The 115,343-nt window shown below is 39.2% G+C and carries 85 protein-coding genes, 1 tRNA gene and 1 riboswitch (2 of these 87 running past the window's edge); of the genes, 40 read left to right on the top strand and 46 right to left on the bottom strand.

Translation table 11 applies throughout. The annotated features are described in order from the left end of the window. The 14 genes from ACYIB7_RS14215 to rocF all read left to right on the top strand — a co-directional run. Window positions 1-1,856 carry the 3' portion of a TonB-dependent receptor gene (locus tag ACYIB7_RS14215; RefSeq protein WP_480337530.1) on the top strand. Its footprint begins 1,480 nt before the window's first position, so 1,856 of the gene's 3,336 nt are visible here — the last part of the coding sequence; its start codon lies off the left edge, out of view; its stop codon occupies window positions 1,854-1,856. A gap of 12 nt (window positions 1,857-1,868) precedes the next feature. After that, complete coding sequence (locus ACYIB7_RS14210; RefSeq protein ID WP_099464559.1) at window positions 1,869-3,629, top strand: RagB/SusD family nutrient uptake outer membrane protein; 1,761 nt, start codon at window positions 1,869-1,871, stop codon at window positions 3,627-3,629. A gap of 521 nt (window positions 3,630-4,150) precedes the next feature. Continuing rightward, window positions 4,151-4,966 (top strand): N-acetylmuramic acid 6-phosphate etherase, encoded by an 816-nt coding sequence (locus ACYIB7_RS14205; protein WP_099464558.1) that lies wholly within the window; start codon window positions 4,151-4,153, stop codon window positions 4,964-4,966. Between the two features lie 20 nt (window positions 4,967-4,986). Beyond that, window positions 4,987-6,336 carry a DegT/DnrJ/EryC1/StrS family aminotransferase gene (locus tag ACYIB7_RS14200; RefSeq protein ID WP_103983920.1) on the top strand — a complete coding sequence of 450 codons (1,350 nt, stop codon included), beginning with the start codon at window positions 4,987-4,989 and terminating at the stop codon, window positions 6,334-6,336. Window positions 6,337-6,348: 12 nt separating this feature from the next. Beyond that, window positions 6,349-8,277 (top strand): hypothetical protein, encoded by a 1,929-nt coding sequence (locus ACYIB7_RS14195; RefSeq protein ID WP_480337527.1) that lies wholly within the window; start codon window positions 6,349-6,351, stop codon window positions 8,275-8,277. A 1-nt stretch (window position 8,278) separates the two neighbouring features. Beyond that, entirely contained in the window at window positions 8,279-9,133 is an 855-nt protein-coding gene (locus ACYIB7_RS14190) for an N-acetylglucosamine kinase (RefSeq protein WP_099464555.1), read from the top strand. A 1-nt stretch (window position 9,134) separates the two neighbouring features. Beyond that, window positions 9,135-10,382 (top strand): MFS transporter, encoded by a 1,248-nt coding sequence (locus ACYIB7_RS14185; RefSeq protein WP_480337524.1) that lies wholly within the window; start codon window positions 9,135-9,137, stop codon window positions 10,380-10,382. A gap of 103 nt (window positions 10,383-10,485) precedes the next feature. Then, entirely contained in the window at window positions 10,486-10,638 is a 153-nt protein-coding gene (gene rpmH / locus ACYIB7_RS14180; protein WP_099464553.1) for a 50S ribosomal protein L34, read from the top strand. Window positions 10,639-10,787: 149 nt separating this feature from the next. Beyond that, a complete protein-coding gene (locus tag ACYIB7_RS14175; RefSeq protein ID WP_099464552.1) occupies window positions 10,788-11,417 on the top strand; it encodes a PASTA domain-containing protein in 630 nt (209 codons plus the stop codon). Window positions 11,418-11,425: 8 nt separating this feature from the next. Further along, window positions 11,426-12,517, top strand: coding sequence for an RluA family pseudouridine synthase (locus ACYIB7_RS14170; protein WP_103983917.1), 1,092 nt, complete (start codon window positions 11,426-11,428; stop codon window positions 12,515-12,517). 2 nt (window positions 12,518-12,519) lie between these two features. Next, window positions 12,520-13,512 (top strand): D-alanine--D-alanine ligase, encoded by a 993-nt coding sequence (locus ACYIB7_RS14165; protein ID WP_103983916.1) that lies wholly within the window; start codon window positions 12,520-12,522, stop codon window positions 13,510-13,512. Window positions 13,513-13,595: 83 nt separating this feature from the next. After that, window positions 13,596-14,759, top strand: a complete 1,164-nt coding sequence (locus tag ACYIB7_RS14160; protein ID WP_103983915.1) for a 1-acyl-sn-glycerol-3-phosphate acyltransferase — start codon at window positions 13,596-13,598, stop codon at window positions 14,757-14,759. Window positions 14,760-14,953: 194 nt separating this feature from the next. Beyond that, complete coding sequence (rocD, locus tag ACYIB7_RS14155) at window positions 14,954-16,165, top strand: ornithine--oxo-acid transaminase (RefSeq protein WP_480337521.1); 1,212 nt, start codon at window positions 14,954-14,956, stop codon at window positions 16,163-16,165. A 15-nt stretch (window positions 16,166-16,180) separates the two neighbouring features. Next, window positions 16,181-17,077 carry an arginase gene (rocF, locus tag ACYIB7_RS14150; RefSeq protein WP_480337519.1) on the top strand — a complete coding sequence of 299 codons (897 nt, stop codon included), beginning with the start codon at window positions 16,181-16,183 and terminating at the stop codon, window positions 17,075-17,077. Between the two features lie 23 nt (window positions 17,078-17,100). On the opposite strand, the gene tamL is transcribed toward rocF, so the two are convergent. Beyond that, the gene (gene tamL / locus ACYIB7_RS14145; protein ID WP_480337517.1) at window positions 17,101-19,380 is read right to left on the bottom strand and encodes a translocation and assembly module lipoprotein TamL; all 2,280 of its coding nucleotides are present in this window, start codon (window positions 19,378-19,380) and stop codon (window positions 17,101-17,103) included. Window positions 19,381-19,420: 40 nt separating this feature from the next. Further along, window positions 19,421-24,040, bottom strand: coding sequence for a translocation/assembly module TamB domain-containing protein (locus ACYIB7_RS14140; protein WP_480337515.1), 4,620 nt, complete (start codon window positions 24,038-24,040; stop codon window positions 19,421-19,423). 118 nt (window positions 24,041-24,158) lie between these two features. On the opposite strand from ACYIB7_RS14140, the gene ACYIB7_RS14135 reads away from it, so the two are divergent. The 4 genes from ACYIB7_RS14135 to ACYIB7_RS14120 all read left to right on the top strand — a co-directional run bounded on the left by ACYIB7_RS14135 (window position 24,159) and on the right by ACYIB7_RS14120 (window position 28,352). Then, window positions 24,159-24,938, top strand: coding sequence for an inositol monophosphatase family protein (locus ACYIB7_RS14135; protein ID WP_103983911.1), 780 nt, complete (start codon window positions 24,159-24,161; stop codon window positions 24,936-24,938). A 193-nt stretch (window positions 24,939-25,131) separates the two neighbouring features. Beyond that, complete coding sequence (locus ACYIB7_RS14130; RefSeq protein ID WP_103983910.1) at window positions 25,132-27,339, top strand: anaerobic ribonucleoside triphosphate reductase; 2,208 nt, start codon at window positions 25,132-25,134, stop codon at window positions 27,337-27,339. Window position 27,340: 1 nt separating this feature from the next. After that, entirely contained in the window at window positions 27,341-27,841 is a 501-nt protein-coding gene (gene nrdG, locus ACYIB7_RS14125; protein WP_099464542.1) for an anaerobic ribonucleoside-triphosphate reductase activating protein, read from the top strand. Window positions 27,842-27,860: 19 nt separating this feature from the next. After that, complete coding sequence (locus ACYIB7_RS14120) at window positions 27,861-28,352, top strand: GNAT family N-acetyltransferase (protein ID WP_103983909.1); 492 nt, start codon at window positions 27,861-27,863, stop codon at window positions 28,350-28,352. A 585-nt stretch (window positions 28,353-28,937) separates the two neighbouring features. On the opposite strand, the gene ACYIB7_RS14115 is transcribed toward ACYIB7_RS14120, so the two are convergent. From ACYIB7_RS14115 to ACYIB7_RS14080, 8 genes are all read right to left on the bottom strand, one after another. Beyond that, a complete protein-coding gene (locus ACYIB7_RS14115; protein WP_480337512.1) occupies window positions 28,938-30,587 on the bottom strand; it encodes an Lcl domain-containing protein in 1,650 nt (549 codons plus the stop codon). Between the two features lie 720 nt (window positions 30,588-31,307). Further along, entirely contained in the window at window positions 31,308-32,858 is a 1,551-nt protein-coding gene (ahpF, locus tag ACYIB7_RS14110; RefSeq protein WP_480337511.1) for an alkyl hydroperoxide reductase subunit F, read from the bottom strand. Window positions 32,859-32,926: 68 nt separating this feature from the next. Next, on the bottom strand, window positions 32,927-33,493 hold the full coding sequence (ahpC, locus tag ACYIB7_RS14105; protein WP_099464536.1) for an alkyl hydroperoxide reductase subunit C: 567 nt from the start codon (window positions 33,491-33,493) through the stop codon (window positions 32,927-32,929). A gap of 98 nt (window positions 33,494-33,591) precedes the next feature. Next, complete coding sequence (locus tag ACYIB7_RS14100) at window positions 33,592-35,424, bottom strand: O-antigen ligase family protein (protein ID WP_480337509.1); 1,833 nt, start codon at window positions 35,422-35,424, stop codon at window positions 33,592-33,594. 29 nt (window positions 35,425-35,453) lie between these two features. Next, window positions 35,454-36,338: a signal peptidase I gene (lepB, locus tag ACYIB7_RS14095; RefSeq protein WP_480337507.1), complete on the bottom strand. Its 885-nt coding sequence runs from the start codon at window positions 36,336-36,338 to the stop codon at window positions 35,454-35,456. A 48-nt stretch (window positions 36,339-36,386) separates the two neighbouring features. Next, on the bottom strand, window positions 36,387-37,268 hold the full coding sequence (locus ACYIB7_RS14090) for a DUF1573 domain-containing protein (protein WP_480337505.1): 882 nt from the start codon (window positions 37,266-37,268) through the stop codon (window positions 36,387-36,389). Continuing rightward, on the bottom strand, window positions 37,265-38,314 hold the full coding sequence (locus ACYIB7_RS14085; protein ID WP_480337503.1) for a BF3164 family lipoprotein: 1,050 nt from the start codon (window positions 38,312-38,314) through the stop codon (window positions 37,265-37,267). Before ACYIB7_RS14085 ends, ACYIB7_RS14090 begins: the two co-directional genes overlap by 4 nt. After that, on the bottom strand, window positions 38,311-38,547 hold the full coding sequence (locus ACYIB7_RS14080; protein ID WP_480337501.1) for an NVEALA domain-containing protein: 237 nt from the start codon (window positions 38,545-38,547) through the stop codon (window positions 38,311-38,313). Before ACYIB7_RS14080 ends, ACYIB7_RS14085 begins: the two co-directional genes overlap by 4 nt. A 646-nt stretch (window positions 38,548-39,193) precedes the next feature. Between ACYIB7_RS14080 and ACYIB7_RS14075 the strand changes: the two genes are divergently transcribed. Next, the gene (locus tag ACYIB7_RS14075) at window positions 39,194-40,420 is read left to right on the top strand and encodes an MFS transporter (protein WP_016564142.1); all 1,227 of its coding nucleotides are present in this window, start codon (window positions 39,194-39,196) and stop codon (window positions 40,418-40,420) included. Between the two features lie 89 nt (window positions 40,421-40,509). Here ACYIB7_RS14075 and mobV read toward each other — a convergent pair whose 3' ends face one another. From mobV to ACYIB7_RS14050, 5 genes are all read right to left on the bottom strand, one after another. Further along, a complete protein-coding gene (gene mobV / locus ACYIB7_RS14070) occupies window positions 40,510-41,877 on the bottom strand; it encodes a MobV family relaxase (protein ID WP_022508104.1) in 1,368 nt (455 codons plus the stop codon). 193 nt (window positions 41,878-42,070) lie between these two features. After that, on the bottom strand, window positions 42,071-43,039 hold the full coding sequence (locus ACYIB7_RS14065; RefSeq protein ID WP_016564201.1) for a toprim domain-containing protein: 969 nt from the start codon (window positions 43,037-43,039) through the stop codon (window positions 42,071-42,073). A gap of 254 nt (window positions 43,040-43,293) precedes the next feature. Beyond that, window positions 43,294-44,535: a primase-helicase family protein gene (locus ACYIB7_RS14060; RefSeq protein ID WP_016564203.1), complete on the bottom strand. Its 1,242-nt coding sequence runs from the start codon at window positions 44,533-44,535 to the stop codon at window positions 43,294-43,296. Window positions 44,536-44,845: 310 nt separating this feature from the next. Continuing rightward, window positions 44,846-45,235, bottom strand: coding sequence for a hypothetical protein (locus ACYIB7_RS14055; protein ID WP_016564204.1), 390 nt, complete (start codon window positions 45,233-45,235; stop codon window positions 44,846-44,848). Between the two features lie 18 nt (window positions 45,236-45,253). Then, window positions 45,254-46,489 (bottom strand): site-specific integrase, encoded by a 1,236-nt coding sequence (locus ACYIB7_RS14050; RefSeq protein ID WP_016564205.1) that lies wholly within the window; start codon window positions 46,487-46,489, stop codon window positions 45,254-45,256. Between the two features lie 395 nt (window positions 46,490-46,884). Here ACYIB7_RS14050 and ACYIB7_RS14045 point away from each other — a divergent pair, with 395 nt between their 5' ends. The 7 genes from ACYIB7_RS14045 (at window position 46,885) to ACYIB7_RS14015 (ending at window position 55,450) form a co-directional block, all read left to right on the top strand. Next, a complete protein-coding gene (locus tag ACYIB7_RS14045) occupies window positions 46,885-47,973 on the top strand; it encodes a winged helix-turn-helix domain-containing protein (RefSeq protein WP_480337499.1) in 1,089 nt (362 codons plus the stop codon). Window positions 47,974-48,448: 475 nt separating this feature from the next. Next, window positions 48,449-49,504 (top strand): tryptophan--tRNA ligase, encoded by a 1,056-nt coding sequence (trpS, locus tag ACYIB7_RS14040; protein ID WP_103984403.1) that lies wholly within the window; start codon window positions 48,449-48,451, stop codon window positions 49,502-49,504. An 11-nt stretch (window positions 49,505-49,515) separates the two neighbouring features. Next, window positions 49,516-50,034, top strand: coding sequence for an RNA polymerase sigma-70 factor (locus ACYIB7_RS14035; RefSeq protein WP_099464529.1), 519 nt, complete (start codon window positions 49,516-49,518; stop codon window positions 50,032-50,034). Between the two features lie 71 nt (window positions 50,035-50,105). After that, entirely contained in the window at window positions 50,106-50,801 is a 696-nt protein-coding gene (locus tag ACYIB7_RS14030; RefSeq protein WP_103984402.1) for a porin family protein, read from the top strand. 30 nt (window positions 50,802-50,831) lie between these two features. Beyond that, complete coding sequence (locus ACYIB7_RS14025) at window positions 50,832-51,677, top strand: FecR family protein (RefSeq protein WP_103984401.1); 846 nt, start codon at window positions 50,832-50,834, stop codon at window positions 51,675-51,677. A 12-nt stretch (window positions 51,678-51,689) separates the two neighbouring features. Continuing rightward, window positions 51,690-54,386, top strand: coding sequence for a TonB-dependent receptor (locus ACYIB7_RS14020; protein WP_103984400.1), 2,697 nt, complete (start codon window positions 51,690-51,692; stop codon window positions 54,384-54,386). A 2-nt stretch (window positions 54,387-54,388) separates the two neighbouring features. Beyond that, a complete protein-coding gene (locus tag ACYIB7_RS14015; RefSeq protein ID WP_103984399.1) occupies window positions 54,389-55,450 on the top strand; it encodes a DUF4249 domain-containing protein in 1,062 nt (353 codons plus the stop codon). A gap of 5 nt (window positions 55,451-55,455) precedes the next feature. Here the strand turns inward: ACYIB7_RS14015 and ACYIB7_RS14010 are convergent, their stop codons facing one another. Further along, a complete protein-coding gene (locus ACYIB7_RS14010) occupies window positions 55,456-56,259 on the bottom strand; it encodes a hypothetical protein (RefSeq protein WP_103984416.1) in 804 nt (267 codons plus the stop codon). 107 nt (window positions 56,260-56,366) lie between these two features. Further along, window positions 56,367-56,565, top strand: a riboswitch (cobalamin riboswitch). A gap of 36 nt (window positions 56,566-56,601) precedes the next feature. Between ACYIB7_RS14010 and ACYIB7_RS14005 the strand changes: the two genes are divergently transcribed. Genes ACYIB7_RS14005 through ACYIB7_RS13990 form a run of 4 tightly spaced genes read left to right on the top strand, consistent with a single transcriptional unit; the run spans window position 56,602 to window position 62,012 of the window. Then, window positions 56,602-58,605 carry a TonB-dependent receptor gene (locus ACYIB7_RS14005; RefSeq protein WP_480337497.1) on the top strand — a complete coding sequence of 668 codons (2,004 nt, stop codon included), beginning with the start codon at window positions 56,602-56,604 and terminating at the stop codon, window positions 58,603-58,605. Window positions 58,606-58,632: 27 nt separating this feature from the next. Beyond that, complete coding sequence (locus ACYIB7_RS14000; protein WP_480337495.1) at window positions 58,633-59,760, top strand: YncE family protein; 1,128 nt, start codon at window positions 58,633-58,635, stop codon at window positions 59,758-59,760. A gap of 25 nt (window positions 59,761-59,785) precedes the next feature. Then, window positions 59,786-60,868 (top strand): YncE family protein, encoded by a 1,083-nt coding sequence (locus ACYIB7_RS13995; protein WP_480337493.1) that lies wholly within the window; start codon window positions 59,786-59,788, stop codon window positions 60,866-60,868. 19 nt (window positions 60,869-60,887) lie between these two features. Next, window positions 60,888-62,012 carry an ABC transporter substrate-binding protein gene (locus ACYIB7_RS13990; RefSeq protein ID WP_480337491.1) on the top strand — a complete coding sequence of 375 codons (1,125 nt, stop codon included), beginning with the start codon at window positions 60,888-60,890 and terminating at the stop codon, window positions 62,010-62,012. A gap of 187 nt (window positions 62,013-62,199) precedes the next feature. Here the strand turns inward: ACYIB7_RS13990 and ACYIB7_RS13985 are convergent, their stop codons facing one another. From ACYIB7_RS13985 to ACYIB7_RS13900, 18 genes are all read right to left on the bottom strand, one after another. Next, the gene (locus ACYIB7_RS13985; protein ID WP_103984395.1) at window positions 62,200-63,576 is read right to left on the bottom strand and encodes an NAD(P)/FAD-dependent oxidoreductase; all 1,377 of its coding nucleotides are present in this window, start codon (window positions 63,574-63,576) and stop codon (window positions 62,200-62,202) included. A gap of 212 nt (window positions 63,577-63,788) precedes the next feature. After that, window positions 63,789-65,849: a helix-turn-helix and ligand-binding sensor domain-containing protein gene (locus tag ACYIB7_RS13980; RefSeq protein WP_103984394.1), complete on the bottom strand. Its 2,061-nt coding sequence runs from the start codon at window positions 65,847-65,849 to the stop codon at window positions 63,789-63,791. A gap of 89 nt (window positions 65,850-65,938) precedes the next feature. Continuing rightward, complete coding sequence (gene carB, locus ACYIB7_RS13975; protein ID WP_103984393.1) at window positions 65,939-69,157, bottom strand: carbamoyl-phosphate synthase (glutamine-hydrolyzing) large subunit; 3,219 nt, start codon at window positions 69,155-69,157, stop codon at window positions 65,939-65,941. Between the two features lie 475 nt (window positions 69,158-69,632). Then, window positions 69,633-72,887: an efflux RND transporter permease subunit gene (locus tag ACYIB7_RS13970; RefSeq protein WP_480337489.1), complete on the bottom strand. Its 3,255-nt coding sequence runs from the start codon at window positions 72,885-72,887 to the stop codon at window positions 69,633-69,635. After that, window positions 72,884-74,365: a TolC family protein gene (locus tag ACYIB7_RS13965; RefSeq protein WP_103984390.1), complete on the bottom strand. Its 1,482-nt coding sequence runs from the start codon at window positions 74,363-74,365 to the stop codon at window positions 72,884-72,886. Before ACYIB7_RS13965 ends, ACYIB7_RS13970 begins: the two co-directional genes overlap by 4 nt. A 37-nt stretch (window positions 74,366-74,402) precedes the next feature. Further along, window positions 74,403-77,465 (bottom strand): efflux RND transporter permease subunit, encoded by a 3,063-nt coding sequence (locus tag ACYIB7_RS13960; protein WP_480337488.1) that lies wholly within the window; start codon window positions 77,463-77,465, stop codon window positions 74,403-74,405. Then, on the bottom strand, window positions 77,458-78,534 hold the full coding sequence (locus tag ACYIB7_RS13955; protein ID WP_103984414.1) for an efflux RND transporter periplasmic adaptor subunit: 1,077 nt from the start codon (window positions 78,532-78,534) through the stop codon (window positions 77,458-77,460). Before ACYIB7_RS13955 ends, ACYIB7_RS13960 begins: the two co-directional genes overlap by 8 nt. A gap of 209 nt (window positions 78,535-78,743) precedes the next feature. After that, complete coding sequence (locus ACYIB7_RS13950; protein WP_480337486.1) at window positions 78,744-80,768, bottom strand: hypothetical protein; 2,025 nt, start codon at window positions 80,766-80,768, stop codon at window positions 78,744-78,746. A 236-nt stretch (window positions 80,769-81,004) separates the two neighbouring features. Then, window positions 81,005-81,160 carry a hypothetical protein gene (locus ACYIB7_RS13945; RefSeq protein ID WP_160034768.1) on the bottom strand — a complete coding sequence of 52 codons (156 nt, stop codon included), beginning with the start codon at window positions 81,158-81,160 and terminating at the stop codon, window positions 81,005-81,007. Between the two features lie 9 nt (window positions 81,161-81,169). Next, a complete protein-coding gene (locus ACYIB7_RS13940) occupies window positions 81,170-82,189 on the bottom strand; it encodes a TolB-like 6-bladed beta-propeller domain-containing protein (protein WP_103984479.1) in 1,020 nt (339 codons plus the stop codon). Between the two features lie 112 nt (window positions 82,190-82,301). Beyond that, window positions 82,302-82,535 (bottom strand): NVEALA domain-containing protein, encoded by a 234-nt coding sequence (locus ACYIB7_RS13935; protein ID WP_103984478.1) that lies wholly within the window; start codon window positions 82,533-82,535, stop codon window positions 82,302-82,304. A 192-nt stretch (window positions 82,536-82,727) separates the two neighbouring features. Then, the gene (locus tag ACYIB7_RS13930; RefSeq protein ID WP_480337483.1) at window positions 82,728-83,597 is read right to left on the bottom strand and encodes a DUF1573 domain-containing protein; all 870 of its coding nucleotides are present in this window, start codon (window positions 83,595-83,597) and stop codon (window positions 82,728-82,730) included. A 27-nt stretch (window positions 83,598-83,624) separates the two neighbouring features. Further along, window positions 83,625-83,885, bottom strand: coding sequence for an NVEALA domain-containing protein (locus ACYIB7_RS13925; protein ID WP_099464498.1), 261 nt, complete (start codon window positions 83,883-83,885; stop codon window positions 83,625-83,627). A gap of 381 nt (window positions 83,886-84,266) precedes the next feature. Further along, window positions 84,267-85,292 carry a 6-bladed beta-propeller gene (locus tag ACYIB7_RS13920; RefSeq protein ID WP_480337481.1) on the bottom strand — a complete coding sequence of 342 codons (1,026 nt, stop codon included), beginning with the start codon at window positions 85,290-85,292 and terminating at the stop codon, window positions 84,267-84,269. A gap of 131 nt (window positions 85,293-85,423) precedes the next feature. Then, the gene (locus ACYIB7_RS13915) at window positions 85,424-86,572 is read right to left on the bottom strand and encodes a DUF4221 family protein (RefSeq protein ID WP_480337479.1); all 1,149 of its coding nucleotides are present in this window, start codon (window positions 86,570-86,572) and stop codon (window positions 85,424-85,426) included. A 148-nt stretch (window positions 86,573-86,720) separates the two neighbouring features. Continuing rightward, entirely contained in the window at window positions 86,721-86,972 is a 252-nt protein-coding gene (locus ACYIB7_RS13910; RefSeq protein WP_480337477.1) for an NVEALA domain-containing protein, read from the bottom strand. A 193-nt stretch (window positions 86,973-87,165) separates the two neighbouring features. Continuing rightward, complete coding sequence (locus tag ACYIB7_RS13905) at window positions 87,166-88,035, bottom strand: DUF1573 domain-containing protein (protein ID WP_480337476.1); 870 nt, start codon at window positions 88,033-88,035, stop codon at window positions 87,166-87,168. Window positions 88,036-88,062: 27 nt separating this feature from the next. After that, a complete protein-coding gene (locus ACYIB7_RS13900) occupies window positions 88,063-88,323 on the bottom strand; it encodes an NVEALA domain-containing protein (RefSeq protein WP_099464498.1) in 261 nt (86 codons plus the stop codon). A gap of 228 nt (window positions 88,324-88,551) precedes the next feature. On the opposite strand from ACYIB7_RS13900, the gene ACYIB7_RS13895 reads away from it, so the two are divergent. Both ACYIB7_RS13895 and ACYIB7_RS13890 read left to right on the top strand, forming a co-directional pair. Continuing rightward, window positions 88,552-89,547: a winged helix-turn-helix domain-containing protein gene (locus ACYIB7_RS13895; RefSeq protein ID WP_480337474.1), complete on the top strand. Its 996-nt coding sequence runs from the start codon at window positions 88,552-88,554 to the stop codon at window positions 89,545-89,547. Window positions 89,548-90,421: 874 nt separating this feature from the next. Next, window positions 90,422-91,129 (top strand): winged helix-turn-helix domain-containing protein, encoded by a 708-nt coding sequence (locus tag ACYIB7_RS13890; RefSeq protein WP_160034638.1) that lies wholly within the window; start codon window positions 90,422-90,424, stop codon window positions 91,127-91,129. A gap of 31 nt (window positions 91,130-91,160) precedes the next feature. Here ACYIB7_RS13890 and ACYIB7_RS13885 read toward each other — a convergent pair whose 3' ends face one another. Both ACYIB7_RS13885 and ACYIB7_RS13880 read right to left on the bottom strand, forming a co-directional pair. Further along, complete coding sequence (locus tag ACYIB7_RS13885) at window positions 91,161-91,868, bottom strand: DUF4858 domain-containing protein (RefSeq protein WP_103982778.1); 708 nt, start codon at window positions 91,866-91,868, stop codon at window positions 91,161-91,163. A gap of 143 nt (window positions 91,869-92,011) precedes the next feature. Then, window positions 92,012-94,669 (bottom strand): ATP-binding protein, encoded by a 2,658-nt coding sequence (locus ACYIB7_RS13880; RefSeq protein ID WP_480338483.1) that lies wholly within the window; start codon window positions 94,667-94,669, stop codon window positions 92,012-92,014. Between the two features lie 164 nt (window positions 94,670-94,833). On the opposite strand from ACYIB7_RS13880, the gene mnmC2 reads away from it, so the two are divergent. Beyond that, complete coding sequence (gene mnmC2, locus ACYIB7_RS13875) at window positions 94,834-95,496, top strand: tRNA (5-methylaminomethyl-2-thiouridine)(34)-methyltransferase MnmC2 (RefSeq protein WP_103982787.1); 663 nt, start codon at window positions 94,834-94,836, stop codon at window positions 95,494-95,496. A gap of 65 nt (window positions 95,497-95,561) precedes the next feature. Here the strand turns inward: mnmC2 and trxA are convergent, their stop codons facing one another. Next, a complete protein-coding gene (gene trxA / locus ACYIB7_RS13870; protein ID WP_099464490.1) occupies window positions 95,562-95,876 on the bottom strand; it encodes a thioredoxin in 315 nt (104 codons plus the stop codon). Window positions 95,877-95,967: 91 nt separating this feature from the next. Beyond that, complete coding sequence (gene dnaE, locus ACYIB7_RS13865; protein WP_103982776.1) at window positions 95,968-99,768, bottom strand: DNA polymerase III subunit alpha; 3,801 nt, start codon at window positions 99,766-99,768, stop codon at window positions 95,968-95,970. A gap of 153 nt (window positions 99,769-99,921) precedes the next feature. On the opposite strand from dnaE, the gene ACYIB7_RS13860 reads away from it, so the two are divergent. Beyond that, entirely contained in the window at window positions 99,922-100,545 is a 624-nt protein-coding gene (locus ACYIB7_RS13860) for a porin family protein (protein WP_394340715.1), read from the top strand. A 3-nt stretch (window positions 100,546-100,548) separates the two neighbouring features. Here ACYIB7_RS13860 and ACYIB7_RS13855 read toward each other — a convergent pair whose 3' ends face one another. The 3 genes from ACYIB7_RS13855 to ACYIB7_RS13845 form a co-directional block, all read right to left on the bottom strand. Next, on the bottom strand, window positions 100,549-101,409 hold the full coding sequence (locus ACYIB7_RS13855; RefSeq protein ID WP_103982774.1) for an alpha/beta hydrolase: 861 nt from the start codon (window positions 101,407-101,409) through the stop codon (window positions 100,549-100,551). Window positions 101,410-101,806: 397 nt separating this feature from the next. After that, the gene (locus tag ACYIB7_RS13850) at window positions 101,807-102,247 is read right to left on the bottom strand and encodes a radical SAM protein (RefSeq protein ID WP_480337472.1); all 441 of its coding nucleotides are present in this window, start codon (window positions 102,245-102,247) and stop codon (window positions 101,807-101,809) included. A gap of 9 nt (window positions 102,248-102,256) precedes the next feature. Beyond that, on the bottom strand, window positions 102,257-103,435 hold the full coding sequence (locus tag ACYIB7_RS13845; RefSeq protein WP_480337471.1) for a 6-bladed beta-propeller: 1,179 nt from the start codon (window positions 103,433-103,435) through the stop codon (window positions 102,257-102,259). A 448-nt stretch (window positions 103,436-103,883) separates the two neighbouring features. Here ACYIB7_RS13845 and rplM point away from each other — a divergent pair, with 448 nt between their 5' ends. From rplM to tsf, 4 genes are all read left to right on the top strand, one after another. Beyond that, window positions 103,884-104,339 carry a 50S ribosomal protein L13 gene (gene rplM, locus ACYIB7_RS13840; protein ID WP_099464485.1) on the top strand — a complete coding sequence of 152 codons (456 nt, stop codon included), beginning with the start codon at window positions 103,884-103,886 and terminating at the stop codon, window positions 104,337-104,339. A 5-nt stretch (window positions 104,340-104,344) separates the two neighbouring features. Then, window positions 104,345-104,731 carry a 30S ribosomal protein S9 gene (gene rpsI / locus ACYIB7_RS13835; RefSeq protein WP_103982771.1) on the top strand — a complete coding sequence of 129 codons (387 nt, stop codon included), beginning with the start codon at window positions 104,345-104,347 and terminating at the stop codon, window positions 104,729-104,731. Between the two features lie 137 nt (window positions 104,732-104,868). Next, window positions 104,869-105,708: a 30S ribosomal protein S2 gene (gene rpsB, locus ACYIB7_RS13830; RefSeq protein WP_099464483.1), complete on the top strand. Its 840-nt coding sequence runs from the start codon at window positions 104,869-104,871 to the stop codon at window positions 105,706-105,708. Between the two features lie 111 nt (window positions 105,709-105,819). After that, on the top strand, window positions 105,820-106,809 hold the full coding sequence (tsf, locus tag ACYIB7_RS13825; protein ID WP_099464482.1) for a translation elongation factor Ts: 990 nt from the start codon (window positions 105,820-105,822) through the stop codon (window positions 106,807-106,809). Window positions 106,810-106,893: 84 nt separating this feature from the next. Here the strand turns inward: tsf and ACYIB7_RS13820 are convergent, their stop codons facing one another. From ACYIB7_RS13820 to ACYIB7_RS13805, 4 genes are all read right to left on the bottom strand, one after another. After that, window positions 106,894-108,087, bottom strand: coding sequence for a pyridoxal phosphate-dependent aminotransferase (locus tag ACYIB7_RS13820; protein ID WP_480337469.1), 1,194 nt, complete (start codon window positions 108,085-108,087; stop codon window positions 106,894-106,896). An 80-nt stretch (window positions 108,088-108,167) separates the two neighbouring features. Then, window positions 108,168-109,385 carry a bifunctional 3,4-dihydroxy-2-butanone-4-phosphate synthase/GTP cyclohydrolase II gene (locus ACYIB7_RS13815; protein WP_099464480.1) on the bottom strand — a complete coding sequence of 406 codons (1,218 nt, stop codon included), beginning with the start codon at window positions 109,383-109,385 and terminating at the stop codon, window positions 108,168-108,170. An 11-nt stretch (window positions 109,386-109,396) separates the two neighbouring features. Beyond that, window positions 109,397-111,289: an LptF/LptG family permease gene (locus tag ACYIB7_RS13810; protein ID WP_480338482.1), complete on the bottom strand. Its 1,893-nt coding sequence runs from the start codon at window positions 111,287-111,289 to the stop codon at window positions 109,397-109,399. A gap of 103 nt (window positions 111,290-111,392) precedes the next feature. After that, window positions 111,393-111,776, bottom strand: coding sequence for an START-like domain-containing protein (locus ACYIB7_RS13805; RefSeq protein ID WP_099464479.1), 384 nt, complete (start codon window positions 111,774-111,776; stop codon window positions 111,393-111,395). A gap of 189 nt (window positions 111,777-111,965) precedes the next feature. On the opposite strand from ACYIB7_RS13805, the gene ACYIB7_RS13800 reads away from it, so the two are divergent. After that, window positions 111,966-112,039, top strand: a tRNA-Met gene (locus tag ACYIB7_RS13800). A gap of 1,073 nt (window positions 112,040-113,112) precedes the next feature. Here the strand turns inward: ACYIB7_RS13800 and ACYIB7_RS13795 are convergent. Then, on the bottom strand, window positions 113,113-114,045 hold the full coding sequence (locus ACYIB7_RS13795; protein ID WP_480337468.1) for a FimB/Mfa2 family fimbrial subunit: 933 nt from the start codon (window positions 114,043-114,045) through the stop codon (window positions 113,113-113,115). Window positions 114,046-114,673: 628 nt separating this feature from the next. Between ACYIB7_RS13795 and ACYIB7_RS13790 the strand changes: the two genes are divergently transcribed. After that, window positions 114,674-115,343, top strand: partial view of a hybrid sensor histidine kinase/response regulator transcription factor gene (locus ACYIB7_RS13790; RefSeq protein ID WP_480338481.1) — the 5' portion only. The gene runs 1,073 nt beyond the window's last position; the window shows 670 of its 1,743 coding nt (coding positions 1-670); the start codon lies at window positions 114,674-114,676; the stop codon falls past the right edge of the window.

The raw sequence follows: 115,343 nt of genomic DNA, 5'->3' as shown, positions 1-115,343 counted from the left end.
AGAGTCCTCTTTCAGTATCATATACAGCCAGAGTTAGCCCATTCTGCTCTATTTATAAAGAAGATGAATCGCTGGTGTGGTATCCGTCTGGCTATCAGGGCGTACAAAATCCATTCTTAAGTAAAGAGCAAGAACGGAATAAAAAGGCAAACGCATTGTTCTCGTCTTTGTTTGCGAAAATAAACCTTCCTTTTGGCTTCAAATATGAAATGAATTTTCAGCCTCGTTATGAATTTTCGAAAGATTATAATTTCTGGGGTCCCGAAACTTATGTCGGATCAATAGCTTATTCTAAAGGATACGGTACTCGTTCAGAGTATTCCCAATTTGAATGGATGTTAGATAATATCATTCGTTGGAATAAACAGTTTGGTGATCACAATTTTGATTTGACATTATTATATAGTGCTGAGCGATTCAGGGATTGGGGGTCGGATATGACCGGAGAAACTTTTGCCCCGAATGCTAATCTTGGATGGAGCGCTTTGCAACAGGCACAAAAAGTTTCAGTGAAAAATAATGATACAGAATTGACGGGAAATGCTGCAATGGCCAGACTAAACTATACTTTGATGGGGAAATACTTGTTGACAGCTTCTGTTAGAAAGGACGGATATTCTGCATTCGGACAAAAAAATCCGTACGCTGTTTTCCCTGCAGTTGCTTTGGCATGGAGAGTATCTGACGAAAAGTTTTTTAAAGTCCCATATGTAAATGCAATGAAGCTAAGGGCTTCGTGGGGAGTAAACGGAAATAGATCCATCGGACAATATTCTGCATTGGCTACAGTAACTTCCAGTTTGTATTATGATGGGAAAAATGCTGTTTCAAATGTATACAATACCTCCCTGGCAAACTCGAATTTGAAATGGGAACGTACGGAATCTTTCAATTTTGGAATAGATATGTCTTTGTTGAATGATAAAATTTCTGTTGTTGCGGATTTTTACTCAATGACAACAACCGATTTGTTAATGGACCGTAAGCTTCCGGAATTGACAGGTTTCTCCAATATTACTACAAATTTAGGTGAATTGGGTAACAAAGGTTTTGAATTAACTGTAAATACACAGAATATAGACAATCCGGACTTTAGTTGGAATAGTAACTTGGTTTTTTCCTTAAATCGAAATAAAATTAAAAAGTTATTTGGCGATTATGGCGAGTATATATTGATGGGGAAAAAACACAATGGCGAATTACCTGATTATACAAATGGATTGTTTCCAGGACAGTCTATCGACCGGGTATGGGGATATAATATCGTAGGTGTATGGCAGATGGAAGAGGCTGAGGCTGCTAAAGAGTATAATTTGGCACCGGGCGATTTTAAGAGTGAAGATCTGGATGATAACGGAAAATACGAAGATAAGATGGATAAACAGTTTATCGGGTATACCAGTCCACGTTTTCGCTTGGGATTTGGTAACGATTTCACGTTTCTGAAACATTTTACGGCTTCAATTTTTCTTCGTGCGGATTTAGGCCATATAGCCCGTGCATCTTTGGCCGAACGTAGAGATGGTTATGAGTATAATCGTATTAATGAATTTGATTTTCCATATTGGACACCGGAAAATCGTAATCAGGAATGGGGTGGACTCAGGATGAGTACAAGTTCATACGGGGGAGATTTCCAGGTTTATAAACCTGCATCGTTTTTGAGGATACAAGATGTTTCGGTCGGCTATAATTTACCGGAAGCGATTGCGAAAAAGCTGTTTGTAAATAGTGCACGTTTCTCATTTTCTATCCGTAATCTTTATTGCTTTACAGACTGGATGGGATGGGATCCTGAATCATTGAATACTCCTCTTCCCCGGACTTATACTTTTGGCGTGAATGTTTCACTTTAAAAACAGAGTAATATGAAACGTATAATTATATTTTTATCATTTTTTGCTGCTTTTTTCCACACATCTTGTTCGGACGAATGGTTGGACCCTAAGCCGCATTCTTTCTACACACCTGAAAATGTATATACAGACAAGGGCGGTTTTGAATCTTTGATCCTGACCATGCGTAAGGATTTGAGGGCTGATAACACAGGAGAGAGACATTTTATTTGTTCTGAGATGGCTGCGTCCGATTTAGGTGTTCCATTGGTTCAATTGGATTTTAGGAAATTGACACCTAGCAGTTCTACTTATTATCCTTTCCTGACAATGTTTACCCGTGCATATGAATTTATTAAAAATTCAAATGTCTTAATATCCCGTATTGATAATATTGAGTGGAAAGACGAAAACGAAAAAAATGCATTAGTTGCTGAAGCTTTGTGGCATAGGGCTTATTGGTATTATCGGTTGGTGAACAACTATGGAGATGTACCTTTGATTCTGGAAGAATTGTTCGGGCCGAAACTGGATTTTGCAACATATAGCAGATGGACAATCCTGGAAAAGTTGGAACAAGATCTGGAATTTGCAGTTAAATATCTTCCAACACCGGAATCTACGCCGGCAGGTGGTGTTTCTGCAGGAGCCGGGTACCACCTTCTGACAAAGGTTTATCTGGCAAATATGAAGTATGATAAAGCCATAGAAGCTGCCGATCATGTCATTAATGACTATTCGTATGCATTAATGGAGCATCGGTTTGGAAAAGACCTGGATATGCCGGAATATAACTTAATGTGGGATTTGCATCGTCCTGAAAATTTTAATTTGAGTGAAAATACTGAAACAATCCTGGCTTGTATCGACCGTTTTGAGGCCCCGGCTGAGGCTAAAACTGCCGGACTTCGTACCATGCGAAACTACAATTGTGGCTGGTGGTATCCGGCTGTATTAGATAGTGAAGGAAAGCAGGGTATGGTTTATGGAGGCGAATATAAGGCTTTATATGGAGAAGCAAATCCGAATCTGGTAAATACACCCTATTATAGGTTTGATATCTGGTCTTATAAGGGAGATACCTGGGAAAACACATCCGATATGCGTCGGGCTGATGAAAATTGGGTGGATATGCATGAGTTGAAATATAATAACCCAAAATCGGTAGATTATGGGAAACCGGTAAACCCCGAATATTTTGCGGCATTAGCAGATACATTTTATTATACATTTGCTTTTCCACATTATATAACGTATGTTCCGGCTCCCGACCCGGCAATAAATCCTATGGGAAGTAACGGTGATTGGTATATTTTCCGACTGGCTGAAACATTCTTGCTGAGGGCGGAGGCATACTATTGGCAAGGAAATATGGGAGCTGCCGCAGATGATATAAATAAAGTTAGACTTAGGGCAAAGGCTAAACCTGTCACTGCAGGTGAAGTAACGATTGATTTTATATTTGATGAACGTGCTCGTGAGTTATTCGCAGAAGAACCTAGGCATTCCGAATTGGTACGCGTATCTTATATGATGGCAAAAGCAGGTATGAACGGGTATACATTGCAGGATTTTAGTAAAAAGAGCTGGTTTTATGATAGGGTAATGAAGTATAATACGTATTATCAAACGGAACTTAATGTGTTGGCAAATTATGTGGTAATGGATCCTCATCACGTGCTTTGGCCTATACCTCAAAGTGTAATTACGGCCAATACACAAGGAGTTATTAACCAGAATATAGGATATGACGGAGCTGACAATAATGTACCGCCATTAACTCAGATTGAATAACAGGATAATGAAAATTATTGATTAATATTAAATGTAAATCGGGTGAAAAAAAACAAGTTTTTTCACCTGATTTCTTTTCTGAGTTGTCATATTTATAGAAAGAGAAAGAATACAATTGTTAAACTAAAATCTCATTTGCTTATGGATAAAAAACAGAAATAATTAGATTGCATATGACTGGGGTATGGGCCAACATTCCTGGTTTTCAGATAAATCAATACCTGATATTAATAGCTTAATAAGGGACTGCAAATATATACATATTGAGCGGCAAGCCATTACTATATCTGGATTTGGACAATTGAAAAACTGAACATTAAAAATTTACGGCCTTTCTGTTTTAAGCTCCAGTCGGACATACATTTTCTATCTCCATTCTATTATTGATAATTTTTGTCATTCATGATGAAGAATGAGATTGTGCCTGGTTATTATGGCTGTCGAAAATTATGCCCTGCAAGTTTCGGGAAAATTACTGGATAAATAATTATATGTTACGAATAAATTAATACTGAAATAAAATGGAAAAGATTACAGAGTTGCCGTCTTTATATAATCATCTGGAAAAAATGTCGGTGATGGAGTTGGTTAGTAATATAAATAAAGAAGATCAGAAAGTGGCGGTTGCTATTCAAAGGGTATTGCCTCAGATTGCAAAAGTTGTGGAGATGATTGAGCTTAAATTAAGAGAGGGAGGAAGGATGTTCTATCTGGGAGCCGGAAGCGGAGGCCGGTTGTCTGTTTTGGATAAAGTAGAATTGCCTAATACTTATGGAATTGAACATGGAATATTTAACTGTTTGCTGGCCGGAGGTGAAGAACGCTTGCTGGAAGTGCTGGAAGCAATGGAGGATAGCGAAGAAGACGCTGTGCGGCAGTTGGATTTATTTGAAGTCTCCGGGAGTGATTTTGTGTTGGGTATCTCTGCCAGTGGAACAACACCATACGTTCTGGCAGGAATGAAAAGATGCAGGGAACTGGGTATTCCTTGCGGATGTTTGGTAAACAACCTTGATTCGCCAATTGCTGCTAATTGTGATTATCCGATTGAATTGATTTTAGGACCGGAGTTTGTGACTGGTAGTACACGTATGAAGTGTGGGACGGCTCAAAAAATGATATTTGATATGATAAGTACATCAGTCTTAATCCGGTTAGGGAAAGTGGAGGATAATAAAATGGTAAATGTCCGGCTTATTAATAATAAAGTTGTGGACCGCTCTGTCCGGATGCTGATGGAAGAAGCGGGATTAACTGATTATGAAGAAGCCAAACAATTGATCCTTAAATATCAGAATGTACGCAAAGCGCTTGATTACCTGAAAACTATTAAATAAAACATTTAAATATACATGCCATGGAAAATAAAATGAACAGAAGAAGATTTTTAGAGACTACAAGCCTCTTAGGAGGAAGTTTATTGTTTGCTCCGTCATTTTCAATTGCCGGTTCTTTGAAATCGGATGTTAAACCTGCCAGGCTGGGAGGAGCTAAAGCGCATCCGAAAGGATTTCAAAGTTGGCCGATTTATGGCCGATCTGAAGAATTAGCATTGGTAAATACACTGAAAACCGGAAAATGGGGACGTCTTGATGGGAATACAACTGCCACTTTTGAAACAGAGTATGCGAGAATGCTGGGTGTAAAACATTCGTTAGGTGTATCTAGCGGTACGGCTGCTTTATATTCAATGCTTGGGGCACTAAATCTGGGTCCGGGCGATGAAGTGATTATTCCGGTTTATACTTTTGTTGCGACTTATAATGTTGTAACTCTTAACTATGCATTGCCTGTATTTGTTGATTCTGATATTGAAACATTCCAGATTGACGCACGCAAAATAGAACCTGCTATTACTTCTCAGACTAAAGTGATTATGCCTGTACATATTGGTGGCCTTCCTGCAGACTTGGATACTATATTGAATATTGGCAAAAAGCATAATATTACGATAATTGAAGATGCTTGCCAGGCTCATTTGGCAGAATGGAGAGGTAAAAAAGTTGGTTCTTATGGTTTAGGAGGAGCCTTTAGTTTTCAATCTTCAAAGAATCTGAATTGTGCGGAGGGAGGAGCCATTACATCTAATAATGAAGAATTTATACAACGTTGCTATGCTTTTCATAATCAAGGCCAAGGAGGAGCCCGTACTTCTTTTGCTGTTGGTGGTGAAGGTACCCGTGGTGTTAATATGCGATTGACGGAATTCCAATCGGGCTTATTGCTTGCCCAAATGAGTCGTTTGGAAGAACAAGCGAGGATACGGGATAAGAATGCGTCCTATTTGAATAAAGCGTTAAGTGAAATACCGGGAATTACTCCTGCAAAGTTGTATGACGGTGTAACTATGGGAGCTTATCATTTGTATATGTTCCGATATGATCCGTCTCATTTTGCAGGTATGAGCCGTGAGAAATTTCTGGAAGCACTTTCTGAAGAAGGAGTTCCTTGTTCCGCTGGCTATGGTTCGATGAACAAGAGTGAATATGTACAGAAGTTGGCTGCAAATAAACATTATTTGAAGATATACGGTGAAAAAGCTATGAAAGAATGGCTGGAGCGCAATGAATGTCCACAAAATGACAAATTGGCTGAACAAGGTGTATGGCTTCTTCAATACATGCTTTTGGGTTCTAGGGAGGATATGGACCAGATCGTAGAAGCTATCCGTAAAATACAGAAATATGCAAAGCAATTGAATAAATAAAAAGGAGGGGGCATGAGGTCGATTATTAATCATATAGGCATCCTGTTAATGGTGGTGCTATTTGCGGGAGCTTGTAGTTCCGGATATGAAGTTGGTACATCTTCTGTAAGTTTGGAGCCGACAGATGAAACTGTTTCTGTGACGTTGGGGGGCTATGCAAGTCCTTGGGAAGGTCGCTTTTCTCTTACTTGGGATTGTTTAGGGGAGAATAAACTTTTGTCGGTTACAGCTTGTAAAGATTCGGTTGTGATTCTTGACAGAGAAAAGAGGTTGTATTATGGAGACAAAAAGCAATTGCTGCCTGCTCGGGAAATTGGCAAAGCCCCCTCAATAAAACAAATTGCGTTTTGTGACGGATACTTGTATGGCGTAACAATGAACAATCGTTTGGTACGAACATTATTGGAGAGTGGTATTGCTGTATGGGAAGACGTACGGTTTGTACCACAGGTGAAAGGTATAACTTCTTCTAATGGTAATCTGTATGCAGTAGACTTGCAGGATCATTTATACAAAGGTGTTCTGAATGGAACTGTTATTGAATGGAATGATATAGGTTTTGCTCCGGAAATTGCAGAAATAGCATCTGATAATAAGCGACTGTATGTTTTGACAAAAGATACTATTTTATACCAACGATCGCTGGATAAGGCGGATGAACGTTGGCAACGGATAGGCTACAAAAATAATGAAACATTTACTATTGATGTGGCACACCTTAATTGTCTGGATGGTCATTTATATGTCGTATCTGATGATGGTTTTTTGTATAGCAATAAACATTCTTCCGTAGGTGATATAAAGGCGAAAGCCATGAGCATAAGAAAAGATGGTAAAACCGTTGTGATTGTAGGTGTCGATGTTTGTGGCCTTAATAAATCATTGACAGATGACATTAAAGCTGAAATAAGAAGAAAAAGAGGAGTCGATGAGAATGCCATATTGATCAATGCTTCACATACCCATTACGCTCCTGTTACTCAAAGTTGGGCTACATGGCAAAAGCCGAATCAATACCCTGATAGTCTTTATTTACTGAATGTAGTGTATAAAGGAATTGTACAAGCTATCGAAGAGTCGCTTGATAATATGGAACCTTCTTCACTTTATTTTGGCAGAGACACATGTAGTATCGGAAGAAACAGAAGCTTGACCGGAGAAGATGTTATTTATGATAATGTGGTAGATGTTATTGTTTCTGTAGCCGATAAAGATAAGAAAAAGACAGTTTTATTTATGGCCGGTTGCCATCCTGTTTTTCCTGATCCGGAGGTGGGTAGGTATACCCTGAATGCAAATTATCCGGGTTATACAAAGGAATTACTGGAACAGGATGGGGATATACGGAATAGTATTTTTCTACAAGCTTTTGCAGGAGACGTCAATCCGGTTGATCCGTTTCGGACAACGGCTCGAAAACTGGCAGGTGCTGTTGCAACTATAATGAAGGCTGATTTAAAACCAATAAAAGGAGCTGTATCTTATAGTTTTGATACGATTATACCGCCGGTTGTTGCTCCTTGGACAAAGGAACAGATTTTACAGTTTAGAGAGCGAAGTCTGAAAATTGAGAATGATATAGCAGCAGAACGGGATGTGAATTGGGCAAATATACAGTTGGCTTCTCTGGAAGAAAACGGAAAGTTGCCGGAAATGCCGGTTTACTACCAAACACTGAATGTGGGTGATTGGAAATTAGTGGCATTATCCAGAGAAGTTACTACAGAATATGGATTAGCTATACGTGCTATCTGGCCGGAACAGAAGGTATCTGTGGTGGCATATTCAAATGATGTTTCCAGCTATTTGGCTACACCACCGCATATCCGGGCAAAAGACTATGAAGGATACGAATCTTTTTTCTGGTATGCGCAGCCTACCTGTTTCTCGAAGGAAACATTTCCGTTTATCATAAACAAAATAAAAGAAAATAATTATTGATATGATATTAATTGCGGATAGCGGATCAACGAAAACAAGCTGGTGTTTGGTAGATTCCGGGAAAAAAATCGTTGAATTTTCCACTGAAGGATATAATCCTTGTTATGTTGGCGAGGATTATATCACCCGCTCATTGCGAGGGGCGCTACCTCCCTGTTTTTCATGGGATGAAGTGAGAGAAGTGCATTTTTATGGTGCAGGTTGTTATGAGGAAGAGTTTTTAATTATACGCCGAGGTCTGCAGCCTGTTTTCCCAAAAGCTCGGTTGTTTGTAGCAATGGATCTGTTGGGATCTGCCAGAGCTCTTTTAGGAAACAAACCCGGTTTTGCTGCAATCTTGGGAACCGGGACCAATTCTTGCCTGTATGATGGAGTAAACGTAACTCACAATATCGATTCGCTGGGGTTTCTTTTGGGTGACGAAGGTAGTGGAGGCTATATAGGCAAATGTATAATACGTGATTATATAAGAGAAGATATGCCTGTAGAAATAAGACGGTTCTTTCAAAATCAATATCAGTTATCGGGAGAAGAGCTGGTGCATCGTATATATATGGATAAGATGCCTAACCGGTACTGTGCAAATTTTACACGTTTCCTAACGATGCAATGTAAAGAAAATGAATATGCCGTAAAATTGGTAGCGGAAGCGTTCCGTGATTTTTTTAAAAATATAGTTTGTAAATATCCCGGATATGAATCTCTTACCTTTAATTGTATAGGATCTATCGGATGGGTATTCCAGGATATCTTATGTGAAATAGTAAAAGAATATAATATGAAATTGGGCCGTATTATTAGAGAGCCCATGGAAGGGCTGGTAGAGTATCATAGTAATAATCCTAATTCTATTTAATATGAAACAAACACAACAATATCTGTTTCCATTAATTATTATAGCTTTTGTGTTTTTTGTCATAGGCTTTGGAGTTGGTATCAATGGCATCATGGTACCTATTTTGGAGGGTACATTTTCGTTGAGTAAAGGAATGTCATATTTGGTATTGGCTTCAACCTTTTCAGCATTTCTTATGTTTGGCATTCCTGCCGGATGGGTGATTAAAAGGATTGGATATAAAAAATCATTGTTAGTTGCACTTTGCATAATGAGCGCGGGGATGTTTTTGTTTATTTTATCCGCCCGGATGAGTACTTCTATAGCTGGGTTTTACATGTTTTTGGTAGCGTCTTTTATAGGAGGGATAGGAAATACTCTTTTACAGACAGGAATAAATCCTTATGTAACAATATGTGGCCCTTTGGAAAAAGCGGCTCAACGGATGTGTATGATGGGCATTATGAATCAATCTGCCTGGTTTTTAGGTCCTATTTTCTTGAGTTTATTTATTGACATAAAGAACCCTATAATTGCTAATGCTAATATCCCCTTTGGAATAGCAGGAGGTGTTATTGCCTTGTTGGCTGTATGTATATATTTTCTTCCGTTGCCGGAAGTAAAAGCAGAAGGAGAAACTGATGAACAGATAGAGGATGTAAATCATAAGGAGGCAATAGCTAAGGCAAATGCAAAAACAAGTATCTGGGAGTTCCCGCATCTGTTGCTGGGTGCAGTCGCTCTGTTTTTATATGTTGGAGTAGAAACACTTCCGATGGCATCAGTTATTGATTTTGCAAATGTGATAGGAGTAGACGATCCAGCACGTTACTCGGCAATAGGTCCGATAGGTATGATTACAGGATATGTTGTTAGTATATTTGTTTTGCAGGTGATGCGACAGAATAGAGCTTTGGCATTATTTGCTTTGTTGGCTTTGGTTATGTCGCTTTTAGTCGTTTTTTTACCGGCGGCACGGGCTATTTATTGTGTAGCAGGTCTTGGTTTTGCACATTCTATCATGTGGGGATGTCTGTGGGCGCTGACGATCAATAATTTAGGGAAGTTTACGAAACCTGCATCTTCTTTGTTGGTTGTGGTAATGGTGGGAGGAGCTGTTATTCCTGTTTTGTTTGGTTTTATTTTGGATATAGTGAAAAGAGTAGGGCCGGTTACTCCTTGCGATTATCAGGAAGCATATATTATTTTTGTTCCGTGTTATTTGTATATTTTATTTTATGCTTTAAGCGGACATAGGATTGGAAGATGAAGCGCGGAAGAAAGAAAAAGATGTCAACTGTTTGTTTATTAAAAAAAAGCCTATATCTTTGCAGCCCGAATTGGTATGAAATAATAAATAATAATATAGAGAAATGAAAAGAACATTCCAACCTTCCAACAGAAAAAGAAAGAACAAGCATGGCTTCCGTTCAAGAATGGCTACTGCTAATGGCCGCAGAGTATTAGCTTCCCGTCGTTCAAAAGGAAGAGCTAAATTAACAGTTTCAGACGAATACAACGGATAAGAAATCCGGTTCGTAAGATTTATAAGGAAAGTAGAGGTTTTGCTAAAAAGCCTTTACTTTCTTTGTTTTTGTAGTAATGTATACGACGGAATTATGTCTATATGAGGTTTTTTTCATACTTTTGACCCGCCTATAAATACGAAACTGAAATGAATAACTTTTTGGTTAAGCTAATAAAGAATCCGATTATCGTAAATTTACTGCTGATGGTAGTAATTACTTGCGTAGTGATTTATGGTGTATTAGTATGGTTGGATGGCTATACCCGTCATAATGAAGCTGTGGTAGTGCCGGATGTAAAAGGGTTGAAAATGGAAGAGGCTGTTTCTTTTCTTGAAAATAATGGTTTGCGGTATAGCGTAATAGATTCGGTGTTTTCCAAAGACGTAGCTCCAGGAACGATTGTCGAATTAGTCCCTTCTGTTGGTTCGAAAGTAAAGGAAGGCCGTATTGTATTTGTAACAATCAATGCCTTGTCTTCACAAATGGGAATGGTTCCCGAAATAGAAGATTTATCTTTCCGTCAGGCTTATGCTTTACTTAAAGCGCGTGGATTCAATAATATAGAAATAAAATATGTCCCAGGAGACTTTAAAGATCTGGCGTTGGGCGTATCGATGAATGACCGTAGTCTGCATAAAGGAGAACAAATTCCGCTGGCTGCAAAATTATTATTGGAAGTTAGCAGCGGAGATGCGGAAGTTATTCCAGCCGATTCGTTAGGTTTGGATGAAATCCCTGTGGAAGATTTGAATAGTGAAGAAGAAAACTGGTTTTAAATAAAGATATGGACGAGTTTTTGGAGGATATGGATGACGAACAGGTGGACGATCTGTTGCTGCCTGAAGACAGTGAAGAAACTCCGGCTGAAATAGTCCCCGGTCTGTATGAACATTTCCGTTTTGTAGCAGATAAAGGGCAATCTTTATTGCGTGTAGACAAATTTTTGGTTGATCGCATGTTTAGCGCTACTCGCAATCGCATACAATTGGCTGCTGAAGCCGGCTGTATTCTGGTAAACGGAAAACCGGTAAAGAGCAACTACCGGGTGAAACCCCTGGATGTAGTTTCTCTTGTAATGGCGCGTCCTCGCCGTGAACTGGAAATTATACCTGAAAATATTCCATTAAATATAGTTTATGAAGATGATGATTTGCTGGTTGTAAATAAACCGGCAGGTTTGGTTGTGCATCCCGGGCATGGTAACTATACAGGTACATTAGTGAATGCACTGGCCTATTATCTGAAAGATGATCCTTATTATGATCCTTCCGATCCTCGCTTAGGATTAGTACACCGTATAGATAAAGATACATCAGGACTATTGGTAGTTGCCAAAAAGCCTGAAGCGAAAGCGAATCTGAGTATGCAGTTTTTTAATAAAACGACTAAACGTAAGTACAATGCTTTGGTGTGGGGTATTGTACAGGATGACGAAGGGCGTATCGAAGGAAATATCGGTCGTGATTTACGCGACCGTATGCAAATGGCTGTTTTCCCCGAGGGAGAACAGGGAAAACATGCAGTTACTCATTACACAGTATTGGAGCGTTTGGGATATGTCACGTTAGTTGAGTGCCGGCTTGAAACCGGACGTACGCATCAAATACGTGTACATATGAAATATATTGGACATACCTTGTTTAATGATGAACGTTATGGTGGTCATGAAATATTGAAAGGAACAACTTTTACTAAATATAAACAGTTTGTGCAAAATTGTTTCGCTATCTGCCCGCGGCAAGCATTACATGCCAAGACGCTGGGTTTTATTCATCCTACAACCGGAGAGGAAATGTTTTTTGATTCTGAAATACCTTCCGATATGGAGCAATTGATAGAAAGATGGCGTTTATATGCAAATACTAAAGAATTATAGAAATGAAAAGGAACATTGCTATTATTGCCGGAGGAGATTCTTCCGAAATTGTTGTTTCATTAAAAAGTGCGGAAGGAATTTACTCTTTTATTGACAAAGACAAATATAATTTATATATTGCCATCGTTAAAAAAGGGGAATGGACAGTACAACTTCCTGATGGAGAACATGTGCCGATAGACAAGAATGATTTTAGTTTTCATGAAAAAGGGATTGTAAAACATTTTGATTTTGCTTATATAACGATTCATGGAACACCGGGGGAAGATGGACGTTTGCAAGGGTATTTCGATATGATAGGAATGCCTTATTCTTCATGTGGAATGTTAGTTAGTGCAATAACATTTAATAAGTATGCTTGTAAGAATTATTTGCATAACTTTGGCGTGAAGATTGCCGGTTCTATTCGCTTGTTTAAGGGACAATCTGTTTCGGATGAAGAAGCGATAGCCGAATTGGGACTTCCTGTTTTTGTAAAGCCTAATGATGGCGGCAGTAGTTTTGGTGTCACAAAGGTAAAAGAGGCATCAGCATTGCAACCTGCTATAGAGAAAGCTTTTAAAGAGGGAAATGAAGTTCTGTTGGAAAGTTTTATTGCAGGGACGGAAGTCACTTGCGGATGTTATAAAGTCGGTGGTTATGGTGATTTGAGAAAAGAGGTTGTTTTTCCGGTCACTGAAGTAGTAACATCAAATGAGTTTTTTGATTATAATGCAAAGTATAACGGGCAAGTACAAGAAATTACACCGGCTCGTATTTCTCTCGGGTTAACGGAGAAAATACAACGTGAAACATCCAGGATATATGATATATTGGGCGCCAAAGGACTGATACGTGTAGATTATATTATTCCGGCTGATGAAGAACCGATACTGCTGGAAGTAAATACTACGCCGGGAATGACGGTTACCAGCTTTATCCCTCAGCAAGTACGTGCCGCCGGATTAGATATAAAAGATGTTATGACTGATATTATAGAAAACGAATTTAATTAATTGAAAATTGAAGATTGAGAATTGATAGGTGAGAAGTCCGTTCAATTCCCAATTGTCAATTCCCAATTATCAATTATAAAGATATGGATACAGAAACAGTTTCCCCTAATTTCGACGACATCCGTCCGCTGAATAATGATGAGGTGAAGGACGCAATAGAAGAACTGGTTGCAAATAAAGATTTTGAAAGGGCTTATCAGTATATAAAGTCCGATTTGACATGGGATCAGTTTGTTGCTGCCATGCGTTCATGCAAAACGAAAGAGGAGTTTAAATCCACTCTTTCGCGTGATGCGGTAATGATAGTAGCCAAGCATACAACGTTCTCCCTTTCAATTTCCGGCCGTAGTCGTTTGCCAGAAGGTAAACCTGCTTGCACTTTTATGTCTAATCATAGAGATATTGTACTGGACGCTTCTTTCCTTAATGTGATGTTGTATGACGTCGGATATGGAATGACACAGGTTGCCATAGGCGATAACTTGTTAATTCGTCCCTGGATCAAGACATTGGTGCGTCTGAACAATAGCTTTATTGTGAAGCGTGGCGTATCGGTACGCCAGATGCTTGAGGTGAGTGGTACTCTTTCGGCTTACATCCGCCACACCATTACCGATACGAAAGAATCTGTTTGGATTGCACAGCGTGAAGGCCGGGCTAAGGATTCGGACGACCGTACACAGGGAAGTGTGTTGAAAATGCTTAATATGAGCGGGAAGAAAGATATTCTGAGTAACTTGATGGAATTGAATGTTGTGCCGGTTGCTATTTCTTATGAATATGACCCCTGTGATTATTTGAAAGCAAAAGAATTCCAACAGAAGCGGGATGACCCTGATTTTGTGAAATGCCAGCGGGATGATCTTCTGAGCATGGAAACAGGCATATTAAACAATAAAGGGCGTGTGCATTTTACCATTGGAAATCCTATTAATGATTCTTTATCCGAACTGGATCCTGCAATGGAAAAGAACGAATTGATTGCCGCCGTTGCTTCTGTCATTGATAAGGAAATTTACAAGCATTACCGTTTCTATCCTTGTAACTATGTGGCTTACGACATGCTTACAGGAACCAAGCGGTTTAGTGAGAACTATGGCCTGAAGGACAAGAAACATTTTGAAAACTACTTGCAGGGACAGTTGGACAAAATTGTATTGCCTAATAAAGACGAAGCATTCCTTCGTACCAAAATGCTGGAAATGTATTCAAACCCATTGAAAAACCATTGGGCTAATAAAGAATAAATAATAGAGTACATAGATACTGTAAAACAACAACGGTTGTTATCTTTTGGGATAGCAACCGTTGTTGTTTTACAAGACCGGTGTGTTTCTTAACATGTATTCTTTGCTGACATATTGTTGTCGGATTTGTTATCTTTGAAGCAAAGGCTGCCAGTGTTGTTGACAGTATGCTAAACAATTAAATCTATAACAGTATGAAACCGGAAGATTACATGACCCGCGAAGGGAAGTACGGAGCACATAATTATCACCCGCTGCCTGTGGTGCTTCAAAAAGGAGAAGGCGTATTTGTTTGGGATGTCGAAGGTAAGCGTTATTTTGACTTCCTGTCAGGTTATTCCGCCCTGAGTCAGGGGCATTGCCATCCTAAAATTATCAGAGCGCTGAAAGAACAATCCGATAAACTGACACTCGTTTCCCGGGCTTTCTACTCGGATGTGCTGGGTGAGTATATGGAGTTTGTCTGCAACTATTTCGGCTACGACAAATTATTACCGATGAATACCGGTGCAGAGGCTGTGGAAACTGCTCTTAAACTGGCTCGCCATTGGGGGTATCGTGTAAAAGGAGTTGCCTCGGAATGTGCTAAGATTGTTGTATGCAGTGAAAACTTCCATGGACGTACGATCACAATTGTATCGATGAGTACGGATCCGAGTTCGTATTTGGATTTTGGACCTTATACTCCCGGATTTATCAAAATACAATATAATGACGTAGAAGCATTGAAAGAAGCATTGGATGATCCGGATATTGTTGGTTTCTTGGTTGAACCTATCCAGGGAGAGGCTGGGGTAGTGGTGCCTGATGAGGGTTATTTACGTGCATGCTATGATCTTTGCCATGCCCGCAATGTCCTTTTTATTGCAGATGAAATACAAACCGGCATTGGGCGTACAGGCAAACTGCTGGCTTGTGATTATGAAAATGTTCATCCGGATATTCTGATCTTGGGTAAAGCTTTGTCCGGAGGCGTAACACCTGTATCTGCTGTTTTGTCGAATGACGAAATTATGCTGACAATTGCCCCGGGTGAACATGGCTCCACATACGGTGGGAATCCGTTGGCCGCCAGTGTTGGTGTCGCAGCTTTGGAGGTAGTAAGAGATGAGCATCTTTCGGAGAAAGCGTACGCGATGGGAGAACTTTTCCGTTCGGAAATTAAGAAAATAAATAATCCTATGATAAAGAATGTGCGGGGCAAAGGATTACTTAATGCTGTTGTAACCGAACCCCATGGTGGAAAGGTTGCATGGGATATATGCCTGGCATTGAAAGAAAACGGATTGATTGCTAAACCTACACATGACCATATTATCCGTTTTACTCCGCCGCTTGTTATTACTAAAGAGCAGATGACAGAAGCTGTGGATATTATACGTGAAACATTTGCTTTGTTTACATAATTAAGAATTAAATGTATGAAGATAAATGTAATAGGCGTCCCTTTAAATCTGGGTTGTGATAGAGTGGGAGTGGAGAGAGCTCCGAATCATTTAAGGGAACGGGGCCTGATGCAAATAATACGAAATAACGGACACCGGGCTTTTGATTTGGGCAATCTTTACGTACCGCCGGTAAGTGAGGCGGATAAGTTTACGCGCGGAAAGGGTCTGAAATATCTGGATGCGATTGTGGAGGTTAATAATAACCTGGCGGAGCTGGTATATGATACCTTACGGGGGAGTGCTTTTCCGTTGGTGATAGGTGGAGACCATTCCTTAGGACTGGGCAGTGCTTCCGGGGTGGGTAAATGTTTTGATGATTTCGGTATTATATGGTTGGATGCGCATGGCGATATTAATACAAGTGAAACTTCTCCGAGCGGTAATATACACGGCATGCCTTTAAGTGCTTTGATGGGTATGGGAAGCGAGGAACTGGTTAATATTTATTCGCCGGGAAATAAGGTCAATCCTCAAAATGTGTTTTTGGTTGGTACGCGGAGTCTTGACGAAGGAGAGTCTGACTTGATTCGTCGAGAACAGTTGAGTGTGTACACAATGGATACTATCCGCTTAAAAGGGGTCGGCTTCGTTGCAGAAGACATAAAACGCAAATTGAAAGAACGTAAGATACGTAATATCCATTTTAGTATTGATGTAGACAGCATAGATCCTCGCTTTGCTCCCGGAACAGGCACCCGCGTTAGCGAAGGGTTGATGCCCGATGAATTTAAAAGTTTTGTAGATCAGATGTTGTCCACCAATCTGGTGAAGTCGTTGGATTTGGTAGAGTTGAATCCGGATTTGGACGTCAATGAGCAAACATCTTCTCTGTGTCTGCAAATTATTGATTATATTACATCCAGATTGTAGATTAGAAGGGGCATGCTGTTTTATTAAAACGGATAACCTATTGCCAGGTGTAATCCTAATCCGTCTTTGAATTTCGGGATATTATAATAACCTTTCCTGTCTGTTTCATAAGGAACATGCAAGCCTATCCCCATATCCAGACGAATAACGATAAAAGGTAATACGTAGCGTAATCCTACACCTGTTCCCAGAGCTAAATCTTTTAAGAAACTACCCCATTTTAACTGGCCTCCCGGGCGGTTCGGGTCATTTCGGATTAACCAGATATTGCCGCTGTCCAGAAATGTGGCACCATGTAAATCACCCAATATAGGGAAACGATATTCAAGGTTAGCCTCAAATTTTAAATCACCTGTCTGATCGATATATGCATACTTGTTGTCCGGATCAGGCCGAAAACGTCCGGGACCTATGCTTCTGATCGTGAAAGCACGAATACTGTTAGCACCTCCAATATAAAACTGCTCGTTGTAAGGAGTTGTGACTGCGTTTCCGTAACTATAAGCAGCCCCTATCATTAAGCGGCCTACGAGATGCTGCTTTTTACCTAACAGGTAGTTGTAACGTATCTCTGCCGTTCCTTTGATAAATTGGGCAAAAGGATTCCCTAACAGTTTCTTGTCTTTTTCGTTAAACTTTTTGCCGGCGAGGGCATAGATTCCGTCCAGAATAAGTCCGGCCTGGGTAACAGAAGCCTGCCACCATAGATGGTTTCTTTTTGTAGTAATAGGCGAATCGTCATATGTGTAGGTGTACCCCATGGATGGGATGAATTGATCTTGTAAGCTTTTATACAATGCTGGGTTGGCTGTCGTTATGCTGTCAAATTCATGTGTCTTGTGTTGTAGTAAATTAAATGTAAGCTTGAAGGGTGTTATGGTATGATGGCTTGTTGTTGTAGGTTGGAACTCATAAGAGGCATCTCCTCCGAAAGCCAATAGTTTAAAGAAACGTGCCCGGTTCATCTGGTCGATGTATAGCCGGAAAGATGTGCTGGACGGATATTTGGTGTCGAGTTTCCCGAAAGTGGGGAATAATACACGTGGAAAAGTCAGTGTTGTTGTTAATGCCAGTTCATAGCTGTTGATGGTGGATGAAGAACCTTCTATTCTGTTTCCGGTTTGCCATTCATATGATCCGCGCAGTTTTACGCCGAACGTTTCGCCTCCTCCGAATACATTCTTTTTAGTTACACTGAAAATAGCGCCCGGTCCAATCTGGTCATTGCTCTTAGCAGTAATATTCAACTCCAGTTCTCCGTCTAAAGGAAGATCGTAGACTGTATTGATACGGAGGTTTAAGGTATCTTGTCTACGTGTAGTATCTTTGGGTGAGTATTGCATTTCCGCATATCTGAAAATGCCCAGGCGGGAAAGGGCTGTATGAGTCCTTTCCTGTTCTTGTTGCGAATAAAGATCGCCGGTCTTAAAATACAAACGGTTATAAAGTACGGATGGGCGTACGCGTAGCTTTCCCTGATAATGGATTTTAAGGTCTTTGTACATGATCGAATCTGTAGGCGCTTCGTTGTTATATCCATTGAGCCACACAGAGATATCGCCTAACTTCCAGGGACGAAGCACTGTGGACGGGAGGTTTTCTTTCGGGACAATGCGCAATGCCACTTTGCCGGGATTTATTGTCGTGTCTGCCTGATAGCTGATAAAGTCCGGCCGGAAATAATAATAACCATTATTGCGTAGCATGGAAGAAATACGTTGACGTTCAGCCTGTAATTGTACAACATTAAAATTGTTCCCGTTTTTTAGCAGGCTTTTTCCGATATGTTCCTGGATTAGCAAGTAAGCCCGGTGTCGTATACGTGCAAACCGAATGCTATCGATCGTGTAAGGATTGTTCATCTCAATGTTATATCGTATTTTAGCTTTTCGGGGATTCTTGGGGTTTGGTTCTAATTCATAAGACGTTGCCCCGTTGAAATAGCCGTATTCATTCAACAGGTTCTGTGCAACCTTGGTACGTACTTCGGGGTTAACAGTGCTTATGAATACAGGCTTTGCAGCCAGTTTCTTGAATACCCATTTCCCTATTTTTCCTTTTTTGTTTACAAAGGCATTGTATATCCATAGTCCGAAAGGTAACGGTACACGTATGGATGAACTGCCTAATAATGCATTGTTTGGAGGATAGGCAAGGGCTCCTTCCACTTCTTCCAGCGCATCTTGCCCTGCTCGGGTTTTATCTTCTGCTGTTACCTCTATCTTCTTGATACCGGTATATAGCACTTGTCCCTCCGGAAGATTCTTCGTCGTGGAACAGGCTGTAAATAGAAAAGTTATCATTAAAATGAAAAGAATTCTATTCGCTATCGGTTTATACTTGTTATTCGTTCGCATTTTTTATTTCTTCACTAACCGGTTTTACTTTTTTCTTCTTGAAATTGAATAATTCGCGTAGGTGCATCATCTTTTTTCGTAAAACGATACCTGCACCGGTTTCTGTTATTTCGCCTTCAAGAAGGCTTTCATAGTTTTTGTCATAGAATAGCTTTATGTACCGTGAACCGCTTGTGTCGAGCCGGTATTCTACGGAAATGTTATCAATGAACGGTTGGGCTTGTCCGTTGTTGACATCGCCTCCTGTGGAAATGCGTCCTCCCAGTACAACGCGTATGCGGTCGTTATAGAAACGTTTGGCAAAACTGAATGAATAATCCGTGCGTTTGCCACCTCCTTCGTCTCCGTTTTCGTCATAACTCTCCATGCCGAATGTTATATCTATAGACTTCAATGCACTTCCTGCAATGTTATTAATCTCGCTTTGCAGGAAGCTGTTCAATGCAGAGCCCATATTCATGTTTGTTTTCCCGCTTCCGTTGCTGGCCATGTACATACCTGTGATTATCATGCTAACGGCTTGTTTCTGTTGTTCTTCAGGTCCCATGCGGGTGAGTTGTTCTTGTACGGCCATGTCTTCAGGAGCCGAGATTACGAATTGCATACCCAGGTTTTCTAATTGCTGTGTGAGCATGATACCAACATCAAAATTCACAATACGTGGCGACTGCCCGTCAAGGTTTACCGAGGTACGAATGCGTTCGGTAGCTGTAAGGTTCAATGTCGGATTCATGATATTTCCCGTCCATTGGACGTAACTACCCGACTGTATATTGAACTCTTTTAGCGGGATTATGGGAAGTGAATATTTTACCGTACCGCCCGAAAGAGTATACTGGCCATTTAATACCATATCCCCTTGCGAGGTATATTGGAATGATAAGTCACCGCCTCCTTCCAGATATACATGGTTGGATTGATCGGGGGTGAGATCTACATTCAGCCGTACCGCCGGATCGATACGTACTGTCATTAGCATATCCATTCCTCCCAGCGGCAATGGAGGTTTCTTTGGCATGCGGCTGCGGATCGTATCGGCAAAGGATACAAATGTAACCATGTCCGACATACGGTCTTGTGCAGTTAGCGGAGAATCCTGCAATACATAAGTCACGTTTGTATTACCTAATAATTGTATGTCTCCCCGCATCATTAAAGCATTTAAAGGACCTTTGACCGTAGAATTCAGATTGACAAACAATTTTCCGTACACCATACTCTGGTCATTGCGTTTTACGTCCAGTAATTGCATGTTGTCGGCGTGTAGTTTTAAATCGGCCATCATATGGTCTATTTGATGGAAGTCGATGGTTCCGTCAATTATGAACGGGTTTTTTCCGGCGGCATATATATTATATTTATTGAATGTAATCAGGTTGTTTTTTACTTCAATTTTCTCTTCGTCAAAACGGTAAGAACTTCCTATTGTTCCTACAAATACGGAAGCTGTGTCCAACTGCAGATAACCTCCGATAACTGGCTTTTCACTTGAACCTGTTATCTTCATATTACCGTTTAAAGCACCGCTAAGTTTAGCCATGTCATCAGGAATGAACGGATTAACCATCTCAAGCGGAAGGTGCATAATATCTATGTTTCCTTCTACAGCATCCGGCTTTCCCACCCGGTAGAATGCTGTCGCAGAGGTAACTTCTTCCCGGTCCCGGAAGAAGTGCATATCCACCTGATGGTTTCCACCTGCCATTGGCATATAAACGGCATTAAACATGATTTCTCCTACCCGGTCGTTCTCATAGTATAAATCATCTACATTGACGTCGGCAATTACCATAAAGGCACTATCCGAAGGTGCGTATTGAAAATCGGCGTTTAAGATACCTTTCATCGGCGGAAGATAAGTGCTGAATCCACTTGATATTACGTCCAGGTTTATATGGTTTAACTCCGCATGAACTTCTTCCATTCCTTGATTCTCTGCTTTTGAGTGAATCCAGAGAGCAGCATTGTCATCCCCCGATAAACGAAGATTAGCACTGATATCTTTTTCGCTTTTTATTTCTATAAAATTATCTTTATTCAGCTTGAAAGGCCGGAAAGCGATAATCGGGTCTTCCGGGAACATGTGGAGTCTTAATCCTTGCGGTATTTTATGTGCTTCGAGCCCTAGTAACAAACCTAATTTACCTTTCCCGTCTTTATAAAACAGTTGTGCATCGGCATATTTGTACCTTACTTTTCCTTCTATACCAGCCGAGAAAGGTTCTTGTTTACGATATTTATTCTTTATCACTTCAGCATGATAAATAAGTTCTAACGAATCCTGGTGGATAGTGGCCTTTACGGTATCTATCAGGGTTGTGTCGCGCATTAACCCATATAAGCCGGCGTCCATCCGGAATCCGCTCTCTGGAGAGGTATAGGCATTTATGGCAAGCGATTTGAATTGCATATAATAAGCTTGCAGGTAATTATATATCGGATTATCTTGCCCTGCTTTAATTTCGAGGTGCATTTCGGGAAGCAATGGGCGTAGTAATGCCAAGTTTATTGAGGAATCTCGTTTTAACTGGATAGAAAGATCGTCGGACACTTTTATCAGTTTATCTTTTATTGTATGTATACAGGCATCTCCGGTTAAGATAATCCCTAAATCTCCTGCGTGGAACGAAACTTGTGTCGTGTCTTTATCGCTACGTGCTTTTAAGGTCAGCATTTTGGGCCTGTATTTCCCGTCAGGGTTAATAAGCTCCCAGTTTCCTAATGAAACATCCAGATTGTTATTTTCGTCCAGGTCGCTTTTTCCTTCTACAAAAAGTTGGAAGGAGGTTGCGAGCGGCTTTTGTATAAGATGAAGGCCGTATAAGTCCAGATTTCCTACGTCGGCTATCAGCATAGCTTTCACCTCATTTTTATGGAGTGAAGCATTTAGCGAAACGTCCATTTGGGCTAGCGGATATTTGCTGATCAGGTCAAACTTCAGCAGATTCTTTTCTAAATCTCCTTTTAATGTGACATCTGATATAGAGGATGTTCCGTGTTTTATATCCGTGATTTTGCCATTCAACTTACTCCAGGTAGACGACAAAAACGGGTCTGTCCCTTTTCCTTCAGCCTGGATAGAAGCTGTCAGCCAGAGTAAAGAATCTTTGGGCATAAAATGAATAGGTTCTAAGCTGTCTACATTCAGATATGCTGCGTATGTTTGCCGGGTTGGATGATAACTGGCATTTAAGTCTACCTTGCCTGCTCCTTCGGTTAGTAGCATACGGGTACGGTATTCTCCGTTTCCCAGAGTGGCAATACCATTTAATTTGATATCTTTTGGTATATTAAATTGTTCGCGTTGCGCTTTTGGCAAAAGGTCGAGAATAAAATCCAGATTACCGGTTTGGGCTAATAACTTGATTTGCCCGGAACGCCGTATGTTGTCTGTAACAGATTCCATATCTCCGGTTGCCTGTATGCTGAAGGCTCCTTGCAGTTCTCCGGATAAGTCACGGAGATGTAACGAGGCAAGATTGCCTTCTGCTCTGGTTGTCAGAGTTAAAGGTTTGTTTGGGAAAGCCTTCTTGAAGTCGTCCGGTAATTGTCCTGCGGCAATCAATAAATCCTCTTTTCCAAGGCGGGTCGAGAAATCTACTTTCATCTTTCCTTCGGGCGTATTGCTAAGAGTACTCCACGGTATGTATGCTTGCAGTTTTATTTCAGAATAGGCTGTTTTCAATGCTAGCTCGGGCACATGTATAGCCACGCTGTCACTTTGGATTTTGCCGGCTAATTCCGTAATGGCAATTCCTGAACGTTCTTCCATTGTCAACTCTTTGAAAAGAGCGTTCATGTTTTTATCTTGATAGAGTATGGAATCGACTGCCAGATTCATGTTTACTAGCTCAATGTGTGAAGGGTCCAGTCCTTCGGATGGAGTATCGTAGCCATTATCGTAGTTCAAGCGTGAGCCGGATAAGCCGAAGCGTTTGGCACTATATCGCGTAGTGCCTAAATCAACAATGCCGTCTGTCAGATTTGCATTGTCTATATATGTTGCCAGACGCAGCGAGTCGCTCATCACCTGCAGACCGAAAGTCACTTTACTCAATTCTACTTTGTCAATATTAAATATCCAGTTTGCCGAAGCGGAAGCAGAATCTTTTTCTGATGTAGAGTCATTTAATAAGACGGTTATAGATGTATCAGATAGCTTAATTGCGTTTAAGCGGGCTTTTTCATCGGATAGATTTATCCGGTCGGCACGTACGTAAAGTTTGCCTAGAGCACCTTTTATTTCTACTCCCGGAATAAATGTTCCTGTATTAGCTGTTACGCCTCGTAGGTCGATAGCTTCTACAAGTACTTCTTTTTTCAATAAAGGCAACGGATGGATACTGACCATCAGGCTTTTTAGTGTAAGAAGCGTATCGTTAGGCACAGCAATAATCTCTACACCATGTACCGTAAGGTTGAGGGGGAATGAAAGACGTATCTTTTTTATTCCAATCCGCATGTCGGTGGCATTGCTAGCGTATTTCGTTGCTTGTTTTATTGCAAAATCCTGAAAAGGAGGTATGTATAATAGTATTGAAAGTAGCAGAACCAGTGCTACGGGTATCAGACATATAACTCCTATCCGTTTAATCCATCTCCTCATTTATAATTCCGGGTATATTGTTATATTCATAACGTTTAAACAATGAGTTTTGTTTGATGATTTATTAGCAAAAGTACAAATAAAGAATGTACCTTTGATATAAATAAATCATAGAATTATGGCAGATATGGAATCTCTTTGTCAGAAAGTGCAGGTTATAGCACGTGAGATGGGTTCTTTTCTTAAAAAAGAACGTGAAACTTTTGATTTTGATAAGGTGGAAGAAAAAAGTGCACATAATTACGTCTCATACGTAGACAAGCAGTCGGAGCGGATGCTTGTCGATAAATTATCTGCATTATTACCCGAAGCCGGTTTTCTTGCCGAAGAAGGAACAGGCAGTATGAATGATAGCGGCTATTATTGGGTAATTGATCCTTTGGATGGGACATCTAATTATATTCATGATATGGCTCCCTATTGTGTTAGTATTGCACTATGCGATAAGACTGGCGTTTTGTTGGGTGTTGTGTATGAAGTACACCGGGATGAATGTTTTTACGCTACAGCCGATAGTGCGGCATATTTAAACGGTAAAGAAATACATGTTTCGAAGGTTTCGGCCTTAACGGATGCTTTTATTGCTTTAGGATTTCCTTATAATTCGGATGCTTACCGTCCGGTGGCTTATCGTCTGATTAAGAATTTGTATGGTTTTGCCGGAGGAACGCGTTTGTTGGGTTCTGCCGCAGCCGAATTGTGTTATGTAGCAGCCGGCCGGTTTGATGCACGTATCGAAGCATATCTGGGATCATGGGATGTGGCAGCCGGAAGCCTTATTGTTCAACAGGCAGGAGGAAAAGTGACAGACTTTAATAATGGAAATAACTGGTTTTCCGGAGAGCAGGTAGTAGCGAGCAACGGAAGTCTTCATGATACAATATTAGCTCTTTTGTGATAGGGTTGTTTTTCTAATTTGTCAACAGTTTTTGCCAAATTGTATAAAAAGTTTTCCAAAATATTTTGTAATATGCTGTTTGCTTGATGATTAATTTATTTTAACTCGTCAAAAGTTTTCCTTTTTGGATAACATGTGTTGTATGTGTATACCTTTGTTGGGAAATAATACAATAAGATAAATACTATTCGACATGATTCAGACAGTTGTCAAAAGAGACGGACGTATTGTTGGCTTTAATGAAGAGAAGATAGCCACAGCCATACGAAAAGCCATGTTGCATACCGATATGGGGGAAGATATGCAATTGATACGGCAGATTACAGACCATATCTCTTTTAAGGGGAATTCGCAAATGACAGTGGAGGCTATTCAGGATGCTGTTGAGTTGGAACTGATGAATAGTAGCCGTAAAGATGTGGCGCAGAAATATATTGCGTACCGTAATCAGCGCAGTGTAGCGCGAAAGGCTAAAACGAGAGATATGTTTTTGGAAATTATTAATATTAAATCCAACGACATAACCCGCGAAAATGCCAATATGAATGCCGATACTCCTGCCGGCATGATGATGAAATTTTCCAGTGAAACAACCAAACCCTTTGTTGATGACTATTTATTGAGCGAAGATGTTAAAGATGCTGTTGCAAATAACTATCTTCATATTCATGATAAAGACTATTATCCTACAAAGAGTTTAACCTGCGTACAGCATCCGTTAGACCGTATTTTAAAGTATGGCTTTTCTGCCGGGCACGGCGAGTCCCGTCCGGCAAAACGTATCGAAACAGCCAGTATCTTAGGTTGCATTTCCTTGGAAACTGCCCAGAATGAAATGCACGGAGGGCAAGCTATTCCTGCTTTCGACTTCTATCTGGCTCCCTATGTACGTAATAGTTTTATTGAAGAAATAAAGAACTTGGAAGATTTAAACGGGGAAGACTATTCTCATTTATATAAAAAGAGTCTGGATGATTATATCAATCGTTCTTTAGATGGCCTGAAAGGAGAAGAGCGGATTGTGCAGCATGCCATAAATAAAACGGTCAGCCGTGTGCACCAATCCATGGAGGCTTTTATCCATAATATGAACACCATCCACTCCCGCGGTGGAAACCAGGTAGTATTCAGTTCCATTAATTATGGTACGGATACTTCAGCCGAAGGACGTTGTATCATCCGTGAAATACTTAGAAGTACATATCGCGGAGTAGGGAATGGAGAGACGGCCATCTTCCCGATTCAGATATGGAAAAAGAAACGTGGAGTCAGCTATTTGCCGGAAGACCGTAATTATGACCTTTTCCAATTGGCTTGCAAGGTAACGGCACGTCGTTTCTTTCCGAACTTTCTGAATCTGGATGCGACCTTTAACCGGAGTGAAGAATGGAGGGAAGATGACCCGCAGCGCTATGTGCACGAAGTGGCAACGATGGGATGCCGCACGCGCGTGTTTGAAAACCGATTCGGGCCGAAGACTTCGATCGGGCGTGGCAATATTTCATTCTCTACTATAAACATTGTCCGTCTGGCGATAGAATGTATGCCTATTGAAAACAAGGAAGAACGGATTGCCTGTTTTTTTGCCAGACTCGACAATATGTTGGAAGTAACAGCCCGCCAGTTGCACGAACGTATGGAGTTTCAGAAGACGGCTTATGCAAAACAGTTCCCGTTGCTTATGTCATCCCTTTGGTTGGGTAGCGAAAAGCTCGGGCCGCATGATACGATTGCTTCCGTGATCAACCAGGGAACACTGGGTATCGGTTTTATCGGCCTGGCAGAATGCCTGGTGGCATTGACCGGCAAACATCACGGTGAAGATGAGGCTTCACAGGAATTAGGACTGAAAATTGTAACGTATATGCGCGACCGGGTGAACGATTTCTCCGAACAGTATCAACATAATTATAGTGTGCTGGCTACTCCGGCAGAAGGTTTGTCCGGTCGGTTTACTCGTAAAGACCGGAAGAAATTCGGCTTGTTGCCGGGCATCACGGACCGCGACTATTATACTAATTCAAATCATATCCCAGTATATTATAAATGCAGCGCCCGCCATAAGGCCGAAGTCGAAGCTCCTTATCACGATCTGACGCGCGGAGGTCATATCTTCTACGTTGAAATGGATGGCGATGCAACCCACAACCCCGAAGTAATCATGCAGGTGGTAGATATGATGGATAAATATAATATCGGATATGGTTCGGTAAACCACAACCGCAACCGTTGTTTGGAATGTGGTTACGAAGATGCAGCTCCCGATCTGGAAGTATGCCCGAAGTGCGGCAGTAAACATCTTGATAAACTGCAACGCATTACCGGTTACCTGGTTGGTACAACCGACCGTTGGAATAGTGCAAAGCTGGCCGAGTTAAACGATAGAGTAATACATAATTGATATGTTGTCCATCATTGACGTTATAGAAGACACTACTGTAGACGGTCCGGGATTTCGTACGGCAATATATGCCGCCGGCTGTCCGAATGCCTGCCCGGGTTGCCATAATCCTGAATCGTGGGACATAAACAGAGGGCGTGCCATGTCTACGGATGAGTTGCTGGACAAAGTTATGTCCGATGATTTTGCCAATGTTACGTTTAGCGGCGGCGACCCGATGTTTCAGCCCGAAGGATTCACCGAACTGGCACGTGCCATAAAGACCCGGAGCGGTAAGAATATCTGGTGTTATACCGGATATAAGTTTGAGAATATATTGAACAATCCCCGGCAGGCAGCGATGTTGAATTACATCGACGTTCTGGTAGACGGAAAATACCAGCAGGCCTTGCGTGACGAGAACCTGCTGTTTCGGGGCAGTGCCAACCAGCGGCTTATCGATGTCAAAGCATCGTTAAAACGTAACAAAGTAGTTCCTTTTGAATACAATCCTTTTTTGTAAATATACCTGATAAAATAGTATGATACGGAAAGCTTGTGCCATTGATGCACAACAGATCAGCAGGATATATAATTATTATATTCTGAATACGGCCATTACTTTTGAGACAGAGCCTGTAGATGTTGCGGAAATGGAGAAACGTATTGAAGGCATCGTCACGAAGGGGTATCCTTATTTTGTGTATGAGGCTGACGGGAAAGTTGTCGGATATTGTTATCTGAACCAGTGGAAAGCCCGTAAGGCCTATAGCAAGAGTGCCGAGTTATCTGTTTATATAGATAAGGACTATAGACGGCAGGGAATAGGAAAAGCATTGCTTCGTCATGTGCTGGATAATGTCGATCCGGACGAAATCCATACTGTTATGGCATGTATCACTTTGCCGAACGAATCGAGCGTGAAGATACATGAAGCATTTGGTTTCCGGAAGGTCAGCCATTATAAAGAAGTAGGCTTTAAGTTCGGCCAATGGCAGGATGTGGGAGATTGGCAGTTGATATTTCATGCTTGATACCCTGCTCCGAAAGGAAACGGCTATTGCCTAAGTTTAGTTGCCGTCCGCTGAAGCGCAATGTCATTAAGTTAAGCGGACGGCCTAAAGTATATTCTCTTTGTTGGCTTTAGCCTAAGTTCGGTTGCCGTCTACTTTAGTGGACGGACTAAGGGATGTACATTCCTGTTGGCTTTAGCCAAATTTCTTTCCGGTTGGGCTAAAGCCCTTGAAAGGGGATGGCTCTACTATCCGTCGGTTGAAACCGACGGCAATTGAAACCGGGCTAAAGCCATTTCTATCCATTAATCAGATATCCTGTGCTTGTGCCTGCTTTTGAGCTTGACAAGCTTGTTTTCAATATGTCTGTTTTCGGTTACCTCTCTCTGGTTATCTTTTTTCAGTTATCTCTCTTCGAGATGGCTTTAGCCTAAGTTCGGTTGCCGTCTACTTTAGTGGACGGATTAAAGGATGTACATTCCTGTTGGCTTTAGCCAAATTTCTTTCCGGTTGGGCTAAAGCCCTTGAAAGGGGAGAATCTACAGCTTCCGTCGGTTGAAACCGACGGCAATTGAAACCAGGCTAAAGCCATATTCTATCCATTGATCAGATATCCCGGACACAGCGAACATAGCCATTGTTGCCGCTCGTGTAAGAGTTACTGTTACGGCCATTGCTAAAGAAAAATACGCAGCGTACGCTGGCATTACTATTGCCGACCGAACTACTCCAGTACCACTTGCTGAGGAATGCAGCGAAGCCGGATACGGATTCTAATGCCGCCTTATTCTGATACATGGCAAACAACTCGATCATTGTTGGAATACGCCAACCTGTACCTAATCCTTTACAATAGTCAATAGCGGCAGCGTAATTAGAAACAGAACTGCCACGCTCTGTTTTCTCGACCTCGAAAGAATAAGGCGTACTTATAGTAGCGGTAGAAGAAACGCCCATATAATCGGAACCCGTTGTGGAAGAAATGCCACCATCGTAATTGAATGGAGGGTAAGCTGTAAGGTCAGACTGAGCTGACTTATAAGCCGTAGCCAACGGTTGATTAACCGATATCCATACAGAAGCCACGCTGTGCCATATCCGGGGATCGTCATTCTTGTAATATAGGTTGCCACTACTATTCGTTACATAGTTTCTAATAAATTCAAGTGAATTGTTTACGTTTACCGTCAGCGTGTAGTTTGTGTGTCGGCGTAGCGAGAAGTCGCTTACATCGCTGCTTTTGCCCATAAAGACGTCGAAGTGGCATGTGTAGGCATCGTCTGTTGCGAGGGTTTTGCTTCCTGTCAGCGTTACCCTCGCAGCATCGGGTGCTTTCAGTCTGTTTCTTTCGGTGGCGTTAGTGGCCGAGTAGCCGGATTGTATGTTTTCTCCTACATACCAGGTTACGGTGTTAGCATTTACGGAGGTGGAGTTCTCCACTCCTGCGGTGTTAGTGTTGTTTCCTGTTCCGTCGTAGTTGTTTTTTGTTCCGAAGCACTTTTTTCCTGCGTTTACGAGTTGGATTCCTGTGCGCGGTATGTTTCCTCCGCCTTGTGAGCTGTAGGGTATGGAGAAGGTTTGATTCACTACCGTTACTTTCGCCAGCGTGCGGTAGAGTTGTACGGTCATTATTGGATCCGACAAGTTCACCGTTGCCGTTCCGGCGTAGGGTACGTCTGCATCCGAACTGATCGTGTTCGTCATCACCAGCGCTTGAAAGGCGGCATAGTTTCCTGTGAAGTTCGCAAAGCTTCCTGTTCCTCCCGTGCTGGCGTAGTTGTTTATTGCCGCATTGTCGTTTGCTACAATCACCAGTCGGCAACTTGTTGCTGCCGGGTCTGCCACGTTGGTAAAGGTTACTGCTTTGTCTGTGTTTGCCGTCATGGTTCCGATGTTGGTTCTGCCGTTGAATGTTCCGTCACTTTTAAAAAGGAGGGCGTAGACGTTCTTCAGCGTTGTTGGCGCTTTGGTGGAAGGCATATCCGCAGAACAACTGTCAGTATCACTCGATACCAGTTCGTAGTAGAAGCCAGCTTGCGCGGCTTCGCTTTCCGGGGCTGCTTCTCGGATCAGCGCTCTCGTCTCCGGTATGGCTTCTACGCCGGTTTTGAGCGTAAGTGTCAGGGTGTGTCCTGCTGTGGGGTCTTTTTCCGGTTCGTCGTCGTCGTTGCATGCGGTCAATGCAGGCAGCATTGCCAGCATTATCAGGAAACCGGTCGTAAGGTAGCGGGTTTTGATCGCTTTTGTTTGTTCCATAACTTTGAATTTAAAGAGTTAATATTAGGTTGAAAATTGAGAAATCCGTTCTGTAGAGGCTCTGTATGTGTACGGAGGTATCACCGGAGCTCCGGCAAGGGTTTTGTAGGGGTACGAAATGGTTGCCGGCTCGTCTGTAATGGTTTTGTAGGCCTACAAAATGGCCGCAGCTACTCCGGTAATGGTTTTGTAGGTGTACGGAGGCTTCGCCGGTGCGTCGGTGATACTTTTGTAGGTGTACGGAGGTTTTCCGTGTGGTACGGACACACGTTTTGGGCAGGCTGCCTTTGCAGCCTGCTATGTTTTGATTGTTTTTTACGTGAAAAAGGCGGGTGGAGGAAAGGTTACGTTTTTTTTGCAAAATTTCCTTCTTCATGAAGAAGGACTGCGGAACATGTATGTTCCGCAGATATATGTCTTATACAAGGAATGTATTTCATCTTGTTTATGAGATGTTGCGGGGGCAAAGATAGGGATTTTTATCTTTTTCCGCTATTAGAAACTAATCTTTGCCTCCGCAAAATAACCCCTTGGGCTTCCGGGGTCATATATGTAGGCCGAATCCCGGTTTTTGCCCTGTTCATCTATTCCGTTTTTAAAACGGTGGTAAAAGTCTACCGAGCTGCTCAGGCTTTGCGACTTTTCTTCCGTTAAATCCTTTGCGTGTTGTATCAAAGCTACATGGAAACCGGGTTTAAAGATTACCTATTTGTAGGTAGTTCAGATTACTCCGCGCATCCGGTCTTCAAAGGCTGAAAGGGCTGCTTTTGCTCCTTCGCCCATCGAGATGATGATCTGTTTGAAGGGTACGGTCGAGACATCGCCTGCTGCGTAGATACCCGGTACGTTTGTACGGCAATGTGTGTCTATTACAATTTCGCCGGGACGGTTTGTCTCTACCAGTTCGCGGAAAATTCCGCTGTTGGCTGCTAATCCGATTTGTACGAAAATTCCATCCAGATTAATAATACGTTCTTCTTCCGTCTTACGGTCTTTTACGCGAATGCCGGTCACTTTTTCTCCGTTACCGATTACTTCTGTTGTTTGTGAGCTGGTGAATATTTCTACGTTGGGCAGGCTTTTCGCCTTTTCCTGCAGAACCTGATCGGCTTTCAATTCATCCATAAACTCAAGTACGGTTACTTTTGAACAGATACCAGCCAGGTCGATAGCCGCTTCAATGCCTGAATTTCCACCACCTACAACGGCTACATGTTTGCCTTTATAGAACGGCCCGTCGCAATGCGGACAGAAAGCAACGCCTCTTCCTATGTGTTCTGCTTCGCCTTGTATGTTCAGTTTCCGCCAGCTTGCGCCGGTTGCGATGATTAAGGCCGGAGCAATAAATGTCTCGCCGGTAGAGGTGGTGATTATTTTGTCCTTCCCTGCGACTTCAACTTTTTCAACCTTACGGTGTTCCAACAAGTCGATAGGATAACGGTTCATGTGCGTTTTCAAATTATCGGCCAGTTCGCTTCCGGTAGTTTCCGGTATAGAGATCAGGTTCTCTATTCCTACAGTTTCTTTTACCTGCCCGCCTATTTTTTCGGCTACAACAGCTACTTGCAAACCTTTACGGGCCGAATAGATTGCTGCGGACGAACCTGCAGGGCCGCCACCCAGTACGATAACATCGTATGTCTTGACTGTTTTCTCCACGGCATTTTCGTTAACACCGTATTTTTCTTCCAGCTTGCTTAACAGTTCGCCAAACTCTCCCCGGCCTACATGGATAAGTTTACCGTCGGCATATACCGAAGGAACTGCCTGTATCTTCAGCGACTCTACTTCTTCCTGGTTGATGGCTCCGTCTACTGTCGTATTGGTTATTTGGTTGTTCAGGGTTGTCATGGCATTTAATGCTTGTACGACATCCGGACAATTAGTACAGGTCAACGAGACATAAGTCGTGATATTTATAGGGCCGTTTAATGCTTTCACGCGGTTGCATACGGCTTCGTCCGGAAAATTTTTTCCTTTTCCGTCAGCATTCAGTACGGCAAGTAGCAAAGATGTAAATTCGTGTCCGTTAGGAACTGCACGGAAGTTGATTCCGGTTTTCTGTCCGTTCTTCAGTAGCGTGAATTTAAGTCCTTCGCTATCTTTAACCTGTACCTTTATCTTATCGGAGCAGTCGGCTACGTCGTTCAGTAGTTCCAATAACTCTTGGCGGCTCTCATGTCCGGGAGCTACCTGTATGTCGAAGATATAATTTGCATCCAGATTGGCAAAAATACCTTTTAATTGTTCTTTTAACGCTGATTCTAACATATATGTAATGTATGAGAAGTGAATAAAAAGGCCGGCAATTTATCTTGCCGGCCTCTGTCTGGTTTTATTTAGATCTTACCGACCAGATCAATACTTGGTTTCAGTGTTGCTTCACCTTTTTTCCATTTTGCCGGACAAACTTCGTTCGGATGTGAAGCCACGAATTGAGCTGCTTCTACTTTGCGCATCAATTCAGATGCATCACGTCCGATACCATTGTCATGAATCTCGGCAACTTTGATCTTACCTTCCGGATTTACAAGGAATGTACCTCGGTATGCCATACCTTCTTCTTCAATCATTACACCGAATGCGCGGCTAAGAAAACCTGTCGGGTCTGCCAGCATCGGATATTTGATCTTACGGATAGATTCGGAAGCGTCGTGCCATGCTTTATGTACGAAGTGTGAATCTGTACTTACTGAGTATATTTCTACGCCCATAGCCTGGAACTGATCGTATTTTTCAGCCATATCTACCAATTCGGTCGGACATACAAACGTAAAGTCTGCCGGATAAAAGAAGAAGATAGCCCATTTGCCTTTTAAATCTTCGTTAGTTACAGTTTTGAAATTACCATTATGGAATGCCTGGACACTGAACTCGGGAATTTGTGAATTAATAATTGTTTCCATGATTAATACCTTATAAAATTATTATTATTTGATTTTGTTTGATGTCACAAAAATATAATAACAATTCCCGATACAGCAAGGTTTTCGATTGAAAGATTTTATTGACTCATAGATGAAACCTGTTTCCGGACTTCTTTTCGCATTTCTTTTATAGCCGTACTTTCTACCTTCGGTTGCTTGTTCATTACAACGTAAGCCGCGTTTTTCAATTTCTCCGGTTGATAGAAATCCGGTTTAGCGTATAACTTGACAAGCAGATAATAGGGGTAAATCCGTTCGGGTAAAATATTAATGGCGTAGAGTAAGTGTTTTTCAGCCTGGTCGTATTTTCTTAATGATTGCTCGTTCTTTGCCATCATATAATAGAGCATAGGGTCGGAACTGAGTTGTATGGCTCGTTGTAGTAATACATTTGCCTGCTCGTATTTTCCGGTTTTGCTCAGGCATTGGGAATATTCAAACAGAAATTCATGCTTATGGCGTAGTTGGGGATATAGCATCATGTAACTGTCTAGAGCTCCCCAGTAGCCTTTGTTACTGTATAATGCTTTGGCTCTCGACCATTGTGTATAGACATTTTGCATATCTTTTTGTCCTATAAACAATAGCCCGCAACTAAGTGCCGTTATAAATCCGATATACGGAAACCTTCTTTGATTTCCGGCCAGGCTTTTTCCTTTTATTTTATTGGTAGATACACAAATGACCGAATAGAAAATGAGCAGAATCCAGAATGACGGCAATTGGAACGGATAAGAAGAAAAAGCAAAGATCATGAGTGCAATTATTCCTCCGGTTGTACCGTACCGTTTACTTTTTATTCCGTAAAACAAAACGAAACCAACCCAAACAAGAAAAATGATAAGCCCTAAAAGACCTTGTTCCAATCCTATCTGTAGAAATTCATTAAATGCATATTCCGGACAACCGGCTACAAACTTTTCTGTTTCCGAGGCTTTTCCTGAGGCGAAATACTCCGCCTGTGTTTGCGCATAAACAGCAGGAAAGCCCCCTAGGCCAACACCTTTTAACGGATGCTTTTCTATTGCTTTTGCCGTAATACTCCACATTAATAACCTACCGTTAGCCGAATCTTTCTTTATTGTATAGATGGCAACAAGCCCTACGCACAGTGCTGCTATGCCCAACACCAGAAAACCGATACATTTTTTACGATGTTTTTCCCAAAAAGTATACATGCCTTTCCAGCCGATCCGGTATGTAACATATACCCAAATGCAGGATACGGTGGCAGCTATCCATGCCGACCGGCTCATACCTGCCGGAAGAATCAGTGTAATCGAGATAATGGATATCCATGCCAGATAGTAAAGTGTTGTTCTTGGATTGGATAGATCCAATTTCCTACAGTTGCTGAATCGTAGCATAACTCCGAAACTTACAGGAAGGATTGCTGCGATATATCCGCTGAATGGCCCGGGATTGAAAAAAGAGCCGGTAAGGTTGAAAAGCGGATGGTTGGAAATCTTGAGCCCGTACAATTGCATCATACCCCATCCTGCTTCGAGTATGCCGGTGCATATAATGATGGAAATGAAGAACATTAGCAACGATGGATAGTTCTTGATTGCCAGCCGTATCATGAACCAAAGCATAATCAGTTGTCCGCCGAATAATAATTTTTCCGGTTCGGGGTTTAGTGTCCAATTGTAGGTCATCAGGATGATGGCGGCGTATAACAGTATTAATCCGTCTGCCGCCATGAACTTAATATTGTTGGTTTTCTTAATGACCATTTCCATAAATAAGGTGCTGGCTGCAAAAGCTAACATCATAATATGAAACCAGCAGGTTTTTCCTGCCACCATTCCGTTTACCAGGTCTGCGTTTGCCGCAAATACGGTACATAATAATAACATTCCACTGATAGAGAGGAAAAGAAGACATAAATATGATAGTAAAGCAGTCATAATAGAGGATGATTTAAATTGCATAATTGTCAGTCGATGGTTTTAAAAAAACGTTTCCAGTGATATGTTCCGGTATAAGGATCCGATGATTTCCATATAAGCCATGCCTTTCCGACAATATAATCTTCAGGCAAAAGTCCCCAATATCTTGAATCTTGCGAGTTATCCGCCTTGTCTCCTCCCATGAAATAATAATTCTTTTGGAATTGGTATTCTGATATTGGTTGATTGCCGAGATACACTAACGAGTCTTTATACATTAGTTTTTTTTGCTGTTCCCATTCTATTAATTTCCAATATAAGCGGTAGCTGGCTCTGTCCATACTGATTTTATCGTTCGCTTTCGGAATATATAAAGGCCCGAAATCTTTGATATTCCATTGCATGATGGAGTCGTACGGATAAGTAATATAAACACTCCCTTCAAAAGTTTGCTTGTTGCGCAAAGAAAGATGTGTTTGGGCTTCCCGGTTTCCTACTTGGATGTCTGTTCCTTTTATTTTATAGAACCCATTTTGTATAAGTAATGTATCACCCGGCAAACCGATACACCGTTTGATGTAATATTTCATCATGTGCATTTCTAATTTATCCCAGGTGTTAGGATGGAGATGGTGGAAAACAAGGACATCGTTCCTTTCTATTTCCTTAAATCCGGGTAAACGGTATACCGGAGTTTTTTCTCCACGTAATGAAGCAAATATATTGAATAAACGCGGTCCGATAGTGAGTTTGCATACTACTACATTATCCCCCTCTATCAATTCCGGGCTCATCGAATCGCTGGGGATTCTGAATGAACTGAAAACGAATACTTGCAAAACGAATGCAATGACAATCATTATACATCCTATCCATAGGATATTTACTGTGCCATTTACCGCCCGGGTAATATGTTCTTTCAATGTCTTCATATAATCGCCATTTTAAATGGCGTCTCATTTATAAGAGTAAATGGTTTTTTATAAGGCTTTACCTTTGATTTGTAATTTGACAAAGTTTCCCGTGTTACACTTTACCGTAATTGTTTCGTTAAAACTGCCTGCTTCTTTAGGTGTTATTGCTACATGGAGTTGGAGTGTCTCATTTGTTTTTGCCGGATTTTTATCGAATGAGACGCTCGCACAGCCACAAGTTGTACTTGCATCTATTATTACAAGCGGGTAATTTCCTGTGTTTTTTAGAATAAAAGTAGCTTCCCGTGTTTCGGAGTTTTTGAATGTACCTAAGTCTATTTCCGGAACGTTGGTTTCTACGGTTGTCATTTTACTTTTGGCGTCAGGGAGGGATGTTTCAGTTAACTGGTTAATATATAAATCTTTTATAGCCAGATTGTGTACCGGATTGCCGATAACCAGCACTTTATTGTTTTTGTCTAACAAAAAAGTCTGGAAATTCATTTCTGCGGGTAATTGGTTTAATCTGTTCAACTGGTCGTCCAGATCAATGCAAACCGGATAGTCGAATTTATCTCGTCTGAATATGTATTTTAATTCTTTCTCATTTTTTGGATGGAAAAAGAAAAGAAAGGGCACTTGCCCGTTTGTCAGCGAGTCGGTATAAGCTATAAATCCTTTCCATTTCTCTAATTGCAGTTTACAACTAATGCATCCGAAAGAATCTACATATACCACAACTTTGTATTTTGATTCGGGAACATGAAAATCTATAGTGTCTGAACTTAATGTAGTAAAGACCGGGTTGGGAGGAAACACAATTTCCTTTCCTTGCCACTCTTGTACCAGTTTGGCAATTTTTTCTTTTTTGTTCCCGTTACATGCAATTAGCATAAGAAATGAAAGGAACAAGAAAGCACCGGCAGTTGTATTTCTTACTCCTTTCATATCCTGAACTCTAAAAGGGGTTCATCATGATTTACATCCGTAGCGAAAATTGTTCCGGTTTGTTCATTCACGTCAATACCGTAAATGGCATGGTCTAATGTATACTTTTTGACAGGCTCACCTTTCAAATTGAATACATAAATGTAACGACCGCCACTTTCGGGGTTCTCACCTCGTTTATAGGCTTCACCTATCTCTTTGAAAGAACGATTGTGGAATACGGCATAAATGTACTTGTCGGTAACTTTTATGTCGCTGAATCCCATAATACCGGTCGGAACGTAATCTCCTTCTACAATTCTGAATCGAGGCTCGCCTTGCGGCCCGTAAAACACAGAGTGAGTTTTGTTTTTTAGATCATAGATTTCCAAGACTTCGCCAAGCTGGGTAACCATAGCCAATATCCCGTTATTGGGGTTATAGTCTATAAAGGTACGCCATGCCTGAGCCAGAGCCGGTAACGATATTTCTTCGTAGTTGGTCTCAGTTGGTATATAACCGTCCGATTTTGTTAGTTTACCTTCATTCGATACTTCGTTATAGCGAAATTCGCCAAGATAGTTTGTTGTCAGGAAACCTGAATTTGTTTTACAAAAATCAAGTGTCCTTACAAGCGCCTTGTCTAACTTGATAGCTTCTTCCCTTTTGGCGGAGTGGTTTGTACGAGAGATACTCCAACGCGTAATTTCCATTTTATTAGCATCCAATATCCATACGGAATCTGGCGAATCGAATTGGACTTTTTCTCCGGATTGCATTTCTTCGGGGCCTTCACCTCTTTTTCCGAAAGAAACGATATGTTTCCAATCCGGATAAGAAAAGGCGTGGAAGAAATGATCGGCATTATGCAAATCTAATACTAAAGCGATACTGTCCTTGACCGTTATCCGGAAAGGATAACGGAACAAGGCAGTATCTAAAGAAATAACCTGCGCTCTTAATGCCTTTTCATCGGGAAAACTAGTATAACGTGGATTGGTTATTTTCTTTTTATTACAAGATGTAAGCCCACATACAATTAATAATATGTATAGGAGCTTTCTCATTCCTCTTCAGGGTCTAGGCTAAAACCACTAATTTTGATTTCTACAAAACGTCCATAGCATTCAATAGAACCAGAACCCATACATGCTGTTGCACCTCCTCCTTCACCTCCAGCTAATGCTTCAATATTATTGAACGCTAGATTATGGATGTCACTTTTTTTAGGGATAAAAAAGCAGCCTGCAGCAATAACGCTAACAATTAATAGAATTTTGAATGTCTTATGTTTTTTCATTTTAAAAAAGATTGATTTATGTCGCAAATATATTTTAAATTCTGAACGGTTTCGTCTAACCGTTTGATGAATAAACATTTAACGGAGTATCTGAAAAGTAATGGTAACGACTAGGAAACCGTGCGATTTTCAGCGTTTTGCGGTGTTTTACTATCAAATAACTCTTTCAGGTGCAAAGATACGACAAATCTTTGATATAGTATCCAATACAAACAGTATTCGCCATTTTTTGCCTTTCGATATATACCTATTTGCTTATGCCGTTATTTTTTGCAGATTTGGATAAAAAAGGAAAGGCAAAATTCAGGAAGCATTGAAATTCTTTACTTTAGTTAGTGCAAAAATCGAATAATTTATTGTAACTTTGCAGCGGATTCGGTGTGCATATAATACCATCCCAATTAAGATAAGTCGCAACATATATAGTGGTTTTCAATATGATTATGAACAATTGTACAATATTAACAGGTAAAAACACCGTTAATATTGCATATCATAAACCTTGGTAATTTTTCCACATTCAAATCTAATTAATTCGATTTGAATGTCATTGTCTTTGTAATCCGGCATGCTATTTCAGGCTTGTCGAGAGATTTTTTGTGCTATAAAATCAAGAAACATTCAAAAGATAAAAGGAAAAATTCAAATGGAAAAAATCAGAAATTGGAAACAAGATTTCTATACAATATGGGCGGGGCAAGCTGTGTCCCTGATAACAAGTGGGGTTCTTCAAATGGCCATCATCTGGCATCTGACAAATACAACAGGGTCTGCGATGGTGTTGTCAATGGCGACCTTGGTTGGGTTTCTACCTCAAGCGGTTTTAGGTTCTGCAATCGGAGTACTTGTTGACCGCTGGAACCGGAAAATGGTCATGATTGGTGCAGATGTCATCATAGCTTGTGCTGGACTGGTACTTACCGTAATTTCCCTGTCAGCGGAACTACCTGTATGGATAGTAATGCTCATCCTCTTCATTAGAAGCGTTGGCACTGCATTCCATTCCCCTGCGTTAAGTGCGGTAACACCTCTTTTAGTGCCTGAAGAACAGTTAGTCAAATGTGCCGGCTACACCCAGTCCATCCAATCGGCAAGTTTCATCCTAAGTCCGGCAATTGCCGCTTTTCTCTATGCAAAATGGGGGTTGAATTCTGCGGTTGCCCTTGACGTATTCGGAGCAATAATTGCCTGTATCACTGTTGCAATGGTTCACATCCCAAAACAACCGATTGAAGCGCTGCAGCAAGAAAACTTTTTCACCGAACTGCGCATTGGCTATAACGCAATACGACAAAATAAAGCTCTTTTCACATTGCTTTGGATAGGAGCAATCAATATGTTCATTTATATGCCAATCAATGCGCTATTTCCGCTGATGAGTATGAATTATTTCGAGGGAAGTACCTTGCATGCTTCCGTGGTGGAAATTGTTTTTGCAGTTGGTATGTTGTTGGGCGGACTTCTATTGGGCGCATGGGGAGGTTTCAAAAAGCGCATGGCAAATATCATCGGCTCTATCTTTCTTATGGGAGTGTCATTGACTGTTTCCGGCTTGCTACCAACCAATGGTTTTATGATATTTGCGATATGTTGTACGTTGATGGGCTTTTCTGCCCCATTCTATAATGGAGTACAGACCGCGCTATTTCAAGAACAGATACAACCCGAGTATTTAGGGCGTGTTTTCGGACTTCTTGGCAGCATCATGTCGTTTGCCATGCCGCTTGGGTTGGTAGTGTCGGGTGCATTTGCAGACCAAATCGGGGTAAACCGTTGGTTTTTGTTCTCAGGTATGGCTATTCTGCTTCTCGCTATAATAGCCTTATGTCTTCCACAACTTAGAAAGGTCGACAATCAAAAACAAAAATCATGATTTATGAAACGTAACTAAATCTAAACAGCAATAAGCCTCTGATAGGGAAATACGATTATCGGAGGCTTATTGCAATCTGTTTTAACTACTTATGTAATTCCTCTACTTTTCCTTTGTGGTTGAATTGGCTGTCGTATGCTCTGCCGTAGCCTGTCGAACTGTTCCCTGAACCATTCGCCTATGGGCTGGCGGTTGATTACGAGTGTCAGTTTAGACTTGTCCGCAGGGTCTTTCACCACTTGAAAGCCTGCTCTTTCTGTCGTAAAACTCCGATTATGTTCCTCCGAATAAAGTTTGCCCTCGTATATCAAAGGCTTACCATAAGTCAATGTCGTGGTCTGCCTTTCATTGAACCCGACAAGGCGGCACAGGCTCTCTATTCTCATAATTTCCTTTGCCATAGGAAACCATGCACACAGCTTTTCGATAATGCGTTTCAAACCTGATACTTCATCTTTGTGTCTGACACTTTTTTCCGCCATCTCCTTACGGTGATTCTGCTGTATTTCCAACAACTGGCGGTTGTGCTCGGTTTGCATCGTGTGTATGCGGTTTTGCAGTATCTCAATGGTTTCCTCATGGGTGGCAACTTCCCGATACAGGGCGGTGTTCTCCCTTTCCAAAGTCTTGACCTTGTTGCTCCCGAAAAGAGAACCGACACTTTCAGCTATGTTGGTCGCTGCGGTGGTGGCTGCACCTTTCAGTTTCTCGGTCTGTACCTCTTTCTTGGCTTGTCTGAGTTCCTGTTCGGTTTCGGTTTTCTGCTCCTGTAACCGCTTGTTTTCTGCATCAAGGGCAGCGTTCTTTTTCTGTATGTCCCGATAATACTGTGTCGTGGTGGTGTGCCGTGCTTCGGAACCTCGCACACCTCGCTGTAATCCGTATTTAGCCATAACCCTTGCATAATTGTCGTGGTACGCAATCAAGGTCTGACGGTTGAACAGGTCATCGGCACACAAACGGACGGTATTTGCTTTCTTGTGATACTTCCGTTTGCCGTCTTCCTGCTCTTTCTTGGCTTTGCGCCTTTCACCTGTCACGATGGGAACAATGGCTGCATGGATATGCGGTGTCTTCTCGTCCATGTGAAGATGGGCGGCAACCACGTTCTCCCTGCCGAATGTGGCTTGCAGCCATTGGATGCTGTCGCTGCACCATTCGTCAAGTCTTCCGTTTTCCTGTATGTCCATCATGTCCTCATGTGTTCCCGACAGAACCACTCGGACTACACGGACTTGGTCATGTGTAATCTTCCGCTTGATGCCTGCCGTGTTCAGCCTGTGGGCAATCGCTTCATCCCTGCCATGAACGCCATCGGGGTATTCTATAAGTACCCTGTTCAGATGCGTTCTTGTCGGGTCTGCGTTTTTAGGTATGATTCTTCTCTCTATATGGTCGGATTGTACGGTGTCCGATGAACCTTTTGCTTTCTTTATGTCCAATGAAAAATATCCCATGTAGTTTGATTTTTACGGTTATTGTTATGAGTGTATTCTCTGCCTGTGGCATTGGCTCTCAGGGTTTCCAAAGGGATTTCCCTTTGGCTCGATAGGGAGTTTTTAGCATTACCGTGTAATGCGTGAAGAAAACGCCCTATTGAGCTATGGTATTTCTGTCTAAATACCCTTGGGAAAGCGAACCTGTTCCCCTCTATATTTTCAGCCCTTTCTTTTTCGGTGGCTGCATCATCCGCCTTGCGGATTGTACTTGCTTCTCCTCCTTTATCGGCTCTGTCGATTGGGACAAGAGTTTTTTGCACAGGTACTCGTTCAAGTCATTATACCCTGCATAGTGAACCGACATATCCTGCAAGCGGTCACCCAACATCCGTTGCAGGTTGGCGTATGCGTTCCGTCCTGCTGTGTCATTGTCAAGGAAACAGCCGATTCGGGTATAGGTTGCCAATATGCTTTCCGCTTTCGAGAGGTTGGAAACGGAGTTGAGAATGACGTAATCCTGTGCATTCAATCGTGGGTGTTGCGGATTGTTCTTTACTCGGATGGTCAGGAACGAGAGATAATCCATGAAGCCCTCGAAAAGATAACAGACGGTTCGTGGCTCTTTTTGCTGTCGGATATGGGTGATGTCCTTCGGGGCGACACATCCCTTGAAGTATCTATTACGCACTTCATACCCTCTTGCCATATTCGGGAAGCCGATGGCGAAATAGGGTTTGTCGGCATTCTCAAACCGCAGTTCCTTACACTCCCTTTTGGCGAGTTCAATGTCTATCCCCCTTTCTTGCAGATAGGCAATGAGCGCAGGTGATGACAGCTCGCCAACTCTTAATACCCGATAAGTGCGGTTGTCGGATTGCTGCTTGCCAAAAGAAAACGATGCAGGGCGGATGTATGGTGTCCGTTCCTCTATGCGCTTCAACAGGCAGGTTACATCTTCCGTATGGTAGAGTTCCGCTGCCAATGCGATGATGTTACCGCCCTTGCCAAGTCCAAAATCGTACCATTTGTTGAGTTCTGTGTTTACCTTGAAAGATGCGTCCGTTTCCTCTCTCAGCGGTGATTTGTACCAAAAGCTGCTGCCCTGTTGCTTGACGGGCGTGTAACCCAAACTTTGCAGATAGTCTGCGATTCTGATTTGTTTAACTTCTTGTATGTTCATGATATTCTATAGATTTGATGATGATTGTAAAAACGTTGATTTGTTGAATGGCTTATATAACACATTTATTTACAGAAAGATATTTGCTCAACATCTTCTCAACAAACCACTCGCCAAAAGAGAAATCAACAATCGGGTGCTGTTCCTCTCTCAACTTCTCTTTTCGATTGTTGAGATTTTGTTGAGAGTGTATATTGTTTATTGTCAGCATAGTTATATCCTTATTCATCAATTCAACAAAAAAAAGAATGATATTACAGGGATTCAAGTTGTTCCCTCGTGACAGAATAGAAACGACCGACCCGTTTTACAGGCTCATACCGACACTCCCGATTGTAGTTGAATTGGTAGGTGGTATAGGTCAGTCCGTTGGGTGCAGGCGTAAGTTTCCAACACTCCTGCAACACCTTTCGGACTTGGTGCTTCTCCACTTTTACCTGCGAGTGTACCAGCAACAGAAGAATGTCGTTGTAGCAGAACGAGAATGTGTCCGTGCCGACACTATCCATGATGTCAAGTATCAGCTCGTGCATCTCTATCTCCAGTCGGTTACGGTTGCTGCGGATTATCTTCTGCAAGGCTTCGGTATGCAACAGCGATGGAGCAAACCACATACGGCTTTCCTTTTCGGTGGATAGTGTTCTGTGTTGCAGGAAATGAAGAAAGGCGGGTATCTCCGCTTTCAGCTTTTGCAGGAAGTCGGTATCATCAGACTGCAAGCGGTCTATCTTGCGTACCCAATAGCGTGTTTCCCCTGCATCAATGATTACAGGCAAGTACTCGTTGTTGGAGCATAGCACGAACTTGGCGAAAAACGCTATCTCGTCACGGTCTTTGCCTTTGGCTTCCACCTTGTAGGAAAGTGTGGTGCTTAGGTTCTTCAACCGCTCGCTGTCCTCCCTACGGTTGAGCAGCACCTCGTCCACCACGATAAGCAGTTTGCCGGCCCAGTCGGAATTGAATTGGCTACGGAAATCCTCGTTGGTGTTAAAGGTTACATTGTTCTGAAATAGGAGTTTTAGAAAATTCAGAAATGTGCTTTTGCCTGTGTTGCGTTCCTCTGATACCAACAGCAGGATAGGCAGCTTTTGAATGGGGTACAAGTAGAGCAGTTGTAGGTAGTCCATGCCCAACTCGTATTGCTCCCCGAAGATGTGACCTACCAAAGATTGGATATGCGAGAAATCGCCCTCTTTAGGTTGGTGGTCTATCGGTTCATAGAGGTTAAGGAACTTGCCGACCACGGGATGGTAGCCGATGTGTTCGGGTACGGTGCAGAAGCCGTCATACTTGGGAACGCTGCCGATGTAGTCCTTGCCGTAGTCTTGGCGCAGGGTTTCGTTGTTCCATGCTATGCGTTTCCTTACATACCCTCCGTTCAGTTTGGGCTGCTCCACAATCTTGTAAAGCGTAGTCCCCACTCGGATGAATTCCTCCTTTGCCATGCCACCATCCGATGGCGGTCTGTGGCTGTCTTGTTGTTTGTTAGCTGACATAATCAAATGGTTTTAAGTTTGAAAAATACCAGCTACAAAAGTATAAGCATTTATCGGATAAGTTGTTACGCAAAACGCGGCAGAACGGTGACAAATAGCCCCCGAAGAAAAAACTTTCAATGGTTTGGAACGGAAGTCGGGCAGGACAGACGAAAAAACTCCCAAAAAACGAATGTGGGGATTACGCTTTTCGGGAGAAAAAATTGGAGTTCCTGTTGATATGTCGGTCAGATTATATGCTGACACGCTGGCTTGATTACTCTATTCGTGACTGAATGAATGGATTCCGTCAGTCGTGCAACCAATTCAGCTACGAGAAGTATTCGGCTTTGGCTATGCCGTTGGTGTTCAGCGAAAAGAAGATGCTTGTTTTCTCTTTTCGCAAGTACAGTCTTTCAAGAACGGCATTGCGCACCTGCTTCGCACTGTATGTGCCGATACGGAACGCAAGGGCGATTATCGTTTCAAGGCTGTAAACCTCCATGCTGCACTTGTCGGACAGTCGGATGGTATGCCTTATCTCACACTCATTCAGAATGCCGTTCTTGCAGAGTGTCTTTATCCCTGCCCTGATAGTCGGGGCGGTTACATTGAACAACTCGCAAAGCTCCCACTCACTCATGGCGGTTGCCTGTATATCTTTCGGCATAACTACATTGCCGAACTCGTTCATTGTTATGATGTTTCTTTCCTCTTTCATTATCGTTTGATTTAAGGGTTACTGAATGGCATTGCAAATGTTCTTTTCCATATCCTCCAGTTTGTGCGACAATGTTTCCATATCCTGACTAATCTTTTGGGCTGTGATTTTTGCGTAAATTTGGGTCGTTTTTATGTTGGTATGTCCCAAAAGTCGGCTGACGGTTTCAATGGGTACTCCGTTGGATAACAGCACAGTGGTCGCTGCCGAATGTCTTGCTACATGATAGGTCAAGTGGACTTTTATACCGCACAACTTGGCAATGGCTTTCAGCTTCTTGTTGCAAGTCGTGTTACTCGGCATGGGGAATACTTTATTATCTCTTGTCATACCCCTGTACTTCTCTATTATCTTTCGGGGAACATCCAACAATCGGATATTGGATTCCGTGTTAGTTTTCTTTCTTCGGGTGATAATCCACAGATTTCCGTCAAAGAATGTTTGCAGGTTGTCTTCCGTAAGGTTCTTGACATCGGAATATGCCAAACCTGTAAAGGTGGAGAACAGAAATAAATCCCTGACAAGCTCGTGTGTCTTGTCGGGCATATCGGTGTTCATCATTGTGTGTATCTCCTCTCTCGTAATATACCCTCTGTCCACGCTTTCGGGAGAGTTGATGTACCCTGCAAAGGGATTGAACGGCAGACGACCGTCATTCCTCGCTATGGAAATAATGTGTTTCAGCACAATCATGTAGCCCCAAATGGTATTGGTGCGGCATTTTTTCTCAGTACGCAGGAAATACTCGAAGTCGTTGATGAACGAGAGGTTCAACTCTTTTAACGGAATATCTTCACGCTTGTAGGTATGGGGTAGGAACTCACGGATGTGCTTGCAGACGGTAACATAACGTCGGAATGTTCCTTTTGCCCTGCTGTGTCCCACTTTCTTGGCAAATTCGCTGTTGTGTTGTTCAAACAGTTTTAGCAAGGTTTCCTGTTTGATACCGATGCCGAGATAGGCATCTTTCAACTTGGCAGCAGTGACATAACCGTCCGTCTGCATCAACTCTTGATAACGGCGGTTTATCTCCACTCTGATTTTGTCAACGGCACGGTTGATTCTTTGCGCTTCGGCACTCTTACCCGAAGCACGGTTGTTCTTCACGTCCCACAGGCGCAAGGGAACATCCATCTTGCAACTGAACTGCTTAATCTCTCCGTCCACCGTAATGCGACACATCAAAGGCAGGTTGCCGTTGGGTTTCTCACTGCCTTTCTTCACGTAGAACAATACCTTAAATGTACTTCTCATAACTCACTTTTTTTTGGTTACAAAATTAATTCATAGTGAGTTACCGACAGATACGACACATAACGCCAAACGATGCAAAATTTAGGTTTCGCAAGAAATTTGCATCATCGCACGGGTAATGATAAAGTAACTGAACTTTTGCTGCGTTTGTCCATATTCTGTCTCTTCTTGGCTTTTGAACAAGAGAAAAATATAGCGTAACGAACGCTTTTTCAGTCTGTTCGCTACGCTTTACTCAAATTTGCTATTCCGTTAGGTGTTTATTTTATAAAGAGTAAAAAAGTCGCTAAAAATAATTACATTTTAATGACATTTAGTTTATTGGCATGGTTTGTTAATTTCTTATTTTTCTTTGTTACAACAATTTATATCTTTGTGGTAAAAATAAAATATAGATGGGAAAGAAAACAATTCCAAATACGTTGATTGTTTCACTGGTTGTGTTATTAGTTTGTGTTTCTTTTATTATTGAGTTTAATGTTATTTATAGAAAGACATATGATGAGGTTCAAAAGGAAGCGATAGGTGTGTTTTATCGGTCATTATCTTTAGATATGAATAAACGATTAGAGGAGGCTAATGTTTTCTATTCATTTACAATTGATCCTGCAGTTAGTAAAGATTCGGTTGTGGTTAATAAAGAAAGAGGTTTGGTAAATCAGAAGTCTACAAATGTTATTCAAAACTTATCAGTGGAGAATAGACAGGAAATGGCGGTTCAGTCTCTTTTATTCATAAAAAATCCAATGAAGGTGAATTCCTTAGATAGCCTTTTTCAGGATGAGCTAAAGAAAGACGATATATTAGCAAAGACTGGTGTCCTGTATGTAGATAAAGTTCGGAACATAGAACATGTCAGTAGTAATTTTGCATCTGTTTCAGTTCATGCCTATTCTACAGGCAAAATAGAATTGGGTGTACAAAAGGAAATTCTTGTCCAAGCTTTTATTGAAATTTATCCATATTGTATTTTGATGAAACACAAAGGTCCGTTTTTTATTCTGCTATGTGTATGGGTTGCAGTAATGCTGGCTTTATTTGGGACAATGTATTACAATAAGAATAGGATATTTAATTTGGAGACCAACTCACACGAAGATAAGGTATCCGAGAGTGCGGATAATCCTAAGGATGTTTCAGAACTTCCGGCAAGTATGATTCGTATAACTCAGGATGTTATTTTAGATACAGACCATTGTGCGATTTCTTTTGCCGGTATGAGGTATGATATGACGGATCAATCGGTGCTTTTGTTAAAACTACTTTTCTACAGCCCTGATTATTATAAGAGTTATGAAGATATAGTTGAAGCATTGTGGGGGAAGTTGGCCGATCCTACCAATAGATTGACACAATCCGTTAAAAGGCTTCGTGAATCTATCGCTAAAATTCCGGTTTTGAAAGTAGAAAATGTTCGAGGAAAAGGATATCGTTTAATCATTGATGAAACAATGGACTTCGATATTGATGAAGGAAACTTATAAAATGATGCTTTACTTGTTATAAAGTTGTTTTTATTGATTTTTTTATCTTTCCGGTTTATCCCGATGATTTTATAATTTCATCGGGATCATTTCACAAAATCATCAGGATGAATTTAAGATGCCTTTTTATTGCTATGCCTAATTCTGCTATCTTCCATTATAAAATATAAATTTAAATCGGCAATGGGCTTATAATATAAATAGCTTACAAATAAAGGATAGCTTTTCTCCTTGTTTATGTGTTTTGATAAAACGATGTAAGTATAATAAAAATATTTTAAAAGAAAAAGTCATTTTTCTGTTGGTTTACATAATGACTCTCTGTTTATGTTTAATCATTTGATTTTTAATTGTTTTATTTGTCTTGTTTGCGGATAGTATAACTTTAGGTTCTCGTAGAAATAAGAGCTATAGACCTTTAATCTATATAATGTTTATTATCTTTGCGACCATTGAATTATAAAACAGAACGAAAATGGAAACAGTTGTAAGTGGCATACGGCCAACCGGTAACCTGCATTTAGGTAACTACTTCGGAGCAGTAAAGAGCTTTCTGCAGATGCAGGATGAGTATAATTGCTATTTCTTTATTGCTGACTGGCATTCGTTGACCACACATCCGCATCCTGAAAACTTACGCAAGAGTGTAAAAACTATATTATCCGAATATCTGGCTTGCGGCATAGATCCGGAAAAGGCAACTATTTATATGCAAAGCGACGTGCGTGAAGTTGCAGAGCTGTATCTTTATTTGAATATGAATGCCGGTATCGGAGAATTGATGCGCACGGCCTCTTTCAAAGATAAAGCCCGTCAACAACTTCATATTAACCGCGACAGTAATGACGATAGTGATGTGGAAAAAGAGATATTCAACGAAGGCAACAAGCATAGTGTAAGTGCCGGTTTATTGACTTATCCTACATTGATGGCTGCCGATATTATTATACATAAGGCATTAAAAGTGCCTGTTGGCAAAGATCAAGAGCAGAATATGGAAATGGCGCGTCGTTTTGCCCGCCGTTTCAACTCTACTTATAATGTGGACTTTTTCCCGGAACCGGCTTCTTTCCACATGTCTGCAAAGGCTATAAAAGTGCCTGGACTGGATGGATCCGGAAAGATGGGTAAAAGTGAAGGAAATGCTATCTATCTGGTTGACGACGAAAAAACGATTAAGAAGAAAGTAATGAAAGCCGTTAGCGATGCGGGGCCAACGGAGCCGAATAGTATAAAGCCGGAACCGATAGCTAATCTTTTTACCATGATGGAAATTGTATCTACTAAGGATACATACGATTATTTTAATGAGAAATATAATAATTGCGAAATCCGTTATGGCGATATGAAGAAACAACTGGCGGAAGATATAAACAGTTTCTGTGCTCCGATTCGCGAACGTATCCTTGATATTGCTGCAAACGATGACTACTTGAATAGAGTAGCCCGTATGGGTGCGGAGAGAGCAAGCGAGAATGCAGCGAAGACTTTACGCGAAGTTCGTGAAATTATAGGTTTCCGCGCAGATTAATAGCCTTTTGCATGGCAGCATTTACTACTGAAGAATTTGAACGGAATTTCAAGAGCTTGTATAAGCCCTTGTGTTTGTTCGCGCTTCGGTATATAGACCGGTTAGATGATGCCGAAGATATTGTTCAGCAGGCTTTTGCTGATGTGTGGGATAAAAACAGCGAAGGCCTGCTTATTGGTAACCTGAAAGCCTATTTATATCAGGCTGTACGCAATCGTTCTCTTTCTTTTATCTCTCAATCGCCAATGGCTCAGGCTACAGATGTACTGCCGGATATGGAAGATACTTCGGAAGAAGAACAGATTCGTTGTTCCGAAAGAGATGCACGTCTTTGGCAAGCCATTGATAAATTGCCACCCGAACGGAAGAAAATATTTTTGCTTTCCAAACGTGATGGTTTGAAATACCAGGAAATTGCAGATGAATTAAATTTGTCTGTAAAGACGGTTGAAAACCAGATGGGAAAAGCGCTTAAAGCTTTGCGGGAAACGGTTGTGCGTATTTATTGTTTTATTTTTGGGCTGGCGTAGTAGGGGTTTTTTCGGTTTCGTTGTCTTAGTGATAAATGATTTTCAAAGTTTAATCACTAAAGGAAAAGAGTATGAAGAAGTTGGTATTATTTGTGATGTTGATAATGTGTGTGGTTTCCGTAAATGCACAACAATGGTCGCTGACGCCTGAATTGGGGATGACTGCCATTAAACGGGGAGGTGATAAGTTTGTATATTTTGGGGGCAATTATGACTGGAGCCCTAGGTTTAAGGGAGGCATTGGTGTTGAATATTCTTTTAAACCCGGATGGTTTGCACTCAAATCCGGTTTGTATTTTACACAACGCGGATATAGTGAAAGCTATTTTAAAACTCCTGAAGCGGGCGACCCGAATGAACCTGACGCAGGGGTAGTAAATATGAAGGTGAAGCGGAATTTCCTGCAAGTACCGTTATTGGCTGACTTCTCGTTCCGTCTTTCGGATGATGTGCGTTTGCATTTAGCGGCAGGACCATATATTGCGGCTTCTTTATCAGATAGGATGTCAACATATTATACAGGCTATAAAAGCTATGGTGAGGGTGGCTATGGCTCTTGGGGAGGCAGTGAAAATACAATAAAAGTCCAGGGCTATAATGCTTTTGACTGGGGACTTTCTTTTCAAGCCGGAATAGAGGTAAAGCAACTGGTTGCGAATATTGGCTATGACGCTTCTCTTGGAAAGGAGTTTGAATATGGAAAGACCGATTTGAAATTTCATACAATCAGTCTTTCTATAGGCTATAAATTTAAATTAGGAAAATAATTACGGATGTAATCCGGCGGTAATACTAAAATGATGGACAACGGGTACGATGACAAATTAGAACAACATATTCGCTTTGTAGCCAAACATTACAAAGAAGGATCTTTGGATGCGGATAAAGCCTGGGAAAATTTTGCTTCAGGTCGTAAAGTAAGCCGCAGAATCCCTCTTATGCGTTATCTGTTACAAGCAGCTGCAGTTGTACTTTTGCTTATCGGAATCGGAACGTTTTATGTATGGGAACAGAGTCGGCCTGATTGGGTAGCTATTTCCACTGTTGCCGGACAAAAGAAAGATATCTACCTGCCGGACAGTACACTGATTTCTTTGGCAGGTGATTCATGGATTCGTTATGATGTGAAAAACTACGGGAAAGACCGGCGCGTTGTGGAGATGAAAGGAAAAGCATTTTTTCAGGTGAAGCGGAATGAAACGCGCCCTTTCTTTGTAGAAGCTGATTTAGCTGAAATACGGGTTTTGGGTACGAGTTTCCAGGTTGAAACTCCACGAAATTCCGTAGAGGTGAATGTGGAGACCGGTAAAGTAAGCTTTACTGCCGGAAAGGAAAAAGAACAAGTCATATTAACGGCCGGAATGTCGGCTAGTTACTCTATGGAGAAAAAAGGAATAACTGTACTGACAGAGGAAGATGCTAACTACCTGTCTTGGAAAACCGGTTTGTTGCGTTTTACTGATGCGCCGATAAATAAAGTAATAGAGGATCTGGATAATTATTATCAGGTAAAAATTACGAATAAGATAACAAAACCGGATGCTAAACTAACCGCATCATTTAATAATATGCCGCTGGATGAAGTACTGATGGTGATAAATCAAACATTGGATATACGGTTGGTGCCGGAAGCGGGTGAGTAGAAATAAAAACCTATGTCATACAAATTATTTATATGGCTATTGGGTTTGCTGATGTTACCTTGCCTGTCAGGACAGATTGAAGCCCAGTTACCCGAATCTACACCGGTAGTTACGGTAAGTATGAAACGGGTTCCTTTGCCGGATATACTGTCGGAACTGGAAAAACAAACCGGAATGTTTTTTTCGTATGAATCTTCCCTGATAAAAGACCTGCCGGATGTTTCCTTGGTTGTACGCGACGAATCGTTAAGCTATTGTTTAAAGCGGCTGTTTTCGGCTCTTCCTGTTATTTACCGGGTAACCGGGCAGTACATAATACTAAAGCGAAAACCCCAGTTGTTTACTATCAGTGGCTTTGTTAGGGACTCTGCTTCGTATGAGAGTCTTTTGAATGCTACTATAATAGAAAAAATATCAGGTAAAGGTTCGGTTTCCAATAATTATGGTTTTTATAGTATAACGCTTCCGCCCGGCGAGGTTCTGCTTTCAACTTCTTATGTAGGTTATAAGCCCAGAGAGATACATTTTATTCTTACAAAAGATACGTTGGTTGATTTGTCTTTATCTTCAATCGGTAATTTGAAAGAGGTTGTAGTAAGGGGATTGAATCCTGACTCGGAAGTGTTGAACAGTAGAAGTGGTGTTTTTGATGTGCCTGCGCAGCGAGTCAAATCAATGCCAACTTTGCTGGGAGAAAATGATTTGATAAAAACTTTACAACAATTGCCTGGAGTTGCGGTAGGAGATGAAGCCAGTACCGGACTGTTTGTCCGGGGAGGAGGGGCCGACCAGAATTTATATTTGCTGGATGGAAATCCGGTTTACCAAATTAATCATTTATTGGGATTCTTCTCCGCATTCAATCCGGATGCAGTGAAGAATTCGATCTTTTATAAAGAAAGCTTTCCGGCGGAATATGGTGGAAGGCTTTCGTCGGTTGTAGACGTTCGTACAAATGATGGCGACCGGCAGCATTATCATGGAAATATATCAATCGGTTTGCTGTCGGCGCGGGCTAATCTGGAAGGACCGATCTGGAAGGATCGTACATCATTCAATGTATCGGTACGACGTACCTGGATTGATTTGCTTACAACACCGATTCTAGCTTTTACCAACAAAGATAGCAACACAAAGCAATCGTATGGTTTTCACTTTTTTGATATTAATGCGAAAGTGAATCATTCCTTTTCGGATCGGAGCCGTCTTTATCTGAGCTTCTATATGGGACAGGATGCTTTCCGAAACGGAGAAAAATCCAGGCATGAGGAAGATAAGGATGACTTTCATTGGCGTTGGGGAAATCTGATCGGTTCGGCCGGTTGGAATTATGTGATTAATAATAAATTGTTTGCCAACGTAATGGCCGGTTATAGCCGCTTCCGCTCCCATATATGGAAAGAGTCCATCAGTACTACTATTTATGAGGGACAGGCTCCGGATAGTCCGACCGAACCGGGACAAAAGTTTCTGTCTGTGTTTGAAAGCGGCTATAGGTCGGAGATAGAAGATGTTAGTTTGCGTACTTCTTTTGATTATCGCCCGGTTGTTAACCACCGCCTTCGTATCGGATCGGATTATCAGTATCATAGTTTTCACCCCGAAAATAACTTTGCTACGATAACAAACTGGCAAAAGGAAAGTAGCTCTCAAATGCCTGTAGGCGGGTTAACCATTAAAACCTGGATTCCCGGACATGAAGTTTCTTTTTATGCCGAAGATGAAATGCGCCTGACGAACCGTTTACGGGTGAATGCCGGATTGCGATATACGATATTTATGGTTCAGAAAGAAACATATCATTCCCTGCAGCCGCGTTTGTCTGCCCGTTATGTATTAGGACGGAACTGGTCGGCTAAGCTGTCTTATAGTAAGATGAACCAGTATGTTCATTTACTATCGGATACATATATCAGCCAACCGACAGATATATGGGTACCGGTAACAAGTAGCATTCCTCCGATGGGAGCACATCAATTGTCTGCCAGCTTATGTTATAATTTGAATAAATCGTATGACTTTAGTTTAGAAGGATACTATAAGCGAATGAATAATCTGATAGAATATAAAGATCATGCTTTGGCCGAAAATACCTTTACCGGCTGGGAAGATCGCGTAGGTATCGGTAAAGGACGTTCTTACGGATTGGAGTTTATGGTACAAAAGAAGATTGGCAAGACTTCCGGATGGATAGGATATACTTTGTCGTGGTCGGATCGCTGGTTTCCGGACGGTTCGGTAAATCGTGGAGAGCATTATCCTTATCGTTATGATAATCGTCATAAAGTAAATGTCGTTTTATCGCGCCGTCTTTCCCGGAAAGTGGAATTAACCGGCACATGGGTCTTTGCCTCCGGCAATCATATAACGATACCTGAATATTTGTATTCGGGAGCCGGCGGGCAAATAAATAATGGTTTTATTCCGGGTGATATTTCACAAGTGCCCGGTCAAGGTGCCAGCGCATTGAACAATTATCAACTTTCCCCATATCACAGACTCGATTTAGGTGCTAATTTTTATCGTTATAAGAAGAATGGAAGGATGGGGATTTGGAATTTGAGTGTATATAATGTTTATTTGCAACCAAATCCGTTCACTGTGAAAGCGGTGTGGAGACAAGGCGCACAAGATGAGCCGAAAGCTGTTTTGCAGCAATCGATCCTTTTCCTTTGTATGCCGTCCATTTCCTATACCTATAAATTTTAGAAATGAAGTTATTTTTTTGTAGTTGGTTCGTGCTGTTGGCTTTTATTTCTTGTATTCGGGAAGTAGAACTTGATTATCCTCCCGTACCGGCTAAAATTGTGTTGAATGCTTCTGTTTCGCCGGATCAACCGGTGAGCGCTTTTATTTCTAAAACCTGGTTTTTGCTGGATAGTGTTCCTGATATTTATTTACCGGATGCAACCGTGCATGTGTATGTGAATAACAATTATAAAGGGATTATGCAGTGCATTGACGACCCTACCGATACATTGACTGCCAAAGGACAGTATCAGTTGGCCGGATGTTATGTACGTGCAGGCGACCAGCTCTCTCTGAAAGTACAAGCCCCGGGATATGAAACGGCCACATCCGGTGTAACGATTCCGCCTTATACTCCTATTATGTCGGTAGATACGGTTCGTTTCCAGTCTACCTCTCTGACATCTCCTTTTTATAATATAGAAAGCTTACGTTTTATGGTAAGGATGAAAAAGGAACAATCTGAGCGGCATTATTACAGGATGCTTGTTGAGCGTGTAGTAGAGTATGAAAAGGGCGAGGAAAAGATTTCGGTTTCTCGATATGGATTAAACGGTTATTTTTTAATAAACGGCTATTTGCCGTATAGCTCTTTCCTGATGGTTAATTATGAAGATCCGGTATTCCAGATGACAGATATGTCGTCGGTTTCCCAGTATCAAAGTTATGGCATTTATACGGATGATTTGCTAAAAAAACAGGTTCCGTATAACGTAAGGTTGTCTGTTGCGCCGGTTGAGAATTCATATAAAAGCGATACGCTTTCGACGCGTGTTACTTATAAAGTGCATTTACAGACTATTTCTGAATCATATTATCAATATTTCAGGATGGTAGGCGGTTTTGGCATTTGGATTGGCAATATTAATTGGGGAGATATAGCGAGTTCGTCCGAAACATATACAAATGTATATAATGGTTTTGGTGTACTTACAGGTTATCAGCAAGATACATATTCATTTACAATGCCTGACGGTAATACCCCTCCGGAATGGGATCCATGGAATAAGTATGGAAGCTGGTAGTATTGTTATTTACCGAATATAGGATAAACAAGTACCTGTCTTTCCATTTTTCGCCGCATAGGATTGTATTCATATTGCATACCGGCTCCTATACCGAAATTGTCGGTAATTTTAAATTCCATAGCTCCTCCTACGGCAGAATGATTCATGTACGGGCTATATATCATGAATGAATTCTTTTTGTTGTCATTATCATACATTGTGTATTGTCCCCATGCTTTTAACCGGAGCCAGTTTGTTGCTTCGTAACTTACATGTGTGTTTACTCCTCCCATAAAACCCGGACTGGGATTAAGCGGTGTGAAAAAACGTCCGGCAAATGCTCCGCCACTAACAGTCCATCTATCTTTATGCCACGCAATCTGAGGGGCAATTTCTGTAATGCCTCCCATTCCCGGCCAGGTAAACTGGCGGCCTGTTATCATAAAATCTACATTGTCGTTTATTGGTTTGAACGTTGTTTCGTCAAAATCCAGTGCCATAGGGGAAACATCCCTTAACATAGGTGTGAATACATTAAAGAAAGGACGGTAAGCAGCGGATAATATCTGCATATCCATAGGACGCTCGTCCAGTGTGAGCGGAGTCTCGGGGATGAAGTCCCGCAGTCTGTTTTCTATTTCGCGGGTAGATGCCGGTGTATAAGATTTATAAGCGAATTTGGGAATATTGAATTCATAATTTTCAAATTTGGGAATCGCGATTATTTTACCTTCATTGTTTTGTATAATGGTAAATCCTTTTTGTGCCCATACTTGCATGCTTAATGCAATCAGCATTAATATGATAAGTAAATGTCCCCGTTTCATATAACCTCCTTCTTTTGCCGTTTGCAAGATACGTATTTTATAAATAGAATACTATGATTGTTTTTAAAAGAATAATAATAACATTGTTATAATAAAATAAACATATATCTTTGTAACCGAATTATGGTGTAATCGTTTCGTATTCTCGGACGGTTAGTAAAAGGGAATCCGGTGTAAAACCGGAGCTGTACCCGTAGCTGTAAGTTCTGTAAACCTCGGCCTTTCTGATTGCCACTAACGATCTGTTGGGAAGGCGGCCGACAAAGGAGAACAAGCCAGAAAACCTGCCATTATTCTTGTTATGCGGTTCCTCGGGTAAAGGAATTGGTAAACCAAGTTATTATGCTGGATATGTTTGTTAAGAAAATGTTGTACCTGATAGGTGCATGGGTGTTTTTCGCTGTGGTATCTTATGCCCAGGGAATAGATACTGTGTCTTATCATCGGCTTTCGGGTGTGGAAGTAGTGGAAAAGGCTCGTCCCTCCGTTACACGTGAAGCAACACCTGTTCAGTTGATGGATAGAGCCGGTATTGAAAGGCTGGGTGTACAGGATTTGTCGGAAGCGGTGAAACGTTTTTCCGGTGTAACTGTGCAGGATTATGGAGGAATAGGCGGCTTGAAAACGGTTTCTGTTCGTAGTTTAGGTGCTAAACATACAGCGGTAAGTTATGACGGCGTGACTGTCACTGATGCACAGAGCGGACAGGTGGATATAAGCCGTTTTTCACTGGATAATGTAGAAATGGTATCTTTGTCTATAGGCCAGGCTGATGATATTTTTCAGACGGCACGTATGTATGCTTCGGCTGGCGCATTAAGTATAAAGACAACTAAACCTGTATTCTCTTTATCTCCTCTCCATCTGCGTGCACAGGTGAAAGCCGGCTCTTTTGGTATGGTAAATCCTTCTCTCCGCTATGAACAGAAGTTGGGAAACCGATGGGCGGTATCTCTTTATGGTGATTGGCAGCGGGCCGACGGAAACTATCCTTTTACGTTGGTGAACGGAAAACTGGAAGAAAAGAAAAAACGTTATAACAGCGATATCGAAACGTGGCGTACGGAATTGAATGTATATGGCGATTTTGGTAAAGGCGGAAGTTTACGTTTAAAAGGGTATTATTTCGATTCGGAGAGAGGATTGCCCGGATCTGTTATATTGTATAATGACTATGCCGGCGAACGTTTATGGGATAAAAACGGTTTTGCACAAGCCCATTACGAAAACAGATTCAATGAACGTTTTGCTCTGCAAGCCCAGTTAAAATATAATTATGCGTGGACGCGTCATCTGGACGTGGATAATAAGTATGAAGGAGGCAAACAAGATGACCGGTATACGCAAAACGAATATTATGGTTCCGCTTCTGCTTTGTATACCCCATTGAAGTATGTATCTTTTTCTCTTACTCAAGATTTTTTTGTGAACACGTTGGATAATACATTGCCGGAATGTCCCTTCCCTACCCGGTACACTTCGCTTACTGTATTGGCAGGACAATATAAGAACTCAAGATTCACTGCTACTGCAAGTTTGTTGGGAACGTTTATAACAGAAAAAGTTAAGTCAGGCGATACGCCGGCCGATCGTAAGCGGTTGTCCCCTGCGGTTAGTGCTTCATGGCGTATTCTGGCAGATCAGAATTTGCGTGTCAGGGCTTCTTATAAAGATATATTCCGGGTCCCTACATTTAATGATATGTATTATTTACGTATCGGAAATACGGGATTGAAACCTGAACGTGCAACACAATATAATCTGGGGCTTACCTGGAGTGGACAGCCTGCTTCATATGTCCGTTATTTAAGTGTATCGGCTGATGGTTATTATAACCGTGTGAGGGATAAGATTGTAGCTTTGCCCACTATGTTTATTTGGAAGATGATGAATATGGGTGAGGTTTCGATAACCGGAATTGATGTGAATGTGTCTACGGAAATTCCGGTTTGCAATAAAATAGATGTCGTATTGCAAGGAACTTATACGTGGCAGCGGGCAATTGATATAACAGACGAGGAGGCTAAAAACTATCGTGACCAGATTCCTTATACCCCGAAACATAGTGGAACCTTGTCTTTGTCCGTAGAGAATCCGTGGGTGAATTTTTCTTATAGCCTGACTGCTGTGGGAGACCGTTATGCATTACCACAGAATATCTCTGATAACCTGATCAAAGGGTACGTTGAACAAGGTATCTCTGTAAATCGTGAATTTAAGTTCTACAAGTGTAAATTACGTCTGCAAGGTGAAATAATCAATTTGGGTAATATCAATTATGACGTAATCCAGTATTATCCGATGCCGGGACGTTCGTATAGGGCAACGGTTTCGTTTATTATGTAATATTCATTCAAAAATACATATAATATAATGAAGAGAAAGAATTGGTTTTTTATTTCGGCGCTATGTGCTTTGATGTCGACGTCGTTTGTCGCTTGTGATAATGATGATGATCCGATACCAACCCCGAGTCCGACACCGGAAACTTCTGAATATACAGCCGGCTTTTATATAATTAACCGCGGAAAATCAAAATCTAATAACAGCTGCATATCTTATTATGACTTAACGAATAAAAAAATAACCGGACATGTTTTTGAAACAGTTAACGGTCGTAAGCTCGGTGATTCTGCCCAGGAATTTTTCCAATATGGAACAAAGATTTATATTCCGGTTTATAACTCTATGATTATAGAGGTTGTAGATGCTGCAACTCTAAAGTCGTTAAAGTCAATCGAACCGAAAGATGCCGGAGGAAACGGAGCAAAGCCACGTGCTATGACAGCTTCAGGCGATTATGTATATGCAACATTGTATAACGGATATGTTGCCCGTATCGATACAACTACACTTGAAATAGACAAACAGGTAAAAGTAGGATTGAACCCTGATAAATTGTCTGCTCAGGGCGATGTATTATATACAGCCAATTCCGGCGGATTAAATAGCCCGAATTATGATAAGACAGTCTCTGTGGTAGACCTGAACACTTTTGAAGTAAAACGTAATGTAGAAGTTATTATCAACCCTACTCGTGTAATTACCGATAGTGAAGGGGATGCTTATGTGGTTTCTATGGGTAATTATTCAAAAGATCCGGCAACCCTGATTCCAAATACGTTACAATATTTTAAGAAAGGCTCTTCTGATGTGAAGGAAATTCGTACGGCTTCTGTTATTTCCATTTGTAATGATACAATTTACGGTATCTACAAACAGTATGGTACTACGACTTACGATTTCTTTACGTATGATGCAAAAACAGAGAAGATGATATCTGATAAGTTTGTGACAGATGAAACGGCCATAAATGGCGATCCTCAGGAAATAGATATTGATCCGTTGACAGGAAATGTATATGTTTCTGTTGGTGGGAAAGATGTTAACGGAGATATGTACATCTTCTCTCGTGAAGGTAAACTTATCAATAAGTTCGATACGGATGGCCTTTACCCTCAGGGTGTTATTTTTGATTATGAGTTGCGCCGTATAGATTGATTAATAATAAATAAAATAATAGACAATGAAAAAGAGCAAGTTTTTACTATTATCAGCATTATGTACAATGATGGCCGTTTCTTTTATGGCATGTGATAATGAGGATGATCCGACTCCGGGCCCGACTCCGGGTACAGCTAAAACGACAGGTGTATATATACTCAATTCAGGAAAAATGGGTAGTAATAATTCTACTTTGGATTATTATGATCCTGAAACGAAGAAGTTGACAACAAAAGTGTTTTCCACAATTAATGGAAGAGGATTAGGAGACACTGCCAATGATATGCTGATTTATGGTTCAAAAATGTATGTAGCAGTTAATGCTTCTGCTACTATAGAGGTTATGGATTTATCAGGAAAATCTCTTGCAACTATTTCTCCTAAAGATGATGCGGGTATACCGGAACAACCTCGGATGCTGGAATCTTACAATGGGAAAGTCTACGTTACTTTGTTTAATGGATACCTGGCTTCTATAGATACAACAAGTCTGACTATTGATAAAAAAATCAAAGCTGGCATCGGACCGGAAGGAGTTCGTGAGTGTAACGATAAATTATACGTTGCAAGTTCTGGTGGTTGGAGTGACAGAGACAGTTCTTTGTTGATTATCGACCCGGTTACTTTTACGGTAACAACGGATACGGTAAATGTAATATTAAATCCTCAGGCTATGTATAAAGATAGTGAAGGTGATTTGTATGTTGTTTCATGGGGAGACTATGGAGATATAAAGAACACATTGCAGCGTGTAGACGGAAAAACAGGTGAAGTTTCTACTGTTTTTAAAGCAACAATGTGCACAGTTACAAATGATATTTTATATGCTATCTATGCTCAATATGGCGAACCAGAAATTAAGTATGTGAAATATGATACAAAGAAAGAAGAAATTATTTCTGAAAACTTTATTACGGATGGAACACAATTAAAAGATACTCCTTATAAAATTAGTTCAGATCCGATTTCAGGTAATGTATACATTACAACTTCCGATTATAAAAATACCGGAGACGTTTATGTATTTTCTCCTGAAGGTAAATTGCTTGATAAGATAGCTGTTTCGGGTATGAACCCTATGGGAGCTTTCTTTGTGACAAAATAATGCAGAATAGATTTTGATTATGAAGCAAATCATCTCTTTACTGTTTGTTCTTTGGACTGCCGTATCGTGTACGCAGTCTAAAAAGCAAGCAGATAATATTCCGGTTTCAGTTGACAAAATTCAATATTCACAGGGATATACAATAGAACGGTATAGTGATTATATTGTTGCCGAGTTACGTGATCCATGGGACACAACACGTATTTTGCAGCGCTATCTGTTGGTGGATAGGAACAAGGATATTCCGGGAAGAATGCCTAAAGGTACGATTGTGCGTATTCCTTTAAAAAATATCGTGGTATATAATTCGGTACACAGTTCTATCGTAGAGTTGCTAGATGCTGCCGAAAATATTGTAGGGGCTTGCGAGTCCCGTTATATGGACACCCCTATAATCAGGGAACGACTGGATAAGGGAGTGATTGCAGATTTGGGTGAAGCTACTGCTCCGAACATTGAAAAAATGGTAGAGATTGGTTCGGAAGTGATTCTTGCTTCCCCATTCCGTAATTCGGGATATGGTCCGGCTGAAAAGCTAGGAATCCCTATCCTTGAGTGTGCTGACTACATGGAATCAACTCCATTGGGAAGAGCTGAGTGGTTACGCCTATATGGTCTTTTATTAGGCCGTGAAGATTTGGCAGACTCTCTTTTTCGTGTAACAGAGTCAAACTATCTTACGCTTAGCAGATTGGCAGAAGGAGTACAGCACCGTCCTACTGTATTTTCTGAAAAACGGTTTGGATCGACCTGGCATATCCCCGGAGGGGCTAGTTATATGGCTCACTTTTTTAAAGATGCAGGTGCCGATTATATGTTTACAGACCTTCCCGGAGCGGGAAGTACGCCTCTTGCTTTTGAAACGGTTCTGGATAAAGCTATTCATGCCGATATCTGGCTGATAAAGTATAACCAACCGGATGATATGACATATGCCGGTTTGCGTGCCGAGTATACGCCGTATGAGAATTTTGATGCATTTAAGAAGAAAAATATTTATGCTTGTAATACCGGCTCTGTTCCTTATTATGAAGAATTTCCTATGCACCCGGATTATCTGTTGAAAGATTTGGTTTGGATATTCCATCCTGAGTTATTACCGGATTATACACCCCGTTATTACAAAAAACTAGGCGGCTCTTAAATGGCTTTTGATATAATGATTTAAAAAGATATGTCTTTTGCATTTAAAAGACGGGACTTTTACATTAAAAGGATAGCTCTTTTTAATAGGTTGATTCATACCTTTATAAAATAAAAACCCGGTTTCTGTCAAAGAAACCGGGATTTTGTAGTTTGGCATTTTATTAGAGGGAGTTGTTTAGGGTCTGTTAAGCATATCCGTTGAGCATTCCATAGAAATACATAGGTTTTAACATGTATACTTTCAATAACCATGCCAGCCATTGTTCCTTTGATGTATCTATCATGGTGAAAGGGAATGAGATGTCCGGATTTTTGTCGTAATCGAACTCACAAAGCAATACATGTCCGTAGTCTGTTACGATCGGGCAGGCTGCATAGCCATTATATTTTTCTGCCGGTTCTTTTCCTTCCATTAGTGAAATCAGATTCTTTGCAGCGATAGGTACTTGTTTACGTATGGCTGCTGATGTTTTACTGGTTGGGATACCTGCCACATCTCCTAATGAAACGATGTTGGAATATTTTTGGTGCACCAATGTGTTTTTATCTACCATAACCCATGCTTCTGCTGCCAGTTTCCCTTCAGTCCAACCCAGTCCCGATTCGCGGACGAAGTCTGGGGCTGACATTGGAGGGGTGAAATGTAAGAAATCATAATCTTTGACGAAAGGAGTAACGATTTTCTCATCTCCTTTCTTTTCAATCTTTTCAAAATGTGCCTGCTTAGTAGCTGTGTCAACTCCTTTAAGCCGTACATTCAGATTGATAGGAATATTACGTTCGTCGTATATCTCCAACAGGCGTTTGGTGAAATAGGGTATATCATATAATTCGTGTGATGCCGTAAAATAGTCTAATTTTACCTTATCACGCGTATCTTGTTTTCGTGTATAATCATCAGTCAACAAACATATCTTTTTAGGCGCTCCTCCACATTTATGCTTTGTATATGTGTCTGTATAAAGTCCGCGTCCGCCGGTCTTGGCAAATTCCTGTAACGCTTTCCATGTTTTCTGAGCACCCTCAAAATCATATATGCTGTTTGCATTGCCTACGCCTAATGTGTCGTGAGTGATACCTTCTACTTTCTCCCAGTTTATTTGTAAACCAGGAGTGAGGACTAAAAAGTCATAAGGGATTTTTCCGTTATTAACCGTTGTTATCTGATTCCATACGGGGTCTACGCCTGCGACAGAATCTTTAATCCATTTTACACCTTTAGGCATGCAATCTTCCTGGTTTTTCCAAACCTCATCCGGTTGATATACTCCGGAAGCGATTAAGGTGAATCCCGGTTGATAGAATTGACGATCGCTCGGATCGATTAAAGTGATATCCGGTTCGTCCAGCCAACTTAACAAACGTGCTGCCATACTGATACCGGCAGCACCTCCGCCTATTATTACTATTTTGCCTTTAGCATTACTTGAAAAAGCTTTAACTTTCTCTGTTCCAAAAGTGGTAAGAATTCCGGCTGCCGCCAATAATTTGAAGAAGTTACGACGATCTATGCCCTTTTTCTCCAATTCCTCTAATTGTTTCTCCAGTTCGTGTTTCATCATGAATATAAGAATCTAAGAAATAAAATTAATAATTTTGAACAAAGAAACAATATTAAAATAAGATGACAATAAAGAAAGCTACAACACTGCTTGCGCAAGTGATTTGAGTATAAATTAAAGATACTACAATACTTTCACAAGTATGTTGATTTGATGTATAAATGACTGAAATATAAATATATATAAACTTAGTGTTTCTGATAAATAATAGATTAGAAACGCATCAGGAAATCTGCTAAATTTGTGTCGGAATCCAAACCTAAACGTTTTCTTAAACGGTATCTGCGTATTTCTACGGCTCTGACAGATATATTTAAAAGAGATGCTATTTCCTTGGTAGAAAGATTCATTCGCAGAAAACAACATATTCTTAAATCACCGGCAGTAATATCCGAGTATTGTTCGCGCAGTTTGTCCATGAAATTGCGGTGTGCACTATTAAAATAGTTTTCAAAAAGAATCCAACAATCCTGGTCATTAAGTGTCTCTTCTATTAGCGTACGCAACCTGTTGTACATCTTGTTCGGATAACGATCTGCCAGTGCTTCTTTTTGGTGGTCTAATTCTTTCAATAAAGCTTGCATAGCTTCGTTCTTTTTCACTAAAGCGGAAGTTTGTAAAGTCAGTTCATTATTTTTATTTTGTAGCTCCGCTTCCAGCATTTCACTTTTAAGTTGATGAACTTTATGTTGTTCTGCAAGTTTGTCGGCTTCCAGTTTATTTTGTTCTTCTTTTCTTAAACTTTTCAGGTAATAATGTAGTCCGCCTTGTACTATAAGCCAAATTGCAAATAGGTAGCCTATGTAAGCCCATATACTATTATACCATGGCGGACGTACTTCAATAATCAGAGATATTTCGGGATAGGGGCCTTTTATAACATACTTTCTTACTTTAAGCTCATAAGTACCTTCTGGCAATTGAAGAAAAGAAATTTTTCCGTCTTTCTGCCAATCCGACCAATCAGAAGAAACTCCTTCTATCTTATAGCTTATTTGGTGGTTTGATGTGAAAATGGATGTTCCTGCATATACATTCATTTCTTTGAAGTTATGAGGTAATGATATGGTTTTGGTATCCAATGGTAGCTTTTGTAGCGTTTCATTGTATATATAGTCTATTTCAGCAAATCTTAAAGAAGTATTACCCAGATTGGATTCTATTAATTGGCGAGTGTCTACCAAAAGAATACCCTGCATGGCTGATACCAAGTAAAGATTACTGGATAGCGGAAATATTGCATCTCCGCGTGTTACCAGATTCATATTATAGTTGTCGAACAAAATCCGGCATTTCATACTGCCTTTTTCGTCTTCGAGATGGAATAATCCGGCTTCATTTTTGTAAGTCAGCCAATATAAATTTTCCGGAGCGGGATAAATATATTGTGCTTTGCTGAATATACCCAAGGCATCTGTGTTCTTAAATAGTCCGTCAATTTTTAATTTAGGGTTGGCTTTGTTATCTGGGAGAAAGGATTGGGCTTCTTTTTCCGGAATTGGCAGGAATTTCTCTCCGGGTTGCATCCTCCGTTTATAATATCCGATATTGGTCTGTATGTATAGCTCGTCTCCATTCAGGTATCCTTTTTTTAATTTACCGATATTGCTTCGTTCTGCCAATAATGTGATGGGAGGATCAAGTGCTATTTGTGATAAGCCATTGTCGAATGCTACCCAGACTAACTTTTCATCCTGTACGCATATTGCACGTACCAAATTATCCTGTAGCCGGTTGTTATGATGTAAATGCAGTAAAATATCTCCTTCCTTATTGGTAATATACAGGCCGCTTGTTTCTGTCCCTGTGAAGTGAAGGTCGCGGATTGTAGCATAGGCTGTAGGTTGTGCTTGTTTTACCTCTTCGGGCAGTAAATAAGGTTCTACATGGCTGTCGAAACCTACACCATCCGGTAATTTATCAATTGTATGATAGTGTAATTGACCCATGTTGTCTGATGTCCAGTATCCGTATACATTATCTTCTGTTTTTGTGTATATCTTATTATCAAAATAAGTAACTCCGTTTATGATATCGTTGTCTGGTAACGGATAGAGCCGCCATGTATTTCCGTCAAAAGAGAGTAGTCCTGAGTTATTGGCAACATATAATATACCGTTGTGTGAAACAGAGAGTGCCCAATTCTGGCAACTGGCTTTATAGTCGTCTACACCATAATTTTGGATAAGAAAGGAGGGAGGGACTACCGGAACAGCCTGCATAATAAAAGCTGTCAATATTGTGAAGAATAATATTAACGGTAGTTTGAACATGGTCTTTTTAATATTAGAAAACAGTAGAGACAAGGAGTTGCCTTGTCTCTACTAAAATTTTACGGTTACAAATATAGTAAAATATTTTTTTACTTATATTCCTGCCAGCTCTTAATCTGTATATCTTCTGTGTTCAAATTACAGAATGCGCTGATAAATGCACTGGCTAAACGGGCATTTGTAATCAATGGTATATTGTGGTCGATTGCTGCACGGCGAATCTTATATCCATTGGTTAACTCCCGCTTACTATGGTCTTTTGGGATGTTGACTACCAATTCGAAAGCATGTTTGCTGAACATTTCCATGATGTTCAAGTCTCCTTGTTCGTCTGGCCAACATACGGCTGTTGCCTTAATTCCGTTATCATTTAAGAATTTAGCAGTTCCGTGTGTACCGTAGATCGTATAGCCTTTGTTGGCTAACATACGGCAGGGTTCCAGTAAATCTACTTTACTCTTGGCTGCACCGGAAGAAACCAGGATATTTTTCTTTGGAATATTATTCCCTACTGCAACCATGGCTGATAACAAGGCTTCATCAAAGTCGTCTCCAATACAACCTACTTCGCCGGTAGAACTCATATCGACACCCAGTACCGGATCTGCTTTGTGCAGACGTGCAAATGAGAACTGAGATGCTTTAACACCAATCCAGTCGATGTCGAATGCACTCTTGTCGGGTTTTGTATAAGGAACGTCCAACATGATGCGGGTAGCTGTTTCAATAAAGTTGCGTTTCAGCACTTTTGATACGAATGGGAAGCTGCGTGATGCACGCAAGTTACATTCGATTACTTTTACGTCGTTATTTTTAGCCAGATATTGGATATTGAAAGGACCGCTGATATTTAATTCCTTTGCGATCATTTTACTTACCTTTTTAATGCGGCGTGCAGTTTCGAAGTATATTTTCTGTGCAGGGAATACCAATGTTGCATCACCTGAGTGTACACCCGCAAATTCAATATGTTCTGAAATTGCATATTCAACAACTTCACCGTTCATTGCTACGGCGTCAAATTCGATTTCTTTTGCTCCCTGAAGGAATTCGGAAACAACTACCGGATATTCTTTTGACACTTTTGCTGCCAAATCCAGGAATTCGATCATCTGTTCTTTGCTGTGGCATACGTTCATTGCTGCACCAGACAGTACATATGACGGACGGATCAGGATTGGGAAACCTACCTTTTCGATGAATGCGTCAATTTCTTCCATGCTGGTAAGTTCTGCCCAACGTGGCTGGTCGATACCCAGTGAGTCCAACATAGCAGAGAATTTGTGACGGTTTTCTGCACGGTCGATAGATAATGGAGACGTTCCTAATACCGGTACATTCTGGCGATATAATTTCATAGCCAGGTTATTTGGTATTTGTCCTCCTACTGATACGATTACGCCTTTCGGAAGTTCCAGGTCGATTACGTCTAATACGCGTTCGAATGAAAGTTCATCAAAGTATAAGCGGTCGCACATATCATAGTCGGTAGAAACGGTTTCCGGATTATAGTTGATCATAATCGATTTGTAGCCCAGTTTGCGTGCAGTTTGCGTTGCATTTACCGAACACCAGTCGAATTCTACAGAAGAACCGATGCGATAAGCTCCCGATCCCAGGATAATGACACTCTTATCATTCGGATAATAATTTATGTCGTGCTGGCTGCCATCATAAGTCATGTACAAATAGTTTGTCAGCTCGGGATGTTCGGATGCTACTGTATTGATCCGTTTTACACTAGGCAGAATACCCATTTGTTTACGCAGGTTGCGTACACGGATATTTTCTTTCTCCATATTGCCTTCCGGGTTTTCTACATAACGGGCAATCTGGAAATCTGAGAATCCTAAACGTTTTGCTTCACGCAATACATCTTCGGGGATATCTTCAATTTTATTGTAAGAAGACAATACTTTTGTATAGTCTACTATATTTTTTAGTTTTTCGAGGAACCAGGGAGTGATTTTGGATAGTTGGTGAATGCGGTCTACTGTGTAACCTTCTTCCAAGGCTTTTGCCACAGCGAAGATACGTAAGTCGGTCGGGTTGGCCAGTTCATCATCCAGATTGTCGAACGTAACATCATTGTTTCCAACGAAACCATGCATACCTTGTCCGATCATACGAAGGCCTTTCTGTATAATTTCTTCAAAACTCTTACCAATAGACATGATCTCGCCCACTGATTTCATACTGGAACCGATCAGGCGGCTCACACCAACAAACTTTGTCAAATCCCAGCGCGGAATTTTAACGATCATATAATCTACTTCCGGAGCTTTGTATGCTGAGTTGGGAGTACCCATTTCTCCAATTTCATCCAGACCGTAGCCTAAAGCAAGTTTCGCGGCAACGAAAGCTAAAGGATATCCGCTGGCTTTAGATGCTAATGCTGAAGAACGGCTTAAACGGGCATTTACTTCAATAACGCGGTAATCGCATGTGTCGGAATTGAATGCGTATTGTATATTGCATTCGCCCACAATACCCAGGTGACGGATTGTTTTTGTTGAAAGTTCTTTTAATAAATCCAACTCTTTTTCCGTCAATGAACAAGTGGGGGCAACAACGATACTTTCACCGGTATGTACACCCAGTGGGTCGACGTTTTCCATGCTTACTACGGTGAAGCAATGGTCGTTCTTGTCTCGGATTACTTCAAATTCGATTTCTTTCCAACCCTTTAACGATTCTTCTACCAATATTTGGGAAGAGTATGCGAATGCGCTTTCGGCCAGTATGCGTAATTCGGCTTCATCTTTACAGATGCCGCTACCCATACCACCTAGAGCGTATGCCGAACGGATCATAACGGGGAAGCCTATTTGGTAAGCTGCTTTAACTGCATCTTCAAGACTTTCTACAGCTTGGCTGATAGGGGTTTTTACTTCTATCTCGTTCAATTTTTTCACAAACAGGTCACGGTCTTCGGTATACATGATTGCTTCAACAGAAGTACCCAGTACTTTAACTCCGTATTTGGCAAGTGTACCGCTAGTATACAGTTGAGTTCCGCAGTTTAGGGCAGTCTGGCCTCCAAAAGCCAGCAGGATTCCGTCAGGTTGTTCTTTTTTGATAACTTCTTCAACAAAGTATGGTGTGATAGGCAGGAAATATACTTTATCGGCAACACCTTCCGATGTTTGAATAGTAGCAATGTTCGGATTAAGCAATACAGTGCTGATTCCTTCTTCCTTCAGCGCCTTTAGAGCTTGTGAACCGGAGTAGTCAAACTCGCCGGCCTGTCCGATCTTCAGGGCACCCGAGCCCAGAACAATCACCTTTTTGATTCCACTTTTCGACATAGTAATTGGGTTGTTTTATTATTAAATGATTTTATAGATGTTTTCTCTGTATTGGGCACAAAAAAAATGCGTTAGTAAAAATAACCAACGCATTTTATATAACCAAATTATAATCCTGTAAAATAAAGAAATAGGCTTCGTAGTCCGTCATATATGCGGAAAAGAACTTCGGATCATCCTTATATGTCTTTATTGTCATAGAAACCTTTTCTTCAAAATTTCGGCAAAGATATGGGTTTGTTTTAATACATACAAATATTGGAGGGGAAAATTATTCTTTAGTGAAGCTAAACCATCTATATTAGCTTCGGCAACAAAATTAAATTCATCCGGCATCTAAATAGGATAGGGTAGGCAACTAAATCTGTCCGGATGCTATTATGAAATCATAGTTATGATTTAAAAAAATGATACTGGTGATTTTTCAAAAACATACATATGGTTTTAAAACTTGCAAATCATTTGTGCCGTTACCTTACGGCTTGTTATCGAGGGAGGATTCTTTTTTTAATGTGAATAGAGGCAGATAGAAAAATATCCCGATAACAGACATCGTAAGTCCTCCTATAGTTCCGGCAGCCAATGGGAACCAGAATGCCTCTTTGTCTGTCCCTAACATAAATGGAATGAATCCTAAAATGGTAGAAATGACAGTGAGGAAGATTGGAGTTATTTTTGCATTCCACGCTTTCAGATATGCCCGGTAAGGAGGTAATAAAGGATTCTTGGTTCTTAGTTGGTTGTACTCGTTCAATATATATATACTGGCATTTACGGTAATACCGCATAAAAGGACGAAAGAAGCGAATCCTCCCTGGTCGAAGTTCAGTTTGAACCAATAGAATGTAAGAAATACGCCTATATAGGATATGGGTATAACGAATATTACAGCCAGCGGTTGTTTTAGGGAATTGAATAAAATGCTGGTTGTGAAGAATATAATAGCGATAATGAGCAAAAGTAAAAGATACTGTTTGTTATCCTTTTTATCCCAGTACCAGTAATTGTTTTCTGCTTTCGCAGTATATCCCATAGGTAGTATTTTATTGAATTCTTTCAAAACGCGTTCCTGTATTTTAGTTCCCTGATTTGATGCGCCAATATACTCGTATTGCAGGCAAAGACGGTATTGCTGGTTTACTTTGGCTACTTTCTGGGGCATTTGTCCCTTTTCTACATTGGCAAGTTCCGATAGTTTATAGGGTTTCCCATTTACATACTGGGGTATGTATTGCATATTCCATATATCATATTCGTTCGATTGCCGGGAGAATAGTTTTAATTTTTCCGTTTCATTGTCAACTATAATATTTCCGCTATATATATCTTTTCCGAATACCGGACGGAGCGATGCAAACAAATCGATAGGAAGAATACCTTCCTGCGACATGCGGGCTTTGTTTAATTTAAAATAGAATTCCTGATAATCGTCTTTCCACCATGAGTATTCGGAATTGATAAGTACTTCCTTGATCCGGCGGTAAGTAAGGAGTTTTTCTTTTAATTTTTCAGCCCATTCGTACAGGTCGTCATAGTTATACCCATACATTTCTATACGGAATGAGCCGGCGTTTTCACGGACATCATTGCTAAACCCCTGGTCTTGCAATCCCCAGACATTCCAACTGCCGCCTCCCAGTTCGAGTGCCTTACTTATGATACGGCTTTTTAGTACATATGGAAAACCGCTTCGTTCGCTTTCGCGGGTGAAATATATACTTATACCTGCCTGTCGCGCATTATAAATATTAGTTTGGAACTGCCGTATTTCTTTAAAACTACTTAAATAAGATTCCATCCGGCTGATGAGATGATTGGTTTGTCCCAATGTCGTGCCGTTAGGTAAAGATGCCCCTACATATAAAACGGTCTCGTCATTTCTGGTGAAATAGCTGCCTTCGTATACTTTCTGTACGAATAATCTTAATGTACCTCCCAGGGCTTTGTCCATAATAGGTTTTATACTTTCCTTATAAGTGTCGGTCGATACAATGGTATTATATTTTTCTATGAACAATGAATCCAGGGATGAATATTGTTTTTTATCATCCATCTCTATTTTGTCCGGTAATAAAAAGATTGGCAGGCCGAATATCAGAAGTAAAGCAATACATGCCAGTTTTTTCCAGCTACATAGGAAACGAATCTGTGCCCAATAATATCTGGAGAAATAAACAGGAAATCTTTTTATCCATCTCTTTAGCCTTGGAAATTTAGGAAGGTGAATACGGCGGTATTTTCCGGCAGGGTTTTTCTTGTGTTTTTCTTCCAGCCCCATTTTCTCTATTAAAGAAGGGACAAGGAATAAGGCTATAAATAAAGAAACGCCCAGGTTAACAATAACTACAGCAGCAAAATCTTGCAGGTTAAGACGTATTTTCTCATCCAGAAAAAAGATAATAACCAGTGCCCCCATTGTTGTTAGCGTGGCAGTCAGAATAGATAAAAAGGCATGCCTGTTATGGCGGTTACGAATATGTTCCGTCATAACTATGGTATTGTCCATGATCAGATTGAGAGAAATTGTTACGCCGGCCAGTGAGTATAACTGCATTTCTAACCCTAATAAATAATAGAGAATAACAGCAATACTAAGGTTTACACTTATGCTGATGATAATAAGAAACAGATAGCGGATGCTTTTTGTAATCAGTAAAACGAATGTTAATAAAATCAGTATGGTAAGTCCGGTACGTAGGTATATTTTATCTAATTCCTGTTGTATGAACTCTGTCGCATCGTAGCTGGTATGTATTTTATATCCGGCCGGTAACAGCGTGCGTATGTGTTCCATCTCCTCTTTTACTTTTTTAGCCAGTTGGAGCTGGTTTGCCGTTTCGTCTGCTTTTATGGATAGGTAGATAGAGTTTAGTCCGTTGATACGATAATAACTTTGCGGTGTTTCTTCCTGACGCGTTACTTTTACCAGCTGGTCTAAACGAATTAATTTCCCTTCTTTATTTTTTACAGAAATCAGGGCAGGGTTAAATCCCTCTTGTCCGTTTTCGGGAATAAGTGCCAAACGAATCCACTGGTTTGATTGTATGGACGAACCTGTTTGTGCCTGAACGTTGGCAATACCCAGGAATTCTTTTTTATAGTATTGGTAAATAGCAGTTTGCAGATCGTCTATAGAGATGCCTAATAATGTTAATTGGCGGCTGTCATATTCCAGCTTCCATTCCATGGGAGTAGCCCCGCTGACATCTATTCTGTATATTCCCTGTATTCCTGACAAACGGGGTTTTATCTGGTCTTCTGCGAAACGCTGAATAAAAATAGGGGTAGCCGCTGCATTTAGCGTATAGCTCATGAAAGGAGCAGACTCTTTATCGTCCGGCCGGCTCATTTTCAGAATCGGATAACTCAATCCATCCGGTAAACCAGGCCAGGTTTGCCGGATGATAGTAGATGCCTCGAAGCGGGCGGCATCTATATTTGTATGTTTATCCAACTCTAGTGTGATGTATCCCCAGCCATTTCCGGAGGTGGAGGATATCTTTTTTATCCCTTTTATACGGGCTAACATAGACTCCAACCTTGATGTTACCTCCATTTCGATTACGCGTGCCGAATTGTCGGGCATATTATAGCTGATGCTTAATCTTGGTAAAGTGCGCGAAGGCGATAACTTTATAGGTAACAACGGAATGAAGGCAAGCCCTGCCACCGCCACACAAAGAAAGGCGACGATGATAGTAAAAGAGGATATTTTGGGCGATGCACTCATTTCATATAATGGCTGTAATCGAATTCATTGCTGAGGCTGACTCCTGTTTCAAAATCATGTAATGTAAGTTTACGTATTTTGAAATAACTCAACCAGTAATTTTGCAAAGCAGATATATAGTTTCGCTGTGCCTCTTGTTGCCTGTTCAGGGAAAGAGTCAGACTGTTAATATCCGCTTTTCCGATCATAAAACGCTGTTTAGTCTCCGAATAAGCCATGATTGCCAGATCTAATGCTTCTTCGGCACTCGCGATCAGATTTTGTTGAATGTTGAAATCTCCAACTGTCATAATAACGTCTTCTTCGACACTCTGTTCCTGTTGTCTGGCTGAAATCTCGGTGACATTCAGATTGTTCTTTGCGATATTATGTTTCCCTTTTCTTACCCCCCAGTCAACCAAAGGAATAGATAAAGAGACGGAAACCATGTCTTGTTGTAACGGGTCGCGGTAAGCGTCTTTAAAATTGTTTGCTACTTGGTTAAAACCGATACTGGCTCTGAGAGATGCATTGAATAATGTTTCTTTTTTTGTTTTATCGACTTGTTGTTCAGCTTCCAGTATGCTTTGGCGAAGTTCCAGGAACTTTGGGTTATTTTCCCGTGCCATTACTAATGCTTCATCGGCAGAAACATCTAAGTCGGCGGGATGTCCCGGCAGACGCAACCGTATTTCCGTGTTTTTGTCCAGGTTTAGGAAAGAAGCCAGGCTGAACATGGCACGCTTTAGTGCAATATCCGCGTTTTGAAAGGCATTGCGGGCATTTACGGCATCCAATTTGAGGGTGAGCAGATCTGCTTGGCTTATGGAAGCTATCTTATGACGCTGCAATCCGGTTTGATAAAGAGTATCGGTAGATGCCACATTATCTTTTGCCAGGTCATATTCAGCTTGCGCCATTGCTAAAATGAAAAAGTAGGAGGTGGCTTGTTCGCTGATAGCCTCCCGGTTATAAAGAAATTCTTTTTTTACTTTTTCGTATTTCAGCGGTTCGATTTTTCGTTCCCAACGAAATGGATTATATCCGATCAGGCTTTGGGTATATCCTATTTGAATAGGTATGGTGGTAAATTGACTATATGCGTTGTCTCCGAAGTTCCGTATGTAGCCGAGGTCTGAACTCAAGAAGAAATTACCTCCCAGCAAATCGAAGTTTTGCTTGACTTCCAGGTTCCCTCCTGAATAAAATGATTGTTGTTTACGGTATACATCAATATCATTTTCGGAATCGTATCTTTTGGTAATGTCCCGGTAATATTGTGCCGGGGTCAGATTTAAGGTGAGGCTGGGCAAGCGATCTGCTTTATAAGTCCTGAACTGCCAGTATCCGGCAAGATACATATTCTTGGTACGGAAAGCTTCCAGGGAGCTGTCAGCTGCCATACTAATCGTCCTATCTAAAGACAGAATGAGCCGTTGAGCTGTTGTCTCTCCAAAAGTGACTAACAAAAAAGCTAATATTATATTTAAGAATCTCATATTTTATATCTATAAATTCATACTCTAATGTCTTATCTCACGCATGTTTCCGGTAGATATACCAATATATTAACGGAATTACAAAAAGGCTGACTGCTGTACCTAATAACATAGCCGAAATCATGGCAATTGACAGAGGTTTTTGTAACTCGCTACCCATATCGAATGAAAATAAAAGAGGTACCATACCGAATATTGTAGTGAGAGATGTCATGATAATCGGACGAAGGCGTCGTCTGCCGGCTTCGTGTATAGATTCCATTAATGGTCGGCCTTCTTTACGCAATTCGTTGATTGCGTCTAGTTTCAGGATAGAATCATTTATCACGATACCACAGGTTACCACAATACCAATGGCACTCATCAGGTTCAGACTATGCCCGCATAACCAAAGTACTAACAGTGCTGCTGCCACGTCAATAGGTATTTCCAATAGTACAATAAGGGGTTGGAGGAAACTCTCGAACTGAGCTGCCAGAATGAAATACATTAGTAAAAGAGAGATAAACAGGATGATCACCAATTCGTTCAACATCTGTTTGTTTGAGAAAAAGCTTCCCGAAAAATCCACATCCCAGTTTTGGACAGTTTCTTTTACCTTTCCCATTAAATGCTCTGCATCATCTACATTGTAAAAACTGAAAGGAATATATTCGCCGTTTTTTCCGGCTGTAATTGTTTTCAGGTCTTCTCCTTGTGTAATATGAACCAATGACTGCAGAGGAATGTATTGCGGTTCTTCTCCACTTTTTGCCGGACTTGTCCGGATAAGCGTGTTGCTTAATACTTGATTTATGCTCTGCTCGTTCCCTGCTAATGTGATTGGCAGATATTGTTGGTAAGAACGAAGAGTTGTTACTTCATTTTCTTTGAATGCAGTTTTCAGTATCTTATAAACTTCATTGTAATCTACATTATACAATAAGAGTTTCTGGCGGTCTATGGATATATTCAGCTGATCATCGAATGCGATGCCAACAGGAAGTATTCCTGTTTTGGCTGTAAGTGCTTTCTCTAAATTAAACAGGGTTGAGGCTACCGGAGCTTCTGTCTTATTGCGCGTGTATAATTCCGTTACAATATCAGCTTCACCTGTAACAAACAACTTTTCAAAAACAGTTTCAGGCGGTGCAAACGAAACTACTGCATTTGGGTATGATTGCTTTATCCGCTGCTGGATATCAGATTGCAAAGGTGCAATATCTTTCGTGCTGAGTGTCTTTAAGTATAGTTCAGCCTCTGATACGGATAATTCCCGGTCTCTATTTAACAGAAATTGTTGTTGGCCGATATAGGCCGTATGTTCTGCTCCGAGTTTATCAGCTTGTGCGAATATGGAACTTACCCGCTTCCTGTTTTCGTCGATATGTATGTTTTCATTCCATTCTAAATGGACGATCAATTCATTCTGATCTATTTCCGGCATGCGGCTTTTGGGTATAACGTAAAATAAAACTACACACAAAGGCACAGTAATAATAACGAAAATAAGAGAAGAGCGTTTATGATCGAAAATAAAATCAACTCCTCCATCGTAGAAGCGGTCTAATGTGTGCTCTTTAACCAGGTTATTAATTTTAAGGTTGATAAAAGAATGCTTTATTTCAGGAATGCTGTATACCAGTTTGTAAAGAATAGGAAGCAACATGATTCCTGTAAAATAGGAAACCATCAGGCCCACGGTTACGGCAAAAGCCTGGTCGTAAAAGATGGCTCCGGCAATACCACTCATAAATACTAATGGGAGAAATACCGCTATAGTAGTGAATGTGGAGCTTAGCATGGGGGTGATGACTTCCGTAGTCCCTTTTATACAAGCTTCTTCCAAAGAGTCGCCTTTCGCCCTATATTGCGTGATATTTTCGGTAACAACGATCGAACTGTCTATCATCATACCCAATGCCAGTATTAATCCGGACAAGGATATAATATTGAGGGACATATTACATAAATAGAAAAACAGAAAACTGATAGTTAGACTGACTATTATACTTAGTCCAATTACGGCCGGGCTTTTTACGTCTCCTAAAAACAGAATGGCAACTATGCAAATGAAAATGAAACCGAGTGACAAGTTTTGTTTTAAGTTTGAAATGGTATAATCCAATAACTCCGTTTGATTGCGGGTAATACTGAATTCGATATCCGGATAAACGGAAGCAAAATAATCGGTAACCTCTTTTAATGCCTCCTTCATATTATCCATATTTTCGTCAGACTGTTTGATAACGGCGAGTGTGACCGCACGTTTGTTGCCGGCCAGTGACAAACCTGTTTCTTTTTCGGGAACAATGGCAATATTTGCTAAATCTTTTAACTGGAAAATGCGCCCGTTTTTCCGGATATAAATGTTTTGCACATCTTCGGGGGTACGCAACAGAGTTGAAAATTTAATGTTGTATTCATAATAACCGTCCCGAACAACCATACTGCCCGGTTCTATATTGTTTGAGTTTAATGCAGATTCAAGTTCGTCCAATGTAATATCTGCTATCTTCATCAGCTTCATATCCGGAACAATCTGCAGCTGCCGTTTCTGTATTCCGGTTATATCTACCATGGCTACTTCCGGTAATTGTTCAATGCGTCTTTTGATAACTGTTTCTGCAAATTGGCATAAATCAAGGAAAGCAGATTCGTCTATTCCTGATTTTTCGTTTTCATTTGTCTTCAGCGTGAGGTTGAGGTAAAAGACGGGAATATCGGTAGCACTGGCTTTGATGACGCGGGGACGCTCTATCTCTTTGGGGAGATAATTCATAGCTGCATCTATCTTTTCGTTTACTTCAATAAAAGCAAGATCAGTATTTGTCCCGAATTCGAAATTGAGACGGATAATACTTGCACCATCTCTTGTCTCACTATGGACATCTTTTAATCCGGCAACTTGCATGAGTTGTTGCCGGATAGGTTTTACTACCGTGTTTTCCAATTCCCGGGCAGATGTGTTTTGCCCTGCAACCTGAACGGTAATTTCTGGTATGGCAATATCCGGCAACAAAGAGATAGGAATGGTAAAATAGGTTACCAACCCGATGATAAAGAATGCCGTAAAAGCCATTAATACGGCTATGGGACGTTGTAGCAGGAATTTAATCATTGGTACTTTCGATTACTGTTACTGGCGCCTCATGTGCCAGGTTAATATTACCGCTTGTTATTATTATATCTCCTTCTTTCAGGCCTTCTGCTATTGTATAGTTTTCGGCATTTTCCAGTCCGGTTTGTACATAGTTCCAATAGGCTTTGTTGTTTACCAATGTAAATACTACTTGCTTGCCGGAGCGCAGAACAAGTGCTTCCTTCGGTATAACGAGTTGCTTACTTAACGAACGGTGGACGCTTACGCGGACATTCATTCCTTCAAACAATTTGCCTTTGTCGGTAACAGCAGCTTTCACTTTTACCATTCCGTTTTCATCAACCAGCGGGTTTATTTCGGAAATGCGGCCTTCCGTTTTATTCTCAGGTGAAGCAAATGGAGTGACTTCTACCCGGTCTCCTGCTTTAATTAATGGCAGTTCGCTTTCTAAAACAGTGAAAGAAGCTTCCAGGCTATTGGGATTAATAATTGTACAGAACACATCTGATGTGGATGCCGTATTGAACGGCTTGGCGAACAGGTTAGCAACGATTCCGTCAAAAGGAGCTGTCAGGGTTGCATTACGTTCTTCAAATTCGGCAAGCTTATATTGTATAAATGATTGGTCATAGCCACTTTTTGTTTTTACCAGTTGCATTGTTGCAGCAGGAATCCTGGCCGAGTCTTCCAGTTTATAGCCTTGACCTATCAATACATCCTGTAGTTCCAATTTTGCACGTTCCAGGGCATCCTTTGCCTGAGATAGTTTATTTGCTAAACGAAACTTTGACAGTTCTGCCAGTTTTTGTCCTTTTGTGACCCTGTCTCCGTTTTTTACATAGATGGTGGCTATAGGTTCGGCCGATTCAAATTTTAAATCGGCGTACATACGTGCAGATAGTTTACCGTTACTTATTAATTCGTGGTTGAAGTCTGTCGTCTTTAGAGCCATAACAGTAACTTCATTTGTTTCGTCGGGCAAAACTGTTTCAACAGATTCTTCACCGGGCTCTGTTGTCTTTTTATCACCGGAACATCCGATTAACCCTGCAATTAATAGTATGATAAATACATTGTAGCTCTTCATAGTATTAAATTTAATATCACAAATATAATAAAATGGTAATATGTACATACGAAATATTCATAATTTATTCATAATTAACTGTGTCTGGAAATAAACTATTTCTATATACACATTCATTTATCAGTGTATAAAAGAAGTTTATTTCTGTTTTTTCAACAAGTTTTTATGCTGACAAAAAACTGACATGAAGTAAAAGTTTGTTTTATCCTTTAAAACCAGTTTATTATACCATTGCTATATGTGAAAATCCGTTCTTGTATTTTGGGAGCAATAACTTTATAGATTGTATTTTGAGGGATTTGTTTAAAGGTTATAAAGTTATTATTTCCTTTAATTGCTCCTGCACTTTTCCATTCATTATCCCAATAGTAAAGTTCAAAATCCAATGAATCGGCTACTTCATTTTTTTTATAAGGGATATAAGATATTTGTTCTAGTTTACATGGTTTACCTAAATCAAATATAATTCCTTGTTGCCTTTCTTTTTTCTTACGGAAAACGCCTTTAAATCCGGTTGCAGACAAATGATCTGTTAGCATGTTCAGTGTTTCATCATCCTTAAATCCTTTCACATTGGCAGAAACCTTCACATTCGGAATCTCAATCAGCCGGCCATTCTGTCTTTCTTTGAATACAACTTCACATAACGAAATTGTATCTGACGGAGGAAGAAACCGTATATATCTGTAAGGTTCTTTGCATGACACTTTTATATCATTTGTCCACATATCCATGCTGTCCGTCAATGTAAATAAACTTTCATATTGGCTTTCTGCGTTTCCCGGATCATTGCTTCCTATAAATTGCCCTCCAATTAATGGTTTTTTATTATCTGCGATCAGATTTTTATATAAATAAGGTTTGGGGGTACGGATTGTTATATCTGTTTTTGTGTTAGCACATTCCAGTTTCTCGACAGAACCATCCTGTTTTAAAATAAATAATGGTGCTGCGGGAATGATCGTTCCATTTTTATAAAATGCCGGAAGGTAAGCAATATCACGTCCCATGTCTTTAAATGTAACCTGTTTATTTCTTCCAATTTTACCCCATTGTACAGGAATCCATCCTTCAAAGCTATAAACACACAAATAACAGTAGTTGGTTTTATCCGGAATATCTTCTGTGATTTCCAGCGATACATCTGCTGTTTTAAAATATTGAGAAGAAACATCTTTGATCCGTGGATTCTTAAATAAAGCAGGTATATCATACGAGGATATTTTCTGATCCGCTATAGGTCCTTCTATATAAAACTCGTATGTATGACGATAAACTTTAGGTAACCTGAATTTTCCCCATACCAGATCAAAACATTCGTTATTGTAAATTCTTTTATATTTCCATCTGTCATTATCATAAAATGGTTCAAAAGGATGGCTCTCTCCATTTATTATAATCGTGTTCCAGCTGTGCGTTTCATTTCTATTTCCCCATTCGGGTACAAAGTCTATGGCAACAGCCATCCCTAAAGCAGAAAAAAGCAGACAATTATACCATGTCATCTGTTCGCACAACCCTCTTTTTATATATTCAAATGTGGCTGCACTGTAGATCGGGACAGAGGCGGCGGCATTATAATTATATTGAAGAAAGCTATATTGATAACTTAATGAATCTACCATCTCTTGAATAGTCTTGGTTGAATCATTAAAATATCCGCGATGTCGTTTGTAAAATATTTGTCGGGCATCATCTAAACATACTCCATTCTGAAATCTGTAAGGAAGAATAGTTGAACAAAAGTCTTCAAAAGAGATGTCTTTTGTGTATTTATTTTCTTGCCAGGCATTGAATGCAAGGTCTATTTCTTTAATGAGCCAATCAGCTTTGATTGTAGAAATGTCTTGTTGCATGGAAAGAGGTGAAATATTTATTCGTATGTTTTCTCCAAAGGCTCTGGTTTCTCTTGCCCATGATACAGATCTTTCCCAGTTGTGCTTTTTTGATATAGTTACTAATTTATTATACGCGGGTTGTAAATCTTTTAGGGTAATAGAGTCGTAGCCTGCATGTCCGAGCATGTTTTTGATCAGAAAATAGGTCGCTTTCAACTTCAAGGAGTCTTGTTTATAATGTTCCAGTACCTTTTCTAGTTCATCTCTGTTTGCATCCGCAAAGTCCAGTATTTTAAACAATTCTTTTTCTTCCACAGATGTACAAGACAGTAATAATAAAGCAATAATAAAAGTAAATAGTTTATTCATAATAAGTATGAGCTTGTTTTCGTCCATTTTTTTATCAATGCCAGCATAGTATAAATTGATCTTTATCTTGCTTTTTCTGTTTTATACAAGAATAGAAACAATTTATGCACAATACTATTAAGATATATTTATAGACTTCAATAACCTTGAAAAAAGGGCGGTTGAAGTCTTGTAAATAGGTTCTTAACAGGAAGTTAAAGATGAACAGAATCAGATCTGATCTTGTAGATTGTTTATTCGTATTATCCCATTGGCCAATGCTTTCACATTGCTAATACCAGATTTGAGATTGCAACTTTATTCTTGTTTGCATTAACACTCCATGCTACTCCAACAGCCAATCCCAAGTAGGGGCTTTTATTCTTTCCACTCTGCTGACGAATAATATCTCGTAAGACTTCATGTACTTCCTCTATCAAGACAATTTATTATATTATTTTGTCGATTTCCAAATACCCGAACTGAATGTCATCATTAAAATTCATTATGACCCTTTTGTTCTGAGAATCATAACAGAAATCTATAATCTTATATCCTGTTTCCAGTGTTTTGATATAATTTCCATTCATGTCAAAAATCAAAAGCTTTGTTGGTAGATTAGACTTAACTGCACCGTCTTGGCTTTTTATAAAAGTTGTTTCTCCTGAATAGGAAATAAAGATATGATTACTACAAATAGCAACATTACCATAATAAAAAACTTTGTTTGAGGTCTCGCTATTCCACTTTGGACCATATATATTGTATAATAGAGTCCCATCAAGAGTGCAGATCGTAATCAAATCATGATAATGGTAACATTCAACGTAAATGTTATCCTTAGTAGAAACAGCAAATACAGTACGCTTCTTTTCTATGTCAGGATGTTCATACTTCATTGGAACTATTTCTCCGGTTTCCATATTCCACTTGGCAATGGATTGTTTATAACCATAGGAGCCGGTAGGTTCTATTATTCTGCCAATGCAAAGAGTATCATTTATATATTTATAAGAATCAGGAAACAGTTTTTCATTCATTTTCATTTTTACCTTAGGTTCATAAGAGGGATTCATAAGAATACTATCTAAATCATAGCTGAATATTTTCTGTTTGCCATGATCCGATACAAAAAAATGATCTGTTTCATCACTTCCTATATATCCCATATTTGCAATTTCTCCAGGCCCTTGACCTAAATAAGCAGTGCTTGTTATATATCTGAAATCATTTTTGGTAAAGATATGAATTAGTTTATCAGGAGATTTGTAATCTCCTATAATTAAATAATCTCCAACCTCTTGTAATTTACAGCTCCTGCTAATTAGAACATCTTCTATTTTTATCTCTTTTATTTTGTCATGAACATTGTTTATATTATCCCGATTAGTCTGGTATTTTTCAGTACTGGAGTTCTGTATACAACTCCAATTAATTAAAGCAATTAATAAGTAGGTTAAGTTTTTCATAAATATTTGAGATGTGATTTATATGATCTTAATTATAGAAGTAAGATAGTTATAAAATAACTGTTTGTGTTGTTGATAAATGAGGCTGTTTTAACAGCCTCATAATAAGTGATTATCTATATTCTTGTAAATTAGAATGCCACATGTAGCAATAACAACCTGTGCCATTATCTACACATCCATTTGGGCAAAGAGGATTTATATCTCCTTCTCCACTGGCCAACGCTTCCATATTCGCTAATACTAGATTCGAGATTGTAACTTCATTCTTATTCTCATTTACATTCCATGCAGTTCCAACGGCCACTATCGCAACAATTGCTATACCAAATAGTTTCTTCTTCATGATATTTTTATGTATTTATGTTATTAATCTTTTAATCGTTTATTTCTTATTTACTCTTCTTCAATAAGAAATTTCGTTATTCTTTAATTCTTCTTACTTTTGCTCCATCACCTCCTTTCTTTTAAGGTGGGACAAGGGGGAAGGTTACCGGAAGAGTTCTAATGTCTGAGAGGTTTCCTTCCCTGCTTTTTATTATATCGCCTGTCCCCGTATTTTTAATGCTATTGATTGTGCTGTATTACATTTTACCATTATGGTTTCGTCGAACATACCGGATTCTTTTGGTGTCATCTCAACGGTTACGTGGAGCGACTCACCAGGCTTGGCTGGATGTTTGTCGAAAGTAGCCACTGCACATCCGCAAGTTGTACTTGTTTCTAAAATAATAAGAGGGGCATCTCCCGTATTTTGTATGATGAAATCTGTCTTTTTTGCCTGTTTCACCTTAACCTTTCCCATGTTTACTTCTGCAGGGCTAACCTTTGCTGTTGTAATGATTGGTTGATTTGTTGCTTCTCTTCCTTGTGTGAGTTGTTTTAAATATAAATCTTTAACAGCCAAATTATGAATAGGATTTCCTATTACGATAACTTTATTATTCTTATCCAATAAAAAAGTTTGAAAGGTAATATCAGAAGGAAAATTGTTTTGCTTATTAAGCTTATCTTCCTTATCAATGCAAACCGGAAAATTAAATCCGTCTCTTTTTAAGATATACCGTATTTCTTTCAAATCTTTTGGATGAAGGAAAAAAAGAAAAGGTATTTGCTTGTCTGTTAACGAATCAACCTGAGCTATCAGTTCCTTCCACTTGGGCAATTGTAGTTTACAGCTGGCGCATCCGATAGTGTCCACATAAATAAGGACTTTATAGTCGCTTTGTGGAATTTGATAGTCAACAGTGTCTGTCAAGTAACGAGTAAAAATCATATCAGAAGGAAATATAATTTCTTTCCCTTGCCAATGTTCCACTAATTGGGTTATTTTCTTCTTTGTTTTGTCTTTGCATGAGACAGAAAAGAATAAGACAATAACTAATAGTATTATATTCAAGTGTTTCATGAACCAATCTATTCGATTCGTTTTTATTTAAAAACCATCTAAACTGAATCCAGAGTACATAAATTCTACCTTGTCTCCAAAACAATCGATAGAGCCATTTCCTATACAGACAGTACTTCCTCCGCCACTCTCTGAATGCGCAAGTGCTTCGATATTGGCTAATACTAACTTTTTGAACTCACTGATTTTTATTTCTTCTTTTTTATTTGTATTGGTGAAGAAAAGATATCCGGACAGGCTTACACTTATTGTCAGGATGAATAATAACTTTAATCTGCTTTTTTTCATAAAAATAATTTTTGATACAAAGAATGTCAATAGTTGCTATAATTTAAAATAAATAGACTTACAAATTACTTACATTTGTTTAATGACAGAAAAGTTATATGTATAATATCTTGAATTATAAAAGGTTCTGCTTTTAGGGCTAAAATTGGGCTTACCAACTGGAATTATAGGATATTGATTAATAAATTGTATTTTTGTATTGAAAACGCTAATGAATTATTACATACCATGAAGAAAATAATGAAGATAGTGATACTTGGATTTACCTATTTACTATCATGTGTCTGCAAAAAAATGAATGACTCGATCAGGCTATCAAAAGATTACGTGATTCTTTAAAAGGAATCCCAGTCTTACATATAGAAAATGTACGTGGGGGGCTTAAAGATTTAAATCTAAGTAAGACACCTGCATTTCGTCATCAAGATTCATTATGATTCTATTGTTTTCCTTATCATAGCAAAAGGTGAGAATAGGATGTCCTACTTCTAAAGTTTGTATATAGTCGCCGTTTTTATCAAAAATCAAAAATTTAGTAGGATTCATAACTGTTATCCCTCCTCCTTTACCATCTATTATTCTTTTCTCTCCCAGATAGCTAGCTACAATATAGTCTTTGCAAAAGACAACATCTCTATAATGCCTGTTCTCACTGGAATTTTTCGTATTCCACTTTGCGCCATATATATTGCATTTAAAATCACCATTAAGATAACCAATCGTCATTAAATCATGATACCAATAACACTCAACATATAAGTTGTTTTCAATGGATATGGCAGAACTGACTCGTTTCCTTTCTATTTCCGGATGTTTTAAGTATTTCATAGGTTTTACTTCCCCTGTTTCCATATTCCACTTGGCAACTATAGGTGTATAATCTGAGTTGCTCAATACTTTTGAGAATAATCCTATTGATAAAGTTTCATTTATATAGTCATAAGTATCCGGATACATGGTATTGTCCAACTTTATTTTTTCTATTGGCATATAGTCCGGATTTACAAGAATACTATCCATATAAAAACTAAAGATTTTCTGTTTCCCATGATCTGTTACATAAAAAATGCGATCAGCTTCATTAATTCCGATACGCCCCAGATTTGCAATTTCTTGTGGTCCTTCTCCTCTATCCCCGGTGCTTGTAATATATTTGAAAGAATTCTTATCAAAAATATGTATTAGTTTATCCGGTGATTTGTAGTCGCTTATTATTAAAAAATTATCCATAATATATGGTATCGCAAAACTAGAAACAGGGTTTTCCTCCATTTCTATCTTTACAATCTTATCTTGAACATCAACAATATTATTACGACTGTTTTGATGTTTTTCTGTATTTGAATTATTTGTACAATTCCAACACAAATAAGCTAATAGTATAATTAATAAGTTATGTAATTTCATCTCAAAAATGCATTTTAGTATTATACAAAATAATAATATACAATAACGCATATATATTTTATTTTAGATAATTGGAGTAGAAGAAGTGCAATTATAAACAATTACACTTCTTTAATCGTTATATGTGGTTCTCATGGATTTGTACAAAAAATATCCATCTGGAGTATATCTGGATTTTTTGAGGTGTCTAAAATATTTTCTATAAAAATCAAGAGACCTTTTTTTGTAATTCCCCAACCATTAAAATAGTTATAAGTTTTAGGGCTTAATTGTTGCTCATTTATTATGCGAAAATTTGAATCTAAAATAGTCAAATAAATATTTTTACTTTCATATTGTTCATTAAACTCTTTATTCTTAGAATAAGAGGCAATTTTATCTAAATGCAATCTATAATACACATTCTCTTTTGGAGAGTATATAACTTCAAAAAAATGAACGTTCTCTAGCAGATGTTTATCTGCTTTCTGAAAATCATAAGGCATAGTTAATTCTGAAACTAAATTTTTTGTGTATTTACTTTGTCCATCAACTGTATTTTTTTTACCGGTTTTTATATCTATATAATATATATTTGAACTGATTGGATAGTTGTAAATAATATATTTATCTGTAAATGTAACATTAGGCATTTGCTTCCATCCAAAATTTGTTCCTGCTTTATTTTCGATGCTATTTCCTTCGATTTCAAATGATTTTAAATTATCAGTCAAAATTGAATATTCGCATATATTGTATTTGGTACGATCTTTATTAGGTGTTACAGCCAAGTAGAATATTGAATTTCTTGCCGGGTGATAATAAAAAGTACTGGTAGATCTTGAAAAATTTTTATCTATCATGATGAACCCACCTTCAGGGATTGGTAGTTTAAAACTATTTGTGACTTTTCCAATCGAATTAATTAGGTATAAATTTTCTTGGCTGTAAATCCAAATACTGTCAGGATTGGAAACACATAATCCGGATATATTTTTTAGAACACCGTCTTTTCCTTCTGTTGCTAAAGAGATATGAGAAACTGTTTTATTATCGATGTTAAACTTGTCTATGGAATGTGTTAACCTGTTATAGGCGTATAAATATTCTTTATTATCCTCTTTAGGATAAGTAGAAATAAAACTGTATGATGTAAGTGATTGGTCATCAATAGAAATGTTGATACTTATTTTTTCTAACTCTTTGGTTTGATTATACAAAACCTTTGATAGATCTTTACTCTTTTGTTGACAAGATGTAAATAGAACTAAAAATGCTCCAAATATTGATATCAGTTTCATGCTAATCCGGTTTTTGTGAATACTTAATTCTAGTCTTAAATAGTTTTTGAATTATCGGGGTTATAGTTCGTGAAATGTAGCAAAAAGAATTTAATTAATTAGATTCTTTTTGCTACTTATTCATGACTAATGAAAAATGCCTAAATAATTAAGGACAACTTCTTGGTCCACCACATAAAGGACCGGTTACTGAAGTTATACATTGTGTACCAACTCGAGATCCACAGTGATGTTCATAATATTGTATTCCTCCTCCTCCTTGTTCCCCACCGGCTAGTGCTTCCACATTCTCTAGAGCCAAGTCACTTAAACTAACTTCATTCTTATTCTCATTTACATTCCATGCAGCCCCAACAGCCACTATCGCAACAATTGCTATACCAAATAGTTTCTTCTTCATGATATTTTTATGTATTTATGTTATTAATCTTTTAATCGTTTATTTCTTATTTACTCTTCTTCAATAGGAAATTTCTTTATTCTTTAATTCTTCTTACTTTTGCTCCATCACCTCCTTTCTTTTAAGGTGGAGACAAGGGGGAAGGTTACCGGAAGAGTTCTAATGTCTGAGAGGTTTCCTTCCCTGCTTTTTATTATATCGCCTGTCCCCGTATTTTTAATGTTATTGATTGCTTTGTATTACATTTTACCATCATGGTCTCGTCGAACATACCGGATTCTTTTGGTGTCATCTCAACGGTTACGTGGAGCGACTCACCAGGCTTGGCTGGATGTTTGTCAAAAGTAGCCACTGCACATCCGCAAGTTGTACTTGTTTCTAAAATAATAAGAGGGGCATCTCCCGTATTTTGTATGATGAAATCTGTCTTTTTTGCCTGTTTCACCTTAACCTTTCCCATGTTTACTTCTGCAGGACTAACCTTTGCTGTTGTAATGATTGGTTGATTTGTTGCTTCTCTTCCTTGTGTGAGTTGTTTTAAATATAAATCTTTAACAGCCAAATTATGAATAGGATTTCCTATTACGATAACTTTATTATTCTTATCCAATAAAAAAGTTTGAAAGGTAATATCAGAAGGAAAATTGTTTTGCTTATTAAGCTTATCTTCCTTATCAATGCAAACCGGAAAATTAAATCCGTCTCTTTTTAAGATATACCGTATTTCTTTCAAATCTTTTGGATGAAGGAAAAAAAGAAAAGGTATTTGCTTGTCTGTTAATGAATCAACCTGAGCTATCAGTTCCTTCCACTTGGGCAATTGTAGTTTACAGCTGGCGCATCCGATAGTGTCCACATAAATAAGGACTTTATAGTCGCTTTGTGGAATTTGATAGTCAACAGTGTCTGTCAAGTAACGAGTAAAAATCATATCAGAAGGAAATATAATTTCTTTCCCTTGCCAATGTTCCACTAATTGGGTTATTTTCTTCTTTGTTTTGTCTTTGCATGAGACGGAAAAGAATAAGACAATAACTAATAGTATTATATTCAAGTGTTTCATGAACCAATCTATTCAATTCGTTTTTATTTAAAAACCATCTAAACTGAATCCAGAGTACATAAATTCTACCTTGTCTCCAAAACAATCGATAGAGCCATTTCCTATACAGACAGTACTTCCTCCGCCACTCTCTGAATGCGCAAGTGCTTCGATATTGGCTAATACTAACTTTTTGAACTCACTGATTTTTATTTCTTCTTTTTTATTTGTATTGGTGAAGAAAAGATATCCGGACAGGCTTACACTTATTGTCAGGATGAATAATAACTTTAATCTGCTTTTTTTCATAAAAATAATTTTTGATACAAAGAATGTCAATAGTTGCTATAATTTAAAATAAATAGACTTACAAATTACTTACATTTGTTTAATGACAGAAAAGTTATATGTATAATATCTTGAATTATAAAAGGTTCTGCTTTTAGGGCTAAAATTGGGCTTACCGACTGGAATTATAGGATATTGATTAATAAATTGTATTTTTGTATTGAAAACGCTAATGAATTATTACATACCATGAAGAAAATAATGAAGACAGTGATACTTGGATTTACTTGTTGTTTTGCTTTGGCAACCGGAATATGGTTATATTCTTACCAAAGAGAATATGTAATTTCAGAAATCAATGATTGTTTTCATAATGCTGTTTCTAATGATCTTACAATACGTTGGAAAAAATTGGATTTGCCTATTTACCATCATGTGTCTGCCAAAAAAACGGATGATTCGATTGTTGTTAGAAATAAAGAAGGAGCTAAAACGATTCCTGCTTTTGAAAAAACAATATCTGAAGATGAAAAGTATAAAAGTATTTTGCAAACTACCCTTAGATATAAAAATCCAGTCAATGCTAATGCGTTGGATAGTATATACCAGGTAGGGTTAAGGGAACAGAATCTACTCGTTAAGACGGCTGTTTGTTATACAGATAAAGTATCGGGAGAGGTCCATAAAAGTAATAATGATACTTTTTTCTATAAAAAAACATACTTATTACCTCCTGTGGTGACAGGAATAGAAAAAGAGATTGTTTTACAGGCTTTTGCGGATGTTACATTTTTTAGTGTTATAAGAAATTCTATCGCCCTTTTTGCCGGATGGGCTATTCTTTGTGTAGTACTCGTTATCTTGGCTGTTTTATTTTTATATAAGAACACTAAACAAGTCGTAACTATAAGTGGGGATGAATTGTTGGAGAAGGAAGATGTTGAAATCCAAATAACGGATGACCTGATATTAAATGCCGAACTGCGTGTTCTGAGATATGGCGAATCGATCATATCATTAACTGACCAATCTATTTCCTTACTTAAATTATTTTTGTCTCATAAAGATTATTTTGTGAGCAATGATGATATTCGCGAACATTTATGGGGGACAATTGATTATTCGGAGTCCTGTCGAAGTCAGGCAATCAAAAGATTACGCGATTCTTTAAAAGGAATCCCTGTCCTGCATATAGAAAATTTACGAGGGGTGGGGTTCTGCTTAAAAATTGACGATGATAAATAGATTCTTTTTGCAAAAGGAGCTACATCTTTTTATTAACTAAAAGACATATTAAAGTCATCCCGATGATTTTTTAATTTCATCGGGATCATTTTATAAAATCATCGGGATGAACCAGAAAGGTAAAATGTTTATTATCCAATCTTATTTTAAATAAGCGCATTCCATGTATGCGGGTTATTGCAGTTTCCTCTGGCCGGAACGAAATCTGTACAAACTGCCATCCCTATAGATGCCAGTAATAAGGAGTTATGCCAGCTTTTTATCTTTGATCTGACTAACAGAGTAATATTGTGGCATATTTTCGATTAAGAAAATAGCTGGTTTTTGTTTAGGCGTGGGGCGTTAAGTTAAAGGAGGCTGGGGTCTCAAATTATTGGAGGGGGAAAAGCTTCCCCCACCAATAAAAATCAACCTTGTATGAGATAGTATTAGATTTGTTTCGAAGTACCGGATTTTATGGTTAAGAGACAAATATTTTGTCTGACAAATGCCTGTCAGCTATGGAATATCTGTGGTTATTAGATGAGATAGGTTTTTTTATTCTTAGAAATGCATTTATATTTGCCCTATGTATAGGCCTATTTATATGAAATCAGTGTTGAGAAAAATAATACTTCTTTCTATTTGCATGGTTGTTTGTCTTCTATGTGCCTGGGTGGTATATAGAAACTTTATTCATTCGGAAAAAGAAATCCGGATGCAGATAGAAAGGTTGTTTAATGAATGTCTTCGCTCTGATAAAGATGCGCGGGAGTTGGAAACTCCTTTTTTTTACTTTTTCACTTTGTTTCCGGACAATGAAAAATCAGGTTTTATTACTATTCAATCCGAAGATTCTACAATTTATATAAAGAAACCGGACGAAATAGAAAAAATGAATTCGGAAGAGAAAAAATATGTGTTGTCTCAGTTATATCTTTTGGATAGAAATCCTATTCGTGTTAGTTCTTTGGATAGTCTTTTATGTAATGAATTATCTCAAAATAATATTCCTGCAAAAATAGCTATTGTTTATGAGGCAAAAGGAGAAAAATATTGTAGTGCTGTTGATACCTCCTTTTATAAATCTGCCTGGAAATTGAAAGAAGTGGTAATTGGATTTCAGCGGGATATAGTTTTGCAGGTATATGCAAAATTGCCTGTATCATATATTATTGCCCAATCTTTGCCCGTTTATACACTTGTTCTTTTGATTTTAGTATTGAGTGTAGTAGGGGGAATTCTGTTTTTGAGAGGAAATAAAAAGATAGCAGTTTTGCTTGCCCCAAAAGTACAGAGGGACGGTATACTATTGAGGAGTGATGTGTTGTATGATAAAGAAAATGGTGTTCTTGTTTATGCAGATCAGGAGATAACGCTAACTAATTATAAGCTGGAATTATTTAATTTATTGTTGGAAAATAACGGACAATATGTTGCCTCCGATATTTTGCAGAGCGCTGTATGGCCTGATGGACTTTCTACTAAAGACGCCCTTATGCAAACAGTTAAACGGTTAAGAATGGATTTGAAAGAAATTCCATTTTTAAAAGTTGAAAATTTGCGTGGTAATGGTTATCGTTTATTTATCGAACCGGTTTAAAGATAAAATTTTGGTTACAAATCTATCTGTATTATTTTTTTTGGATCGTGTCTGTTGCCAGTGAATCTTTAATCAATGGTCTTATTTTGGTCGGATCAGTTGATTTAACTAATGGTAAGACGGCTTCAGGATGTTCGGTTCGGAACTTCCGTTGCTTGTTGTGTACTTCGATTGTTGGGATATTATTGTAAGATTTCCATGAAGTGGCATGCTTTTTATTATGTTCCAACTGGCGGTAGTTTTTACTGAACAGATTAGATAGTAGTGCATTGAAGTCCATGCCTCTGCCTACACCCGTATTCTTTTCTTTTCCGAGAGGTACTATGTCCGGATCGAGTTCTATAATTCTGGAGTTCACCATCATGCCTTGTTTGGGCAGTGGTTTATCTAATCCGTAGCGCATAAATACAGCAGGGGGTAAATCTTTCAGGGCTATACGTTTATGTTTTATTGTATCATCTATTTCCAGATATTCCGAAAAGTCTTTTATAATAGTCAGGGGAGTGGTAGACATACGCATTTGGTCGGCTGGTTTATCGAAATTGAGGAATGTTCCGTTCTCAATGGCTTTTTGAACCTCGGGATCCAGTTGTAAAGTTTCTTTTCCAGATAAAATATTTTGTAGACGGGCAGAATCTTTTTTAGTCCATTGGGCATGTGTATATTCTATACTGTATATACATAAGATGGCAACTACCAAAAGTGGTTTGTTAATTGTATATGTACGATGTTCATCCACACCAAATCAATCTATTTTATTATTCAAGGTCAAAAATAGATAAGTAAAGAGACGGTAACAATATAAATTCCTTAAATATATAGTATTGATTTGTAATATTAATCCTTTTTGTACAGCGTTAATATAACGCCGGTTTATTCATGTTAATTAATATTGCCAAAGGTTGTGTTTATTATTCTTTTTAGCTCTACGGGTTTAACAGGCTTTGCCAGGTATGCATTAAAGCCGCTTTTTTTTACTCTTTCCTCATCTTCTGCAAATGCGAAAGCGGTAACAGCAATAATGGGTATATGGGAATCTTCTTTTCGGATTTCCGCTGTTGCTTCGTAACCATTCATAACCGGCATTTTTAAATCCATCAGAATCATATCCGGATGATGTTTATGATATAACTCTATGGCTTCCTGCCCATTCCATGCATGCAGGATGTTGTATTCTTTTAGCATGACATTGAACAGTGTAAAATTGCTTTCGTTGTCTTCTGCTATTAGTAAAGTCATTTTTTGAGAAGGTTTGGTAATTGGTGCGGCATTTGTTTTCGATACTGGTATTTCCTGCTTATCTATCTTTAAAGAACTTTCCGGAAGAGTAAACCAGAAAGTAGAACCTTTCCCTAATTGAGATTTTGCACCGATATCTCCTCCCAATTTTTTTATGATCATTTGGCAGATAGAAAGCCCTAAACCTGTTCCCTGAGCAAAACTGTTTAGTTTTACAAAACGGTTGAATACACTGTTTACTTCATTTTCTGCAATACCACATCCTGTATCTGTGACATAGAAATAAATAGTATGGTCTTGTCTGTGGTATCCGAATTGTATACTTCCTTCGGAGGTGAACTTAATTGCATTGTTTATAAAGTTCGTTATAACCTGAGACAGCCGGTTACGGTCTGTAATGATTGTGGCATGAGGGATTTTTTCGACAAAAGAGACTTGAACATCTTCAGATGCTTTCAGGCGTGAAGTTTGTTCTATATCTGAAAATAATTGGTTTACGTCTACTTCAGAATCAACAAATTCTAATGTGCCTGCTTCAATTTTAGCCAAATCCAGGATGTCATTGATTAGTTGTAAAAGCAAATCGTTATTACCGTTGATAATGTTGAGATATTCTTCTTTCTCTTCCGGATTTTCCGCATTCATTAACAAACCGGAGAAACCTACGATTGCGTTTAAAGGAGTCCTGATTTCATGGCTCATATTTGCAAGGAAGGCCGATTTAAGGCGGTCCGACTGCTCTGCTTTTTCCTTGGCCAGACGTAATTCGTTTTCTGCTTCTTTTTGCTTAGTGACGTCCTCTTTTTTGAGTACTACGCCAATGATATTGTTTTCTTCGTCCATTACCGGATTTGCCAGAGTATGGATATATTTACCGGGTTTGCATTCTTTTATAGTCTCAACTGGTACTTTGGTCGTCATTGCTCGAACTACACAACAATCATCGCAAAAAGGGCTTTTCCCATTTTTCCTGAGAAAACAATTATCCGGGCCATATTGTGGCTGACAACTATACTGTACTTGGTTTTCCCATTTAATAGTGTAATCCGGATTAATAAACCGGATGGATACTTGCATATTATTAAGGATGATAATATTGTCTTTTTGTAAGTCAAGCAGTTTGTCTTTAAGGCGTTTAGTGCGTAAAAAGAAATAAAGGATTGTGATAAGAAATATGAATAGTATGCTGATGACGAGCAATAATATTTCATATTTATATTTTACTAATATATTCTCGTCTTCATTGATTAATATGGAGCTTTTAGGTAACAAGCTCCTGTTTATATTAAGAGATTTTAGTTTCAGAACATCAAAAGTATAATAATTGGGGATTACTTCTGCATGGATTCCTTTTTGGTTTATTTCTTTTTTTAATATAGCTACTGCTTGTTTGGCTAAATCTTTCCCTATACCCCGGTATTGAGGAATATAACCCCCTATTGCCCAATGGCCTAAACCTATTGATGTGATTGTGAATGCCGGTAGATTAGGGCTTGCGGACATCATTGTATAAGTTGCATTGCCGACGTAATATCCGTCATTTACATCGACACGCCATGTACCTAATAAAATAACTGTTTTTTCCGGCAGGCATTTTATTTGTTCAATGATGGTGTATAAATTATTTTTTCTGCCATCAAGGGGTATTAAATCTAATTCGGGGAAGCTTTTCATCTCTTTCTTTACAAAAGATTGTAAGGCCAATCCCCCATAACTATTATCTGTAACTAATGCGATATGTTGAGTTTCCGGATATAATTTTTGGATTAGCTTAATATTTTTTTGAACATCATAATTGTAGACGAAACCGGAAACGTTTATTCCCTTATTAATATAATCCTGTATGTCGATACTTTGAGGATCCCATTCTGATAAGTTTACTGATGAATCAGGAAGTAAAATCGCATTACGACTTACCATTCCGCATAATACCGGAATATCTTTGGTGATCAGGCTATCTTGCGAAATATAGGCCGACCATCCTTCTTGGCCTAAAATAATTATAATCTGTGGTTTCTGATCTCCTTGATATTTATTCAGTAATTTGTTCATTCTGTCTTTCCATTGGGGAGATTCGGGAAGACTTTTAAAATTCAGGTTTTCTATAATAACAGGTGAAGTACCTCCAAGTTGTTTGTACTCTTCCATGAATTCGGAAATGTTTTGTGTTGTATTTCTTGTATCCGGATTATAGGAACTGATTATTAAAATGGGGTGCATTTCGGTTGCATAGCTCTGTATCTTGATAAAGAAGCAGCAGAATATAAGCATTGCAATTTGTGTATACCGCCTTAAACCCATGTTTAGTTGAGCCAGATTATTATTATGCCACAAATTTATATATTATTTGGTTGTGTTGTTATAAAAAACAAGGAAAAATCAAAGATTATTCAATTGATAAATTGTGGGTTGCGTTTGTAGGATGCTTATATTTTTAGTTCTTTTGCGAAAAGAAAAGATATATGATGAAAAAAATATTGCAACTTACTGCAGATGGAAGTCACACTTTGTTTATTCCATCTATGGACGAACACTACCATTCGGTAAACGGTGCAATTCAGGAAGCGATGCATGTTTTTATTGAAGCAGGGCTACATTCCATACAAAAAGAGTTTGTTAGAATATTGGAAATCGGTTTTGGTACCGGGCTAAATGCGTTTCTTACTTTGCGGGATGTTGAAGAAAATTCCAGGCTTAAGGTTGAATACCATTCCATAGAATTATATCCGTTAAACATGGAACTGATAAGTTCTTTAAACTATGGCAAGATTATTTGGCCGGACAGAAAAGATTTATTTGAAAAACTGCATTTTGCCAAATGGAATATGCCAGAAAAAATTTCTGATAATTTTACTTTGTGTAAAATTGAAGGAGACAGTAATGTCTGTGACTTACCTGTGGATATCGATTTAATTTATTTTGATGCTTTTGCACCGGATAAACAGCCGGAGATGTGGACACAAGCCATTTTTGACCGTTTATATTCTTACACTGCACCGGGTGGTATAATCGTAACGTATTGTGCTAAAGGAGAGGTGCGCCGTATGATGCAGAAAGCGGGTTATGCTATGAGCCGTCTTCCGGGACCTCCGGGAAAACGTCATATGTTGTACGGAAAGAAGATATAAAGGATCAGGCTACCAAAATTCGTTTTTAGAATTTTTGGCAGCCTGATCCTTTATTCTGTTTTCTTTTAAAGAAGAGATTCTATTTTTGCTATGAATTTGTCTTTTGTAGTTGCACCTACAATTTTATCGACAACATTTCCGTCTTTGAAAAATAATACAGTGGGGATATTCCGGATGCCATATTCACCAACGACTTCGTTATTGTTGTCTACATCCATTTTTCCAATTGTTACACGTCCTTCATATTCTGTTGCCAGCTCATCAATGATAGGAGCTACCATACGGCAAGGACCACACCACTCTGCCCAAAAATCAAGGACCATAGGTTTTCCAGAGTCTATCAACTCTTTGAAATTTTCATCTGTAACTTGTAAAGCCATACTATATTTGTTTTATGTTTCTTTTGTTAACTGATTAATTATTTATCAAATAGCGAGTCAAAAGTACGAATTCTTTCTTCACCAAACAATATCAACCATTAATTTTGAAATCAATATTTTCGTTCTCCTGCAGAAAGTCTACTAACTCGCGTGTTACGTTTAATCGTACATTCTGAGAGAATAGATTTAGGGAAATATTGTGTTCGCCATCCACTACTTTAAAAAATAACAGACTATGACCCGGATTGTTCTTTATCAGAACCGATAATTCATTGATGGTCGGTTCATCCAAATCATGGATAGGGACGGTGATATTTATTTTTTCGATTAATTTGTCTTTTTCATCTTGTAGTAAACGAATAGAGCTGATACGGAAGTCAAGTTCATCTTCTTTCCAGCGCCGCGGCTCTACGCGTGCTGTAATAAGTAGATACATTCCCATTTTTCCGTATTTGCTATACTCTATATAATCGTTGCCGAATAGCGCAATTTCGCCACTTCCGGTAAAATCTTCTATTTTAAGTATACCGTACGGTTTACCCATTTTAGTGGTACCTTCGCGGAATCCAGTAACGATACCTCCTAATAACAGTTCCCGCCCTTTCAGGCTTTCCCGGTCGTTTATTTCGGCCATACCGGTATTGCATACATATGTTAATATGATACGATATTCATCCAGCGGGTGTGCAGATAGGTAAATACCAACTAATTCCTTCTCTTTATTCAATTTTTCGAGGTCGCTCCATCGTTCACATTGAGGAACTTCGGGTTTGGCGATAGCTACAAAGTTATCGTCTCCGAATAATGAATTGGATGCCGTGTTTTTGTCTGTCTGAAATTTGTTACCATAACGTACCAGTGTTTCGAGGAAGGTTTCTCCCTTGATGCTTTCTGCAAAGAATTGTTCGCGTTGAATGCCAAAGTTGTCGAATGCTCCAGCCAATGCCATAGATTCGATATTCTTCTTGTTACATGCCGTTAGATTTACACGTTCCACAAAATCAAAGATATTTTTGAACGGACCATTTTTTTTCCGCTCTTCTATAATATTCTGTACGGCAGCTTCGCCAACCCCTTTCACAGCTCCAAGACCAAAACGGATATTTTTGTTTTTATCGACACTGAATTTCAATATAGATTCGTTTACGTCGGGTCCTAAAACCTGGATACCCATGGCTTTGCATTCGTCCATGAATTTAGTGATATCCACAATGTTGGATAAACTTCGGCTTAGTACGGCAGCCATATATTCCGAAGGATAGTTTGCTTTCAGGTAGGCTGTCTGGTAAGCTACCCACGAATAGCATGTAGCATGACTCTTATTGAATGCATAAGAAGCAAATTTTTCCCAGTCTGCCCATATTTTGTTTAGTGTTTCTTCTTTGTACCCATTCGCTTTGCCGCCACTCAGGAATTTTGATTTCAGATGATTCATCTTTTCAATCAACTTCTTACCCATTGCTTTACGTAAGGCGTCACTTTCTCCACGGGTGAAGTTCGCCAGCAAGCGGGATAGAAGCATGACCTGTTCCTGGTACACGGTAATGCCATAAGTATCTTCCAGATAACGTTCCATGACCGGAATATCGTATTTGATTTCTTCCTTTCCATGTTTACGTGCTATGAAAGAAGGAATGTAATCCATAGGTCCCGGACGGTACAGGGCATTCATGGCAATAAGGTCTTCGAACTTGGATGGTTGAAGCTCTTTTAAATATTTTTGCATACCTGCCGATTCAAACTGGAATGTTCCAGTTGTTTTTCCACAACAATAGAGTTCGAATGTCTTCGGGTCTTCCAGGCTTACGTGGTCTATATCTAAAACATGGCCGGTTGTCAGTTCAATGTTTTCAATGGCTTCTTTTATGATTGAAAGGGTTTTTAAACCCAAGAAGTCCATTTTGATAAGTCCGGTCTCTTCAATAACCGAACCTTCGTATTGGGTAACGAGCATTTCTTCGCCGGTGTCTTTATCTTTGGCAGTACTAACCGGTACGACATCCGAAATATCATAACGCCCTATGATTACACCGCAAGCGTGTACACCGGTGTTACGAACGTTGCCTTCCAACATTTGGGCGTATTTCAAAGTATCCCGGGCCAATGGGTCATTACCTGTTGCTGCATCTTTTAATTCGGCAACGTATTCAATGGCATCTTTCAGGTTGAACTTCTTCATATCCGGTATTTTATCCGGTACGAGTTTGGCCAGACGGTTAGATTCGGATAGCGGAAGTTTCTGTACGCGTGCAACGTCTTTAATTGCAGATTTGGTTGCCATTGTGCCATAAGTGATAATGTGGGCTACCCTGTTAGCTCCATATTTATCGGTAACCCAGCGTAGTACTTCACCACGTCCGTCATCATCGAAATCCGTATCAATATCAGGCAGAGAGATACGGTCGGGATTTAAGAAGCGTTCAAACAGTAAGTCGTATTTGATAGGGTCGATCTTTGTAATTCCAAGGCAGTATGCTACGGCAGAACCTGCTGCGGAACCACGTCCCGGGCCAACCGAAACGCCTAATTCCTCGCGCGCTGCTTTGATGAAGTCTTGCACGATCAGGAAGTAACCGGGGAAGCCCATCGTTTTCATGATATGTAACTCAAAATTCAAACGTTCTTTTACTTCATCTGATAAGTTTTCACCGTAACAGGTACGGGCTCCTTCATACGCCAGCTTCTGTAAGTAGTCTGCCTCCAGTTTGATACGATATAGTTTTTCGTATCCTCCTAATTTTTTTATTTTGGACTTTGCATCTTCTTCACTCAATACAACCTGGCCGTTTTCGTCCTGTGTAAACTCATCAAATAAATCTTTTTCGGTATATTTTTGCTTGTATGATTCTTCTGTTCCGAAATCTTCGGGTATGGCAAAGGTTGGCATGATAGGACCGCTGTCTATAGAATAGAATTCCACTTTGTCTGCAATTTCGAGCGTATTGCTTAAAGCTTCCGGGATATCGGCAAAGATAGCATTCATTTCGGCAGTCGTTTTCATCCATTCCTGCTTTGTGTATCGCATACGGTTAGGATCGTCCAAATCTTTGCCGGTACTTAAACAGATCAGCCGATCGTGAGCCTCAGCATCATCTTCATTTACAAAATGGACGTCGTTGGTGGCAATAAGCTTTATGTTGTGTTTATGGGCTAATTCAACCAGAACTTTATTTACCTCCTGTTGCTTGGGAAAAGTTGTACAGTCTGCATTCGGATTATGTGTCTCGTGTCTTTGCATTTCGAGATAATAATCATCGCCAAACAGATTTTTGAACCATAAAATGGACTCTTCAGCCTTATCTATCCTGTCGTGCATGATGTGTTGGGGAATTTCCCCTCCTAAACAGGCAGAACATATTATTAAATCTTCGTGGTATTTTTCCAGCAACTCTTTGTCTATACGCGGGCGTCCGTAAAAACCGTCAGTCCACGATAGAGAAACCATTTTTATAAGATTCTTGTAACCATTCAGGTTCTTGGCAAGTACAATAAGATGCCAGCCACTGCGGTCTTCTTTCTCGTTTTTAATTTTACGGCCGTTACGTGCGCAATAACACTCGCATCCGATGATAGGTTTGAAAATTGAAGCTTTTGCATCGGCTATTTGTTTCTGCAGCTCCGTTACTTTTTGCTTATCATCTTCGTTAAGTTCTTCTTTCTCCTGGAGTTTCTTTAGTTCTTTTTCGCAATCCTTGATTATCCCTTGCGGTTTACTGTTCTTTTTATTTACTTTATTGAAGAATTCTTTTATACCAAACATCACGCCGTGGTCCGTCACGGCTATTGCCCGCATACCATCATTGTATGCTTTGTTAATTAATGCGTCAATGGATGCTTGTCCGTCAAGTAAAGAATACTGGGTATGTACGTGTAGATGTATGAATGGTTCCATTTTGTTTGTGTAGCTATCAAATTTGGCTAGTAAAGGTACGCGAAAAAAGCAAAAATCTCATCTTCTAATATTAAAATATGATTAAAACATATTGCTCCCTGTGGAAATATGTATATTTGCCTTAGCTAAAGAACTACAATTATGAAGTTATTTATACATAAAATAGGACTGGTATTGCTTATGGCGGTATTAGTTATGCCGGTAGCAGCCAAAGTTACTTATGGTGTACGTTTTGGTGGAGCTTATTCGTCTTTGATCCAGAAAGTGGATGGCGAATTTAATTCGGGAGCCCGTTTTGGCTTTAGTGTGGCGGGATTGGCTGATATACCTTTGTATAAAAGATTTTCGCTTCGTCCGGAGCTGTCTTTTGTTAATCAGGGCGGATCCTATTATTCGGCCCCCCAAATGGAGGGTATGGGATATTTGAATAAATGTTCTTATTACTCCATTGTAGTTCCTGTAAATTTGGCATATACATTCCTTTTTACGGATGTCCGGTTCAGTATTTTTGCCGGTCCTGCATTTGATTATTCCTTATTTGGCAAAATGAAAAATAAGGAAACGGATACGGATATTTTGTTTGGACAAACCAAAGATAAAGATTTGAAATCGTTTGATTTAGGTGTTAACCTCGGTTTGGGGGTAGAGTATAGTAATTTTTTCTTCTCTATTGCCGCTTTTTGCGGGACATTGGATAGACGGGCTGCCAAAAATGAAGGTGAAACATCTGTTTATCAGAATAATGTCACCTTTTCTTTAGGCTACTTTTTTCGTTAGCCCTCAGCTTCTTGTAAAAGATTGGCTTACAAACTTTAATACTTCAGGCAAAGCTGTTCTCCAATAAGTCCAGCTATGTCCTCCGTCACGTACTCTAAACTCATGCCTTATCCCTTTTTCTTGCATTATTTTATGGGCCAGGTAGTTGCCTTCCAATAAATAATCGTCATCGCCACAATCGATATAATAGCGTACCTGAGGTAAATTATCTTTGTTTAGTCCAGATAAAATTTCCAGAACACTGTTCTTGTGCCAATAATCCAACCCGGGACCATATAGACGGGAGAATAGTTCCTTGTGTGAATATTCTTGTCTTTGTTTCATTACATTATCGTCAAAGATGGCTGCACTGAGTGGTGCACAAGCTGAGAAGTATTCCGGATGATGTAACGAATAGAGTAATGAACCGTAGCCTCCCATTGATAATCCTGCAATGGCACGATAATCTTTCTGAGGACGGGCGCGGTAGGTTTTTTCTATAAAAGGAATCAATTCTTCAAAAAACATATCTTCGTATGGAAATTTGCCATCGTATTGATTAATGTAAAAAGTATCCCATGCATTTGGCATAACAATAATCATCTGGGTAGCATTGCCTGTTGCAATGGCTTGGTCTGCAATTGCTTTTACTTCACCCGACTGTAGCCACATTGTTTCATCGTCTGTATATCCGTGTAATAAATAAAGTACGGGGTAATTGCGCTCGGATGTTTTATAATCGGAAGGGAGATAGATAGAGTAGGAAACCTCTTTCCCCAGTTTTTTGCTTTGAAACTTCAACGACTCGAATGTGCTGCTCTGACAATATCCGGTAAAACAGAAACAGAAACAAAAAATGACGGCAAGTATCAGTTTGCTTTTCATATATTATGTAGATTTAAGTAAATATGATTTATTATATGAATGCTGTAAAAGTAGTGATAAAAATCAGATTTGAGCATATTTATCTATACTGTTTTGTTTTTTTATACCGGCGAAACTTTAGTTTCATCCTAATGAAACTTTTTTTTCTTTAGGATAAAACTTTTATATGGCACAGGTTCGGCCTATCCAAAACTATTTCGTAATTGGATGGGGAAGGGTACAACCATTGATAAATACAGTCATTGCATGGAATTTGGGTCCTTAGTCTAAACCAAGATTGTCCATCAGTATACAATTGAATATGTCGAATCGTCGATAGTGCCCAATGACGGTGCATTTATATTTGCGTAAACCTTTCCGTCAGGCATTATCGTCAACTTTCCAAAATCTTCGGTATTTATCGCCTGCCGTATAAAAATTTCATTTTTTCGGCCAAAAAATCAATATGTTTATCCAGTAGCATGGCATTGGTGGTCATTGAATAGTAGATTTTTCGACTGACGATATTCGATTCTTCGATATAATTGATGATTTTTTTTATCAGAGGCATATTTAGTAATGGTTCACCTCCATAAAAACTCACAATAAGTGGTGAATTTGTCTCTGCTACATAGTTTTCTTTCCATAAATTAAGGAGATAGTCTATCATCAACCGGACTTTCTCGAATGGTAAGTTCCGGTGTTTTCTTACATCGTATTTTTCGTATAGTCGTTCTGATAATCCGCAGTATTTGCATTTCAGATTACACTTTTCAGTAACCTCGAAAACTATATTTTTGAGGTTAATCAAGTTATGTTTTATTACTTTTTCGTCAATTAAGCCAATTGTTTTCATCATGCCTGTTTATTATTGCTTGAATTTAAGAATCCTGACTACCGGATTATCATCTTCCAGAAGTTTCTTCGCAACTTTCTCGCCATTACCTTTCAATCGTTTGCCTTTGTAAGCATCTATAACGGATGATGCCTGAATCAGTTCGGCAGCCATATTTTTTGCAATGGCTGGTGTTCCATTTGGAGTCCATTTCCCTTGTCTCCAAGACTTGGTTTCATATTCTGTATCCCAAATCGGTACTCTGTTTATTTCCCCGGTTTTAAAATCAAGCATAAACGAAGGAATCGGGCCTCCTCCTTTCGGATTAAAATCTAAAAGAAATGTACCTATCAGCATAAATTTGTCGGTTGTTAAAAAAGGTGTCCATATATTTCGAGGCTCATGGGCATGGGTCGATGGAGTACGGGTTAATAGAGGGATTAGTCCCTTATTTGGAGATAGTTGATATAATGTGTCGGACGATATATCCGCGATTATGATATCTGAACCATAATGCATGTTTTGGGGATAAATAAATGTAATGGGTCTCCACATATTACCCTCATGTTTGACGATTTTATTTGAATATCTTTTCGAGAACTCTAAGTTCAATATGGAAATCAAACTGCCGTCCTTTTTGGACATAAGTCGGTAAGGGGCTTTTTTAGTCTTGTTCTCATGTCCGGGCTCTATAATTACTTCGTCATAGATAAGTAAAGATGTGTCATCATAGTTTAGAATTTGTATGTTATTTCCAAATCCTTTTATTTTCAACGTTCGCTTATAATTGCCTTTTAGTGAATAAATCTGGATAAATTGGGAGCACACATAGATTTCATCCTTTTTATCATCTAAAATTGTATTGTTAATCCATAGATATTCCTGACCACTTTGTCCTTTGTGGTTAAAATGAGAATATAGTTTTCCTGTATTGCGGTTGAAAACAAAAATATCACCTAATTGAGGTTCATGTATGAGGATGTATTTATCGGTAACAGCAGAAAGAGTTGCCATTCTACCCAGTAAAATTTCATCGGTAGTTTCCAATGGTACATACTCAATATCTGCCATATCCTGCAGGCGCATCTTTTTTTGAGGGTAATTTTTTGAAAAATCAAATACAGGCAAGTTACTCACCTTTGATTGGGAATTTACTACTTGGCTTCCCAATAAAAAAAAGGATATTAGTAAGCTGAAATGTCTTGTTTTCATAAGTATTTTATTAAGTAATGTATAGAATGAGGCTATTATTTTACCGATAATAAGAATGAAGGTAAATGAAGGTCATGTAATGAAAAAGAAAAATAATTGATCTGACTTGCGAGTCATTCATCCTTGTTACAAACATAGTAAGAATAAATGAATCATTTTAATTTGTTGAAAATAAATATAGAGTATTTTACCAATACCGTTCATTCTGTTTCGGATAGATTTAGCTGCAAAATAGGTGTAACCAATAAATATTGTTCCAACTTTCAGTCACATAGATAATAAAAGATGTGGAAAAGTTTTGTATTTAGAAGAAAAGCCGTACCTTTGCAAGCCGATTATTATCAAATTGTACTAAGAGTTTAGTTCTTAGCACATTGTTACTTCATGTGTCCGTAGTGGCAATGTTGCTGAGGCGTTTTTGAGTTATTAATTAAATTATTTTTAAGCAGTGGATACTTTAAGTTTTAAGACCATTTCTGCAAACAAAGCAACTGTAAACAAAGAATGGGTTGTTGTAGATGCAACAGGCCAGACATTGGGTCGCCTTTGTGCAAAAGTAGCAAAACTTTTGCGCGGTAAGTACAAACCAAATTTTACTCCGCACGTTGATTGTGGTGATAACGTAATTATCATCAATGCAGAGAAAATCGTTCTGACAGGAAATAAATGGAACGATCGTGTTTATGTGAGATATACCGGATATCCCGGCGGACAGATCGAGTTTACTCCGGCTGACCTTTTGGATAAAGGCGCAGACCGTCTGTACCGTAAAGTAGTTAAAGGTATGTTGCCTAAGAATCGTCTGGGTGCTAAGTTACTGAAGAATCTGTATGTATATACAGGAACAGAGCACGTACACGAAGCTCAGCAACCTAAGTCAATCGATATAAACTCATATAAATAATAACTATGGAAGTAGTAAATGCAATAGGAAGACGTAAAGCAGCAGTTGCTCGCGTATTCGTAAGCGAAGGTACGGGAAAGATTACTATCAACAAGCGTGATCTGGCTAATTACTTTCCTTCTACAATCCTTCAGTTCATTGTAAAGCAACCGTTGTCAAAATTGAACGTTGCAGAACAATATGATATTAAGATCAATCTTGATGGCGGAGGTTTCAAAGGTCAGTCTGAAGCTGCTCGTTTGGCAATTGCCCGTGCACTGGTAAAGATTAACCCTGAAGACAAACCTGCTTTGAGAGCAGAAGGCTTTGTTACTCGCGACCCGCGTTCTGTTGAACGTAAGAAACCGGGACAACCGAAAGCTCGTAAGAGATTCCAGTTCAGCAAACGTTAATGTTATTTGTGAGTTTCTTACAACGACTAAGCGTTTAGTATCTAAATTATCGGGATTTCTTTTGCATGCAGATGTGCCGGAGGACTACCTGACGATTGAGTTAAACAAAGAATGTAAACGATTTTAAAAAGAAAACAATGTCAAGAGTTAATTTTGATCAGTTATTAGAAGCCGGAGTTCACTTCGGACACTTAAAAAGAAAGTGGAACCCCGCAATGGCTCCTTATATTTTTATGGAGCGCAATGGTATTCATATCATTGATTTATATAAAACAGTTGCTAAAGTAGATGAAGCAGCAGAAGTAATGAAAAACCTGGCTAAACAAGGTAAGAAAGTACTTTTCGTTGCTACTAAAAAACAAGCTAAACAAGTTGTCGCTGATAAGGCTGCTTCTATAGGCATGCCTTACGTTATCGAACGCTGGCCGGGTGGTATGTTGACAAACTTCCCGACTATCCGTAAAGCTATCAAGAAGATGGCTACTATCGATAAGATGACAAAGGATGGTACATTTGATAATCTGTCTAAGAGAGAAAAACTTCAGATTACTCGTCAACGTGCTAAGTTGGAAAAGACATTGGGTTCTATCGTAGACCTTACCCGTCTTCCGTCAGCTTTGTTTGTTGTAGACGTGATGAAAGAACATATTGCAGTTCGTGAAGCTAATCGTTTAGGTATACCTGTATTCGGTATGGTTGATACAAACTCGGATCCGAATAACATTGATTTCGTAATTCCAGCTAATGATGACGCTACAAAATCTGTAGAAGTTATTTTAGGTGCTATCTGCGAAGCAATGAATGAAGGTTTGCAAGAACGTAAGGCTGAAAAGATCGATACTGAAGCTGCTGGTGAAGATTCTAAAAAAGAACGTAAAGCAAAAGCTGCGGTAAAGAAAGAACGTACGAAGAAAGAAGACGACGATGCGTTAAACGCTAAGGTTGCCGATAAGTACGCTAAAGATATAGAAGAATAACTCATTCTTAAATATTACGGTGTGTCTACTTTGCGGTTAACATTTAGTTATGCTGCTGGTTGGCACACCGTTTTTTTATTAACTACTAATTAAAAAAAAGATAAAAAGATTATGGCTGTAACTATGGCTGATATTACTAAGCTGCGCAAAATGAGCGGGGCTGGTATGATGGATTGCAAAAAGGCTTTGACTGAATCTGATGGCGACATCGAAAAGGCAATGGAAATTATCCGTAAAAAAGGACAGGCGATTGCTGCTAAACGTTCTGACCGCGAAGCTGCTGAAGGTTGCGTGTTGGCAAAAAAAGACGGTGGATTTGCTGCTATCATTGCTTTGAAGTGCGAAACAGACTTTGTGGCTAAGAATGAAGATTTCGTGGCGCTGACTCAGGCTATCCTGGATGCTGCTGTGGCTAATAAATGTCAGACTTTGGATGAAGTAAAGGCTTTGCCTATGGGTAAGGGTACTATCCAGGAAGCTATCACTGACCGTAGCGGTATCACTGGCGAGAAAATGGAATTGGATGGTTATAGCGTAGTTGAAGGTGCTTACACTACTGTATACAATCATATGGGCAAGAACCAGCTTTGTACGATCGTTGCTTTTAACAAAGAATCAGAAGAAGCTGCTCACAACGTCGCTATGCAGATCGCTGCCATGAACCCTATTGCTATTGATGAAGCTGGCGTTCCTGAATCAGTAAAAGAAGCTGAAATACAGGTGGCAATTGAAAAGACAAAGGCTGAACAGGTGCAAAAGGCTGTAGAAGCTGCTTTGAAGAAAGCTGGTATTAATCCTTCACACGTAGATAGCGAAGACCACATGGAAAGCAATATGGCTAAGGGGTGGATTACTGCTGAAGACGTTGCTAAGGCAAAGGAAATTATCGCTACAGTTTCTGCTGAAAAGGCTGCTAATTTACCGGAGCAAATGATTCAGAATATCGCTAATGGTCGTCTGAGCAAGTTCTTGAAGGAAGTTTGCTTATTGAACCAGGAAGATATTATGGATGGTAAGAAGACAGTGAAGGAAACTATGAAGGAAATCGATCCTGAATTGCAAATACTATCATTTAAACGCTTCACTTTGCGTGCCGAATAATTTGCGTTAGCAAAGAATGAAATAAAAAGGGAGACTCCGAAATTAATCAGAGTCTCCCTTTTCTTATTAAGAACTTAATTTTTCTTATTTCAAGGCGGCTAAAGCCTTTTTGATACGCTTGATTGCTTCCGTGATATTTTCATCACTGGTTGCATAACTCATGCGAATACATTCAGGTGCTCCGAAAGATGTACCACCAACACAAGCTACGTGAGCTACTTCCAAAAGATACATAGCTAAATCATCAGAATTATTGATTGTATGAGTGCCATCTGTCTTTCCAAAATAATAGCTGCATTTAGGGAACAGGTAGAAAGCTCCTTCCGGATTGTTTACTTCAAAACCTGGAACTTCTTTGGCCTGCTTAACGATTAGGTCACGACGACGTTCGAATGCTTTACGCATTTCTTCAACGGGTTTTTGTGTACCGGTATAAGCTGCTTCCGCTGCTTTCTGAGATACGGAACAAGGACCGGAAGTGTATTGCCCTTGTAGTTTATTAACTGCTTTAACGATCCATTCCGGACCGGCAATGAAGCCGATACGCCATCCAGTCATTGCGTATGCTTTGGAAACACCATTTACGATCACTGTGCGATCTTTCATTCCTTCTACAGAAGCAATGCTATTGTGTTTACCTATATAATTGATATGTTCGTAAATTTCATCAGCTATTACGATGATATTCGGATATTTCTTTAATACGTTAGCTAAGCCTGACAATTCTTCTGCGCTATATACGGAACCAGTCGGATTAGATGGGGAGCATAGAATTAATGCTTTTGTTTTTGGAGTAATTGCTGCTTCTAGCTGTGCTGGAGTAATTTTGAAATCTTGCTCGATGCCCGCTGTAACGATTACAGGCTTCCCTTCTGCCAATTTTACCATTTCTGGATAACTAACCCAGAAAGGAGCAGGGATGATAACTTCGTCGCCCGGATTAACCAATACCATGATTGTGTTGCAAACGGATTGTTTAGCACCATTCGCACAAGAGATTTGATTGGCTGTATATTCCAGATCGTTCTCTTTTTTCAGCTTGGCAACAATTGCATTTCGTAATGCAGGGTAACCCGGTACAGGAGAATAACGTGAAAAGTTATCGTCAATCGCTTGTTTGGCTGCTTTCTTGATGTAATCGGGAGTATTAAAGTCTGGCTCTCCCACACTTAAGTTAATAACATCGATACCTTGAGCTTTTAGTTCATTGCTCTTTTGAGACATCGCCAATGTTGCGGAAGGCGAAAGACTTGCTAAACGGTCTGAAACTTGTGTCATGACATTGCTTTTGTATAGGTTGTTTTATATTGATGCAACAAAATTAGTCAATAATTGGGATTGTTACAACATTTTGTTAATTATTTGATGTTGTGCAGCACGTGTCCCATACGTTCTTTTTTAGTCTTCATGTAAAATTCATTATATGGGTTTGGCGAAACCTCTATAGGGACATTTTCCACCACTTCCAGACCATATGCTTCCAAGCCTACGCGTTTTACCGGATTATTAGTCATTAAGCGCATTTTATGTACACCTATATGGCGTAGTATTTGAGCTCCAACTCCATAATCACGTTCGTCGGCTTTATGTCCGAGGTGTAAGTTGGCGTCAACAGTGTCCAGTCCGTTTTCTTGTAATTTGTAGGCTTTCATTTTATCCATTAAACCGATTCCGCGCCCTTCTTGGTTTAAGTATACAATGACACCCTTCTCTGCTTTTTCAATCATGCGCATAGCTTTATGCAATTGCTCTCCGCATTCGCACCTCATAGAACCGAAAATATCACCCGTTGCACAAGAAGAATGTACACGAACTAATAATGGTTCGTCTTTTTTAATATCTCCTTTTATTAGAGCGATATGTTCTAATCCGTTACTTTTCTGGCGGAAAGGGATCAGGCGGAAATGTCCGTATTGCGTAGGCATATCTACTTCTACTCCTTTTTCAACAATCGATTCGGTTTGAAGGCGGTAAGCAATCAAATCTTTGATGCAAATAATTTTGATGCCGAATTTTTTGGAAACTTCCATAAGTTCGGGAAGGCGTGCCATAGTACCGTCTTCATTAATTATCTCTATTAGCGCACCGGCCGGATATAGTCCGGCCAAACGAGCCAGATCGACAGCGGCTTCAGTATGTCCTGAACGACGTAATACACCTCTGGAACGGGCACGTAACGGATTAATGTGCCCCGGACGTCCTAAATCGGAAGGTTTTGTGTCCGGGTTTGCCAATGCTAGTATTGTTTCAGCCCGGTCGTACATTGAAACCCCTGTTGTGCAGTTTCCTCCTAATTTGTCCACTGTAACAGTAAATGGTGTCTCCAATAAAGAGGTATTGTTGGCAACTTGCATTTCAAGTTCAAGTTCTTCACATCGTTCTTCCGTAATTGGAGCACATAATACGCCACGACCGTTTGTGAGCATAAAATTCACTTTTTCAGGAGTTATTTTTTCTGCTGCTACAATAAAGTCACCTTCATTTTCACGATCTTCGTCATCTACTACTATTAAGAATTTCCCTTCGCGAAAATCCTCTATTGCTTCTTCAATAGTGTTTAATTTGATTTCACTCATATCGTTTGTTTTTAATCTTTGCAATAATTATTAATCATAGGTAATAAATCAAGGCTTGTCTTTTGTATCACCTGTATATCATGGCACAGTAATTTGCGTTGATATGTTGCTAATAAATATACAGGTAGACCTATTGGTATGAAAAGACCAATGGCCAATCCTACTTTGCCTGTCATTTTATCGTTTAACTTAGCATAACTTCCTATTATGGGATAATCCATTAGTTTGTTTAGAATCAGATTTTGATCGGAATTACTTAGTTCTTCGACTATAGCTTCCATCTCTTCGGCTAATTTCCGGGCTGTATGATCTTTGCCTCCTTGCTTCCAGAATTTGATGTAGTTTAACCATCGTTTATGGGTGGCTATGTAAATTTTGCTGTCTTCCGCCAGTTTTTCTATACGTGGAATAAGATTCTGATAATCCGGGTTGTATATAATAACTTCTTTCTTTTCAACTTTGCGTCCAGAACGTTTTCCTATCAGATTTTTGATTGCGTTTAAGTAAGTGTCTGCATTTAATATTACAGAATCATTTACGGCTTTATAGGTGAGGAAAATACCTAGTGGGGCAAGTATGGCAGAACTTAGCCACATACCTTCTAGTGCAGTCCACACACCGTCACGGGCCATCTTAAAGCCAATGTTATCAATAATATAATAGAAAATGAACAAAATTACGGAAATGATAACAGGCATACCTAATCCTCCTTTACGGATGATAGCTCCTAAGGGAGCTCCAATAAAGAAGAATACCAGGCATGCAAAAGATAGAGTGAATTTTTTGTGCCATTCTATTATATGACGTCGGAGTTTATAAGCTTCGTCGCCTATTGTCATAGCTTTAAAATAATTTTCGCTTTTTGTGCTTTCAACAGTAGCTTTGGCTCTTGTTAGCAGTCTCGATTTACTACCTGGTGTTTGTGCCAGATAAAGACTGTCAAAGTTCATGACAATAATAGGTTCTTCTTTTTTTTCTATTGTTGTTTCGTTGCTTTCTTTCCTGGTTTTGTTTGATTTTAAGGACTTTTTGTAAGAGTTTTCGACAATAGATTTGGCATTTATTTTCTTTATACTGTCCAATCGCATAGTCATAGAGTCGATGGACGTTTGTAAATCATCCAATTTTTTGCCCATGTATTGGTTCTGCATGAATGATTCATCAGTACGGGTAAAGTTGGCATCAAATTCAATCAGAATATCTTTGGTTTTAAAGCTTTCTCTACGATAAGGAACGGCCGATTTGTTTTGCAAGTTAGTGCCTTGGCTTTTCAAATTTTCAAAAGATTCGCCATTGAATAATGATAATATAAGGTATAGTTTGTTGGTTGATGTTTTCAGACGGCCTGAGTCGGCAACAATAATACGGGCATTATTAAACCCTTCCGAATAGTCGTATATCATCATGTCTTTTAATAATCCTGATGAATTGTCTTTATGGCGTACATATACATTAAATCCGGTGATTTCTTTATAGAATACACCTTCCGGTATATCCAGCTCGGGAGATTTTTGTCTCATGGAATATAATAATGTATAGAGCTTGACCTGTGCGATAGGCATGATGTTATTCTGAAAGTAAAAAGCACCTACGCAGACAAAACTGATTGTTATTATAAGCGGTTTCATGATGCGTATAAGTGATACGCCTGCAGATTTCATAGCTAACAATTCCAACCGCTCTCCTAAATTTCCGAAAGTCATCAGTGAAGCGAGAAGTATGGCAAGTGGAAGTGCCATAGGTACTAAAAACAAAGCTGCATATAGAAACATTTCCGCTAGTACGGGAATTCCTAACCCTTTTCCAACCATGTCATCTATATACCTCCAAAGAAACTGCATCAATACAATGAACAGACAGATGCCGAATGTCATTAAAAACAGCGGCAGGAAAGTCTGTAGCATAAATGTATATAATCGTTTTATTTTCAACATTGCCTTTATTCCATTGGAGTGACAAAAGTAGCGTAAAAAACGATATGAACCTTACTATTTCTCTAAAACTACCCTAAATCCCTAGGGTTCTCTTCAATTCTTCTACTTGCGAGTCCCATAATTCAATAGAATCTGCTTTTTCATGAGGTTCTGCAAAATCAGTAATTTCTAAAGAAGTGGCACCGGTGAGCTCCACTGTATGTATAATGAATTCGAAATAGGCGTTTTCGTCTTCTTCTTCCATCCAGCGATAGCGGATGCTGGCTTCTGCTTTCATAGATAACACTTTTGCTTTTTCCTGATCTTTGTTCCAAATAAAGGTGTATATATTATCATTTACGATTACATTGTCTGCAAACCATGCAGACAATCCGGGTGGGGTAGTGAGGTGATTCCACAAACTTCTTCTGGAGACTTTTTCAAAAACGTATTCGATATGAAATTTTTCTTTTTTCATCGGTAACACTGTTTATTGCGCACTAAGATACACAAAAGATTTGAAAACAGACAATAGTTTGTTTGAAAAAAAACTTCTCACAGTTAATAATTTAGTTTGGAATGCTTGAAAATTGCTGATTTTTTTCGCTTAAATGTTGCATAATATAAAAATAACTTCTACTTTTGCAGCGTCAATCAAAGAAAAGATGGCGAGATAGCTCAGCTGGTTAGAGCGCATGATTCATAATCATGAGGTCCCCGGTTCAATCCCGGGTCTCGCTACAAATAAAAAGGCTTTTGAAATATTCAGAGGCCTTTTTTCTTTTGGTATAACTTAAGATTCTACCGTAAAAAGTAAACCCCAGATTGTTTAGCAATCTGGGGTTTATAATTATGTAACCTCACGGTTATATTAATTAGGTTTGCTTGTACAAATTAAGGGATTTATACAAACAGAGTATAGGGTAAAATTTCACAAATTGTATTGTGTCTTCTGTTTGCAAAAATAGTTTATCGGATAATTCCCCGGAAGGTGTATTTGTATCATAAGAACGAGGTGTTTGTGTCGAATGCAAAAAAAAAGAGCGCACACGCGGAACAATCCGAATGTGCGCCAATATGCATATAAAAAATTGAGGGTCAATATTTGTTTAGTAAATTAAAGACATCTGGTAAAGTTGTCTGTAATTACTTTGCAAACTTGTTCTACATTAAAACTTCCGTAAAATAAAAATTATATGAATATTCTTATTTTACAGCAGATAATTTCTTTTCTCAAAGCACATTAACTATTGATAAACTCAAATAAGGATTAGGCATATTTTATAACAAAAACAATTTGTGAAAATTTTACCCTTTCCTATTCCTTTATTTATATGCTTAAAATAAACCCTATACTCTGCGAGAAAAATCCATATTGAGTTATAAACCCTTGTTAAAACTCAGAATCTCTCGTAAACATTACAAATATAAATGGAGTTTTTTATATGAAGTATATTGTGATAATTAATAAATGTTAAACATATTATATTGCTATGCAAATGTATTATCAGTGTTTTATTCTGTGTTATTTATATGTGTAAAATAATCACAGGTGATATTTTTGCACTCATTGATAGTATTACCTGTTATAGGGTGGAAATATATATTGGTATGTATTCGTATCAATATGATACATTTGCAATCAGTGTATATGTATGTGTTTTTTTTATTAGCAAATATTTACATATGCGAAAGTATCAAAAACATATGTATTCCTATTGCCAAGATTTGGATATTTGAAAAAAAAAGAGTGCGCATTCTGAATAATCCGAATGTGCGCCGATATGCATATGAAAAATTGAATGCTTATTTTTTTAACCTACTGTAACATTTTGAATAATTGTGTTCCAGGGAGTTACTTTAATAGAACAATTATTGAGTGTGATGTTAAAATTTACATTTACCTGTTCTCCTGCGTTTGCTGACGATATTTCGCCATTTTTTGCATTTTTACTCGAAAAAATCATTTCATTGTCTCTATAAAGCTCTATTACGATATTATAGGCAGGCAAAATTGGGGTTGTTTCTGTAACAAGCTCGTTATTGTCGTTAAAATAGGCCGGAATAATATATTCAACTTCATTACCTGTTAATTCTCCGTTGTAATTAAATGAACTTTTGGATTTTTTCACTTTGTAATAATAAGAACCTTCGGTCGTTCCATATTTTTTATTGACTCCTTTTGTATTGATTGCTAAAGAAGATACTTTGCGCTCTATGTTTAATGTTTGAATGTCAGAAGATTTGGTTACAGGACGATTTAATGTAATTTGTCCATAGAATAAATCACCGAGAGCAGCCGTTACAACACCATTGTTCTGTTGTAATTGTATTTTTAAATCGGAAATAATGTTTGCTGAATCCAGGGAGGCTACATTTTCACCTTCAGATAAACCACCCCACGCAATGACAGTGATCCGGTCGGAATCCGGACAATCTATAGAAACTGCTTTGCGTTGTAAAAGAATTGATTTGTCAAGGTTGATCTGTTTTACAAATTCATTGTTCTCATTAAACACAAACAAGGTCGCATTTTTAACGGCGCCTTTTGTTGTAATATCTTGACCTTTTGCTAAAGTTTTAATTACTAATGAATATGGATTGGATGTAGGCTCTGATTTTGTATCATTTATACCACTGCTTATAGCATCTTCACTGTCAGAAGAACATGCATTGAATGAAAATATCATAACAAATGATAACGTAAATGCAAAAAAAGTGCTTGCAGAAATGCCGTTTTTTTTCATAACCTTTGAATTTTTTATATGCATTAAATTTTAACTTGTATAAGGAAGAAGAACCCTCATTCTTTTTGTCTTCCTTTGAATTCCGGACCCTCATCCGGTTTTCTTGCCTCGTTATGCTGCAAATGTAGATACTATTTCTATCCTTCCAAATATAAACTGGGGATATTTTAAAAAATACAATATAAAACATGTTAAATGAGTCGTTTAATGGCGTTTTATGTGTTGTGATTGTTTCAAAATAGGTGCTAAACGTGTCTATATGGGTGTATTCATGTCAAAATCATGCGTGTTCGTTTTATTTTGTATCTATAGCATTAGGTGGTGATCCAATTATTTGCAGTTGAATATTTTTGTTATTAAATAAAGATTATTTGATAGCAAAACTTTCTTTTAATTTACTTTCTGATATGAATTTTTATTTAGACCTTTGTATATGTAGTATCTTAAAAATAAGAACGATATTTTGAGATATTGAAAACTGTAATTACAACCAATTTTAACTCTTATGGAAGTTACTCTAATTATTTTGTTGGCTTTATTTTCATTAACCCTGTTTATATATGTATTCAGGCAAAAATCATCTGTCAGTATTTTTATGCAGATGCAGTCTGATTATGAAAAATTGAAAATGAAAGTTGTAGAACAAGAAGGCGATAATGCGAGTTTGAAAACGATCAATAATGAATTACAGGAAAAGCTGAAACAACAGGAAATTTCCATTTCTACTTTGTCGGGTAATAAGCGTGAGTTGGAACAAATGCTTGTTGCCAAGATAAAAGAGAATGATGCCATGTTGCGTGAAGTTACCGAAAAAGAAGAAATAGCAAACCAACTTGTAAAAGATGCCGAAAATATACAAGATACCTTCTTCGTCGAAACGGTTCATGAGATGCGAACTCCGTTATCTTTGGTATTAGGCTCTCTGGCCTTAATTGTCCAAAATAAAAATCCGGGAGAAGAAATGTCTACTCAACTACTTTCTGCTTATCGTAATACGCTGGCTCTGCAAGATTTGGCGGATCAGTTAGTAGGAACGCGTTTTAATAATGATGTAGCTAATTATTTGCGTATTGCCCGATATGATATGGTCGATATGTCTCGTCAGATTTGTGATTTGTTTGTGGATTGGGTTGCTATGAATAATATAGATTTCAGAGTTAATACCCAGACAGATATGCTGTGGCTTTGGCTAGACCGCCGTAAGTTTGAATATGCGTTGCGTACTTTGTTGACAAATGCATTTAAAAATACCTTTAGCTATGGAAAAGTTATTCTGGATATTTCTGTTGTTCGTAAGG

It is taken from the genome of Parabacteroides sp. KHUB-03, from assembly GCF_056640975.1.
The sequence above is the reverse complement of the archived record's forward strand: the minus strand, read 5'-3'. Positions and strand labels throughout refer to the sequence as shown.

Excerpts from the sequence above, each read along its gene's own strand:
- rpmH (WP_099464553.1), top strand. The coding sequence starts at position 10,486 with ATGAAAAGAACATTCCAACCTTCCAACAGAAAAAGAAAGAACAAGCAT.
- ACYIB7_RS14135 (WP_103983911.1), top strand. The coding sequence starts at position 24,159 with ATGGCAGATATGGAATCTCTTTGTCAGAAAGTGCAGGTTATAGCACGT.
- ACYIB7_RS13915 (WP_480337479.1), bottom strand. The coding sequence starts at position 86,572 with ATGAAACTGATATCAATATTTGGAGCATTTTTAGTTCTATTTACATCT.
- ACYIB7_RS14170 (WP_103983917.1), top strand. The coding sequence starts at position 11,426 with ATGGACGAGTTTTTGGAGGATATGGATGACGAACAGGTGGACGATCTG.
- ACYIB7_RS13855 (WP_103982774.1), bottom strand. The coding sequence starts at position 101,409 with ATGAAAAGCAAACTGATACTTGCCGTCATTTTTTGTTTCTGTTTCTGT.
- tsf (WP_099464482.1), top strand. The coding sequence starts at position 105,820 with ATGGCTGTAACTATGGCTGATATTACTAAGCTGCGCAAAATGAGCGGG.
- ACYIB7_RS14200 (WP_103983920.1), top strand. The coding sequence starts at position 4,987 with ATGGAAAATAAAATGAACAGAAGAAGATTTTTAGAGACTACAAGCCTC.
- ACYIB7_RS13935 (WP_103984478.1), bottom strand. The coding sequence starts at position 82,535 with ATGAAGAAGAAACTATTTGGTATAGCAATTGTTGCGATAGTGGCCGTT.
- mnmC2 (WP_103982787.1), top strand. The coding sequence starts at position 94,834 with ATGAAAAAAATATTGCAACTTACTGCAGATGGAAGTCACACTTTGTTT.
- ACYIB7_RS14005 (WP_480337497.1), top strand. The coding sequence starts at position 56,602 with ATGCTGGATATGTTTGTTAAGAAAATGTTGTACCTGATAGGTGCATGG.
- ACYIB7_RS14085 (WP_480337503.1), bottom strand. The coding sequence starts at position 38,314 with ATGAGAAAGCTCCTATACATATTATTAATTGTATGTGGGCTTACATCT.
- ACYIB7_RS13795 (WP_480337468.1), bottom strand. The coding sequence starts at position 114,045 with ATGAAAAAAAACGGCATTTCTGCAAGCACTTTTTTTGCATTTACGTTA.
- ACYIB7_RS13985 (WP_103984395.1), bottom strand. The coding sequence starts at position 63,576 with ATGATGAAACACGAACTGGAGAAACAATTAGAGGAATTGGAGAAAAAG.
- ACYIB7_RS13980 (WP_103984394.1), bottom strand. The coding sequence starts at position 65,849 with ATGTTCAAACTACCGTTAATATTATTCTTCACAATATTGACAGCTTTT.
- ACYIB7_RS14045 (WP_480337499.1), top strand. The coding sequence starts at position 46,885 with ATGGGAAAGAAAACAATTCCAAATACGTTGATTGTTTCACTGGTTGTG.
- ACYIB7_RS14075 (WP_016564142.1), top strand. The coding sequence starts at position 39,194 with ATGGAAAAAATCAGAAATTGGAAACAAGATTTCTATACAATATGGGCG.
- ACYIB7_RS14020 (WP_103984400.1), top strand. The coding sequence starts at position 51,690 with ATGTCATACAAATTATTTATATGGCTATTGGGTTTGCTGATGTTACCT.
- ACYIB7_RS13925 (WP_099464498.1), bottom strand. The coding sequence starts at position 83,885 with ATGAAAAAAAGCAGATTAAAGTTATTATTCATCCTGACAATAAGTGTA.
- rocF (WP_480337519.1), top strand. The coding sequence starts at position 16,181 with ATGAAGATAAATGTAATAGGCGTCCCTTTAAATCTGGGTTGTGATAGA.
- ACYIB7_RS14050 (WP_016564205.1), bottom strand. The coding sequence starts at position 46,489 with ATGAGAAGTACATTTAAGGTATTGTTCTACGTGAAGAAAGGCAGTGAG.
- ACYIB7_RS14055 (WP_016564204.1), bottom strand. The coding sequence starts at position 45,235 with ATGAAAGAGGAAAGAAACATCATAACAATGAACGAGTTCGGCAATGTA.
- ahpC (WP_099464536.1), bottom strand. The coding sequence starts at position 33,493 with ATGGAAACAATTATTAATTCACAAATTCCCGAGTTCAGTGTCCAGGCA.
- ACYIB7_RS14165 (WP_103983916.1), top strand. The coding sequence starts at position 12,520 with ATGAAAAGGAACATTGCTATTATTGCCGGAGGAGATTCTTCCGAAATT.
- ACYIB7_RS14065 (WP_016564201.1), bottom strand. The coding sequence starts at position 43,039 with ATGAACATACAAGAAGTTAAACAAATCAGAATCGCAGACTATCTGCAA.
- mobV (WP_022508104.1), bottom strand. The coding sequence starts at position 41,877 with ATGGGATATTTTTCATTGGACATAAAGAAAGCAAAAGGTTCATCGGAC.
- ACYIB7_RS14080 (WP_480337501.1), bottom strand. The coding sequence starts at position 38,547 with ATGAAAAAACATAAGACATTCAAAATTCTATTAATTGTTAGCGTTATT.
- ACYIB7_RS13920 (WP_480337481.1), bottom strand. The coding sequence starts at position 85,292 with ATGAAATTACATAACTTATTAATTATACTATTAGCTTATTTGTGTTGG.
- ACYIB7_RS14000 (WP_480337495.1), top strand. The coding sequence starts at position 58,633 with ATGAAGAGAAAGAATTGGTTTTTTATTTCGGCGCTATGTGCTTTGATG.
- carB (WP_103984393.1), bottom strand. The coding sequence starts at position 69,157 with ATGTCGAAAAGTGGAATCAAAAAGGTGATTGTTCTGGGCTCGGGTGCC.
- ACYIB7_RS14190 (WP_099464555.1), top strand. The coding sequence starts at position 8,279 with ATGATATTAATTGCGGATAGCGGATCAACGAAAACAAGCTGGTGTTTG.
- ACYIB7_RS13950 (WP_480337486.1), bottom strand. The coding sequence starts at position 80,768 with ATGGACGAAAACAAGCTCATACTTATTATGAATAAACTATTTACTTTT.
- rpsI (WP_103982771.1), top strand. The coding sequence starts at position 104,345 with ATGGAAGTAGTAAATGCAATAGGAAGACGTAAAGCAGCAGTTGCTCGC.
- ACYIB7_RS14160 (WP_103983915.1), top strand. The coding sequence starts at position 13,596 with ATGGATACAGAAACAGTTTCCCCTAATTTCGACGACATCCGTCCGCTG.
- ACYIB7_RS13910 (WP_480337477.1), bottom strand. The coding sequence starts at position 86,972 with ATGAAGAAGAAACTATTTGGTATAGCAATTGTTGCGATAGTGGCTGTT.
- tamL (WP_480337517.1), bottom strand. The coding sequence starts at position 19,380 with ATGATAACTTTTCTATTTACAGCCTGTTCCACGACGAAGAATCTTCCG.
- ACYIB7_RS13810 (WP_480338482.1), bottom strand. The coding sequence starts at position 111,289 with ATGCTACAGACTTTCCTGCCGCTGTTTTTAATGACATTCGGCATCTGT.
- ACYIB7_RS14025 (WP_103984401.1), top strand. The coding sequence starts at position 50,832 with ATGATGGACAACGGGTACGATGACAAATTAGAACAACATATTCGCTTT.
- ACYIB7_RS13815 (WP_099464480.1), bottom strand. The coding sequence starts at position 109,385 with ATGAGTGAAATCAAATTAAACACTATTGAAGAAGCAATAGAGGATTTT.
- ACYIB7_RS13880 (WP_480338483.1), bottom strand. The coding sequence starts at position 94,669 with ATGGGTTTAAGGCGGTATACACAAATTGCAATGCTTATATTCTGCTGC.
- ACYIB7_RS14010 (WP_103984416.1), bottom strand. The coding sequence starts at position 56,259 with ATGAAACGGGGACATTTACTTATCATATTAATGCTGATTGCATTAAGC.
- ACYIB7_RS13990 (WP_480337491.1), top strand. The coding sequence starts at position 60,888 with ATGAAGCAAATCATCTCTTTACTGTTTGTTCTTTGGACTGCCGTATCG.
- ACYIB7_RS14210 (WP_099464559.1), top strand. The coding sequence starts at position 1,869 with ATGAAACGTATAATTATATTTTTATCATTTTTTGCTGCTTTTTTCCAC.
- ACYIB7_RS14030 (WP_103984402.1), top strand. The coding sequence starts at position 50,106 with ATGAAGAAGTTGGTATTATTTGTGATGTTGATAATGTGTGTGGTTTCC.
- ACYIB7_RS13900 (WP_099464498.1), bottom strand. The coding sequence starts at position 88,323 with ATGAAAAAAAGCAGATTAAAGTTATTATTCATCCTGACAATAAGTGTA.
- ACYIB7_RS13905 (WP_480337476.1), bottom strand. The coding sequence starts at position 88,035 with ATGAAACACTTGAATATAATACTATTAGTTATTGTCTTATTCTTTTCC.
- ACYIB7_RS14035 (WP_099464529.1), top strand. The coding sequence starts at position 49,516 with ATGGCAGCATTTACTACTGAAGAATTTGAACGGAATTTCAAGAGCTTG.
- ACYIB7_RS13850 (WP_480337472.1), bottom strand. The coding sequence starts at position 102,247 with ATGATGAAAACAATTGGCTTAATTGACGAAAAAGTAATAAAACATAAC.
- ACYIB7_RS14140 (WP_480337515.1), bottom strand. The coding sequence starts at position 24,040 with ATGAGGAGATGGATTAAACGGATAGGAGTTATATGTCTGATACCCGTA.
- ACYIB7_RS14130 (WP_103983910.1), top strand. The coding sequence starts at position 25,132 with ATGATTCAGACAGTTGTCAAAAGAGACGGACGTATTGTTGGCTTTAAT.
- ACYIB7_RS13965 (WP_103984390.1), bottom strand. The coding sequence starts at position 74,365 with ATGAGATTCTTAAATATAATATTAGCTTTTTTGTTAGTCACTTTTGGA.
- ACYIB7_RS13970 (WP_480337489.1), bottom strand. The coding sequence starts at position 72,887 with ATGAGTGCATCGCCCAAAATATCCTCTTTTACTATCATCGTCGCCTTT.
- trpS (WP_103984403.1), top strand. The coding sequence starts at position 48,449 with ATGGAAACAGTTGTAAGTGGCATACGGCCAACCGGTAACCTGCATTTA.
- ahpF (WP_480337511.1), bottom strand. The coding sequence starts at position 32,858 with ATGTTAGAATCAGCGTTAAAAGAACAATTAAAAGGTATTTTTGCCAAT.
- ACYIB7_RS13820 (WP_480337469.1), bottom strand. The coding sequence starts at position 108,087 with ATGACACAAGTTTCAGACCGTTTAGCAAGTCTTTCGCCTTCCGCAACA.
- rpsB (WP_099464483.1), top strand. The coding sequence starts at position 104,869 with ATGTCAAGAGTTAATTTTGATCAGTTATTAGAAGCCGGAGTTCACTTC.
- rocD (WP_480337521.1), top strand. The coding sequence starts at position 14,954 with ATGAAACCGGAAGATTACATGACCCGCGAAGGGAAGTACGGAGCACAT.
- ACYIB7_RS13845 (WP_480337471.1), bottom strand. The coding sequence starts at position 103,435 with ATGAAAACAAGACATTTCAGCTTACTAATATCCTTTTTTTTATTGGGA.
- ACYIB7_RS14100 (WP_480337509.1), bottom strand. The coding sequence starts at position 35,424 with ATGACTGCTTTACTATCATATTTATGTCTTCTTTTCCTCTCTATCAGT.
- ACYIB7_RS14185 (WP_480337524.1), top strand. The coding sequence starts at position 9,135 with ATGAAACAAACACAACAATATCTGTTTCCATTAATTATTATAGCTTTT.
- lepB (WP_480337507.1), bottom strand. The coding sequence starts at position 36,338 with ATGAAGACATTGAAAGAACATATTACCCGGGCGGTAAATGGCACAGTA.
- ACYIB7_RS13995 (WP_480337493.1), top strand. The coding sequence starts at position 59,786 with ATGAAAAAGAGCAAGTTTTTACTATTATCAGCATTATGTACAATGATG.
- ACYIB7_RS13960 (WP_480337488.1), bottom strand. The coding sequence starts at position 77,465 with ATGATTAAATTCCTGCTACAACGTCCCATAGCCGTATTAATGGCTTTT.
- ACYIB7_RS14205 (WP_099464558.1), top strand. The coding sequence starts at position 4,151 with ATGGAAAAGATTACAGAGTTGCCGTCTTTATATAATCATCTGGAAAAA.
- ACYIB7_RS14195 (WP_480337527.1), top strand. The coding sequence starts at position 6,349 with ATGAGGTCGATTATTAATCATATAGGCATCCTGTTAATGGTGGTGCTA.
- ACYIB7_RS14060 (WP_016564203.1), bottom strand. The coding sequence starts at position 44,535 with ATGTCAGCTAACAAACAACAAGACAGCCACAGACCGCCATCGGATGGT.
- ACYIB7_RS14115 (WP_480337512.1), bottom strand. The coding sequence starts at position 30,587 with ATGGAACAAACAAAAGCGATCAAAACCCGCTACCTTACGACCGGTTTC.
- ACYIB7_RS14090 (WP_480337505.1), bottom strand. The coding sequence starts at position 37,268 with ATGAAAGGAGTAAGAAATACAACTGCCGGTGCTTTCTTGTTCCTTTCA.
- ACYIB7_RS13890 (WP_160034638.1), top strand. The coding sequence starts at position 90,422 with ATGAATTCGGAAGAGAAAAAATATGTGTTGTCTCAGTTATATCTTTTG.
- ACYIB7_RS13895 (WP_480337474.1), top strand. The coding sequence starts at position 88,552 with ATGAAGAAAATAATGAAGACAGTGATACTTGGATTTACTTGTTGTTTT.
- trxA (WP_099464490.1), bottom strand. The coding sequence starts at position 95,876 with ATGGCTTTACAAGTTACAGATGAAAATTTCAAAGAGTTGATAGACTCT.
- ACYIB7_RS14175 (WP_099464552.1), top strand. The coding sequence starts at position 10,788 with ATGAATAACTTTTTGGTTAAGCTAATAAAGAATCCGATTATCGTAAAT.
- ACYIB7_RS13955 (WP_103984414.1), bottom strand. The coding sequence starts at position 78,534 with ATGAAGAGCTACAATGTATTTATCATACTATTAATTGCAGGGTTAATC.
- ACYIB7_RS13930 (WP_480337483.1), bottom strand. The coding sequence starts at position 83,597 with ATGAAACACTTGAATATAATACTATTAGTTATTGTCTTATTCTTTTCT.
- ACYIB7_RS13940 (WP_103984479.1), bottom strand. The coding sequence starts at position 82,189 with ATGAAAAACTTAACCTACTTATTAATTGCTTTAATTAATTGGAGTTGT.
- dnaE (WP_103982776.1), bottom strand. The coding sequence starts at position 99,768 with ATGGAACCATTCATACATCTACACGTACATACCCAGTATTCTTTACTT.
- ACYIB7_RS13805 (WP_099464479.1), bottom strand. The coding sequence starts at position 111,776 with ATGAAAAAAGAAAAATTTCATATCGAATACGTTTTTGAAAAAGTCTCC.
- nrdG (WP_099464542.1), top strand. The coding sequence starts at position 27,341 with ATGTTGTCCATCATTGACGTTATAGAAGACACTACTGTAGACGGTCCG.
- ACYIB7_RS14015 (WP_103984399.1), top strand. The coding sequence starts at position 54,389 with ATGAAGTTATTTTTTTGTAGTTGGTTCGTGCTGTTGGCTTTTATTTCT.
- ACYIB7_RS14120 (WP_103983909.1), top strand. The coding sequence starts at position 27,861 with ATGATACGGAAAGCTTGTGCCATTGATGCACAACAGATCAGCAGGATA.